This window comes from Ornithinibacillus caprae, assembly GCF_009728145.1.
Classification (GTDB): Bacteria; Bacillota; Bacilli; order Bacillales; family Amphibacillaceae; genus Ornithinibacillus; species Ornithinibacillus caprae.
The window spans coordinates 1-115,343 of sequence record NZ_WOCA01000006.1 but is presented as its reverse complement, the minus strand read 5'-3'; the positions used below and the strand labels follow the sequence as shown (position 1 = coordinate 115,343).

General features: G+C 36.8%; 116 protein-coding genes, 1 pseudogene and 3 riboswitches. Of the genes and pseudogenes, 34 read left to right on the top strand and 83 right to left on the bottom strand.

Annotation, left to right across the window (positions count from 1 at the left end):
• Nucleotides 1-202: 202 nt before the first annotated feature.
• The 4 genes from rlmN to gltB form a co-directional block, all read right to left on the bottom strand.
• Nucleotides 203-1,270, bottom strand: coding sequence for a dual-specificity RNA methyltransferase RlmN (gene rlmN, locus GMD78_RS09710; protein ID WP_155668626.1), 1,068 nt, complete (start codon nt 1,268-1,270; stop codon nt 203-205).
• A 205-nt stretch (nt 1,271-1,475) separates the two neighbouring features.
• On the bottom strand, nt 1,476-2,042 hold the full coding sequence (locus GMD78_RS09705; protein ID WP_155668625.1) for a CBO0543 family protein: 567 nt from the start codon (nt 2,040-2,042) through the stop codon (nt 1,476-1,478).
• 97 nt (nt 2,043-2,139) lie between these two features.
• The gene (locus tag GMD78_RS09700; RefSeq protein ID WP_155668624.1) at nt 2,140-3,627 is read right to left on the bottom strand and encodes a glutamate synthase subunit beta; all 1,488 of its coding nucleotides are present in this window, start codon (nt 3,625-3,627) and stop codon (nt 2,140-2,142) included.
• 39 nt (nt 3,628-3,666) lie between these two features.
• Nucleotides 3,667-8,301 carry a glutamate synthase large subunit gene (gene gltB / locus GMD78_RS09695; RefSeq protein WP_155668623.1) on the bottom strand — a complete coding sequence of 1,545 codons (4,635 nt, stop codon included), beginning with the start codon at nt 8,299-8,301 and terminating at the stop codon, nt 3,667-3,669.
• Between the two features lie 400 nt (nt 8,302-8,701).
• Here gltB and GMD78_RS09690 point away from each other — a divergent pair, with 400 nt between their 5' ends.
• Nucleotides 8,702-9,715, top strand: a complete 1,014-nt coding sequence (locus GMD78_RS09690) for an LLM class flavin-dependent oxidoreductase (protein ID WP_155668622.1) — start codon at nt 8,702-8,704, stop codon at nt 9,713-9,715.
• 50 nt (nt 9,716-9,765) lie between these two features.
• On the opposite strand, the gene GMD78_RS09685 is transcribed toward GMD78_RS09690, so the two are convergent.
• From GMD78_RS09685 to GMD78_RS09665, 5 genes are all read right to left on the bottom strand, one after another.
• On the bottom strand, nt 9,766-10,554 hold the full coding sequence (locus tag GMD78_RS09685) for an ion transporter (protein ID WP_155668621.1): 789 nt from the start codon (nt 10,552-10,554) through the stop codon (nt 9,766-9,768).
• A gap of 167 nt (nt 10,555-10,721) precedes the next feature.
• Complete coding sequence (gene wrbA, locus GMD78_RS09680) at nt 10,722-11,324, bottom strand: NAD(P)H:quinone oxidoreductase (RefSeq protein ID WP_155668620.1); 603 nt, start codon at nt 11,322-11,324, stop codon at nt 10,722-10,724.
• Nucleotides 11,325-11,417: 93 nt separating this feature from the next.
• Nucleotides 11,418-12,338, bottom strand: coding sequence for a pseudouridine-5'-phosphate glycosidase (locus GMD78_RS09675; RefSeq protein ID WP_343042231.1), 921 nt, complete (start codon nt 12,336-12,338; stop codon nt 11,418-11,420).
• Complete coding sequence (locus tag GMD78_RS09670) at nt 12,335-13,453, bottom strand: carbohydrate kinase (protein WP_155668619.1); 1,119 nt, start codon at nt 13,451-13,453, stop codon at nt 12,335-12,337. The genes GMD78_RS09675 and GMD78_RS09670 overlap by 4 nt, the downstream gene beginning before the upstream one ends.
• 287 nt (nt 13,454-13,740) lie before the next feature.
• Nucleotides 13,741-14,253, bottom strand: a complete 513-nt coding sequence (locus GMD78_RS09665) for a DUF3231 family protein (RefSeq protein ID WP_155668618.1) — start codon at nt 14,251-14,253, stop codon at nt 13,741-13,743.
• Nucleotides 14,254-14,417: 164 nt separating this feature from the next.
• Between GMD78_RS09665 and GMD78_RS09660 the strand changes: the two genes are divergently transcribed.
• The gene (locus tag GMD78_RS09660) at nt 14,418-15,044 is read left to right on the top strand and encodes an NUDIX hydrolase (protein ID WP_155668617.1); all 627 of its coding nucleotides are present in this window, start codon (nt 14,418-14,420) and stop codon (nt 15,042-15,044) included.
• Nucleotides 15,045-15,617: 573 nt separating this feature from the next.
• Here GMD78_RS09660 and GMD78_RS09655 read toward each other — a convergent pair.
• From GMD78_RS09655 to GMD78_RS09625, 7 genes are all read right to left on the bottom strand, one after another.
• Complete coding sequence (locus GMD78_RS09655; protein WP_343042230.1) at nt 15,618-16,217, bottom strand: response regulator; 600 nt, start codon at nt 16,215-16,217, stop codon at nt 15,618-15,620.
• Nucleotides 16,214-17,350 carry a sensor histidine kinase gene (locus tag GMD78_RS09650; protein WP_155668616.1) on the bottom strand — a complete coding sequence of 379 codons (1,137 nt, stop codon included), beginning with the start codon at nt 17,348-17,350 and terminating at the stop codon, nt 16,214-16,216. Before GMD78_RS09650 ends, GMD78_RS09655 begins: the two co-directional genes overlap by 4 nt.
• 101 nt (nt 17,351-17,451) lie before the next feature.
• Nucleotides 17,452-18,501 (bottom strand): Delta(5) desaturase DesA, encoded by a 1,050-nt coding sequence (desA, locus tag GMD78_RS09645; RefSeq protein ID WP_155668615.1) that lies wholly within the window; start codon nt 18,499-18,501, stop codon nt 17,452-17,454.
• A 120-nt stretch (nt 18,502-18,621) separates the two neighbouring features.
• Nucleotides 18,622-19,842: an MFS transporter gene (locus tag GMD78_RS09640; protein WP_343042229.1), complete on the bottom strand. Its 1,221-nt coding sequence runs from the start codon at nt 19,840-19,842 to the stop codon at nt 18,622-18,624.
• A gap of 130 nt (nt 19,843-19,972) precedes the next feature.
• Nucleotides 19,973-21,913 (bottom strand): glucose-specific PTS transporter subunit IIBC, encoded by a 1,941-nt coding sequence (gene ptsG / locus GMD78_RS09635; RefSeq protein ID WP_155668614.1) that lies wholly within the window; start codon nt 21,911-21,913, stop codon nt 19,973-19,975.
• A 214-nt stretch (nt 21,914-22,127) separates the two neighbouring features.
• Nucleotides 22,128-22,955: a glucose PTS transporter transcription antiterminator GlcT gene (glcT, locus tag GMD78_RS09630; protein WP_155668613.1), complete on the bottom strand. Its 828-nt coding sequence runs from the start codon at nt 22,953-22,955 to the stop codon at nt 22,128-22,130.
• A gap of 126 nt (nt 22,956-23,081) precedes the next feature.
• Nucleotides 23,082-25,001: an ATP-dependent DNA helicase gene (locus GMD78_RS09625; protein WP_155668612.1), complete on the bottom strand. Its 1,920-nt coding sequence runs from the start codon at nt 24,999-25,001 to the stop codon at nt 23,082-23,084.
• Between the two features lie 192 nt (nt 25,002-25,193).
• On the opposite strand from GMD78_RS09625, the gene GMD78_RS09620 reads away from it, so the two are divergent.
• Nucleotides 25,194-26,633, top strand: coding sequence for a potassium/proton antiporter (locus GMD78_RS09620; RefSeq protein ID WP_155668611.1), 1,440 nt, complete (start codon nt 25,194-25,196; stop codon nt 26,631-26,633).
• A 55-nt stretch (nt 26,634-26,688) separates the two neighbouring features.
• Here GMD78_RS09620 and GMD78_RS09615 read toward each other — a convergent pair whose 3' ends face one another.
• Together GMD78_RS09615 and GMD78_RS09610 are read right to left on the bottom strand one after the other, a co-directional pair.
• Nucleotides 26,689-26,982: a DUF3219 family protein gene (locus GMD78_RS09615; protein WP_155668610.1), complete on the bottom strand. Its 294-nt coding sequence runs from the start codon at nt 26,980-26,982 to the stop codon at nt 26,689-26,691.
• A gap of 16 nt (nt 26,983-26,998) precedes the next feature.
• Nucleotides 26,999-27,487 carry a PaaI family thioesterase gene (locus GMD78_RS09610; protein WP_155668609.1) on the bottom strand — a complete coding sequence of 163 codons (489 nt, stop codon included), beginning with the start codon at nt 27,485-27,487 and terminating at the stop codon, nt 26,999-27,001.
• Nucleotides 27,488-27,633: 146 nt separating this feature from the next.
• On the opposite strand from GMD78_RS09610, the gene htpX reads away from it, so the two are divergent.
• Together htpX and GMD78_RS09600 are read left to right on the top strand one after the other, a co-directional pair.
• Nucleotides 27,634-28,503, top strand: coding sequence for a protease HtpX (gene htpX / locus GMD78_RS09605; RefSeq protein WP_155668608.1), 870 nt, complete (start codon nt 27,634-27,636; stop codon nt 28,501-28,503).
• A 218-nt stretch (nt 28,504-28,721) separates the two neighbouring features.
• Nucleotides 28,722-29,390 (top strand): SIMPL domain-containing protein, encoded by a 669-nt coding sequence (locus tag GMD78_RS09600; protein WP_155668607.1) that lies wholly within the window; start codon nt 28,722-28,724, stop codon nt 29,388-29,390.
• A 101-nt stretch (nt 29,391-29,491) separates the two neighbouring features.
• Here the strand turns inward: GMD78_RS09600 and GMD78_RS09595 are convergent, their stop codons facing one another.
• The gene (locus tag GMD78_RS09595) at nt 29,492-30,292 is read right to left on the bottom strand and encodes a hypothetical protein (RefSeq protein ID WP_155668606.1); all 801 of its coding nucleotides are present in this window, start codon (nt 30,290-30,292) and stop codon (nt 29,492-29,494) included.
• A gap of 206 nt (nt 30,293-30,498) precedes the next feature.
• Between GMD78_RS09595 and GMD78_RS09590 the strand changes: the two genes are divergently transcribed.
• Entirely contained in the window at nt 30,499-31,560 is a 1,062-nt protein-coding gene (locus GMD78_RS09590) for an NAD(P)/FAD-dependent oxidoreductase (RefSeq protein ID WP_155668605.1), read from the top strand.
• 121 nt (nt 31,561-31,681) lie between these two features.
• On the opposite strand, the gene GMD78_RS09585 is transcribed toward GMD78_RS09590, so the two are convergent.
• The 5 genes from GMD78_RS09585 to GMD78_RS09565 form a co-directional block, all read right to left on the bottom strand.
• Nucleotides 31,682-32,767: a glycosyl hydrolase family 8 gene (locus GMD78_RS09585; protein ID WP_196493773.1), complete on the bottom strand. Its 1,086-nt coding sequence runs from the start codon at nt 32,765-32,767 to the stop codon at nt 31,682-31,684.
• Nucleotides 32,768-32,968: 201 nt separating this feature from the next.
• On the bottom strand, nt 32,969-34,246 hold the full coding sequence (locus GMD78_RS09580; RefSeq protein ID WP_246187619.1) for a glycosyltransferase family 2 protein: 1,278 nt from the start codon (nt 34,244-34,246) through the stop codon (nt 32,969-32,971).
• Nucleotides 34,239-35,990 (bottom strand): DUF2334 domain-containing protein, encoded by a 1,752-nt coding sequence (locus GMD78_RS09575; RefSeq protein WP_155668603.1) that lies wholly within the window; start codon nt 35,988-35,990, stop codon nt 34,239-34,241. Before GMD78_RS09575 ends, GMD78_RS09580 begins: the two co-directional genes overlap by 8 nt.
• 81 nt (nt 35,991-36,071) lie before the next feature.
• A complete protein-coding gene (locus GMD78_RS09570) occupies nt 36,072-37,784 on the bottom strand; it encodes a polysaccharide deacetylase family protein (RefSeq protein WP_196493772.1) in 1,713 nt (570 codons plus the stop codon).
• A gap of 150 nt (nt 37,785-37,934) precedes the next feature.
• Complete coding sequence (locus GMD78_RS09565) at nt 37,935-38,693, bottom strand: hypothetical protein (protein ID WP_196493771.1); 759 nt, start codon at nt 38,691-38,693, stop codon at nt 37,935-37,937.
• Nucleotides 38,694-39,094: 401 nt separating this feature from the next.
• Here GMD78_RS09565 and GMD78_RS09560 point away from each other — a divergent pair, with 401 nt between their 5' ends.
• From GMD78_RS09560 to GMD78_RS09550, 3 genes are read left to right on the top strand one after another with little or no spacing between them, the layout of a single operon-like run.
• Complete coding sequence (locus tag GMD78_RS09560) at nt 39,095-39,787, top strand: DUF1538 domain-containing protein (protein ID WP_155668600.1); 693 nt, start codon at nt 39,095-39,097, stop codon at nt 39,785-39,787.
• Complete coding sequence (locus GMD78_RS09555; RefSeq protein WP_155668599.1) at nt 39,784-40,563, top strand: DUF1538 domain-containing protein; 780 nt, start codon at nt 39,784-39,786, stop codon at nt 40,561-40,563. Before GMD78_RS09560 ends, GMD78_RS09555 begins: the two co-directional genes overlap by 4 nt.
• The gene (locus tag GMD78_RS09550) at nt 40,508-41,245 is read left to right on the top strand and encodes a P-II family nitrogen regulator (RefSeq protein WP_155668598.1); all 738 of its coding nucleotides are present in this window, start codon (nt 40,508-40,510) and stop codon (nt 41,243-41,245) included. The genes GMD78_RS09555 and GMD78_RS09550 overlap by 56 nt, the downstream gene beginning before the upstream one ends.
• A 151-nt stretch (nt 41,246-41,396) precedes the next feature.
• Here GMD78_RS09550 and GMD78_RS09545 read toward each other — a convergent pair whose 3' ends face one another.
• The 3 genes from GMD78_RS09545 to GMD78_RS09540 form a co-directional block, all read right to left on the bottom strand.
• Nucleotides 41,397-43,301 (bottom strand): Xaa-Pro dipeptidyl-peptidase, encoded by a 1,905-nt coding sequence (locus GMD78_RS09545; RefSeq protein ID WP_246187618.1) that lies wholly within the window; start codon nt 43,299-43,301, stop codon nt 41,397-41,399.
• Nucleotides 43,302-43,563: 262 nt separating this feature from the next.
• Nucleotides 43,564-43,719: a hypothetical protein gene (locus GMD78_RS21340; RefSeq protein WP_196493770.1), complete on the bottom strand. Its 156-nt coding sequence runs from the start codon at nt 43,717-43,719 to the stop codon at nt 43,564-43,566.
• Between the two features lie 242 nt (nt 43,720-43,961).
• Nucleotides 43,962-44,065, bottom strand: a riboswitch (SAM riboswitch).
• A gap of 348 nt (nt 44,066-44,413) precedes the next feature.
• Nucleotides 44,414-46,111, bottom strand: coding sequence for an FAD-binding dehydrogenase (locus tag GMD78_RS09540; protein WP_155668597.1), 1,698 nt, complete (start codon nt 46,109-46,111; stop codon nt 44,414-44,416).
• 275 nt (nt 46,112-46,386) lie between these two features.
• On the opposite strand from GMD78_RS09540, the gene GMD78_RS09535 reads away from it, so the two are divergent.
• Both GMD78_RS09535 and GMD78_RS09530 read left to right on the top strand, forming a co-directional pair.
• Nucleotides 46,387-46,974: a sigma-70 family RNA polymerase sigma factor gene (locus GMD78_RS09535; RefSeq protein ID WP_343042228.1), complete on the top strand. Its 588-nt coding sequence runs from the start codon at nt 46,387-46,389 to the stop codon at nt 46,972-46,974.
• Entirely contained in the window at nt 46,967-48,142 is a 1,176-nt protein-coding gene (locus GMD78_RS09530; RefSeq protein WP_155668596.1) for a hypothetical protein, read from the top strand. Before GMD78_RS09535 ends, GMD78_RS09530 begins: the two co-directional genes overlap by 8 nt.
• A gap of 23 nt (nt 48,143-48,165) precedes the next feature.
• Here GMD78_RS09530 and GMD78_RS09525 read toward each other — a convergent pair whose 3' ends face one another.
• The 8 genes from GMD78_RS09525 to GMD78_RS09490 form a co-directional block, all read right to left on the bottom strand.
• Complete coding sequence (locus GMD78_RS09525; RefSeq protein WP_155668595.1) at nt 48,166-48,378, bottom strand: CDGSH iron-sulfur domain-containing protein; 213 nt, start codon at nt 48,376-48,378, stop codon at nt 48,166-48,168.
• Between the two features lie 91 nt (nt 48,379-48,469).
• Complete coding sequence (locus GMD78_RS09520) at nt 48,470-49,396, bottom strand: fumarylacetoacetate hydrolase family protein (RefSeq protein ID WP_155668594.1); 927 nt, start codon at nt 49,394-49,396, stop codon at nt 48,470-48,472.
• A gap of 83 nt (nt 49,397-49,479) precedes the next feature.
• On the bottom strand, nt 49,480-50,058 hold the full coding sequence (locus GMD78_RS09515; RefSeq protein WP_155668593.1) for a GNAT family N-acetyltransferase: 579 nt from the start codon (nt 50,056-50,058) through the stop codon (nt 49,480-49,482).
• A 97-nt stretch (nt 50,059-50,155) separates the two neighbouring features.
• On the bottom strand, nt 50,156-50,566 hold the full coding sequence (locus GMD78_RS09510) for a VOC family protein (RefSeq protein ID WP_425495053.1): 411 nt from the start codon (nt 50,564-50,566) through the stop codon (nt 50,156-50,158).
• 27 nt (nt 50,567-50,593) lie between these two features.
• Nucleotides 50,594-51,766 (bottom strand): IS200/IS605 family element RNA-guided endonuclease TnpB, encoded by a 1,173-nt coding sequence (tnpB, locus tag GMD78_RS09505; RefSeq protein WP_155668592.1) that lies wholly within the window; start codon nt 51,764-51,766, stop codon nt 50,594-50,596.
• Nucleotides 51,767-52,075: 309 nt separating this feature from the next.
• Nucleotides 52,076-52,696: a dihydrofolate reductase family protein gene (locus GMD78_RS09500; RefSeq protein WP_155668591.1), complete on the bottom strand. Its 621-nt coding sequence runs from the start codon at nt 52,694-52,696 to the stop codon at nt 52,076-52,078.
• 13 nt (nt 52,697-52,709) lie between these two features.
• The gene (locus tag GMD78_RS09495; RefSeq protein WP_155668590.1) at nt 52,710-53,072 is read right to left on the bottom strand and encodes a nuclear transport factor 2 family protein; all 363 of its coding nucleotides are present in this window, start codon (nt 53,070-53,072) and stop codon (nt 52,710-52,712) included.
• Between the two features lie 72 nt (nt 53,073-53,144).
• Nucleotides 53,145-53,927: a helix-turn-helix domain-containing protein gene (locus GMD78_RS09490; protein ID WP_155668589.1), complete on the bottom strand. Its 783-nt coding sequence runs from the start codon at nt 53,925-53,927 to the stop codon at nt 53,145-53,147.
• A gap of 303 nt (nt 53,928-54,230) precedes the next feature.
• Here GMD78_RS09490 and GMD78_RS09485 point away from each other — a divergent pair, with 303 nt between their 5' ends.
• On the top strand, nt 54,231-55,028 hold the full coding sequence (locus GMD78_RS09485; protein ID WP_155668588.1) for an N-acetylmuramoyl-L-alanine amidase: 798 nt from the start codon (nt 54,231-54,233) through the stop codon (nt 55,026-55,028).
• Between the two features lie 47 nt (nt 55,029-55,075).
• Here the strand turns inward: GMD78_RS09485 and GMD78_RS09480 are convergent, their stop codons facing one another.
• The 6 genes from GMD78_RS09480 to GMD78_RS09455 all read right to left on the bottom strand — a co-directional run bounded on the left by GMD78_RS09480 (nt 55,076) and on the right by GMD78_RS09455 (nt 59,807).
• Nucleotides 55,076-55,501, bottom strand: coding sequence for a pyridoxamine 5'-phosphate oxidase family protein (locus tag GMD78_RS09480; RefSeq protein WP_155668587.1), 426 nt, complete (start codon nt 55,499-55,501; stop codon nt 55,076-55,078).
• A 321-nt stretch (nt 55,502-55,822) separates the two neighbouring features.
• Complete coding sequence (locus GMD78_RS09475; RefSeq protein ID WP_155668586.1) at nt 55,823-56,389, bottom strand: DJ-1/PfpI family protein; 567 nt, start codon at nt 56,387-56,389, stop codon at nt 55,823-55,825.
• A 94-nt stretch (nt 56,390-56,483) separates the two neighbouring features.
• Nucleotides 56,484-58,763 carry an ATP-dependent DNA helicase gene (locus GMD78_RS09470; protein WP_155668585.1) on the bottom strand — a complete coding sequence of 760 codons (2,280 nt, stop codon included), beginning with the start codon at nt 58,761-58,763 and terminating at the stop codon, nt 56,484-56,486.
• Nucleotides 58,764-58,854: 91 nt separating this feature from the next.
• Nucleotides 58,855-59,037, bottom strand: coding sequence for a XapX domain-containing protein (locus tag GMD78_RS09465; protein ID WP_155668584.1), 183 nt, complete (start codon nt 59,035-59,037; stop codon nt 58,855-58,857).
• Between the two features lie 11 nt (nt 59,038-59,048).
• On the bottom strand, nt 59,049-59,204 hold the full coding sequence (locus tag GMD78_RS09460; RefSeq protein ID WP_155668583.1) for a XapX domain-containing protein: 156 nt from the start codon (nt 59,202-59,204) through the stop codon (nt 59,049-59,051).
• Nucleotides 59,205-59,279: 75 nt separating this feature from the next.
• Nucleotides 59,280-59,807 (bottom strand): D-glycero-alpha-D-manno-heptose-1,7-bisphosphate 7-phosphatase, encoded by a 528-nt coding sequence (locus GMD78_RS09455; protein WP_343042227.1) that lies wholly within the window; start codon nt 59,805-59,807, stop codon nt 59,280-59,282.
• Nucleotides 59,808-60,031: 224 nt separating this feature from the next.
• On the opposite strand from GMD78_RS09455, the gene GMD78_RS09450 reads away from it, so the two are divergent.
• Entirely contained in the window at nt 60,032-60,757 is a 726-nt protein-coding gene (locus tag GMD78_RS09450; protein WP_155668735.1) for a DUF2087 domain-containing protein, read from the top strand.
• Nucleotides 60,758-60,837: 80 nt separating this feature from the next.
• On the opposite strand, the pseudogene GMD78_RS09445 reads toward GMD78_RS09450, so the two are convergent.
• Both GMD78_RS09445 and GMD78_RS09440 read right to left on the bottom strand, forming a co-directional pair.
• Nucleotides 60,838-60,984, bottom strand: a pseudogene (locus tag GMD78_RS09445) (zinc ribbon domain-containing protein); the annotation flags it as partial.
• Nucleotides 60,985-61,062: 78 nt separating this feature from the next.
• Entirely contained in the window at nt 61,063-61,791 is a 729-nt protein-coding gene (locus GMD78_RS09440; RefSeq protein WP_246187617.1) for an endonuclease/exonuclease/phosphatase family protein, read from the bottom strand.
• 94 nt (nt 61,792-61,885) lie between these two features.
• On the opposite strand from GMD78_RS09440, the gene GMD78_RS09435 reads away from it, so the two are divergent.
• On the top strand, nt 61,886-63,469 hold the full coding sequence (locus GMD78_RS09435; protein WP_155668580.1) for an alkaline phosphatase family protein: 1,584 nt from the start codon (nt 61,886-61,888) through the stop codon (nt 63,467-63,469).
• A 29-nt stretch (nt 63,470-63,498) separates the two neighbouring features.
• Nucleotides 63,499-64,305 carry a polysaccharide deacetylase family protein gene (locus tag GMD78_RS09430; protein ID WP_246187616.1) on the top strand — a complete coding sequence of 269 codons (807 nt, stop codon included), beginning with the start codon at nt 63,499-63,501 and terminating at the stop codon, nt 64,303-64,305.
• Between the two features lie 407 nt (nt 64,306-64,712).
• Here the strand turns inward: GMD78_RS09430 and GMD78_RS09425 are convergent, their stop codons facing one another.
• The 5 genes from GMD78_RS09425 to GMD78_RS09405 form a co-directional block, all read right to left on the bottom strand.
• On the bottom strand, nt 64,713-65,060 hold the full coding sequence (locus tag GMD78_RS09425) for a helix-turn-helix domain-containing protein (protein ID WP_155668579.1): 348 nt from the start codon (nt 65,058-65,060) through the stop codon (nt 64,713-64,715).
• 183 nt (nt 65,061-65,243) lie between these two features.
• Nucleotides 65,244-66,071, bottom strand: a complete 828-nt coding sequence (locus GMD78_RS09420) for a MetQ/NlpA family ABC transporter substrate-binding protein (protein ID WP_155668578.1) — start codon at nt 66,069-66,071, stop codon at nt 65,244-65,246.
• Between the two features lie 130 nt (nt 66,072-66,201).
• Nucleotides 66,202-66,867 (bottom strand): methionine ABC transporter permease, encoded by a 666-nt coding sequence (locus GMD78_RS09415; RefSeq protein ID WP_343042226.1) that lies wholly within the window; start codon nt 66,865-66,867, stop codon nt 66,202-66,204.
• A complete protein-coding gene (locus GMD78_RS09410) occupies nt 66,857-67,870 on the bottom strand; it encodes a methionine ABC transporter ATP-binding protein (RefSeq protein ID WP_155668577.1) in 1,014 nt (337 codons plus the stop codon). Before GMD78_RS09410 ends, GMD78_RS09415 begins: the two co-directional genes overlap by 11 nt.
• Before the next feature lie 67 nt (nt 67,871-67,937).
• Nucleotides 67,938-68,044: riboswitch (SAM riboswitch) on the bottom strand.
• A gap of 204 nt (nt 68,045-68,248) precedes the next feature.
• Nucleotides 68,249-69,421, bottom strand: coding sequence for a pyridoxal phosphate-dependent aminotransferase (locus tag GMD78_RS09405; protein WP_155668576.1), 1,173 nt, complete (start codon nt 69,419-69,421; stop codon nt 68,249-68,251).
• A 132-nt stretch (nt 69,422-69,553) separates the two neighbouring features.
• Nucleotides 69,554-69,656: riboswitch (SAM riboswitch) on the top strand.
• A gap of 71 nt (nt 69,657-69,727) precedes the next feature.
• Between GMD78_RS09405 and GMD78_RS09400 the strand changes: the two genes are divergently transcribed.
• On the top strand, nt 69,728-70,804 hold the full coding sequence (locus tag GMD78_RS09400) for an iron-containing alcohol dehydrogenase family protein (protein WP_155668575.1): 1,077 nt from the start codon (nt 69,728-69,730) through the stop codon (nt 70,802-70,804).
• A 267-nt stretch (nt 70,805-71,071) separates the two neighbouring features.
• Nucleotides 71,072-71,863, top strand: coding sequence for a carbon-nitrogen family hydrolase (locus GMD78_RS09395; protein ID WP_155668574.1), 792 nt, complete (start codon nt 71,072-71,074; stop codon nt 71,861-71,863).
• 30 nt (nt 71,864-71,893) lie between these two features.
• Here the strand turns inward: GMD78_RS09395 and GMD78_RS09390 are convergent, their stop codons facing one another.
• The 13 genes from GMD78_RS09390 to GMD78_RS09330 form a co-directional block, all read right to left on the bottom strand.
• The gene (locus tag GMD78_RS09390) at nt 71,894-73,306 is read right to left on the bottom strand and encodes a sigma-54 interaction domain-containing protein (RefSeq protein WP_155668573.1); all 1,413 of its coding nucleotides are present in this window, start codon (nt 73,304-73,306) and stop codon (nt 71,894-71,896) included.
• Between the two features lie 146 nt (nt 73,307-73,452).
• On the bottom strand, nt 73,453-74,736 hold the full coding sequence (locus tag GMD78_RS09385; RefSeq protein WP_155668572.1) for a GntP family permease: 1,284 nt from the start codon (nt 74,734-74,736) through the stop codon (nt 73,453-73,455).
• A gap of 55 nt (nt 74,737-74,791) precedes the next feature.
• Nucleotides 74,792-75,568, bottom strand: a complete 777-nt coding sequence (locus tag GMD78_RS09380) for a 3-hydroxybutyrate dehydrogenase (RefSeq protein ID WP_155668571.1) — start codon at nt 75,566-75,568, stop codon at nt 74,792-74,794.
• A 49-nt stretch (nt 75,569-75,617) separates the two neighbouring features.
• Nucleotides 75,618-76,805 carry an acetyl-CoA C-acetyltransferase gene (locus tag GMD78_RS09375; RefSeq protein ID WP_155668570.1) on the bottom strand — a complete coding sequence of 396 codons (1,188 nt, stop codon included), beginning with the start codon at nt 76,803-76,805 and terminating at the stop codon, nt 75,618-75,620.
• Between the two features lie 14 nt (nt 76,806-76,819).
• Nucleotides 76,820-77,488: a 3-oxoacid CoA-transferase subunit B gene (locus GMD78_RS09370; RefSeq protein ID WP_425495051.1), complete on the bottom strand. Its 669-nt coding sequence runs from the start codon at nt 77,486-77,488 to the stop codon at nt 76,820-76,822.
• 8 nt (nt 77,489-77,496) lie between these two features.
• Nucleotides 77,497-78,141 (bottom strand): acetate CoA-transferase subunit alpha, encoded by a 645-nt coding sequence (gene atoD / locus GMD78_RS09365; protein ID WP_155668568.1) that lies wholly within the window; start codon nt 78,139-78,141, stop codon nt 77,497-77,499.
• Nucleotides 78,142-78,496: 355 nt separating this feature from the next.
• On the bottom strand, nt 78,497-80,665 hold the full coding sequence (locus tag GMD78_RS09360; RefSeq protein WP_196493768.1) for a heavy metal translocating P-type ATPase: 2,169 nt from the start codon (nt 80,663-80,665) through the stop codon (nt 78,497-78,499).
• Entirely contained in the window at nt 80,658-81,023 is a 366-nt protein-coding gene (locus GMD78_RS09355; protein WP_155668567.1) for an ArsR/SmtB family transcription factor, read from the bottom strand. The genes GMD78_RS09360 and GMD78_RS09355 overlap by 8 nt, the downstream gene beginning before the upstream one ends.
• Nucleotides 81,024-81,165: 142 nt before the next feature.
• Complete coding sequence (locus GMD78_RS09350; protein ID WP_155668566.1) at nt 81,166-82,125, bottom strand: Gfo/Idh/MocA family protein; 960 nt, start codon at nt 82,123-82,125, stop codon at nt 81,166-81,168.
• A 61-nt stretch (nt 82,126-82,186) separates the two neighbouring features.
• Nucleotides 82,187-82,783, bottom strand: coding sequence for a DUF5044 domain-containing protein (locus GMD78_RS09345; protein ID WP_155668565.1), 597 nt, complete (start codon nt 82,781-82,783; stop codon nt 82,187-82,189).
• On the bottom strand, nt 82,776-83,252 hold the full coding sequence (locus tag GMD78_RS09340) for a DUF5643 domain-containing protein (protein WP_155668564.1): 477 nt from the start codon (nt 83,250-83,252) through the stop codon (nt 82,776-82,778). Before GMD78_RS09340 ends, GMD78_RS09345 begins: the two co-directional genes overlap by 8 nt.
• A 95-nt stretch (nt 83,253-83,347) precedes the next feature.
• Nucleotides 83,348-84,040 carry an SRPBCC domain-containing protein gene (locus GMD78_RS09335; protein ID WP_155668563.1) on the bottom strand — a complete coding sequence of 231 codons (693 nt, stop codon included), beginning with the start codon at nt 84,038-84,040 and terminating at the stop codon, nt 83,348-83,350.
• A complete protein-coding gene (locus GMD78_RS09330; protein ID WP_196493767.1) occupies nt 84,041-84,352 on the bottom strand; it encodes an ArsR/SmtB family transcription factor in 312 nt (103 codons plus the stop codon).
• Nucleotides 84,353-84,492: 140 nt separating this feature from the next.
• Between GMD78_RS09330 and GMD78_RS09325 the strand changes: the two genes are divergently transcribed.
• On the top strand, nt 84,493-84,888 hold the full coding sequence (locus tag GMD78_RS09325) for a YidH family protein (protein WP_343042224.1): 396 nt from the start codon (nt 84,493-84,495) through the stop codon (nt 84,886-84,888).
• Nucleotides 84,889-85,000: 112 nt separating this feature from the next.
• Here the strand turns inward: GMD78_RS09325 and spxA are convergent, their stop codons facing one another.
• Nucleotides 85,001-85,399 (bottom strand): transcriptional regulator SpxA, encoded by a 399-nt coding sequence (gene spxA, locus GMD78_RS09320; RefSeq protein ID WP_155668730.1) that lies wholly within the window; start codon nt 85,397-85,399, stop codon nt 85,001-85,003.
• A gap of 291 nt (nt 85,400-85,690) precedes the next feature.
• Here spxA and GMD78_RS09315 point away from each other — a divergent pair, with 291 nt between their 5' ends.
• Nucleotides 85,691-86,248 (top strand): CDP-alcohol phosphatidyltransferase family protein, encoded by a 558-nt coding sequence (locus GMD78_RS09315; protein WP_343042223.1) that lies wholly within the window; start codon nt 85,691-85,693, stop codon nt 86,246-86,248.
• 35 nt (nt 86,249-86,283) lie between these two features.
• Here the strand turns inward: GMD78_RS09315 and GMD78_RS09310 are convergent, their stop codons facing one another.
• Nucleotides 86,284-86,454 (bottom strand): glycine zipper domain-containing protein, encoded by a 171-nt coding sequence (locus GMD78_RS09310; protein ID WP_155668560.1) that lies wholly within the window; start codon nt 86,452-86,454, stop codon nt 86,284-86,286.
• A gap of 138 nt (nt 86,455-86,592) precedes the next feature.
• Here GMD78_RS09310 and GMD78_RS09305 point away from each other — a divergent pair, with 138 nt between their 5' ends.
• The gene (locus GMD78_RS09305; RefSeq protein WP_155668559.1) at nt 86,593-87,375 is read left to right on the top strand and encodes a metal-dependent hydrolase; all 783 of its coding nucleotides are present in this window, start codon (nt 86,593-86,595) and stop codon (nt 87,373-87,375) included.
• 66 nt (nt 87,376-87,441) lie between these two features.
• Here GMD78_RS09305 and GMD78_RS09300 read toward each other — a convergent pair whose 3' ends face one another.
• From GMD78_RS09300 to GMD78_RS09265, 8 genes are all read right to left on the bottom strand, one after another.
• Entirely contained in the window at nt 87,442-89,133 is a 1,692-nt protein-coding gene (locus GMD78_RS09300; RefSeq protein WP_155668558.1) for a transglutaminase domain-containing protein, read from the bottom strand.
• 365 nt (nt 89,134-89,498) lie between these two features.
• On the bottom strand, nt 89,499-89,975 hold the full coding sequence (locus GMD78_RS09295) for a GyrI-like domain-containing protein (protein ID WP_155668557.1): 477 nt from the start codon (nt 89,973-89,975) through the stop codon (nt 89,499-89,501).
• Between the two features lie 36 nt (nt 89,976-90,011).
• Nucleotides 90,012-90,494, bottom strand: a complete 483-nt coding sequence (locus tag GMD78_RS09290; RefSeq protein ID WP_343042222.1) for a GyrI-like domain-containing protein — start codon at nt 90,492-90,494, stop codon at nt 90,012-90,014.
• Between the two features lie 319 nt (nt 90,495-90,813).
• Nucleotides 90,814-91,293 carry a GyrI-like domain-containing protein gene (locus GMD78_RS09285; protein ID WP_155668556.1) on the bottom strand — a complete coding sequence of 160 codons (480 nt, stop codon included), beginning with the start codon at nt 91,291-91,293 and terminating at the stop codon, nt 90,814-90,816.
• Between the two features lie 5 nt (nt 91,294-91,298).
• Nucleotides 91,299-91,727: a VOC family protein gene (locus GMD78_RS09280; RefSeq protein ID WP_246187615.1), complete on the bottom strand. Its 429-nt coding sequence runs from the start codon at nt 91,725-91,727 to the stop codon at nt 91,299-91,301.
• A gap of 105 nt (nt 91,728-91,832) precedes the next feature.
• Nucleotides 91,833-91,988, bottom strand: a complete 156-nt coding sequence (locus tag GMD78_RS09275; protein ID WP_155668554.1) for a VOC family protein — start codon at nt 91,986-91,988, stop codon at nt 91,833-91,835.
• A gap of 20 nt (nt 91,989-92,008) precedes the next feature.
• Nucleotides 92,009-93,010 (bottom strand): hypothetical protein, encoded by a 1,002-nt coding sequence (locus tag GMD78_RS09270; protein WP_155668553.1) that lies wholly within the window; start codon nt 93,008-93,010, stop codon nt 92,009-92,011.
• Between the two features lie 17 nt (nt 93,011-93,027).
• The gene (locus GMD78_RS09265; RefSeq protein WP_155668552.1) at nt 93,028-93,750 is read right to left on the bottom strand and encodes an RNA polymerase sigma factor; all 723 of its coding nucleotides are present in this window, start codon (nt 93,748-93,750) and stop codon (nt 93,028-93,030) included.
• 323 nt (nt 93,751-94,073) lie between these two features.
• Between GMD78_RS09265 and GMD78_RS09260 the strand changes: the two genes are divergently transcribed.
• Nucleotides 94,074-94,280 (top strand): H-type small acid-soluble spore protein, encoded by a 207-nt coding sequence (locus GMD78_RS09260; RefSeq protein ID WP_246187614.1) that lies wholly within the window; start codon nt 94,074-94,076, stop codon nt 94,278-94,280.
• 55 nt (nt 94,281-94,335) lie between these two features.
• Here GMD78_RS09260 and nagE read toward each other — a convergent pair whose 3' ends face one another.
• The 6 genes from nagE to GMD78_RS09230 all read right to left on the bottom strand — a co-directional run bounded on the left by nagE (nt 94,336) and on the right by GMD78_RS09230 (nt 99,435).
• On the bottom strand, nt 94,336-95,787 hold the full coding sequence (gene nagE, locus GMD78_RS09255; RefSeq protein WP_155668551.1) for an N-acetylglucosamine-specific PTS transporter subunit IIBC: 1,452 nt from the start codon (nt 95,785-95,787) through the stop codon (nt 94,336-94,338).
• Between the two features lie 133 nt (nt 95,788-95,920).
• Nucleotides 95,921-96,739 carry a PRD domain-containing protein gene (locus GMD78_RS09250; RefSeq protein WP_343042221.1) on the bottom strand — a complete coding sequence of 273 codons (819 nt, stop codon included), beginning with the start codon at nt 96,737-96,739 and terminating at the stop codon, nt 95,921-95,923.
• Nucleotides 96,740-96,783: 44 nt separating this feature from the next.
• On the bottom strand, nt 96,784-97,275 hold the full coding sequence (locus GMD78_RS09245; RefSeq protein WP_155668549.1) for a PTS sugar transporter subunit IIA: 492 nt from the start codon (nt 97,273-97,275) through the stop codon (nt 96,784-96,786).
• Between the two features lie 292 nt (nt 97,276-97,567).
• The gene (locus GMD78_RS09240; RefSeq protein WP_155668548.1) at nt 97,568-97,813 is read right to left on the bottom strand and encodes a DUF3949 domain-containing protein; all 246 of its coding nucleotides are present in this window, start codon (nt 97,811-97,813) and stop codon (nt 97,568-97,570) included.
• 170 nt (nt 97,814-97,983) lie between these two features.
• Nucleotides 97,984-98,889, bottom strand: coding sequence for a hydroxymethylglutaryl-CoA lyase (locus GMD78_RS09235; RefSeq protein ID WP_155668547.1), 906 nt, complete (start codon nt 98,887-98,889; stop codon nt 97,984-97,986).
• A gap of 240 nt (nt 98,890-99,129) precedes the next feature.
• On the bottom strand, nt 99,130-99,435 hold the full coding sequence (locus tag GMD78_RS09230) for a hypothetical protein (protein ID WP_155668546.1): 306 nt from the start codon (nt 99,433-99,435) through the stop codon (nt 99,130-99,132).
• Nucleotides 99,436-99,565: 130 nt separating this feature from the next.
• Between GMD78_RS09230 and GMD78_RS09225 the strand changes: the two genes are divergently transcribed.
• The 3 genes from GMD78_RS09225 to GMD78_RS09215 all read left to right on the top strand — a co-directional run bounded on the left by GMD78_RS09225 (nt 99,566) and on the right by GMD78_RS09215 (nt 102,401).
• Nucleotides 99,566-100,063, top strand: coding sequence for an Hsp20/alpha crystallin family protein (locus tag GMD78_RS09225; protein ID WP_155668545.1), 498 nt, complete (start codon nt 99,566-99,568; stop codon nt 100,061-100,063).
• A 101-nt stretch (nt 100,064-100,164) separates the two neighbouring features.
• Nucleotides 100,165-101,319: an agmatinase family protein gene (locus GMD78_RS09220; protein ID WP_155668544.1), complete on the top strand. Its 1,155-nt coding sequence runs from the start codon at nt 100,165-100,167 to the stop codon at nt 101,317-101,319.
• A 245-nt stretch (nt 101,320-101,564) separates the two neighbouring features.
• Complete coding sequence (locus GMD78_RS09215) at nt 101,565-102,401, top strand: ATP-binding cassette domain-containing protein (RefSeq protein WP_155668543.1); 837 nt, start codon at nt 101,565-101,567, stop codon at nt 102,399-102,401.
• A gap of 47 nt (nt 102,402-102,448) precedes the next feature.
• On the opposite strand, the gene gerPC is transcribed toward GMD78_RS09215, so the two are convergent.
• The 4 genes from gerPC to GMD78_RS09195 form a co-directional block, all read right to left on the bottom strand.
• Nucleotides 102,449-102,928 carry a spore germination protein GerPC gene (gene gerPC / locus GMD78_RS09210; protein ID WP_155668542.1) on the bottom strand — a complete coding sequence of 160 codons (480 nt, stop codon included), beginning with the start codon at nt 102,926-102,928 and terminating at the stop codon, nt 102,449-102,451.
• 42 nt (nt 102,929-102,970) lie between these two features.
• Nucleotides 102,971-103,171 (bottom strand): hypothetical protein, encoded by a 201-nt coding sequence (locus GMD78_RS09205; RefSeq protein ID WP_196493766.1) that lies wholly within the window; start codon nt 103,169-103,171, stop codon nt 102,971-102,973.
• A gap of 16 nt (nt 103,172-103,187) precedes the next feature.
• A complete protein-coding gene (locus tag GMD78_RS09200; RefSeq protein WP_155668540.1) occupies nt 103,188-103,412 on the bottom strand; it encodes a spore germination protein in 225 nt (74 codons plus the stop codon).
• 80 nt (nt 103,413-103,492) lie between these two features.
• Nucleotides 103,493-103,720 carry a spore germination protein gene (locus GMD78_RS09195; RefSeq protein WP_155668539.1) on the bottom strand — a complete coding sequence of 76 codons (228 nt, stop codon included), beginning with the start codon at nt 103,718-103,720 and terminating at the stop codon, nt 103,493-103,495.
• 275 nt (nt 103,721-103,995) lie between these two features.
• On the opposite strand from GMD78_RS09195, the gene GMD78_RS09190 reads away from it, so the two are divergent.
• The 6 genes from GMD78_RS09190 (at nt 103,996) to GMD78_RS09165 (ending at nt 107,637) form a co-directional block, all read left to right on the top strand.
• The gene (locus tag GMD78_RS09190) at nt 103,996-104,286 is read left to right on the top strand and encodes a hypothetical protein (protein ID WP_155668538.1); all 291 of its coding nucleotides are present in this window, start codon (nt 103,996-103,998) and stop codon (nt 104,284-104,286) included.
• Nucleotides 104,287-104,448: 162 nt separating this feature from the next.
• On the top strand, nt 104,449-105,078 hold the full coding sequence (locus tag GMD78_RS09185) for a CbiM family transporter (protein ID WP_343042220.1): 630 nt from the start codon (nt 104,449-104,451) through the stop codon (nt 105,076-105,078).
• Complete coding sequence (locus GMD78_RS09180; protein WP_155668536.1) at nt 105,075-105,491, top strand: hypothetical protein; 417 nt, start codon at nt 105,075-105,077, stop codon at nt 105,489-105,491. Before GMD78_RS09185 ends, GMD78_RS09180 begins: the two co-directional genes overlap by 4 nt.
• A gap of 17 nt (nt 105,492-105,508) precedes the next feature.
• Complete coding sequence (locus tag GMD78_RS09175; protein ID WP_155668535.1) at nt 105,509-106,339, top strand: DUF4198 domain-containing protein; 831 nt, start codon at nt 105,509-105,511, stop codon at nt 106,337-106,339.
• A gap of 10 nt (nt 106,340-106,349) precedes the next feature.
• The gene (locus GMD78_RS09170; protein ID WP_155668534.1) at nt 106,350-107,081 is read left to right on the top strand and encodes an energy-coupling factor transporter transmembrane component T family protein; all 732 of its coding nucleotides are present in this window, start codon (nt 106,350-106,352) and stop codon (nt 107,079-107,081) included.
• A gap of 151 nt (nt 107,082-107,232) precedes the next feature.
• On the top strand, nt 107,233-107,637 hold the full coding sequence (locus GMD78_RS09165; RefSeq protein ID WP_155668533.1) for a hypothetical protein: 405 nt from the start codon (nt 107,233-107,235) through the stop codon (nt 107,635-107,637).
• Between the two features lie 43 nt (nt 107,638-107,680).
• Here GMD78_RS09165 and GMD78_RS09160 read toward each other — a convergent pair whose 3' ends face one another.
• Entirely contained in the window at nt 107,681-108,910 is a 1,230-nt protein-coding gene (locus GMD78_RS09160; protein ID WP_343042219.1) for a hemolysin family protein, read from the bottom strand.
• A 201-nt stretch (nt 108,911-109,111) separates the two neighbouring features.
• Here GMD78_RS09160 and GMD78_RS09155 point away from each other — a divergent pair, with 201 nt between their 5' ends.
• The 4 genes from GMD78_RS09155 to GMD78_RS09140 all read left to right on the top strand — a co-directional run bounded on the left by GMD78_RS09155 (nt 109,112) and on the right by GMD78_RS09140 (nt 113,905).
• Complete coding sequence (locus tag GMD78_RS09155) at nt 109,112-113,194, top strand: LysM peptidoglycan-binding domain-containing protein (RefSeq protein WP_196493765.1); 4,083 nt, start codon at nt 109,112-109,114, stop codon at nt 113,192-113,194.
• Between the two features lie 69 nt (nt 113,195-113,263).
• Entirely contained in the window at nt 113,264-113,383 is a 120-nt protein-coding gene (locus GMD78_RS09150) for a DUF4023 family protein (RefSeq protein WP_155668531.1), read from the top strand.
• Nucleotides 113,384-113,519: 136 nt separating this feature from the next.
• Nucleotides 113,520-113,708 (top strand): H-type small acid-soluble spore protein, encoded by a 189-nt coding sequence (locus GMD78_RS09145; protein ID WP_155668530.1) that lies wholly within the window; start codon nt 113,520-113,522, stop codon nt 113,706-113,708.
• A 17-nt stretch (nt 113,709-113,725) separates the two neighbouring features.
• Entirely contained in the window at nt 113,726-113,905 is a 180-nt protein-coding gene (locus tag GMD78_RS09140) for an H-type small acid-soluble spore protein (protein ID WP_155668529.1), read from the top strand.
• 49 nt (nt 113,906-113,954) lie between these two features.
• On the opposite strand, the gene GMD78_RS09135 is transcribed toward GMD78_RS09140, so the two are convergent.
• The gene (locus GMD78_RS09135) at nt 113,955-114,986 is read right to left on the bottom strand and encodes an STAS domain-containing protein (RefSeq protein ID WP_155668528.1); all 1,032 of its coding nucleotides are present in this window, start codon (nt 114,984-114,986) and stop codon (nt 113,955-113,957) included.
• Between the last annotated feature and the right edge of the window lie 357 nt (nt 114,987-115,343).

The window sequence follows — 115,343 nt, the reverse complement described above, 5'->3', positions numbered from 1 at the left end:
CGGATTTTTGAGGAAGGAGTCTTCTCACCCAAGTTCGATAAAAAAATACGCTTAGGAACATTTGATATGAACTGCTCCCAAGCGTTTTTGTTTACTATTTGTACTGTTAATTATAGTGCTAAACATACGGTGTTTTTGCATTCATGTTATTTTAAGTTTTCTCCACAGTATCAGAACCACTTATAAATAGACAGCTTCCCTATTAACCAATATTTTTCTTTTTGATTTGCTTACTTCGTAATTGTCCACATGCAGCATCGATATCTGCACCGTTTTCCCAACGGACTCCGCAGTTTATACCATTTTCTTTTAGAATTTCAAAGAAAGTCTGTATAGATGTTGAATCACTTCGTTGATACTGATTATGCTCTTCAACCGTATTATAAGGAATTAAATTCACATACGATAAATGACGTCTTGATTTGAGAAGCTTCGCAAGTTCATGTGCCTCTTCTTTATGATCATTGACATCCTTAAGCATAATATACTCATAGGTGATACGTCGATTTGTTTTTTCGAGATAATAATCAACTGCTTTCATCAATTTTTCAATTGGAAATGCTTTATTGATTTTCATAATACTCGTACGTAGCTCATTATTTGGAGCATGTAGAGATATAGCAAGATTAACTTGTAAACCGGTATCAGCAAATTCATATATTTTGTGAGCTAAACCACTGGTTGATACAGTAATATGTCTAGCACCGATGTTCAATCCGTGATCTTCATTTACTACTTTGATAAAATCAACCAAATTGGTGAAGTTATCAAACGGTTCACCAATACCCATTACAACAATATGGCTAACCCGCTCTTCTTTACCCTCAGCATCAAGATGCTTCTGAACCATCATGATTTGTTCAACAATTTCACCACTTGATAAGTCTCTAGTCTTCCTTAGTAGACCACTGGCACAGAAAGTACATCCGATGTTACAGCCTACCTGTGTCGTAACACAGACAGACAATCCATAGTTAAAGCGCATCAATACAGTTTCAATCAAGTTTCCATCATCTAATTTGAATAGGAATTTAACCGTACCATCTTTTGACTCTTGTTTAATTTCTTCCTCTAATGTTTCTAAGATAAAGTTGTCTTCCAACAAAGCGATCGTTTCTTTATTCACATTCTTCATATCAGAAAAATGGTTGATACGCTTCTTATAAAGCCAATTCCATACTTGATCAGCACGAAATCTTCTTTGGCCGTGTTCCTCGAGCCAATCTGTTAATTGTTCATATGTTAATCCATAGATGGATGTTTTACTCATTGTATACCCTCGTTTCAAAAAATATACTACCTATCTATACTACCTAAAAATACGCGCGGTAGCAAACTGTTTTTTAGAAAACTTAATATTCCAATGTCTTAATACTGCGCAAAAAATGGATTGTAATTAATTCGCGATTTACTTTTCCTGTTAATAATTGAAATATAATTTACTACTCTCAAAAAAACTCGCCTTTCGACGAGTTTTACTGTTCTTTTTGCTGTAAATGTAAAAACAAGCTTGTAATCCCTTTGGCAACTAAAAAGATCCCATAGTAAATAAGGAAGATATAAAAGTAATTAATTGCATCTACTTTTATAAAAAATTCTAGATTTACCAAAATTGGTTTCATTAAGAATGCAAAAATTGCTGATAATATCCCTGCGTATAGATATATATTTTTGTTATAATTTAATGTCCATTGATAAACAAGCATATAACAAATAGGTATTAACGCAGCATCTAGAACAAAGCTAGGCAAAAAAGGAAGTAGCTGATAGGGATACTCCCATAAGCCGAATCTAATTCCAGTAGCATTTAAATAATGGAACCATACATGATAACTAAGACCAAAAAAGCCGATTAATAATATTTTACGCCTGTCAATTACAACAAACAAAATAATTAATGGGATGATAATTAGCAACACGATTGCCCATAATTGCCAAGTTCCAAAACCAGAATAACTCCACCAATATTCATTTTGTAATCTTGTTAATTCTTCTGTAAGGAATCTAAGTTTTTCAAGCCATTCTTGTTGTTCTTTTTGCATCTATTACTCTCCCAGGCTTCTAAGATTTCTCCTTATTTTAACCTGGTAGCTAATAATCTATTCCCGATTGGAAAGAATTGATTACGTTTATATTCATTTAAGGCAAATCTGTTGCTCCCATTAAATAACGGTCACATTCCCTCGCCACTTCTCTACCTTCGTTAATTGCCCAGACAATTAGACTTTGACCACGACGCATATCTCCTGCTGCAAACACACCATCAACGTTTGTCGTATACGTACCATATTCTGCCTTAACGGTAGTATTTGGATTACGTTCAATATTTAACTGATTGAGTAAATCTTGTTCAGGTCCATGGAAGCCAATAGCAATTAATACTAAATCAGCAGGCCATACCTTTTCCGTACCAGGGATTTCCTCACGTACTTTATTTCCTGCCTCATCATATCGTAGCTTCACATTAACTGTGTGTACTTCTTTAATATGTCCATTTTCATCGCCTACAAATCTTTTCGTCATAACGGCGTAAGCTCTGGGATCATGACCCAATTTTCTTTCAGCTTCTTTATGTCCATATTCTACACGGTGAATAATAGGGTATTGTGGCCACGGATTGCTTTTTTCATCGCGAACTAAACCTTTTTTATCATAGATATCAAATTGGGTTAAGCTCTTACAGTTATGCCTAGTTGCAGTAGCAAGACAATCTGTTCCTGTGTCTCCACCACCAATAACAATCACATTTTTATCAGCAGCTGAAATATAATTTCCATCCTCTAATTCTGAATCTAACAAACTCTTTGTATTTGCATGTAAAAAATCCATCGCAGGGTGAACACCTTTTAAATTGCTTCCCTCAACCTGTATATTACGGTGAACCGTTGCACCTCCACATAGAATGGTTGCATCAAACTCCTCTTCCAATTTGGAGATAGGGTAATCCTGCCCTATTTCTGTGTTGGTAACAAATAATATTCCCTCTTGCTCTAAAATATCTACACGACGTTTAACCACGTCATAAGAAAGCTTCATTTCAGGAATACCATAAGTAAGTAATCCCCCCACACGATCGTTACGTTCAAACACCGTTACCGTATGTCCAGCCTTATTCAATTGCGCAGCTGCAGCTAGGCCAGCAGGACCCGATCCAACAATCGCAACTTTCTTTCCAGTTCTCTTCTTCGGAGGTTGTGGCACAACCCAGCCTTCTTCAAAACCTTTTTCAATAATGGATCTTTCAATGGTTCGAATTGCAACTGGTGGCTCATTTATACCTAGTACACAAGCTCCCTCACATGGTGCAGGACAAGCAATCCCGGTAAATTCAGGGAAGTTATTTTTCTCTTCGGCACGTTCTAGCGCTTCCTTCCATTTTCCCTCATAAACTAATTGATTCCATTCTGGGATCAGGTGATAAACAGGGCAACCTGTAGTTACCCCATCAATTTCCATTCCCGAATGACAAGTAGGCACACCACAACTCATACAGCGAGCACCTTGGATTTGGATCTCCTTTTCTGTCATAGGAGCTGTATAATCATCCCAATCAGCAATTCTTACTGCTGGGTCACGTTCCTTTCTTGCTTGTCGTTCATATTCCATAAATCCAGTTTGTTTTCCCATGAAAAGCCCCCTTCATTGTAAAATGATCTGTCCTTTCTATTAGGACTTTAATTCGAGTTTTTCTTTTTGTTTTATCTGCAGATTGGTTGCATAGCTTTTCAATTCCTTAAATCCGTTCTTGCTTTCTTCAAAAGCATTCATTTCAGCGTCAAATTGGGATAATCCACTTTCTACTAATACTTGAATTCGTTCTTGAATATTAGCGTAAGTTTCTGGAATAACCCGCACAATTTTTGGCACATAAGTTTCCCAATATGTTAGGATGCGTTCAGCATGTGTACTATTTGTATACTCGACATGCTTTTTAATTAGTTCATAAACTTCTTCTATTTCCTTATGGTTTGCCAATGCCTCGACACGTACAAGTTCAGAATTTACTTTGTCACAGAAAGTGTTGTCCTCATCTAATACATAGGCAATACCTCCAGACATTCCTGCGGCGAAGTTTCGACCAGTTGAACCGAGAACCACTACCTTTCCACCTGTCATATATTCACACCCGTGGTCTCCAACACCTTCAACAACGACATTAGCACCACTATTACGTACACAGAACCTCTCTCCTGCAATGCCTCGAATATACGCCTCTCCAGATGTAGCACCATAAAAAGCTACATTTCCTATAATAATATTTTTTTCTGGAGGGAATGTCACGATCGGGTCTGGGTGTACAATGATTTTCCCACCAGATAATCCTTTCCCAACAAAGTCATTCGCATCTCCAATTAATCGCATCGTCATGCCACGGGGAATAAATGCTCCAAAACTTTGGCCAGCTGATCCACTAAAATTTAATTTGATCGTATCTTCAGGAAGTCCTTTTTCTCCGTAATATCTCGTAACCTCACTTCCTAGTAAGGTTCCAGTAGCACGATGGATATTTCTTATAGCTGTCGTAAACTCGACAGTCTCTTTCATTTTAAATGCACGTCTACAATTTGGAATAAGCTCTTGATAATCCAATGTTTTTTCAATCCCATGTTCTTGCTCAATTGTTGCATAACGACCAACATCTTGAGATAACGTTGGTTGATACAGTAATGCTGATAAGTCTATCCCTTTTGCTTTCCAATGATCGATACCATCATTGACCTCTAATACATCCGTACGACCAATCATCTCATTCATGGTCCGGAATCCTAATTCTGCCATAATTTCACGTACTTCTTGTGCTATAAAGTGCATGAAGTTTACAACATGGTCTGGGTCACCTGCGAACTTTTTCCTCAATTCAGGGTTTTGTGTAGCAATACCTACTGGGCATGTATCTAAATGACAAACACGCATCATCACACACCCTAAAACAGCTAGTGGCGCAGTTGAAAAACCATACTCTTCAGCACCTAATAATGTAGCAATGACTACGTCGCGTCCAGTCATCATTTTTCCATCTGTTTCTACTGCAATTCGGTCACGAAGACCATTTAACAGCAATGTTTGATGTGTTTCCGCTAAGCCGATTTCCCATGGTAATCCAGTATGCTTTAAGCTAGTATTCGGTGCAGCACCCGTACCACCATCATAACCACTAATTAAAACATGGTCTGCTCTTCCTTTAGCAACACCTGCAGCAATCGTACCTACACCAACAGCAGCAACTAATTTTACACTGATTCGTGCTTGTGGATTCGTGTTCTTCAAGTTATAAATCAGTTCCGCCAAGTCTTCAATGGAATAAATATCATGATGTGGTGGTGGTGAGATTAATTCTACACCAGTAGTTGAACCACGCACCTCAGCAACCCATGGATACACTTTTTTACCAGGCAAATGTCCACCTTCTCCTGGCTTTGCGCCCTGAGCAACTTTTATTTGTATTTCGTCAGCATTTACTAAGTAATGGCTAGTAACCCCAAAGCGACCAGATGCTACTTGTTTAATAGCACTTCTCCTTAAGTCACCATTTTCATCCGGTGTGAAACGATCCGGTGATTCTCCACCTTCACCAGAGTTACTTTTACCACCAATTCTGTTCATTGCAATAGCTAATGCTTCATGTGCTTCTTTACTTATTGCCCCAAAAGACATAGCACCCGTTTTAAACCGCCTACAAATAGATTCAACAGACTCTACTTCCTCAATTGGTATGGGGGATCGCTTTTTAAACTTGAGAAGTCCCCTTAGTGATTGTAGATTTTGTTTTTCATCGGTTAACATCGTTGAATAAGATTTAAAGAGATCATAATTACCTGAACGACAAGCATGCTGAAGTGTAAAGATAGTACGAGGATTATATTGATGATCCTCTCCATTTTCACGGTACTGATATTCATCCCCAGCATCTAATGTTCGGTTACCTCCACGATTCTCCTTAAAGGCACGTTCATGACGCATAAGTGTCTCTTTTTCAATCATATCTATTCCAATTCCGCCAAGTCTTGATGCTGTTCCAGTGAAATACTTTTCAATAACATCCATTTTAATCCCAATCGCTTCAAAAATTTGAGCTCCACGATAACTTTGAATGGTCGAAATCCCCATCTTAGAAAGTATTTTCACAATCCCGTCTGTAACGGATGAAATATATTGATCTACTGCTTGTTTTGCTGTAATATTTTCTAATTCCTTGTTGTCTACTAATTTATCTATTGTTTCATATGCTAAGTACGGATTAATACCTTCTGCGCCATATCCAATTAATGTCGCAAAGTGATGTACTTCCCTCGGTTCTCCAGATTCTAATAAAATACTAACTTTCGTTCGTACGCCATTTCTAATCAAATGGTGATGTAGTCCCGAAACAGCAAGCAGTGCTGGAATAGCTACATGATTTTTATCGACACCTCGATCAGATAAAACGAAGAAGGTTACTCCCTGTTGGACTGCTTGATTTGCTTGTTCAAATATCTGGTGCAATGCTTCCTCCATAGAACCTTCCTGAGGATCAAACAAGATGGAGAAGGTTCTAAATTTAAATCCAGATATCTCTTCATTACAAAGTTTAGCTAATTGATTATTTGTTAATATTGGAGTATCTAAACGGATATGATTACAGCTCTGCGCTGTCGGATGTACTAAGTTCCCTTCTGGTCCTATCGTAGTACTCGTCATCGTAACCATTTTTTCTCGAATCGCATCTAGTGGTGGATTGGTTACTTGAGCAAATAGTTGTTTGAAGTAGTTATACAATAGTTGTGGTTTTTTTGACAAAACGGCAAGAGGGGAATCATATCCCATAGAACCAATTGGGTCTTTTCCATCTGTTACAAGTGGTTTAATAATTTTTTGAATTTCTTCACGTGTATATCCGAAAGCAAGCTGCTGATCTAAAATCAGTTTGTCAGATTGCGGCTTCTGCTTATCGACCACTTCAGGAAGTTCATCAATATCCTTTAGTTTAGTAAGCCATTCCTTATAAGGCTCTTCAGACGCCACTTCACGTTTTATATCCTCATCCGGAATAATAATACCCTTCTCTAAATCTACTAATAGCATTTTCCCTGGCTGCAGACGATCCTTGTATAAAATGTCATCAGCAAATATATCCAATGCCCCAACTTCGGAACCAAGGACAATCATGCCCTTTTTCGTCACATAATAGCGGGCTGGTCGCAATCCATTTCGATCCAAACAAGCCCCAATTTGTGATCCGTCAGTGAAGACAACGGCACTCGGCCCATCCCATGGCTCCATCAAGGTGCTATGATATTCATAAAAGTCTTTTTTTTCAGCGTCGATAGAAGGATCATTTGCCCATGGTTCTGGTATCATCATCATTGCAGTATGAGCAAGTGATCTCCCGGACAGATGGAGAAATTCAAATGTATTATCGAATATGGAAGAATCACTACCATCTGCGTCCATGACAGGTAAAATTTTCTCTAAATCTTCCTCGTCAAAATATTCAGAGACACATAATTGTTCCCTAGCCCGCATCCAATTCACATTACCGCGTAATGTGTTAAATTCCCCATTATGGATCGTATAACGATTTGGGTGAGCTCTTTTCCAACTTGGAAAAGTATTGGTACTAAAACGAGAGTGAACTAGCGCTAGTGCGGATTTGAAATCGGGATGGTTCAAGTCAATGTAGAAGGAATCTAACTGCTCAGGGATAAGCATTCCTTTGTATACGATAGTACGAGTAGATAAGCTACTAATATAAACATCTTCATAATCTGGATTTTTCGCAACTTCTTTTTCTATACGCTTACGAATAACATATAGTTTTCTTTCAAACGCCATTTGATCAAGGAGGTCTTCCGATTTTCGGATAAACACTTGTCGAATGGTTGGCTTACTTTTTGCTGCCATTTTCCCAATAAACGACTCATTCAATGGCACTGGTCGCCAGCCTAAACATGTTTGCCCTTCCTCCTCAATGATCGATTCAACGATATACTTACATTCCATTCGAGTATCTAGATGATTTGGAAGAAAAAACATTCCAATTCCATATTCACCTTTACGAGGAAGATGGATATTTTCCTTTAAGCATTGTTTTTGGAAAAAACGATTTGGAATTTGCGTTAATATTCCAGCGCCATCACCAGTACTTGTGTCTGCTGATTGCCCTCCCCTATGCTCCATGTTGCAAAGAATATTAATCGCATTTTGAACTATGTTGTGTGTCTTTTTACCATTTATATTTGCAATCATCCCAATTCCACATGCTTCGTGCTCAAAATCCGGATGATATAATCCCTGTTTTTCAGGGTAGCCGTTTCGTGTCATCACAACAACTCCTTCCCACGTTTATAGAAGGTGCATTCATTTTTAGGAGAAAAAAAATGAATACACCTTAATGACTAAAAATTAACAATTTAGATTATTATAGCATAAAGTTTATCTTTACGCAAAATTCAGAAAGTTATTTTTATGCTAAACCCTTTATAATCAATAGGTGAAAACGCTAACATTTATTAGCTTTTTATCTATAATTATTCAAAATTAAGGATGTTTTTGTTGCTTTTTTAAATAATGAACTTTCTGCATCATAACCTTTGTTCACAACTTAAATAAACATTATCTATTAGATTTTGAACACGAGTATTCGAGCGAATAATTGGACTCTGTTACAAATAATATGTATTATTTCTTATCAAAGACATCCGTATAATTAGGAGTGAATGTAATGTCTACGAATTTAAAAAGATTTCAACATATACCGTTATCCGTTTTGGATTTAGCACCTATAAATGAAGGAAGCAATCCTTCTGAGTCCTTCAAAAATAGTGTTGATATTGCTCAACATGTGGAAAATTGGGGATTCAATCGCTATTGGTTAGCGGAGCATCACAATATGCCTGGAATTGCCAGCTCTGCTACCTCCGTGATCATTGGACATATTGCAGAAAAAACGAACCACATTCGGGTTGGTGCTGGAGGAGTCATGCTACCTAATCATGCAACGCTTGTTATTGCAGAACAATTTGGCACCTTAGAATCACTATATCCAGGACGAATTGATCTAGGGTTAGGGCGAGCACCTGGAAGTGACCAAGCAACTGCATTTGCGCTACGCCGTACACTAAACATGAGCGTGGAAGACTTCCCAATGCAGGTGAATGAGCTACAGGATTATTTTTCAGATGAACCCGTTTCAAGAGTCAAAGCTGTACCAGGCCAGGGATTAAATATTCCATTATGGCTACTTGGTTCTAGCGGATTCAGTGCACAACTTGCCGCACAAAAAGGATTACCATTTTCGTTTGCAAGTCACTTTGCTCCAGGTTACCTTCATCAGGCGTTACGTTTATATCGTGATAATTTCCAACCATCGGAACAATTAGCTAAGCCGTATGTGATGTTAGGCATAAATGTTATTGCTGCTGATACTGATGAAGAGGCAAGATACATCGCCACTTCCCAACAGCAACAATTCCTAAGTATTCGTAAAGGAAAACCATCCAAATTACAACCACCAGTTGATAATTTGGAAGAATTGTATTCTCCACTAGAAATAGCAGCATTAAGTGAAACGTTAGACTCACGAACAACTATTGTAGGGGATAAAGATAAAGTAAAACAAGGCCTTGAAAGCTTTATACAAGATACGAAAGCTGATGAATTAATTATAAGTTCACAAATATTCCATCATAAGGATCGATTACGTTCCTATGAAATCGTATCTGAATTGATGAATTAACAAGTAAAAGGAGCCACTCAACATAATATAGTGGCTCCTTTTCATTTATTTTATTGGTTTTCTTTTTTTAGTAATTGCTTAATTTCATGTAATTCCTTTTGCACTTCTTCCAGCTTAATATCTGTTGGTGTTGGGGTCTCTTCTCTATTTGCTTCTTCTACATTACCAACCACTACACCGACAAATAAATTAACAATGACAAAAGATCCCACTAGAATAAAGGATACAAAGAACCACCATGACGATGGATCAGCTGCTAATATCGGACGCATAACACCACTTGCCCACGATTCTAACGTTATTACCTGAAATAACGTTAACAATGAATCATGAAGACTTCCAAAATATTCTGGTGCGATGGAGGAGAACATCATCGTCCCTATTACACCATAAATATAAAAGAATAAACCTAATAAAAGCATGATGGTCCCCATAGAAGGAATGGTTTTTACAAGTGCATTAACCATTTTTCTTAAGGACGGTATGATTGATATCGCACGTAAAACACGGAGAACACGTAGTATACGTAGTACCGTTACATAATGACCGCCGACTAATACGTGACCACTTGCTACAATTACAAAATCAAACAAGCTCCAAGGGTCCTTAAAGAAAGATCCTATAGACTTACTACCTATCATTCTAATTATTATTTCGAATGTGAATACCCAAAGTAATAGTTTATCTATAATGACAAACCAATCATGAAATCTATTAATAAAATATGGGTATGTTTCTAAACCTACTAATATTGCATTTACTATAATTAAACCGATAATCGTATTGGTAAATAGAGGATTCTCGGCGAGTTGGGCAGATTTTCTTCTTACGTTAGTCATACTTTCCCTTCCTCCTTACCAATCTATTTTACTTATTATTTCTTTTTCTGTCATCTTTGTGATTAATATTATTACACTTATGCAGCATAAGAAAGCTTATAATTTTTCTAAAAATAGAAAAAAGCTAACTAGAGATAAATCCAGTTAGCTTCCTTTTTCTATGGATTTTAACCTTTCACACGACTTGCCACATCAACGGTACGTTTAGCCTGATGCTTTACAGCAGCTTCTACATCTTCTACCATTTTACCATCTTGTCCCTGGGTGACACTGGTCCCATACGGGTTTCCTCCCGCTCCGAATAATACTGGATCCGTGTATCCTGGTGGAACAATGATTGCTCCCCAATGCATCATAGAAGTATACAGAGATAGAATAGTTGCTTCTTGTCCCCCATGAGGATTTTGGGCAGATGTCATCGCACTGACAACTTTGTTAACCGTTTTACCTGATGCCCATAGTCCACCCTGTGTATCTAGGAACTGTTTCATTTGCGATGCAACATTCCCGAAACGAGTTGGTGTACTGAAGATGATTGCATCAGCCCATTCAATATCATCCGAAGTTGCTTCTGGCACATCTTTTGTAGCATCATAATGTGCTTTCCATTCTGGATTAGAGGCAATTGCTTCTTCAGGTGCAAGTTCTGGAACCTTAACAACCTTTACTTCAGCCCCTACCTCTTTTGCACCTTCCTCTGCCCATTTCGCTAACTGATAGTTTGTACCTGATGAACTATAATAAATAATCGTCAATTTTACATTTGCCATGATTTTCCATCCCTTCTACTTAATTTCGGAAGTATTTCTAGAAATCCATGGTAAAAGTTTCCCCTGCGACGATAAATTTATTCTCAAACTTTTCTACTGATTGTTTAACAACGTTAAGCCAACAGCAATTTTTGCGCCAATCACTGCGTTATTTTTAACCAATGCTATATTTGCATCCAAGCTTTTTCCATCCGTTAATTCTTTAACTTTCCCCAATAAGAAAGGTGTTGCATCCTTTCCGGAGATCCCCTTTTGTTCTGCTTCTTGTAGTGCAGATTCTATCGCTTTTGAAATAAACTCTTCAGACATGGCATATTCTTCTGGTATAGGATTAGCAATTACTGCGCCACCAGTCATATTTAAGTCCCACTTCGCTTTTAGTGTGGTGGTAATGGTTTCTACCGAATCCGCGCGAAAGTTTACTGGATACTCACTCGTACGCGTGTAGAATGCTGGTAATTTATCGGTTTGATACCCAATAACAGGTACACCTTTTGTTTCTAAGTATTCCATTGTTAAACCAAGATCTAAAATAGATTTAGCACCAGCACAAATAACTGCTACGTTCGTTTTCGCTAATTCCTCTAAGTCAGCAGAAATATCCATGGTTGTTTCAGCACCACGATGAACACCACCAATACCTCCTGTAACAAAAATACTGATATCTGCAAGTTCTGCACAGATCATTGTAGCAGCTACCGTGGTAGCACCTTTTTGCTGAGTCGCTAATAAATATGGAAGGTCGCGTCGTGAGGCTTTGGCAATACCTGTACTATTTCCAAACGATTCTAACTCTTCATCCGACAAACCTATTTTTATTTTTCCATTAATAATTGCAATCGTAGCTGGTACTGCACCATGATCACGGACAATTTGCTCTACTTCACGTGCTGTTTTAACGTTTTGAGGATATGGCATCCCATGAGAAATGATAGTCGATTCTAAGGCAACGATCGGTTTTCCATGTTCTTTTGCCTCTTGCACCTCTTGGGATAATTCAATATAGTTTTTCACGATAATTCCTCCATGTCTTTGTATAATTGTTCTGCATGTAAATCTTGCCTAACAGTATAAGCTGATTGCAGTGTTTTCGCTGCATTAATCACACCCGCTTTAGCAATTTCGGTTAAACTTTTCCCATTAAGCCATGCATGTATAGCAGCAGATGAAAAAGCATCACCTGCACCAGTAACATCTTCAACCTTACTAACTTCTATTGATGGTATATGAAATATGCCTTCATTCTTATTTCCAATACTAACACCATGTTTCCCATTAGTTATTACTACATTTTTGATTCCTTTTTCCAGCCATTTATCCACCGCTTGTTCTAAATCTTTGCTATTTGTAATATTCATCGAGAAATAACTACTAGTCTCATCTCGATTAGTAATCAACCATGTTAAACCAGCGAGATTCTCTGGTAGACGATCCATTTTTGGTGAAGATACAGCCACAAAAATAAGCGGAATTTCTTTACCTCTAGCAAATTCACATAGATACTCAAGTGTATCTTTGGGGCAATTTAAATCTACCATTAAACATTTGGACTGGGATAATAGAGGAATATGTTGTTCAATTAACTCAGGTTTGATTAAGTCATAAATATCCATATCAGCTAAGGCAATAAATAGCTCACCAGAGTTATCTAGTACCGCTGTATATGACCCGGTTGATTCTCCGGTAAAATGCGTAACATATTCTAGGTTCATAAAAGAACTGGAAGCCTTCTCAATTATTGACCATTCAGCATCCATACCACTTGCTGTAAGAAGTATAACTTCCTCTCCAAGTCTTCCTAGATTTTCCCCAATATTGCGCGCTACTCCTCCTGCATTTTGCGAAGAATGGACGGGGTTTGAAGTACCTAACGTGGTTTCCCCATCTATATAAAATTTACGATCAAGATTAGCACCGCCAATACAAACAACTGGTTGTACTTCATTCAAGATATACGCCTTCCCTTTAATATACCCTTTCTTAACTAAACCAGAGATAATATTAGCAATAGACGGTCGAGACAACTCCAACTCACTAGCTAACTGTTGCTGCGAGATAAAAGGGTCCTTTTTGATTAACTTAAGAACGGTCTGTTCCTTCTCGCTCAAGAGACTTATTCTTTTTTTCAATCACAATCACCACCTTAAACTTATGTTTATATTTTAAACTTATGTTTATATTTTAACTCTTAAAGCATTTTTGGTCAATCCTAAATGAAAGTTAAAAAAATTAACATTCGACAAGCCTTTATGGTGAATGCCTTCTTAGTTCCACCTATGCTGGATAGGAAAATTTATGCTTACCTATCTGCAAATTTAAAAACCTTGGTCTTCGCCAAGTTGCGAGATCCAAGGTTTTCATTTAATCGTCAATCAGTGGGAGTCTTATTTCCCGTTATTTGAGATCATAGCTAATATTACTGTTCCGCAGTTTTATTTTGATGAAGCGGCGGAGGAACTAGCCACCCTTTTTCTTTAATCAGACGAAGTACTTTCGATGCGAATGTCGCCTTCTGTGTATGGAACTGACCAAACATAGTTGCTATATCTTCGCGAATACATTGCCCGATTATAGTACTACATGTTATCAACCCCGCAGCAACATCCGCTGATAAAGTAGCCGCTATTTCATTATCCATAGCACGTGCACCAGTTGGAATATCTTCTAAGTCTGCCTTCGGTCGTTCGGGGGGAGTTGGTGGCAGCCCGACACCATTTTCTTTTAGCAGTGTTTCCATCTCTTGCATTTGTAGATTACTTAAATCAATCGCCTCATCAATTAGCTTTACCAAATCCTGATCACCAGCATGGTTTCTTAGAGTCTGATAACCAACAACCATTGCTTTCTTTGCATGTAATGCCGACCATACACCATAAACCTCTCCATAATGCATCGGCTCTTCTGTTGGATTTCCACTTAAAATTCCCATATCTTACCTCCTATTCTGATTCTGCACTTCCACTATTTTCTAAATAACACAATATTAGAATCCCTTGATTCCCCTATTTTATACTTCTTATTTTAAATATTGGTTATTACATCTTCGCGACATGTATAATGTATGAAAGAGTTTGTTTTTCGGAGGTGCTTTTTTTGGATATATCTAAAATTATCAATACACTAAAAGATAGGAAACCATCGATCCTAGGCTATGATGAGCTAAAAAAATCAGCTGTATTACTACCCTTAGTTGAAGTAGAAGGAAAAACACATGTCTTATTTGAAGTGAGGTCAATGAATTTAAGGAGTCAGCCAGGTGATATTTGCTTTCCAGGGGGAAGAATTGACCCAAAAGACTCCACACCTCAGGATTGTGCAATTCGTGAGACTACAGAGGAGCTAGGCATTCCCTATAATGCAGTTAAAGATATTATTCCACTTGATTATATTGTTTCTGACTTTGGAAGAATCATTTATCCTTTTGTAGGAAAAATTACCAATCCAACTATCATAACACCAAATGAATCAGAGGTGGGTGAGGTTTTTACCGTACCGTTATCTTTCTTCCTACAAACACCACCCGAATCGTATAAAGTACATTTTCAAGTAATACCGGAGGAAAACTTTCCTTTTGAATTGATTGTCGGTGGTAAAGATTATAATTGGCAAGTAAGACATATTAATGAGCTATTTTATAAATATGAGGATAAGGTTATTTGGGGATTAACTGCAAAAATATTAACGCATTTTCTTGAGTTAATTAGAAAAGAAATTAAATGAAGGCTCCCAAAATCGGTATAAGATGCGAAGCAAGAAAAAATAGATACCGGAATAAGGATCGAAAAAATCAGTCAAGTTAATCCTCGTTCCGTTAAAAAGGCGAAAAATCCACTTTAGATAGTTCCAATTATTAGAAGAATAAATCCCCTAGAATATATGTTTTGATAACGTTAAATCGGATGTGAAGAATGGGCACTTCATTTATTAGAAGTAGACTGTCCTCCGTTCTAATCACTAAACAAAAAAGTTAAGATTCACTATTAACTGTACAGTATAATACTAGCGGAGAAAATACACGAAGACTCCTGCGGGAGGAAAGGCATCGGTGAGATCCCACAGTGCGACAGCAAGAGGAAGCTCACCAGCCGCCCGCGGCAAAGTAGACACTGTGAAAGCGACTAGAAGGAGCTTGAACAGATGTCGCCCTTGTGCTGGAAGTGAAAGCGTAGTGTATTTCCGGAGCGGGATAAATGCACTAGCTATCATTTCAAGTTACGCGCAGTTTATATATAATCTCCACTAACATGGAGACTTTTTTAATTTTGTACTCCTAAATAGGAGAGCCTTTACTTTTTATTTAAACCAACCTTTTTCTTTAAATTTAGAGATTGCCTCAATTCGATTGCTTACATGTAACTTATCTAGGATCACAGAAACATAATTCCGAACCGTGCCATTTGTTAAAAATAATTGGCTAGCTATTTCTTTTGTGGTTTTCCCTTCAGCTATCAATTTAATAACTTGTTCTTCTCTCTCTGTCAAAGGATTCTCTTCATGAAAAGCTAAATCAACTAATTCCGGAGCATAGATTTTACGACCTTCCATAATAGTACGAATAGAATTAGCTAATTCTTCACTTGGACTATCTTTTAATAGATAACCGCTAACATTAGCTTTTCTAGCACGTTCAAAATACCCCGCTCGAGCAAATGTAGTAAGAATAATAACTTTACAAGGATGATGTTTTAATAATTCTGCAGCTTCTAGCCCGCTTCGAACAGGCATCTCTATATCCATAATACAAATATCTGGTCGATGCTTTTCCACTAAAGTTAAAGCCTCTTCTCCATTCTTTGCTTTTCCAACGACTTCCATATCTTCTTCTAAGTCTAGCAATGAACCTAAGGCCCCCAAAAGCATTCCCTGATCCTCTGCAATCACAATCCTTATCACGATTCTCCCTCCCCTGTCTGTTGAATAACGGTAGGCACCTTAATGGTTAACCTCGTTCCATTTGTTGATGAATCAAATAGTAAGCTACCATTTACAAAGTCCAAACGCTCTTTCATTCCCTCAATCCCATGTCCGTTTAGATCTTCCATATTTTCTAGCAACCCAACTCCATTATCTTCAACAAGAATAACTAATTCACCTGGTTCATTACGTAAAACTACCTGACAAGTGTTAGCATTACTGTGCTTAACTACATTGGTTATAGCTTCCTTTAAACACATGCTCAACACATTCTCTACTAATAAAGGCGTATTAGAAAGGTCTAACTCACCCTTTTGAAGATATTTCATCTGTGCTGCTTCTACAACTTGTTTAATTCGTTCCAACTCATCCTTTAGTTTCGTACCCTTCATGTCCGAGACTAGTTCTCGTACTTCTTTTAAAGCCGTTCGAGCAGTTTGATGGATATCACTAATTTCTTTTTTTGCCTTAGCAGCATCAATTTCCACTAATTTTTTTGCTAGGTCACTCTTTAATCCGATTAGAGAAAGCTTTTGTCCTAAGGTGTCATGTAAATCCCTAGCAATTCGCTGTCTTTCTTCCACTACCCTTAATTGGGATATTCGTTTATTCGCATCCTCTAATTGACCTTCCAATCTCTCTTGTTTATTCCTGCTATATAAGTTAAATGGCAAGAGAATGACTCCGATGATAGTTATAATAATAAAAGGAAGTTGTGTATAGAATGTTTGACTTTGAATAAAAAATCCAAAAGCAATTGCAGTAGTCGTTGTTACCAAATGAACAACATATAGCGTAACAAACCCTATTTTATTTTGGACATTTCCAATATAAAACGCTAAAAAGAGTGCAAAGTATACATAACCAAAATACAAAGTCATACCAACGTTTATTACAATCTCAATTCCAATCGACACATAAACTGTCCATCCTCTCTTTATAAAAGAAAGACGGTATACAGCAAAAAATAATATAATCATGATAATTCCAATAAAAATTTCGACTGTGTCGGATGATCGAATAATAAAATAGAAAGGGAGTAAGCAAAAAATAATCCAAGCATATAAGCTGAGTCCCGTGTTTTTCGGAAAAATATGATACCAATTCCTCATTTATCTTACCCCCATTCCATTTTTTCTCATATCCTTTATATTAGTATAACAAAAAGCAGAACAAACCCTTCAATTAATTGAAGGGTTTAATTTCTTACCTATTACTTTCCTTGAGCTGGGTGGTTTGTCTTTATTTGTACGTTAGGTTTCGTACGATGCAAAAGCTCTTTTACTTCTTTAAAACTAATAAATGTTTTATTTTCTTCATCATATAAGCGAAAACGAATAGATTTCAAGCTTGATATTAAAGTGATTGTTGTTGCTTTTTGTAAAGGCGGTGTTGATTCATGAGCTTTTTCCAAATGATAATTTGGTACTCTTGGACTTAAGTGATGTACATGGTGGTAACCAATACTACCAGTAATCCATTCCAATACTTTGGGAAGCTTATAATACGAGCTACCATCTACGGCTGCTTTTACATAGTCCCACTCTTCCTCGTTTTCAAAGTAGGAATCTTCAAATTGATGCTGTACATAGAACAACCAAATACCTAAAAATCCTGCCACAAAAAGAATTGGTGCTTGTACTAGTACGAAGGCTTGCCACCCGATAACCCAAATTAACAGCGCATAGATTAAAACGATGGATACATTAATTAGGTACGTATTCAAACGTTCCTTCTTTTTAGCACCCTTTCTGTTAAATCGGTTAGATAGAAGAAATAAATGAAGTGGACCTAAACCAAACATAACTAACGGATTTCTGTAAAGACGATAACCTAATCTTTTCCAAAAGGAGGCTTCCACGTACTCGTCAACTGTCATTACCCATACGTCACCTGTCCCACGTTTATCCAAATTTCCACTTGTAGCATGGTGAATAGCGTGATCTCGTTTCCATTTTTCGAATGGAAAGTGCGTGATAATTCCTGTAACCGTTCCTAGAATTCGATTTGCTTTCTTATTTTTGAAGAAAGACATATGTGTACAGTCATGAAAGATGATAAAAATCCGAACAACAAAACCTGCAGCTATAACCGAAATAGCCAAAGAAAGCCATATGGAGACTGAAATACTTTGATATGCTAGAAACCAAAGAAGAAAGAAAGGTGGAATTGTATTTATTAATTGAAATACACTTGCCTTTGTATCCGACTTCTCAAATGGTGATACACTTTTTCTTAATTGTGCTGTTTTCTTTCTACTCATAATGTCCTCCTAATATAAAGATCCTAATTTAATATCTCTATAATAGAGGATTATTTTTCATGATTTAAGTCACATTCGTCAGGAAATGGACATGACAAATGTCATGTATTATTTTTACAATTAAGAAGCAGCAGATTCACTCTTTTCTACTGTATCATCCAAAAATGTAAAGTATGGTAGTAATAAGCCAGCTATTGATACAGTACAAATAACACTTCCTATCAGAATATATAGCGGTCGTACTCCCCATAATTCACTTAATACTCCTCCTACTAAAACACCTAGAGGCATCATCCCACGAACAATTAGTAGGCGAACGGAAAAAACTTTACCCATTAAGTGATTGGGAACTGTCTGCTGACAAAGGGTTGTATTATGTACATTGAAGAATGCCATAACAATTCCAGCTATTGTTTCTGTGATTAACGCAAATATGATGGAGTGGGTAACACCTAAATTTATATAGGTAAGCCCTCCAATAATTAAGGCTCCCAACATTAATACCCTTCTACTAGAAAACGATATTTTTCCAACTAGAACCGTACCTATGACATAGCCAAGAGGAAAGCCAGCCATAAAGTAACCGTACATGGCATAGTTTTCACCTAACTCTTCCGTTATGTAAGGTAAATTGATCACCATTGTAACACCGACACCAAATTGAACAAAAGCAAGAAATATCCCTAGCCATACAATTGTACGCTGCTTGAAAAAGTAACGCATTCCCTCCGTAAATTGCTCTACCCATTTTTTTCGAATATTTAGTTGAACTCTATTTTCTTTAATAAATAACAAAAGAGCCCCGCTTGTTAACAGAAGAAAGCAAACGAGAATTAGCGTTACATGAATACCTATGTACTCAATAACTACTCCTGCGGTTATAGGTGCCATAAATGTCATTAAACGGACTGTTCCATCAACATAGGCATTTGCTTGCATTAACTGTTTTTGCGTAACAATGGTAGGTAAAATGGCTTGATTAGCAGGTACATACAGTGGTGTTATCAATCCAATAACAAGTTGTACAGCATAAATATGCCAAGATACTAGTCCACCACTTACATATGCAATTAATGGAATGAGAAAGATAAATCCCCTGCTCCATAGCGCAATGATCATCACCCATTTCCTACTCCATTTATCGATATAGGGCCCAATAACTAACTGAAGTACGAGAGATGGTATAAAATATAATAACCACATACTACCTAAAGCCAGTTTTGAACCGGTTAATTCATAAATCAATAGGGAATTACAAAAGGTTCCAAAAGCTCCTCCTAATTCAGAGGTAGCATTTCCAATCCAAATAAAGGTAAATGATTTGTTCTTAAATACACTCACTTTTTACACCAGTTTCTTTTAGACTCTGGGTAAATCTATGTTGTAGATTCATTATAACTTAAAATTTTTGAATTAAAAGAAAAAATCCAACATCCCTTAGCTGAGAATGTTGGATTTTCCTGATTAAAAGTTAATTCTTAACGATTGATACGATATTTTGTTCGTTTTGTGTAATTTCTCCTTCTTTAAGAAGTTTAACCGCTTCCCCTTCTTGAAGGTTTGTAAATACTATTGGTGTAATAATGGAAGGTACATTTTCCTTAATAAAGTCTAAGTCAACCTTCATTAGTTTTTGTCCTGCCTTAATTTCATCGCCTTCTTGGACAAAAGATTCAAAGCCTTCACCCTTTAGTTTCACTGTATCAATACCAAAGTGAATTAAGATCTCACGGCCAGAATCAGACTGAATACCAAGTGCATGTTTCGTAGGGAATACGTTGATTACTTTTCCATCTACTGGAGATACGATCGTGTCATCCATTGGTTCAATGGCAAAGCCATCCCCCATCATTTTTCCAGAGAATACTTGGTCAGGTACTTCTGTAATTGGAAGAAGCTTACCCTTGATTGGGCTAACTAGATTGAATTCTGCATTTTCATCTACTGTTACGTCTTCTTGTTTTGGTTGTTCTTTAGATGCTCTTGGTGTTTTACCACTGATAATATCTTGAATCTGTCCTTTTATAGAGTCAGATTGCGGTCCGAAAATTGCTTGAATGTTATTACCTACTTCCATTACTCCAGAAGCTCCGAGTTTTTTCAAGCGATTTTTATCTACATTGTTTTTATCATTAACAGACACTCGTAAACGAGTAATACATGCATCCAAGTGAGTAATATTTTCTTTTCCACCAAGACTTTCTAATACTTCATAAGGAAGATCTCCAGCTTCTTGACCTTCACCAAGTTCAAAATCCTCATCATCTTCACGCCCCGGTGTTTTTAAGTTGAATTTGCGAATTGCAAAACGGAATCCGAAGTAGTAAAGGAATGCGAACCCAATACCAACTGGAATAACTAACCATGCATTTGTAGATAATCCCCAATACAATACATAGTCAATAAATCCACCTGAGAAAGTGAACCCTGCTTTAACGTTTAGTAGGTCCATAATTACAAATGAGAAACCTGCAAAAACAGCATGAATCACAAATAATACAGGTGCAACAAATAAGAATGCGAATTCAATCGGTTCTGTAATACCAGTTAAAAAAGATGTTAATGCCGCAGACGCCATGATCCCAGCAATTTTTTTCTTATTTTCTGGTTTTGCTTCATGATAAATCGCTAGTGCTGCTGCCGGTAATCCAAATAACATGAATGGGAATAAACCAGCCATAAATGTTCCTGCTTCTGGATCTCCAGCGAAGTATCGAGTCATATCTCCTCGTACAACATTTCCCGCGTCATTCACAAACGTTCCGAATTCATACCAGAACGGTTGATAGAAAATATGGTGTAATCCAAACGGAATTAAGATACGCTGTCCAAAACCAAAGATAAAAGCAGCGATGGTTGAGCCTGTTTCAGTTGCTAGTACAGAGAACCAATCAATAACATTTTGAATTGGTGGCCATACGAAAAAGAATAAGATTCCAAGTAATACAGCAGTTGCAGCTGTAATAATAGGAACAAAGCGTTTACCAGCAAAAAATCCTAAGAACTGCGGTAACTGTATATTATAAAACCGTTTATATAATATAGATGCCACAATACCCATTATGATACCGCCAAATACACCCATTTGCAGGGTTGTAATTCCTAGCATCTCTATAGTTTCTACACCTCTGGCCTCAGCCATGATTCCGAGTGTGACATTCATAACTAGTAATCCAATAACAGCAGCCAAACCAGCCACTCCATCACCATCAGAAAGGCCAATCGCAACACCAATGGCAAATAATAAAGGTAAATTATCAAAAACAATTCCACCAGCTTGCGCCATAATAGGAATATCTAGTACATTTTCATGCCCAATTCCAAGCAACAAACCAGCTGCTGGTAAAACGGACACTGGAAGCATTAATGCTTTACCAACCCGTTGTAGTAAGCCAAAAGCTTTTTTAAACATGATGTTTTCCTCCTATAAAAATTAAAATGTATTGTTAAGGTTAAGCTTCCCAAAAAACCAGTAAACTAATTTCCTAAAAACCAAAAAAGGCATGAGTAAAAAAGACTCCGCCTCAAAACAAGGATAGACTGATCCCGTTATTGAAACGTAAATCTTCTTCACTCATGCCTGAATTTAATCAGTTACACGTAAAGAAAAATGTATGATTCGATTATTAATCCATTAACCGCTGTAAATGAATCGTTAAATAAACGACTTCTGATTCATCTACTGGTTTTTGTAAGGTTTTCTGCATGACCTTAACGATTTTCCAAGCAAGATTATAGCATAAAGGATATTCCTTTTTCAATACATTTGCTAAAATTTCTTGGTCCTTCGTGTAATTCCCACTGTTCACTCGTTCAATAGCATGTCGTATATGCTGAACTAAACGATAATAGTTAATACTATCACGTTCTAATTGAATCTCAAGGCCATCCTCGATCATCTTCACTAAATGAAAAACTAATTTAGAGTACTGATTAATTTCACTAAGATTTCTATCGGTAACTGAGCTGTGAATATGTAAGGCGATCAGTCCAGTTTCCCCTTCTGGAAGATTAACCCCACTATATTCTTCAATCATATTAACAATATCCCTAGCAACCATATATTCTCGGTGATACAGCGCTTCCGTTTCTACTAAAAAAGGATTTTTAATGAAGATGCCTTCCCTCGCCCGTTTAATGGCAAAAGCAATGTGATCTGTTAGCCCTATGTGTATATGCTCATTAACGATCTTACCCATTTCTTGTTGAATATGACTAAGAACATCATGCATAAAAACGATAAAATCTTCATCTAAATGCGGAAGTAACTGTTTATATTTATCTTGTTCCTTCTCATCCTCTAAACGAAATACTTTTTCAGCTGTATCGGGATTAATCATTTGACCTGCTTTTTTGTTAAAACCAATACCTTTTCCGATCAAAATTACTTCTTTTTGAGAGGGATCTATTGTGATAACGACATTGTTATTTAGAACCTTTTTTACTTCCATCATTATCTCCCTTTCTAATGGCTACCTATCAGTATAGCAACTATTAAAAGGAATGTCGAAATCTTAGAAAACGAAGGTTTTTGCCATAATTGTTGGTCAAAAACCTTCGTTCCATTCCTTCATCCCTCATCAAGTGATTGCAACAGGTAAAACTGCTGTTACCTTATTAATATATCTGTCTCTCTCTTCCTCCGTCATATACATGTGAATCAAACCATGATCTTCATGTGTACGAATTAAGCGGCCTACCCCTTGTCTTAACCGTAGTAACATATATGGAATGTCTACCTGTTCATCAGGGTTTTCCGTATGTTTACGCTTTGCCTGGAAAACAGGATCTTTAGGTGGAAACGGGAGCGAGGAAATAATGACTTGTGTCAGCGCCTCGCCTGGAACATCTAATCCTTCCCATAAATGATAAGCACATAAAACAGCTGTTTCATCTACCTGGAATTTTTTCACCATTTCACTTATTTCTCGATCACCCTCAAATAACAATTCAAATGCCCATGCTTGATTCTTTGACCATTCCTTAAACTGGCTCATTTCATTTGCAGAGTTAAATAGCACTAGTGACTTCCCGTTATTTTCAATTAATTGCTTCCCAATAGACTCCCATTTATTAGCAGAATCGAAATGTCCAAAAATCTTCGTATTTTCCTTATAATTAAATGGAGAAGAAACGGTAAAGGAATCATATTTCTCAATTCCTAAACTGGAAGCTATATAAGAAAAGTCACCGTTTTGAGATAATGTTGCTGATGAAAAAACAAATGGTATATCATTTGAAAACACTTCTTTTTTCAACACATCTTCTACTAGTCTTGGCATCATAACAAGGGAGGTTGTTGTTTCATTTTCTTCTAACCAGAAAATTCCTTCATTGCTTTTACGGAATATGGATAAACCATGAAAAAAGAATTCTAAGTATTCTTCAATGATTTTAATGTGATAGTCATCCATAGTAAACATCTCCGAATCAAATACAAGTTGATCCAGCAACTGCTCTACTTTGTGATATAATCTTTCAACAAATTCTAGTATTTCTTCAGACTGGACAACTTCTTTTCGATTGGACCCTTCTACATCAGATGAAGCATTAATTAGTAGCTCAAACCATTTATCATGTAATACTAGAATATCTTCTATAAGTAGCAAAGATTCTTCTCTAACATCTTGACCCATATAGCCAGTAAGTACTTTTTCTAATGTTTCCGAATTAAACCGATATGTCAGTCCTTTTTGTGCAGCAAATTCTAATAAATGACCTTCATCAAAAACAACTGTACTCGCCTCAGGCAGCAATGGTATTTGCCCTTCCCGTTTCCTGGAATCCTTCGTCCAAACATGCTCCATATAAAAATCATGTGAGCAAATAATAAGGTCAGTTGCATGTCTGTAATAGTCACGATTTAATGTTTGACCACTTCGATGACGCCATTCACAAGTGGAACACTGCTGTAATGGGTCCCAAGCAATCTTCTCCCATGTTTTATCGGAAACCCAAGGATATTCTTTTCGATCTCCGTACCGTTCAAATGATTTTCTTGATGTACCTTGGTCAAAAACAAAGTCTGGAATCTGATCATGAACACGTATAATATCCTCATTTTCTGTTTGATCGATGAGTGCGTCTAATTTCCGGGCACAAACATAATTTTCTCGTGCTTTTGCTAATCGTACATCTACGCTTAGTCCTAACGCTTTTTCAAGTTTTTCAATATCGCCATCTTTTTTCACAAGCTGTTCAATGAGTGTTTCATCAGCACATGAAATAATCGCCGGGCGCCCTTTGTACCGAGCGTAGCAAATTGCATAGAGTAAATAAACAAATGTTTTCCCTGTTCCTACTCCTGCTTCAGCAAAGATTGTCCGTTTATTTTTAAAGGCTTGCTCTAGTTGAAACGCCATATAAATTTGTTCATCTCGTAATTCGTACCCTTTTTCCGGCAAAATATCATAAAATACATCACCGACATAATCACCTAGTCGATCAAAGAAATTTTCCGTTTTGGATACAGTAAATGGTAGTGCGTTGGTTTTCCTCATATAAAACTCCTTCTCAAATCTAACATTTAGCCATGCCATTATACTTAATTGTAACTCACCTGTCATTTATTTAAACCATCTGACTATTATAGTTATATCAAAGTTGCATTCATCATCATTTATTTTTTTGAAAATTAAAGTTAAAATATAGGTAATAATGCATTTTTATGCTCTTTAGAGAGGTTGTTCTATTTGGCTATACCAATTGGATCATTGCTGTTTTTATTTGCAATTATGTTGTTAACTGGTGTGTTAGCAACGAAATTTTCGACTCGCCTTGGTCTTCCTGCACTTGTATTGTTCCTTCTAGGAGGCATGCTACTAAATAGATACTTTTACTTTGATAATGTTGAACTAACACAGCTCATTGGGATCATGGCCTTGATCATTATCTTATTTGATGGAGGTACACAAACCAAATGGGACCATATCCGACCAGTTATCGGTGCTGCAAGTGTGTTAGCAACGGTTGGGGTGTTATTAACTAGTACATTGACCGGGTTAGCTGCCGTGTACATATTCGACTTTAGTCTATTAGAGGGAATGCTCTTTGGAGCTATTGTTGGTTCAACGGATGCAGCTGCTGTGTTCTCCGTATTAGGAAGTAAAAATTTTAATAAACGTTTAACAGCTACATTGGAAGCAGAATCAGGATCTAATGATCCGATGGCAGTTTTCTTAACGGTTGCACTAATCGAATTGATTCAAATCCCTGATAGTTCGATCTGGGTTGCAGTTGGAAGCTTTTTTGTTCAAATGGGGCTGGGCCTAGCATTTGGACTGCTTCTCGGTAAGTTTACCGTAACTGTCATTAATCATATCAAATTAGATACGTCTGGTCTATATCCTGTTCTAGCAATGGGGGCTGCTGTATTCACTTATGCCTTTACGGATACTCTTGGCGGTAGTGGGTTACTTGCTGTATATGTAATGGCGGTATTTGTAGGAAATAGTGATTTAACCTATCGATTTACTATTATTCGTTTCAATGAAGGTTTTGCATGGATGATGCAAATTGTCATGTTTACTTTACTAGGGTTTTTGGTTTTCCCAAATGAGTTAGTAGATGTGATATGGCAAGGAATTTTGTTGGCAATTATTTTAATGTTTATTGCTAGGCCAGTTGCAATTTTTATCAGCATGCTGTTTATGAAATATAACAATAAAGAGAGATTATTCATTTCTTGGGCTGGGTTAAAGGGTGCAGTACCAATCGTATTAGCAACCTATCCGGTATTAGCAGGAGTGGAAAACAGCGACTTAATTTTTAATGCTGTATTTTTCGTTGTATTATTTTCGGCATTGGTTCAAGGAAGTACGTTATCTTGGCTCGCAACGAAGCTTGGACTTACCATTAATGAAGAAGATGCAGCGACTCCTAGCTTAGAATTAATTCACTTGGGGACAACTGAATCGGAAATCATGAGACTAACCTTAACGAAGAAAAACGCTGCCGTTGGTGTTCCGCTTTCAGATCTAGAGTTACCTGAACACACATTGATTATTGGTATTACCCGTAGGAAAAAGCTATTAACCCCTACCGGAAACTCCATTATCAAACACGGAGACACCGTATTCGTCCTAAGCGACAAGGAACATCGGGAAGAAGCAAAAAAAGTATTATTAGGATAGATCATTTGTCGGTGCCTGTCACTTGTCGAAATTCGACAAGTGACAGGCACCGACTCTATGATTTTTCTATGAGTTCTAGTTGAAATTTCCCTTGAGCGTTTTCTTCATATAAGTTTGTTAAAGAGGTGGAATAGTTGTTTATTGTTGCTGAAAACTGCAGATTTTTATTTGGTACGCTAACAAGAAAATCATTTTTATAAAGTAATGTTGTTACATCATGGTAATCTTCATGAGTGACGATAAACTCAAAAGTGATTTTATGTAACGTTTTACCATTCTTGATAGCAGTACTTTCCACAAAATTCTCTGCTTGTATCCCAAAACCATTGATTAGAACCATTTCTTTCATTTCAAGTCACCTCTACCTATGAATCATTTTTCATAAACGTTTTCGGCATAATAGCTGCTATTACCTCACCTTTTGCGCAGCATACATCCCCAGCAAAAACCTCTGTATGAACCTTCCACTTCTTCGGATGAATTTCTTCCACCGTTCCAACTGCTTTTAATGGCACACCTTGTGGAGTAGGTTTTAAAAAATCTACATGTAAGGAAGCAGTAACAAATCGTGGAGGTTCCACCCCATCACCTGGTTCATGACCATTCTTTCTGTATAATGCTAATGCCGCAGAACCCGTTCCATGACAATCCACTAACGATCCAATTAGGCCACCATAAACAAACCCAGGTATTGCGGTATGTTCAGGTCTTGGTGTGTAGACCGTTATTGTCTTATTTCCCTCCCATCCCGTACGGAGCTTTAGACCTTCTTCGTTTAACCTTCCACAACCGTAGCACCATGAATAGTCATCTGAATAATCATCCTGTATGGCATGTACTAACTTCTCACTCATCCTACTTGCCACCTCTTTTTTATTTTTAGTATACCATGTTATAACACACCGTCACTAAACATGACACATATAAAGGAACCTTGTATAATATTCCTAAGTGAGCGATACCACTTAAAATATAATAAATTCTAATAAAGGGTGACATAATGGGGAAGCGCATTTTTTATTTTCTACTAACTAATATTCTAGTATTACTTACCATTAGTATTATATTTTCTATCTTCAATGTTAGTTATATCGAAGGTGGCACGATTCAGTTTGGATCATTACTAGTTTTTAGTGCAATAATTGGTTTTACAGGTTCATTTATTTCACTAGCAATGTCTCGCTGGATGGCAAAACGAATGGCTGGTGTTAAGGTCATTGATCCAAATGGGCCAATGTCTTCATATGAAAGAGAAGTCGTTGAAAAGGTTCATCGTCTTTCCAGAGCAGCTGGCTTAATGCATATGCCTGAGGTTGGAATCTATCATTCTCCTGAAGTGAATGCATTTGCAACTGGTCCATCCAAAAAACGTTCGTTAGTCGCCGTCTCTAGTGGTCTATTAGAAGAAATGGATGATGATGCAGTTGAAGGTGTTATTGCACATGAGGTTGCCCATGTTGCCAATGGTGATATGGTTACGATGACTCTATTACAAGGTGTTGTAAATACATTCGTTGTATTTTTAGCTCGTATTGCTGCTTTTGCTGTATCACGATTTGTAAGAGAGGATTTAGCACCGATTGTTCATTTTATCGCGATTTTAATATTCCAAATCGCTTTCTCTATTTTAGGAAGCATTGTTGTAAATGCCTACTCTAGACATCGCGAATTCCACGCAGACAGAGGTGGAGCAGACTTAGCTGGAAGAGATAAAATGAAACATGCACTAGTTAGTTTGAAAGCATATACCAATCGCATCCGTGGAGATGAGCAAACTGCAATCTCTACGTTGAAAATTAGTGGTAAAGGGAAATCAATGCTATTCTCTACACATCCAGACTTAGATGAACGCATCAAACGTTTAGCTTAACTATTAGAAAATGACACTACCAAAGGAAGCTTCTCATTAGAGAGCTTCCTTTTTTGGATGATAGGAAAGTGTAAACTTTCCTATTCTACACAAGTGCAACTAAGGTATTCACCATAAAGGCTTGGTGAATGGCACGTTTTCAGATGTAATTAAGCATGTATTCACCTCATTCAGAATAGAGTAGAAGTAAAAGCATTAGTAAGGAAGAGGTGAGCGACATGTATTATTCATATCCCTACATAAGATCTAATTCAGATCCACGGCAAAATGATCGTAAATTATTAGTAACCGGAGAAGGCACGGTTTCTGTTGAACCGGATCGAGCTGTGGTCATCTTAGGTGTTGTAACAGAAGACTCAAACCTTCAAAAAGCACAGCAGGAAAATGCTGAATATACAGACAATGTTATCAATGCTTTACTGCAAGAAAATATCCCTCGAAACAATATACGGACACAAGATTATCGAATTGACATGAATTATGATTATAAGGAAGGCGTTCAAATATTTAGAGGATATCGCGTGACAAATTTACTACGGGTTATCATTGAAGCAATTGATAAAGTCGGACTTATTGTTGATATTGCGGTTGATCATGGAGCAAATGTGGTTCGCAACATTGAATTAACGATCGCTAACCAGGATCGATATTATGAGGAGGCGCTTAAACGAGCAGTTGAAAACGCTCAAGTAAAGGCAAGCATTATTGCACAGGAGTTAGGAGTTAGTATTAGTTCTGTCCCATATTCACTAAAAGAAATATCCAGACGCGAAGATACCGTACCCCGTCCAGTCGTATTAGGAGTATCAACCGAGAGTCCTACTACCCCCATAGAACCTGGTAGATTAGAAGTTAATGCAAAAGTAGAAGCAGAATTTCAATATTGAACTTTGACCTTTCACTAAGTAATAGAAATGAATTTCTTTTACAATGTATAATACGCTCGGTTACATTCCGAGCGTATTATATGTACCACTAGACTATGGCTTTAGTCATCTTGATGATGCCCCCAAAAATAGTCCATTTTATTATCTTCAAAAGGGAATATTTTTAATTCCTTCGCTTGATCCGCATGTTCTGTAAAAATTTCGTCCAATAATTCATTTGCACTTTTATCTTTTGTATCAATACCTAGCTGTGTAGCTGAATTATAAATTTTAGCTTCATGAATTTCCTGAACAATTTCATGTGTTTCTTTTCCTTCTGTTTCTACACCATGAACTTTTGCTTCCTGATCCAATTGTGCTCGCATGACAGCTTCTCTTAATTCATCCAGATCTTTCCCTTCGGATTCAACACCTAATTCGTCTGCTTTTTGTTTTAATTTTGCATCATAAACCTCTTTGGCAAGCTCTTTTGGATCCTTACCTTCCGTCTCTATACCAAGTTCCTCGGCTTTTTCCTTTACTTTAGCATGGTAAACTTCTTTTCCAAGTTCCTTTAAATCTTTACCTTCTGTTTCAATCCCGTACTCTTCTGCTACCTTATTTAATTTCGCTTCTTTTACTTCTTTAGCTAACGTTTTTAGGTCTTTTCCTTCTGTTTCAATGCCTAGCTCTTCCGCCTGCATTTTTATCCAGCCTTCATGCTTTTTAAGACCACCTTTTTTCTCACTACCTTCATCATGATGCTCCCCTTTTTTATCCTCTTCATCATCTTCTTTATCCTTTTTAAAGAAGTCAAAAAAGCCTACTTCGTCATCTTCCGTTTCAGCTAAAACAGTCGTTCCCTGCCATGCTAAACCAACCGCTAACACAATAGTTAACAATGCAATGAAATGTTTGTTCACTTTAGTCATCCTCCTGTTGTAAGATATGGTATTTTTTTCATTTGGTAGTATTTCCAACATGTGAAAATAAATGAATAAAAATTATAATCTTAATCTAGTCTTCCTAGTGTTTCTTTGGTAATCTGTAATAAGGGGCAGTTAGTAAGCGTTTTCGATTGAATACCCGGTTACTAGCATATTTCTCAACAGGGATGGGGGTAATAGAAATGAGAAACATTGTCATATTAGGCGGCGGATACGGTGGATTAAAGGTAGCTACAGGATTATTAAATCAACAATTACCAGATGACGTGGAAATCACACTTGTTGATCGAAATCCATACCATTCATTAAAAACTGAATTTTATGCGATCACAGCAGGAACTGTTGCTGAAAAAGAAGTTCGCATGGATTTCCCTACTGATGATCGAGTCAATTACGTATTTGGTGAAGTGAAAGAAATTAAAATTGAATCAAATGAGATTATTTTCCATAATTCTAGCCAAGTAGTTTCCTTTGATTATTTGGTTATTGCGCTCGGATGTGAAGATAATTATCACGGTATTGAAGGCGCGAAGGATTATACGGAAAGTGTCCAAACAATAGCTAACGCACGTAAAGCTGGAGTTTCTGTGGGAAATCTAAAAGCATATGGAAAAGTGACTGTTGTTGGAGCTGGATTGAGTGGGATTGAGGTGGCTTCGGAAATCCGTGAAAGTAGATCTGATTTAAATATTCGGTTACTTGATCGTGGGGAATCCGTGTTAAAAGCATTTGACCGAAGAATTCAAGCCCATGTCGAAGATTGGTTTAATAAAAATGATGTAGAAGTCCTGCATCACGCAAACGTTGAGTATGTGGAGAAGGATGGCGTTTGTAATAATGGGGTTTGTTATGTGAATGACGTAACGATTTGGACAGCTGGAGTCCAACCCAATCATATCGTTCGGGCACTACCTTTTGAAAAAGATAAACAGGAGAAAGTAATTTTAAATGACTTTTACCAAGTACCATCACAGGAAAATATTTATGTTGTAGGTGACTGTGCCGCATCAGAATACTCACCTAGTGCACAATTAGCTGGAGCTCAAGGAGAGCAGATTGCTTCTATACTAGGGTCTGTGCTACATGGAAATGAGCCTAAGGAGCCTAAACCGATTAAATTAAAAGGTACTCTTGGTTCTTTAGGGAAAAATGATGGTTTCGGTAATATGATGAAGCAGCCTTTCACTGGACTATTACCGCGACTAGCCAAATCCGGTGTGTTATGGATGCATAAACGACATTAAAAGCTTGTTGACCTTTGTCACAAGCTTTTTTTTGGCTGCTTTTCCGTACGATGATATTAATTCGTAATTGATGTAACATACGTAGTAGCTTAAGGTATGAATAAACCGTTCTGACCCATTATTAATTATTCCAAGAGTTCATCAACTTTTTTTCAGCAAATAACGGGACTAGGTTATCAAAAATATGTGTATCACCTGTTAAACTCACGGAGTACCCTCCATAATAGTTATGTTTCTTATTATCATTTCGAAATACCTTCATTCGCTCATATAATTTCTCTGCTAATGAATAATTATTGGATTCGATAGAAAACAATATTAAGATTCCATAGACTGCTGGGGATTCATAAGTTACAACAGGCTTCTTGGTGCTTTTTTCATATTTCCCGTTAACCACACCCCTATGTGCGATTTCTTCCTCAACAAATCTAACAAAATCATTGGACACAATATTTAACTTGGCAAGATGGTAAGCAACTAAAGCTTGATCCACCATATTGATCTCACCTTCAAATAGATAGGTTTGTTTAGTCTCGTGGTAAGATTTAGGATAAAATCCATGTTCTAATGGTGCACTTACTAGAACATCCATCGTATTTCGATATGTTTCTTTGTCCAAATATTCTCGTTGAAACATTTGCTCCAATGGTTCTGGATCTATATAGGACAGTGTAATAACATCACTACTGTACTGATGCTTTCGGTCATAGAAATCCGTTAAAATATTGTTCGTCACATTAAATCTACTAATATAGTTGCTGATTATTCTTGCTACTTCCATGTATTGTTCGTTTTCCCATTTCCGATAAGCGCTAAGTAACCCACTAATAATTCTTAGGTCGTCGACTAGAGCATTTGTATCTACTTCACTAACTCCTGATTGATTCAACTTCCAATGAATAAAGCCGTCTTTTTCTAGAAAGTAAGTCGTTAATATTTCAAATGCATCTTGAAAAAGTTGCTCATTTTCCTCTTCTAATGCGTATTGCATCCAAAGCCCTAACGTTTCTGACAATGCCTCTCTTCCTTGAACCAAATCCTCATCCAATTGATTACTTTCTTTTATATATGTAGCTAATGTACCATTTTCATTCATAAGCCATCTTTTAATGAATTTTTCCGTAGCAAAGGAGTGATGAACTTCCTGTTTTTGAATAAGAAAGATGCCGATCAAAATAGATGTACAAACAATAATAATGATTGCCAAGAACTTCCTCACCCCTCGCCACATCCTATAAACACATTTTTATATAGTTAATCTTTAATCAGTGGGGTTTTTCTTTATCCCTACTGGTTGTTAGCACCAAAGGATAACACCTATGACTCTGTACGAAACTGATACATATGGACTACCCGCCATCTGTATCCCCCCACAGGTTTGATATGATGGTCTTTTTTCCCGTTAAAATTAAGCTGTTTTGTCTTTAGGAATAGCTGTCTGTTCAAAACGTTTGGTCTTATACCACTTTACCTCTTGTCTAAATAGTACCCGTTTTATTTCTAAAAATGATGCATATATAACTAAAAATAACCACATTTGTGAATAGCTAAAGTACATAAAAATAATCGCTAAAAAATTCTTTTTCGTTAATTGGCCTTTTTCCATACTTATGGAAAGAATCCCCTCCGTTACAAACAACAAAAATCCGATAATCAATAAAAGATAAGATACCAATCCAATAGATAGATTCAAGTCGATAAATAGATTGATAATAAATATTGCGTGGGAAATTAATACGCCGCCAAAAAATAGTAAGTACGTAAATAGAAAATAAAGCAAATCAATACCAATTCTTCTACTCTTTAATTTATGGAATCCTAATATAAATTTCACAATGACATATATATTCCCTCGAGCCCACCTTGTTCGTTGTCTCCACCAAACCTTAATGGACTCTGGTTCCTGCTCCCACGTTACGGCGGATGGAAAAAATCGAATATAATAGCCTAAATTGTATACACGAAAGCTCAGTTCCGTATCCTCAGAAAGTGCTTTTTCATCCCACCCTCCTAATTCTTCCAAAATAGAACGGCGGATAGCAAAATTGGTTCCAGGGATGGTAGCCATTTTAAACCAAAACCACCTTCCCGCTTGTGCCAACCATTGAAATGTTAATGTTTCCACATTTATTAGCCTAGTCAATAGATTCTTATTAGCGTTAACTACACGAAATTTACCTACGATTGCCCCTGCTTTTCTATCATTAACCAATGCTAAAGCAAGCCAATAGATAGCATCAGGTTCTGGGCAATTATCAGCATCATATACACAAATAATATCCCCTGTTGACATTCGCAGCCCATTATTTAACGCTCCGGATTTTCCTTTGCCTCCATTAGGAGGTTTCGTGTGAATCACCTTTATAAATGTATATTTTTGAGCGTATTTTTCAGCAATTTCACCAGTTAGATCATTGGAGTTATCATTAATTACGATAACTTCTAAACGTTCACTAGGATAATTAAGATTACTCATTGCCTCCAACGTGTCCCCTATAACCACTTCTTCATTATGGGCAGGGATAAGAATACTTACTCGAGGCATGGGGGTTTTTAACCTCTCTAACTCTCTTTCTTTTTTTCGATAGTGCATCGAGTACCAATATCCTCCCTGCATAAGGAACATATGATAAAAAAGCATCGTCCATATTAAAAACAAAGAGATATAAACGAAAAAATCAGCCAATTATTCCCCTCCTCTTATAATATATCGATTTCCGAGATCTTTTTCTCGTTATGACTATATAAGAAATGAATAAAGTTACAGCTACAGTCCCAGCACCTACCATGAGCCATGTTGCATTGACCGCAACTTTTTTAATGTGATATAAAAGAAAATCTATTGATGTAAAGAATAATTTTAACCGGTCTATATCTACGATTACCTCTCCGTTTTCAGATTTGATGTGTACATGTTCTACTTGAACATTATTATTCATCTGCTTTAAGTCAATCCACTGTAACCCTTCTATCTGTTCTAGTTCATCCAATACTTTGGTGAATTTTTCAAAATGATCTTCATCAAGAAAGGGATGGTAAAAGCCTGCTATTATTCCGTCCCTTACGATTGAATAATCATGTATGTTTTGAATCATTTTTTCAACTGCTTTAGGATCAACTTTGTCTATAAATCCAATTGTCTCAGGAAGTAACAGCATCCCCTCTAGGAATGTAGGTGTTGTAATATACGGAGATGTATTCATTATTTCCCAGTTATCATCACTTAATTGGATTTGCCCTACATAGGTAGAAAAGTACTGGGAGGTTTGTGCGTATCCGTTTTGGGACATGGTGTAATGTGGTGCTTCAAATGCTAATGGATATATCCCGTAATTTGCTAGTTCCTGAACTCCCCTTGTTAGCTTACTTTCAATATACTCATTCTCAAAAGCCAATAATTCCTCAAGATAATTTTCATATTCTAAAGGCGTATCAAATTCATTTTCTGTCTTTATTAGTACCTCATCATCTGGACCATGGTATATCGGCATATTATGATCTACATCCCAAAACTCAAAACCCTCTCCAGTCTCATCATCTCGAAATTGATGTGTGTAACCATGTAGGACAATACTTCCCCCATTATCCTGGATATACTTTAATGCTTTTAATAACTGGGGAGAATCTTTAAAATAATGTCTTTCCTTTGTATCAGGATTAGTATAGACAGGTATTACGGCAACCATATATGGAATGTCACGCCTTTTAAGTTCTTTTGCTACTTTCATAACTTTCTCTGGTTCCACTAATGGATGGATATCTTCTAAGCGAATATAGGCTGGATGCTCATGTGAATGATCCATCGCAAATACTTCATGTAACACTTCCCCTAGAAAAATAGAAAATGGAGGTTCAAGCTTAGAAGTTCCATAATAATGCGTATTTCCGTTAGTAATAAATAACGGGTATTCTACACCCTTTCCGTAACTTCCCTTTACTAAAACATCAGAACCAGTAGTAACATTTACGTTTAATATAGTATCTGGCATGATGCTAACCGACTTCTCTTCATCACTACGAAGTGAAATTTTCGTAACTAATTCCTCTGATACTAACTCAATAAACGAAAACCGTTCTTGGAGTTGATCTGCATTAAACCCTATAGCCGTCACAGTTCCGTTAAATTGCTCTATCATCTGTTTAATTTCTGTTGATAAATGTTCTTTCGATTGCCCATAGTAAAATACATGGGTAACATGTTCAAAATCTGCTTCACGTACCTCTGAAGTATGTTTAAATGTTATAGATGAAGTGAAATGACCGATGAGCATATCAAGTAACCGCTGATGTTCATCTACTGTTCCACTTTTTGAACTATAAACAACCAAAACCACTGGCTCATCTTTACTTTCAGCATTAAGTTGCTGAGGAGTTATTGAAATATACAAGCTAAAGAGAATTATTGGTAGAATACTTAACATATATCGCATTACGATCACCCCCTTTAGTTTCTTTGAAAAGAATCATTTGTTCCCAATAAAGAACGATGCAAGTAAAAAAATAAACCTCACTTATAGACTTCTTTCTACTCTTCCTAGTAATAGATAGGTTATCAGTACCATCGTTATTGTGATCCCACCACCTATAGAGATCCACAACACACTTTCACTTGATACCTGACTTAAGAAATACTGAAGCCATTTGCTTTCTTCCTCTTTATCCTCTTGTTTTAAATGTTTAGGAGTTGCCTTTCCATTTTCCATCGTAATTATTACTCGATCTGTTTCTACCCTATGATCCATCTCATTTACATTAATCCACTCAAGATCTGGAATTCTCTCCATCTCATGCACCAAATCTTTTAATCCATCTGACCCTAAAAACGGATGATAGAAACCACCGATTATTCCATCACGAACCATCGTAAATTCATCAATTCTCTCTTTCATCTCTTGTATCGAAGTTGGGTCTTCATAGCGTATATACCGGATAGTTTCAGGAATTAGTTTCATTCCATTTAAAAAGCTTGGAGTAGTAATATTCGGAGCCTCAGTCATTATCCTCCAATCTTCATCTGTTAATTGCACTTGGCCAACATACGTAGAAAAGTAGTTTGAAATAACCTCATAACCATTTTGGCTCATGGCATAATGTGGTGCTTCAAATGCAATTGGGTAGATACCATAATCGACCAATTCATGTATTCCTCTGGTAATGCGGTTTTCAATATAGAAAGATTCCAATTTGTTTCGATCAATCATGTCACCGGTTCCTGATATAGTGTAAAAATTTGTTTCTATATTTGTTCCCAGTTCTTCCATCATTGGTGAATTTTTATCAACGTCCCAAAACTCAAATCCATCTCCAGTTTTCCCCTCACCATACTGATCTGTATAACCATGTAACACGATACTAGCTCCATTTCTCTGCATGAATTCCAATACTTTCAGCAGCTTAGGTGTTTCTGATAAATGATATTCCTCCTCTGTTAGTGGATTCACGTATACTGGAGTAACAGATACCATATATGGAATATTTTTTTTATGTAAAAACATAGCAATCTCCTCTAATACTTCTGCATCTGTTCTTGGGTGGATATCCTCTAATCGTAGGAGTGCGTAGGTTGACGAGGATTCATGTGACATATCAAAAAAGGTATGAAGCTCGTCTGCTAAAATGGTTGCTACCGGTCCGAATAAGTTAGGGGTAGCATAATAATAGATATCATTCTGCTTCATAAATAAGGGGTAATTATTCTCTTTTTGATTCATTTCGACTAAGACATCCAAATCTTGATCAATTGTCATAGTTACAATTGGATGTGCATTCACCTTAATAAATTCCTGTTCACCTCGTTTTATGGTTACATCATTTACTATTTTCATCTCCATTGAGTCAACATATGAAAAATGACTCGTAATTTGTTCAACATTATAACCAATCCCAAGTACCGGACCATGATAGGAATCTAATAAACGGACCAATGAGGAAGGTAATTCTTCAGGTACCTGACCATAATAAATGAGATGGGTTACTTCAGATACATCCTTTGCTTTCACCTCTGCACTAGAAACAAAGGTGATCGATGATGTAAAATGCCCAATGAGAAGATCCAATAATCGTTGATGTTCATCAACTTCCCCGTTTTCCGAAGAGTAAATCACGAGTACTTTTACTTGATCTGCAGCTGAACTTTGAGCATATAGAAGGTTTGAGAACAAAATCAATATGATGGTAAGGAAAATGACTTTTCTACTAAACTTAACCATTAATTGCCTCATCATATTATTCTCTCCCATCCAAAATCGTTTGTTATAAAGAACATATATTATATGTATAAAGAACGCAAGTGTTTTATTAATATTTATTGATAAATCTTTATAAAATTTAAAAATTAAAATGCGACACTCAAATTTGAGTATCGCATTTTAATGTTACTCATCATTTTTTTGCTTACCTTCCCTACTTTTCCCTCTCATCATAAGTGTTAGTGGCTTTTCTGAGCCAGAAATAAACTTATATATCAAGGACGAGGTTAGATTGTAGCTATTTTCTATTTGCTCTACAATATGACTTGTGCGCTCAAATAAAATCGCACGAATATGATCTACTTGCCTAATCGTTTTTTCCATCAATGCTTCTTGGTTTTCAAAGCTATTTAGTACTTGATCTTGCTTCTCTTCTTGTTTAGTTATTTGTTCTGCCATTTGTTGGTGTAATTTATATAATTCATCCATCTGAGAAGTGAGTTGCTCTGAGAATGACTCGTGCTGCGTAAGTTGATTAACAATTTCATGATTAGACTGACTGACATTCTTAATTTGATCCATGATCTCCTGCTTTACATTTACTTCATTCGCCATTAATTGCTGAAGCTCTTTATTATTTCTTTCTAACATTTGCAACCACTCCCGTGCATCATGTTCAAATTTCTCGTGTTGTAACGTCCTTTTCTTTAGCTCTTCTAATTGCTTACCCATCTCATTCCATTTTTTGGCTTCTGTGAATTCATACTGCTGGTGCCTTATTTTTATTTCTCTTATCCCTTTGGTCAAGGATTCATTTAACTTCTTCTGTTCTTGAATTAACTCCGCAAAATGATCCGATTTAAAATAACTTTGATTTTGTCCTTCTATGTCACCTTTATGTTGAAACACACCTGGATGATCGGATTTGTTAATAAACAGTCCCATTTCTGACATCACCTTTAATACTTTTTTATTATCATATGCCACTTACTTTGGTATGGGACAATTGACCAGGCTTTGAAATCCACTAGATTAACTTAGTAGGCCATCGGAGTAGAAGAATTTGCAATAGAGGGGATGGGAACACGGTAGTTTTATAGTTTAATACCGAAGATACTGCCTGATGAAAGCCTAGTCTAAACTTTGATTTTAAAACCATTTTTTATTAATAAAGAAATACTAACCACACTATAATTCCGAAAATTTAAAAATAATGATATAATTGCTGTATGGATTTTTAATTTCCCCCTTATCTATCTCCAAGATGTTTTTTTTAACATACCCACCTTTAACGTTTGAAACATCATATATTTCTTCTTATCACATCTCAAGAAAGGTGGTCGTACATGGATAGTATTAAAGAAACAATATTAGAGGTAGTCTATTCTGTTCTACCATTAACTATTGTAATTACCGTATTGCAATTCACATTGATTTGGCTTCCAATGGAAGTTTTTATCCAATTCCTTATTGGAGTAATCTTCGTTGGCGTTGGACTGATCCTCTTCTTATTAGGGGTTAATATTGGCCTACAGCCTGTTGGAGAGCTGATTGGCTCTGCTTTATCAAAAACGAAAAAAATATGGCTAATTGTACTTTTTGGGGTCATTGTTGGTGTAGTTGTAACCATTGCCGAACCAGACGTAAGAGTGCTATCCTCTCAGGTTGACCAAGTATCAGGAGGGGATATTCCGAAATCTATTTTAATTTTGGCTGTCGCTTTAGGTGTTGGAATCTTCGTTGGACTTGCCATGCTCCGCATTATATATAATTTTAGCATTGTCTATATTCTTACTATAGGTTATGGGTTAATTTTCTTATTAGCGGCGTTTACTCCAGCAGCGTATGTTCCAATTTCTTTCGATTCAGGTGGCGTAACGACGGGCCCGTTAACCGTTCCGTTTATTCTCGCTCTGGGTGTAGGTGTGGCTACGGTTCTACGTGGGAAAACAGCCTCTAGTGACGGATTTGGTTTGATCGCACTAGCCTCTATCGGACCTGTTTTGTCGGTACTTATTTTAGGGGTGATTTACGGATGAACATACATATTTTTGAAGGATTCTCAGATGTATTATTAGAAGTGCTAGTCGCATTAACACCCCTTCTTATCCTTTTTATTATCTTTCAATTCTTCTTCTTACGACTGCAGCTTCGAAGATTAATCGACATCGGAATTGGATTTCTTTTTACGTTTTTTGGACTTTCTTTCTTTTTACAAGGTGTCCATGTTGGGTTTATGCCTATTGGCGAATTAATGGGTGAAAAACTTGGAAGTATAAGTTTCACCTGGATTTTAATCCCGATCGGATTTGTACTCGGATTTGTAGCTATCTATGCTGAACCAGCTGTGAGTGTACTTGTACGACAAGTTGAAAAAGTTTCTGGTGGATACATTCCACAAAAAGTTTTATTGTATACATTATCAATAGGAGTAGGACTATCCATTGCGCTTTCTATGGTTCGAATAATTTTTGGCTTTTCCCTATGGTATTTTATTGTACCAGGCTATATAATGGCACTAGTTATGGTGAAGTATTCAAGTAAAACCTTTACATCCATTGCCTTTGATTCAGGCGGAGTTGCAACTGGGCCAATGACAGCTACATTTATTCTAGCCATGTTTGTGGGAATTGCTTCTGTAACAGAAGGACGTGATCCATTACTCGATGGATTCGGAATGGTGGCACTGGTAGCATTAGCTCCAATATTATCTGTGCTGACGCTCGGAATTTTGTTCAGTAGAAAGGAGAAGGCCCATAATGACAGAAAAAATACGGGGACAGAAATTAATCGTCACAATCGTGAAAAAGGATAAAGCAAAAAAAGTGGTCCAGGCTACCAGAAACGCAGGTGCTCGTGGTGGTACAACACTATTGGGCAAAGGTGTACGCTTGAATGAAAAATTACGCGTTTTTGGCATACCTGTTGAGCGGGAACGAGCAATTATTCTGACCTTAGTTTCAAATGATATATTTTTAGATGTTATGCTTGCGATTACAAATATTGCAAAATTAGACCAACCAAGACAGGGAATTGGTTTTGTTATAGATACGAAAAAGGTAACAGGTATATGTAATATGTTAGGGTTAGAAGCGGAAAATGATTCGGATACCGATAAGGAGGTACCAACTGTGGTGGAACAAAAAGTCCTGTACGATTTAATTATTACGATAGTAAATAGAGGAGACTCTGAGCAAGTTGTTGAGGCCTCTAAAAACGCCGGGGCTGAAGGTGGAACCATCATGAATGGCCGTGGTACGGGAATTCACGAAAAGGCGAAACTATTCAACATCCTAATTGAACCCGAAAAAGAAGTGGTATTAACCCTTATCAATCGAAATAAAACTCAAGATGTATTGAATGCTATTGAAGAAGATGCTGAACTAAAAAAACCCGGAAAAGGAATTGCCTTCGTTTTACAAGTAGAACAAACTATTGGCATTAATCATATTTTAAATCATATGGTTAATGAAAAATGGGAAGAAAGAAGCGAATAAGGAGAGGATGATCCCCTCTCCTTTTGTTGTGTTTAATCCTCCCTGGTATCACCTTGTAGTGTTAAAGCGGAAGTCATATTTGCCTTTCATTATAAGCTAGATTAAAAGTGCCACCAAATCTATCATTTGATGACACTTTTTTACCTGCTTTCTATTTTCCTAGTGCATTTTCAAATGCTTTCTTTCCTCCAACTATTGGAAGCGATACATTGCTTTGTCCTAATGACACATCAAAAGTAGCCCTATTTTGATCTGGTATATATAGATTATTATAGTTACTTCCTGCTATTACGATACCAATACGATGTCCTGCTTTAAATACATAATCTTCTGGAAGTGTATCCCACTGAAAACGGTAGCTTTTCCCTGGATTTAATAGATCCGTAAAATCTAGTGATTTCCAATTGGATGCATCTAACCAACCATGTGTCACAATTTCGTATGGTGCCTCATGGGTTGTCTTTTCCGTTTCTTTGTAACATGCATCATCTGCCTCTGTACTATGTCCCCAACACGTTTCTTCTGAGAGGGTACGGATTCCTTCTCCTCTGTCAGTATGATTGATTCTTACATCTGTTCCGTAGTCTACAATTAAGGCAGTTAAATGTGTGTTTTCTTTATCAACCGTTGCTCTAATATCAATCTCAGGAACACCACTTAGTCGAATATCTTCATCTAATTCAGAAGTTAAAAACATTAATCGATGATCTTTTGCAGACTGTTCGTCTTCTACCATTTCACTTTCTCGTTGATAAGGATCATCCGTAAAACTTTGTACGAAATTTCCCGTAACTGGGCCAGTCGTTAATGTCCCTGGTGAATTTTCATTTGCAGGTGCTAGTCTTACCTTGACAGATTTAGCATCCTTATCTGGCCATGAATCGTAGGTTTCCCATTCATCAGCCCCACGTTCAATGTCAACCATAGGTTCATCCATGATGCCATTGTCGATATCCAATAACCAATGGTCAAACCAGCGGTGAAGCGTATCAACCCATTCTGCTCTTCGGAAATCAAATGGATCTACATGTCCCGTTTGTGTTAACCAAAGCTTTCTAGGGACATTATTATCTGCTAAAGCTTCCCACCAATTTGAAAAATGGTTTGCTTTTACATTGTAATCATTTAGACCATGAATAACAAAAACACTTGCCTTTATATTGTCTGCATCTTTTACATAATTTCGTTCGTCCCAGAATGAATTATAATCACCAGTTTCATCATCTGCTTCAATTCTTATATTTTCATGAATAGGAGCACAATCTTCAACTCTATCGCTTGTTGTCACCCTACTTGCTAAACCTCCAGGTCCGTTATTATAAAATGCGGTTCCTCCATAGCGATAATAGTCATACCAACTACTAATAGCACCAATAGGTACAATTGTTTCTAAACCATCTACACCCGTAGCAGCTACACCATTTGCGAGTGTTCCATCATATGATTTCCCTATCATTCCTACTTTTCCTGTAGACCAATCTGCATGGATCTCATTACCATCTACATCCCATGCTCGACCTTCTCCATTCAACCATTCAATGACAACTTTAATACTTTCAATTTCTTCATAACCACCAGTAGTTGGGCATCCATCAGAATTGTTTGTTCCTACCATGTCAACTTGAACAACAGCATACCCTTTTGGAACGAAGTAGTTATCGTAGAATAATGGGAACATATCATTAACTCCATCACCATCTGTATCTTTGATTTCCCCTTCATTACCGCGTCCCAGGGATTCATAATAGGGACTAGCATCCATAATTACGGGAACGTTTAAATCTCCCTCGGATTCTTGTGGACGAATAATATCAGCAGCAATCCGATCAGGATTACCATCTTCATCACTGTCTAATGTTGATTCCACATAAATGGTTTCCATTATGGCATCCTCATAAGAGTATTGATCTGTTGTTACACCATTTTCTAGTTCAAAGCTATTTCCGTCAGCGTTTGTTTCAGCTTCACTAGCATGCGTTATCACGGGTGTTATACACGTAAATACCATCACTAAAGACAACGACAATCGAAACATTTTGTTTCTTGTATTATTCAAGACTATCCCTCCTATTAAATCTATTAATAATCATATTAATCGTTATAATAGAATAATAGAAGAGATATTTATACTAATTTTTAGAAAAATTATAATTGTTATACATATAAAGTATTAGGAAAATAGTTAGAATCGAAGCAGATCTGAATAGGAGGGAAAATAGGGAAAATTGATTCGCTGGTATTATAGAATAGCCTCACCCATAATTCACGGTGTAATAATTAAGGAGAGGTTACATAACACCTCTCCTTTTGTATTTCCTTTATAAATCTTTACGACTTACATATTCATTCGGCTCATCGCCACCATGAATCGCATTATTTTTGTACTGGCTCTTACGCCCATTACGATGCTCGCCATGGTTTTTATTTTCTTTAAACATATTATTTTTCTCTTGTTCCTTATTATTATTTACCATTTTCCTGCCCCCTTCCTAACTCACATGATATGTTAGTTTTTGTGTCTAAGAGCAAACTTATACATGTAGCTACGAACGTTTTTTATTCCTCAAGATTATGCCAATGATTTTTTCATACTGCTCCTTTTTAAAGCGTTTACGTTATCGTCTTTTAACCCAAAATAGTCTATTATGTATTCCACCTTTATAATGTAAAAAACTCCTTTTCGCATGTAATGGAAACAAAAAGGAGTTTTCTCACCGCTTTATCATCCAAAGCAAATATGCCTTGCTGGTTTTAGCACCTTACATTTGTAGGTTGCTGTGATTTCCTTGAGCCAGATCTCTCCACCACTCGTAATAATTATTTAATAATGCCTTTTTATAGCACAGTTTATTTTATTGCAAAAAAATCAAATTGGTGACTATTTCTTACCATCTTGTTTCGACTACTGATAAGTAAAATTATTATTGAAGAGAATTAGAAATATGGGGAGTGGGTTCCACATCTACAGTAGGGTAAGCTTAACTTTTGGAGAGTATTGCTCAACTTCTATGTGGTGTCGCTCAACTTTTATGTGGTGTTGGTCAACTTTCGAAGATTGTTGCTCAACAATATCCAACCACAATAGTGCCCCAACTAAGCTGAGCGCTAACTTTATAATACGGTTTCAAATAATATAGAAGACGCGCTTAGTTTAGCGCGTCTTTTCTACTAATCTAAGCTAGCTATTATTGATTGATTAACATTATTGCCTTTCCCCAACTCTTCCACAACACTTCTCCCAGCAACTCTCCCACTAAACAAACATCCACCTAAGAACGTACCCTCTAACGCACGGTAACCATGTACACCACCACCGCCAAATCCTGCAACCTCTCCTGCTGCATATAGTCCAGGAACTGGATCTCCATTTTCACCTAGTACTCTTGCAGATAGATCAGTCTGCAGGCCACCTAATGTTTTCCGGCTTAATATATTTAACCGTACAGCAATTAATGGTCCGTTCTTTGAATCTAATATTTTATGTGGAGAAGCAACGCGAATTAGTTTATCTCCTCGATAATTACGAGCACCACGGAGCGCAGTTACTTGTAAGTCTTTTGTAAATGTATTATCCATTTCTCGGTCTCGCGCTTCTATTTGTCGCTTTATTTTATCGAATTCCAATAAATTATCTCCTGTTAACTTATTCATCCCATCCACCAATTCCTCTAAATGATCAGCAACAATAAAATCCTCTCCATGATCCATAAATGCCTTTACAGGTGCAGGTGGTCCTAGTAATACTCTAGATAGTAATTTCTTAATGCTCTTCCCTGTTAAATCAGGGTTTTGTTCCGATCCAGATAATGCAAATTCCTTCTCGATAATTTTTTCCGTCAAAATAAACCACGAATAATCATATCCAGTTTTCATAATTGCTTCTAATGTCCCCAATGTATCAAAGCCTGGGAAATTCGGTGTAGGAAATCTGTTTCCCTCTGCATCTAACCAAATGGAGGATGGACCAGGTAGAATTCGAATGCCGTGCTTATTCCATATTGGATTCCAATTTTTTATCCCTTCCGTGTAATGCCACATGCGATCTCGGTTTACAATCCGCCCACCAACATCCTCCGTTATCTGTAGCATCCGTCCATCAACATGTGCAGGAACACCCGATATCATCTGATTTGGGGGTTCTCCTAATCGAGCTGGCCAGTTCTTTCGAATTAACTCAAAATTAGCTCCGATCCCTCCACTAGATACTACAACCGCTTCTGCTCGATATTCAAAATCCCACACAACTTGCCGTGAACTTTCTTTTCCACGTTCCACATCATCTGGCTTAAGAACGGAACCACCTGCCCCTTTTATAATTCCGCTTTCATTTATTAAAAAATCAACTTGGTGACGAGGACGATAATCAACTAATCCGGTCTTCATGTGTTTTCGAACACGCAGTTCAAATGGTTCGACAATCCCAGGTCCTGTCCCCCACACGATATGAAATCTAGGTACCGAGTTTCCATGTCCTTCAGCCAGATAGCCACCACGCTCAGCCCATCCGACTACTGGAAAGAATTTAACCCCCATACTACGTAACCAAGAACGTTTTTCACCAGCTGCAAAATCTACATAAGCCTCTGCCCATTTTCGTCCCCAATAATCTTCATCCTTTAAACGATCAAATCCAGCAGTCCCTAGCCAATCCTGCCAAGCTAATTCTTTAGAATCCTTAATACCCATTCGACGTTGTTCAGGAGAGTCTACTAAAAACAGGCCTCCAAATGACCACCAGGCTTGTCCCCCCAGTGAAGTTTCTGGTTCCTGATCCAATAACAAGACCTTTTTCCCTGCATCAGCAATTTCCGCAGTAGCCACTAAACCAGCTAACCCAGCTCCAACCACAATGACATCAAAGTCCATGGAAACACTCCTCATTGGTTATATTTATTTTAATTTTCTGAAATTATTATTAAATCTAGTATATAATTCGATTTGGTGTTAGTCAATGAGGTCTACATCTACATAGTTTGTTTGGCCATTTGCCCACCTAGCAATCCTCACCACATCCTTTTTGAAAATAAGCATCTTTTTCACCTAAATCATGCTAAAATGAAAAAAACACAGTCACCAGGATTGAAACATCTTTTCAAAACACTACGTCTTATAAATGAGCTTTTACGTTAGGAGGAAAAAGAGTGGGCCACTCGAAAGCTTTCCATCCAACATACGATGAAGATGAAATACTACAACAGGATAACACAAGAGCAATTGAGATGATCATGGACACGTATGGTGATGAAATCAAACGATTAGTATACACTTACATGAAAAATACAGCAGATACAGATGACGTAACACAGGAAGTCTTTGTTACGATTTATCAAAAATTAAATATGTTTCAAGGGAAATCTTCACTTAAAAGCTGGATATATTCCATCGCAATCAATAAATGTAAGGATTATCTACGGAGCTGGCATGCACGTAATAAGCGCCTGAAAGAAAAACTAACACACGCCGCTCATTCCTCGGAGAACACTAATGAGACTCCAGAAGAATATTACATGAATCAAACGGAGTCGAATCAACTATTGAATCAAGTAATGGATTTACCAATCAAATACAGGGAAGTTATTACCTTGTTTTATTTTAAAGAATTATCAACGAAGGAAATCGGTCAAGTTTTAGGTATGAAGGAAGCTACCGTCAGAACCCGACTTGCTCGTGGACGTGATAAATTGAAGGAATGCTTATCGCAGGAAAGAGGTGGTGCAAGCCATGGATAAGCAGTTAAAAGACCTGAAGACTAATTATGAAGATAATATCCCAACGTCTTTTACCGACCATGATAAACAGGCAGTTTTAGAAAAAATCAAACGAACGGAACATAAACAGCCAGCTAAAGTATTTCCCTTTTATCCGAAAATGTTAACTGGAGTCGTTTTAGCAGCCTTGATCTTAATTATTGTTATATCCGTTAACAATCAACCTAATATGTTTATCGGCTCTAGTGACGAATCTGCTGAACAGCATGATATGGCCGGTGTAGATGAGAGTCAATCCGAGCAAGAAGCAGAGATTTCCATGGAAGATTCTACTAGCGATTCCGATATGGAGATAAGGGGATCTGTAAATGCGCGATTTGTTCCAGAATCAGTAAGAGTCGGGGACTACTATGGGACAATGGAAGTAGTGGATGTTAATCGCCAAGGTGAGAAAACTACTGTTAAGTTTAACGGAAATATGGAGCTATTTGGCGACTTTGCGTTCGAAGGAGACCAACTGAGGTTTTCCCCTCACGAAAACACCATCCCAAACATTCCATTAGCTTCAGAAGACGTTGTGGACGATATATTGTTTTATCTAAAAAACGAAGAATTTATTCGGTCGGAATATAGTATTAGTGACCAACAATCACTAGAAAACTCTAATCAAGAATATTTACTTGATGTAGTAGGCATGGAATATACCTATTCTCCAAATGGTTCAACAGTGTATCTTGAGGTGTTTGAAAGAGTATCAAACACCTATGAAACAACTATTGAGCTTTCAAAGGAATTACTAGCTGTATATGAACAGTATAAAAGCTCACTTGATGACAGAGAGCTACGTAATTTAAATCCAATTGATTTATTTAAGATGCATTACTATGCACAAAATCAGGATGATGAAGAAGTATTGTATTCCTTATATATTCAAGGTGATATGTATGGTACACCTAATTCGGATAAATATTTCAATGATCCATTTTTTGAAAGAGATGATACAGTGAAAGAAAATGAGAAAATGCTGTATCAAAAGCTTTTAGAGGTAGATGTCTTTGAGGAGGTATATGTATCTCAGGATGAGGCAATCATTCAGTTCGATTTAGATACTCCTGATAAAAAAGCTTTTAGGTTAATCAAAGATCACAAACTGGATGTTTGGAAAGTCGCATGGTTACCAATGCAATAATATCCGTAGCCCTACATTATGGGCTACGGTTTTTTTACTGCTCTTGGTGCACTCTCAAAACCAATCTTTCTATGCGTACCATCACAAAACGGTTTGTTTGATGATTGCCCACAACGGCATAGCGAAAAGCTCTTTTTCGTCTCAAACACATTGCCTTCTTTATCTACAAGCTCCACATCGCCTGTTACACGTAATGAACCATTATCATTTACTTTAATCTGCGCCTTTTCACTCATAATAAGAATCTCCCCTTTGTTTCACCCAATCAGAGTATAGATTTAGAAAAATGAATCAATTCTTCATTTATTCATTATATGCATATATAACCTAATAATGAAATTCTCCTTCTATGACTTCATTCTCCATACGGCCAATTTTTTCAATCTCTAGTTGTACTTTATCCCCACCCTTTAAAAACTGAGGAGGATTCAATGCAAATCCAACACCATCTGGAGTCCCAGTTAATATCATATCTCCTGGTTTTAATGTCATCAAACTAGAAATAAATGAAATCAAATATGGGATATCGAAAATAAGCTTACTTGTGTTGGAGGATTGACGTAACTCCCCATTTACACGAGAATGAATATCTAAATTACTTGGATCACCAACCTCATCTGCCGTTACGATCCAAGGACCAACTGGGGTACTATTATCCAGGGATTTCCCCTGTAACCATTGTGGAGTACGTTTTTGTAAATCCCGAGCTGATCCATCATTGCCAATTGTATAGCCAGCAACATAATTCAAAGCATCTTCTTGAGTAACATTAGACGCTTCTTTTCCGATGATCACCGTAAGCTCCACTTCGTAATCGAGCTTATTTGTTTTAGAATTTTTCACAATCTGATCCTCAGGTCCTACTAAAGCATTAGCAAACTTAGCAAATAGTACTGGATAGTCTGGCACCTCACTTTTCATTTCAGCTGCATGCTCAGCATAGTTTTTCCCTACACAAATAATTTTCGATGGTTCTGGAATAGGTGTAGCTACATACACTTCATCCCGATGAAATGAAATCTCTTCTACTTGATTTTCCATGACATATGTATAAGCTTTTTTTGCTTTTTCAATTGCAGGTATCCCTATTTTATAAAACGCATTCGGCTCAGAAGGTAGCATATATTCCATTTCAGTTGAATGCCCTGGTAACTGCAGAAATGCTTCTTGGACATCAATAATTTTATCATCCATGACAAACCCAACTCGTAATGTACTCGGCTTTTGTTTCAATTTATAGCTAACTAGTTTCATATATACACCTCTATTATTTTCAGAATTATATATTCATTTTACCATAATTAATTTGCTATAAAAAAAGCTAACTCCTAAAAGAATTAGCCTCTAATGTTTTTTCTTAAATTATCGTATTCTGTTCTTAGCATGGAATAAACAACCGTGTCATGAAATACTTCTCCATCAAAGTCTGTCTGCCTTAATACTCCTTCTTTTATAAACCCAAACCTTTCTAAAAGTTTTCTTGAACCGATATTATCAGCAAAAATATCTCCCACAATTCGGTTTAATCCTAATGACCCAAATCCAAATTCAAGTACCTTTTCTAGGATCTCTGTCATAACACCTTTGTTCTGGTAATCGCTACGAATCACCACACCCATTTCGGCCTTTTTATGCCACATATGTAGCTTATGTAGTCGGAATTGACCAATCAATTCTCCATTTTCCTTGTTAAGGATTACCCAAGGAATTTCTTTTTGCTCATTAAATTTTTCCAGGTATGATTGGATATTTCGTTGCAAGTCATTCTCGGTTTGAACAGGATTTGGTGTGATATACTTCATTGTCTCTTTATCTCTCATAAAAATGAACATACCTTCTGCATCCTCAATAGTCATACCTCGTAATGTGTAATTTTGTGTATGTAGTGTTGGAATAGAACTAAATTTATACTCCATCGTTTATTATGTACCCCCATAGCGGTGATAAAGGAGCTCTGAATATTGAATAGATATCCAAAGCTCCTTTTAATTTATTTTATTAATATCCAGTAGTTTACTGTACGGTTGAAACCTGCCATTCGATACCAAATTTATCTGTTACCTGACCATATGACGGGCTCCAAAAAGTTTCTTGTAATGGCATTTGTACCTTGCCTGATTCTGCTAACTTGTTAAACACTTCTTTAGTTTTCTCTATGTTATCAATCATGATTGCTATCGTGGTTTGAGATCCTAGTTGATACGGTTGACCCGGGAGTGTATCTGAGATCATTAAGTTTGTATTTCCAACTTTTAAATGCGCATTTAATACCCGTTCCTTCGCCTCGTCAGGAAGTGGCATTTCGGGGTTTTCTGGCATATCAGCAAATGTCTGAACACTTAATACTTTTGCATCTATTGCATTCTCTTGAACTACCCACCACTTATCGACCTTACGGTTCGATTGAAGTGGGGGATTCCTAATAACACTAACCTATAGGTCAGATATGGATTAGGCTATCCCCGCAGTCCCTGCGGTTAATCGTAATGCTTCATTACGAAGATTGATACTTGCGTTAATATCTCTTTGGTGATAACTGTTGCACGCTGGACAAGTCCATTCACGCAAAGCAAGATTTTTAACGTCTTTGTGCTTATGTCCACAATTGGAACATATCTGACTTGAAGCAAAGTTTTTGGCTACGGTAACGACTTGTTTTCCGTACCATCTTGCTTTATATTCTAGCATCGTTCTGAATTGTGACCAGGATACCTCACTAATTTCTTTTGCAAGATTATGGTTTTTTAACATGTTTTTTACTGACAAATCTTCTATTCCGATGACGTCGTGGTTTTTGACAATCTCGGTAGAGATTTTGTCCAACATATCTTTTCTAGAATTGGCGATTTTCTCATGGATACGAGCGACTTTTATTTTTTGTTTATGCCAATTAGAAGAACAAATTTTTCTCCTTGATAGTACGCGTTGAGCTTTTGCTAATTTTTTTTCTAGTGTTCGAAAAAATTTAGGGTTTGAATAGACTGTTCCATCTGAAAGAGTAGCAAAGTCTTTTAACCCTACATCGATCCCCACAGATGAATCTGTCTTCCTAAGTGGTTCAACTTCGGTTTCAGCCAAAATTGAAATGTGATATTTACCCGAAGGGGTACGTCTAATGGTTGCATTCATGATCCGACCTTCTACTTCACGACTTTTAGCAAAACGTACAAGACCTAGCTTTGGTAGTTTAATATGGTTATCCAAAACAGAGATATTCCCATTTACATATTTGGTTGTGTACGATTGAATAGGGTTCTTCTTGGATTTAAAACGCGGTTTACGATTCTGCTTCTTGTAGTATCGTGTATAGGAATCATTCGCCATTTCAACTGATTTCTGTAGAGCAATGCTATCTACTTCTTTCAAGAATGGGTAGTGTTCCTTTAACTCACGAACAGCTTTAATGGATTGGTTTTTATTGAAAAATTCACCTATCCAATTGTTCTGAGGTAATTGACCGTTTTGTACCATTTCGTTCACGATATCCCAATAGGCATCTTTGACTTTTTGCTTACCTACGAAATAGTTGTAGACAAAACGAGAACATCCAATTGTTTTATTGATTAAGACAGTTTGTTTTTGGTTTGGATAGATTCGAAATTTGTACGCATGTTTCACTTTCATTGATTTTCACCCCCTCTATCCAATTGTACCAAAAAGGATCAGAAGATGCGAACGTTTGTTTTGTTATTTGGATGTCGGACTGTGAGATGGAAACACCCATTCCTTGTCCGAAGGCGATTCATCCCCACTTACTCATTTGGGCTAACGCCCTTCTCATTCCTTGAAGATGAGGGGTTTTCTCACCTGTTTCAGATAAAAATTTATTGCTTCCTGACCATTACCATTTAAAACTAAATAAGGATAGATCTCTACAATCATGTTATACACCGCCTTATTCTATTATTTACTTATAGCACATTAACTCTAAAATTATTTCTTTATAATCCGATACTTTAGATGTGTCACGGAAGGGGAGTCAATTACTCTAGTTTTTTCCAATTCAATCTGTTTTGACCCTATAAAATCAAACAAACGAATACCATCCCCTAACAGGACAGGTACGATATGGACCTGAAATTCATCAATTAATCCTGCTTTTATATACTGTTGAATAACATTCGCTCCACCAGCAATGGAAACATCCTTAGATCCAGCATCTCTTTTTGCTTGATTTAGAGCGCTTTCAATTCCTTCGCTACTAAAGTAAAAGGTAGTTCCACCTTCTTTAACAATCTTTTCTTTTGGTTCATGCGTTAGAACATATACAGGCTTATAAAAAGGCGGGTTATCTCCCCAGTACCTTTCCCCATTATTATACATTCTTCTCCCCATCACAATGGCACCAACATTCTCTGAAGATTCTCCAATAACATCTGAATCACTATTTGCTTTTCCACCTGCAAGGCCATGTTGTTCCCGCCAGCTTGCTAATTCATATATCCATTGGTGAATTCTTTCTCCATTTTCACCAAGTGGAACCTTTGGCCCATCATTTGGTCCTGCAACATATCCATCCAATGATATCGATATATCAAATGTAACAACTCCCATTATAAACCTCCGCTTACCTATTATCTTCTATGACAAAAGCAGTCATTTCCTTGATTTTACCGCCTTTAAACTTATCTAACTTATAAATATCACAAAAAGCATATGATTTTATTTCTCCATTTTCATCAGGCATTTTCATGGTTCCTTCTATTGCTGCTGTATCACCATGGGTAATAATTTTTTTCGTTTCATATCCTTCTGCTACTACCCCTCTCATTGGTTCTAACATTTCCCTCACGTTTTCTTTGCCCACGATCGTTTGCTCACCTACCATATACCATTCAATATTCGGAGCAATATTTTCAATGAGAAAATCAACATCTCCTTTCATAAATGATTCATTAACCTTTTGGAAAAATTCCAGATTTTTTGACATAGTACTATTCCTCCTTAAAACTGAATGGTTTCATTCTAGCATGCAGAAAGCTGCTAAATTTCTTATGGATTGCTATGTTTTAGTTCTGTTTAGGAAATTCCTCATAAGTAATGGTAATGAAATTAATATTGGTGGATCATCTAGTCGAGGCTCTCGGAGTTTAATTTTTTGATGAGGAATGTCTTCGTACGGTGCGACTGTTATTGGTGTATTCGATTTGGCTCGTAAAGTTCTATGAGGAAGAAGAATGTCTGTTGCATGCATTTCAAAAGATACTGCAGTAGCCAATAAATAATATGTTCCTGGTCTAACGTCCGAAAAATAAAAATCTCCTGCAGAAGAAAGTAAGGTTCCATATAATGGTAGCCCCTCTGGAATCGGCTTTTCAAACAGACCAATTAAAATGATACCTTTAAAAACTCTTGGTGTTTCAATAGTTCCTGTCACCATGCTAGGAAACTGCTTAGATAGATTCATCCCCTCCCAATCATTCAGTTTTTTTAAGGAACTCAGGTGATTAGGTACTTGCAGTAAAGAGTTTCTAAAAGCAGATGGTGTAACACCTACCCGCTCCGTAAATCTAGTTGTGAATGTTCCCAGGCTTTGTTGCCCAATCTCCAACCCAATGTCTCTTATACTTAAATCGGTTTTTAATAATAGATCCTTTGCCCTCTGTAAACGAAGAGAAGATATATAATAATGTGGTGTAAGACCAATTCTTTCTTTAAAAATTCTTGTGAAGTGAAAAGGACTGTATGATACATGCTTTGCCAACCTTGTAAGAGAAAGAGATTCATCGAGATTTCGGTGTATAAATGCAATTACCTCATCAATTTCGGTGTAGTTGCTATTCATAAAAGTCCACCTCAAACCTAGTATATCTTATTATTAACTAAGTCTACCATATTTCACCAGTTTCTTTTTGACTATTTTCATATAAATTTGCCACCTTCCAAATCTTTTTTTCGATATTACATATGAAGACTTAGCATTGTTGAAAGGAGAAATCCGTCCTTTAGTAACCGACAGGATGAAACTCGTGGGTGGTGATTTTGTGGAAATATGAAAGAAAACAGACGATTGTCCAATTAATTTTTAAATCTATATCATATGTTAATAATGAATTACTATTTCCAATCAGAAATGGAGGAAAAGTCTATGAAGCTTTATTTAGATCCTGGCCATGGAGGATCAGATCCAGGTGCCAGTGGAAATGGACTACAAGAAAAAAATATTGTACTAGATATTGCCCTTAAGATTCGTGACCTTCTAGTAAATGACTATGAAGATGTTGAGGTCCGCATGAGCCGTACAGGTGATAGCACAAAAAGCCTCCAACAACGTACTAATGAAGCCAATTCATGGGGCGCAGATTACTATGTATCGATTCATTGTAATGCATTTAACGGTTCTGCCGATGGATATGAAGATTATATTTACAGCGGATTAGCAGATTCTTCGCAAACTGCGAGATATCGAGATATTTTACACGAGGAAATTACGAGGGTTAATCAATTACGGAATCGAGGTAAGAAAAAAGCAAATTTTCACGTACTACGAGAAACCAATATGGCTGCTTTCCTTTCAGAGAATGGGTTTATTGACAATAGCAATGACGCCTCAAAAATGCGTGACTCTTCATGGAGACAGCAAGTCGCACAAGGTCATGTGAACGGAATAGCACGTGCCTTTAATCTAACACCTAAACAAGATGATGATGATTCAGGTACCTTTTACCGTGTTATTGCCGGTTCATTTAAATCCAGAACTAATGCTGAAGAGCGAGCACAGTTTTTAATAGATAGGGGAATTGATTCCACTTTAGTTGCAGTCACTATCTCTGGTGAAACATGGTATCGTGTTCAAGCAGGAGCTTTCTCAAAGCGTGAAAATGCAGAAAGACGTTTGCGAGAAGTTAAAAATGCTGGTATTGAAGATGCTTATATTTCTAGCTAATAGACAAAGTAACCGCTAACCTAAAATAGCGGTTACTTTATGTCTACTTATATTTCCACTTCTTTCGGTTGATCACCAATTTGATTGGTCATCAATCTTATTGTTACTGGTTCTATCTCTAGAATAATATAATTCGGATCGTCTGGTCCTTCAAACCATTGTTCCATTTTCTCATTCCATAATTTCTTTTTTAATTCATTGGAGTTGTTAATCGATACTTTACCCTGATAGTCTACAAACTCATCGCCATACCCTTCTCCACCATAACCAATTAAAATATGCGTATACGGATTTTCTTCAATCTCTTCGGTCTTATCCGTATCCTTGCTTGTAGCTGTATATAGTTTTAGATTATCATGAAAAAACGTCATAAACCGAGTATGTGGTTTATTATTTTTCACCGTAGCCATTGTTCCAACTGAATGATTCTCTAACAGCTTTTCAACTTTTGCTCGTATTTCATGTTGACTCAATTAAATCATTCCTTTTTCTATAATTTGCCTTTAGTATTTCTAGATTAAATTAATTTAAACAGTCTATTGAGTGAGCAACATTAATTTTCCTTTATTAGAAAATTCGTAGCGGGGTCTTCGGACAACTGCTGTTCCCGCAGGAGTCAACTGCCCTCCACTCCAATCACTAGACTTAAAAGGAGCATCCTATGTTATTAAAAAACTAAGATGCAAAATGAATGTAGAGCCCAATAACAGCGGAGAAATACACGGAGACTCTTTGAAAAAGTTTGTCTCATCATCTAATTCAAAGAACCGCCCAATATCGGGGCGGTTCTTCATCTATGCTTCTACTCCAACACCATTAACCTGCTTTACAAATTCCTTCATCAACCCTGGCAAATCTGGCCATGCATGACCTGAAATAAGGTTTCCATCGGTATAATTCGATTCACTTCTATACGTAGCACCTACCGCTTCTACTTCTGGTTTACAAGCAATATATGCCGTTAACTCCCTACCTTTCATATACTCACCAACAGTTGTTAGTACTTGACTTGCATGACAGACAGCTGCAATCGGTTTATTTGCTTCAAAAAAGTGACCTACAATTGCAGGTACATGCTCATTTAAACGCATATGCTCTGGTGCACGTCCCCCAGGGATAATTAATCCGTCATACTCCTCTGGGTCAATATCTTCAAATTTTGCCGTCGCTTCGATGAGGTAGCCTTCTTTTTCTGTATACGTTTCCCAACCTACAAAATCATGCACTACTGTGTGTAGCTTTTTAGCAGATGATGCTGCAATCGTCGTTTGATATCCTTCCTCTAAGCAACGGAAATATGGATAGTAAATTTCCAATGCTTCTACCGCATCACCAGCTAATATGAGAACCTTTTTACTCATGAAAACTCCTCCTAAAATAGAATTATTTTACATATAATCTATATTCATATTTAAGACATAAGAAGTCCTCTTCTTTCATAAAATATTTACAAAACTATTGCTTGCCGGTTGTATAATGCTGCCACTCATAGGGTAACAGTGCTTGATATTTTCGCTGTAAAAAACGCTCATCTACTAAGGCAATGACTCCTTTATCGTTCTCAGAACGAATCAATCTTCCCCCAGCTTGTAACACTTTATTCATTCCTGGATATACATAGGCATAATCAAATCCATTCCGACCAATTGACTGGAAGTATTCCTTAATAATATCCCGTTCCAATCCTATTTGCGGAAGACCAACTCCAACAATTATAACTCCTTGCAGACGATCTCCTACTAAATCCACACCCTCAGAAAAAATCCCGCCTAATACTGCAAATCCTACCAATCTGTCATCTCGCTCTGAGTGAAAAGCTTGAAGAAACTCCTCCCTTTCTATTTCTGACATCCCTACTTCTTGTATAATCGTATTAATATGAGGGAACTCTTCCATAAACAACTCATAAACCGCCTGCATATAGCTATATGACGGAAAAAACACTAAAAAATTTCCTGGTCTTTTTTCAATGATCTCGATAAAAAACTGTACCATAGCCCCCATCGTCCGCTCACGATCATGATATTTGGTTGACAATGGTTGTATAATTACCTCCGCATTCTCCCGCATAAAAGGTGAGGGAATAGAGATTACATAATCTTCCGGACTACCACCTAACAAATTTTTATAATAATCTGCTGGTGTTAACGTCGCTGAAAAGAATACCTTTGAACGATAACCCTTCCCCATTTTTTGAATGAGTAAAGAAGGGTCTAAGCAAAACAACTTTACCTTCACTTCACTTTTATGTACCTCTACATACGTAACGAACCGCTCATCATATAGACTAGATATCTTTACAAATGCTTGGGCAGCAAAATAGGTATCCAGCAATAAGTCGTTGTCATCCCCATTCTGCACTAACTCTACTTCCACTTCTAGCACGAACATTTCCAAAAGCTGAATTAATTCTTCATCCAGTTCTTTCTGTATTAATTGTTCCTGTTTCTTAACAATTAGTAAATGGTCATTTACTGCTTTTGCAGACTTGGCTATCGCTTGATTTTTTGAACTATATTCTCGTTTTATTTGAAGAAAATTAGATTTGTATAATTCTGCTGAATACATTTCCCTAGCTCGTTCAACTAAATTATGAGCCTCATCAATTAGTAACACCGTCTGTTTTTTCTGTTCCTCGAAAAGCCTTTTTAACGAAACTCTAGGATCAAAAATATAGTTATAGTCACATATTACAGCATCAGCAGCATAAGCAAGATCCAGAGAGAATTCAAATGGACAAACTCTATGTTTGGTCGCATACGCTTCAATAACTGCTCGACTCATAAGCTTTTCATTTTCTAAAATATCTAGTACCGCTGTATTAATTCTGTCATAATATCCTTCTGCAAACGGACAATGCTCCTTCGAACAATTCATTTCCTCCTGAAAGCAGACCTTTTCCTTTGCCGTTATGGTCACTACATTCATATCCAAACCATTGTTAATTAACAAACGAAAGGCATCTTCTGCTGCAGTTCTAGTTATTGTTTTTGCTGTCAAATAGAAGACGCGCTCCACATGACCCTCACCTACCGCCTTTATGGTCGGAAAAATTGTTGAAATTGTCTTCCCTATCCCGGTAGAAGCTTTCGCAAATAAGTCCTTTTTATCTAGAATCGTTTTATAGACAGCGCCGGCTAGTTTACGTTGGCCACTTCGATATTCATCAAATGGAAATGATAACTCTCGACTAGTTCGATCTCTTCGTTCTTGATGTTTAATCCTTGTTTTTGCATAATCACCATATTGTTTAATAACATCCAAGACATATGCTTCCATTTCCTCATAGGTCATGTCACGCTGAAACTTTTTTTGTTCTTCTGTTTTTACTTGTACATAGGTTAATTGAATCGTAACTTCATTTAAGTCATGATCCCCTGCATAAATATATCCATAGAAAATAGCCTGTGCCCAGTGTACAGGGTGAGAATCCGCCATTATCTCCTCCAATGAATGGGAGGTAGATTTAATTTCATCAATTATGATGGTGCCATCTTCACGAGTCAGCAGACCGTCACAACGCCCATCAACCCGAATCACAATATCCTCAAAGGGAATTTCTGCCTGGACATATACTTCCTTATGATCACCTTCATGATATGTTTTTTGGATTTTTTGATGGATCCTTGTTCCTTCAGTCATGGAAGTCGCCGTACGAAACCCACTCTCAATACTTCCGCTTCGAAATACATATTCGACTAAATTTCTAACAGATATCTTTACTACATTCATCATCAGCTCACCTATCATTCATCATTACAATAAGTTTAGCAGTTTATGATACGTTAGGGAAAAGAAAAAATCCTAACCAATTATTAGGTTAGGATTAATCTTCTTTTACTTTACCCCTCGCTTGATTAAAGCGATTGATGATTAAAAAACCAACAAAGATTCCAACAATCCCCGTAATCCCCGCAAGATTCGGAGGGGCCGGAATTGGCAAGTTTAGTAGTGAAAAAATAGCTCCTAAAACAATTCCTGCTAGAAATGATTGAATAGTAAGTTTCAACGTGATCCCTCCTAAAATAAATTATTCACTAGCACAAATCCAGTAAAGACACCAACAATCCCCATAACACCAGCAAAATTAGGTGGAGCTGGGATTGGTAGTTCTAGTAAGGAAAAAACAATCCCTAATACAATACCTGTTAGAAAAGAGATGAATACGACAGCCAATAATATTCCTCCTAGTCTAAGAAACGGTTCCTAATTATGATACTTAATCTCTCTTAATTATTATAAAATATACTGTTATTTCAATAGCCATTCCGTAAATGAAAGTAAATCAGAAAAATAGAAGTCTGCGTCTGCTTCCGTATCTTCTCGATTCCCTACCAATACCGTCTTTGTACCTGCTTTTTTTCCTGCTTCTATATCAGGTTCTCGGTCACCAACCATATAACTTTTCGCTAAGTCAATATCATGCTTCTTAGCAAGTTCTAAAATCATTTGTGGCTCAGGCTTACGACAAGCACATCCTGAGTGCGGTTTATGTGGACAATAGGCAATATCATCAACGGTTGCATCATATTCAGCTAAATCGGCTTTCATTTTATCATGCACGTCATGGAGTGCTGTTTCCTTCATATATCCAAGTCCAATACCCCCCTGGTTGGTAACAACAAACACTTTATACCCAGCATCATTCAACCGTTTAATCGCTTCACCTACACCATCTAATAAGTAGAAATCCTTTGGCTTATTCACAAACTTCACTCTCTTGCTTAACACTTCATTAATGACACCGTCTCGGTCAAGAAAAATCCCAATATTACGCACAACTACCATCCTTTATACATTTATCTAATTATTAGTATTCCACACCAGACTCTTTTCATGATTGAATTTGTCTATCTACAATTAAAACGCTCCTAGATAACAAATTAATACAAACAATATCTTAAAACGTTTGTAATTTATAAAACGATATTTTATAATGTTTTATAAATTATGGTGAGGAGGATGTATATTTGTCGAAAGAAGATTTGTTTTGGAACGCAACAATGGAAGAATTAAAAACGGGTTTTACCTACGACCCTAGTTTAGAAGTTTACCAATGCATTATCTGTGAAAAGACGTATCAGCAAGGGATTATTTACCCTATCGACGGAACCCTGTATGAAGCTAAATTAGCGATGAGACATCACATTCAAAATAGTCACCAATCCATGTTCCATTACTTAGTTGGAATGGATAAAAAATATACAGGTCTATCTGATCTCCAAAAGGAAATTATTTCGTACTTTAAAGAAGGATTGACAGATAAAGAGATAGCTAAGAAATTAGATGCTGGCAGTACATCAACCATTCGAACACACCGTTTTAAACTCAAGGAGAAGGAAAAGCAAGCACGTGTATTTCTAGCTATCATGGATTTGCTAAAACAAGAAGATCATCTAGAACAAGACCTGATTACTATTCACAAGGGGGCCACGATGGTGGATGAACGCTATGCGATTACTAACGCTGAAAAAGAAAAAGTCTTATCCACATATTTTAAACAAGGGCTGGATGGACCGTTACATTCCTTTCCTAGTAAGGAAAAACGAAAAATTATTATTTTACAGCATCTCGTTACAAAATTTAGTTCTAATAGAAAGTACACTGAAAAAGAGGTAAACGAAATATTAAAAACCATTCACAGTGATTTTGTAACGATTAGAAGATACTTAATTGAATATGGATTTATGGATCGTAGTAAGGATGGAAGTGAATATTGGATCATTTGAACTACCCACCACTTATCGACCTTACGATTCGATTGAAGTGGGCGATTCCTAAGAACACTAACCTATAGGTCAGATATGGATTAGGCTATCCCCGCAGTCCCTGCGGTTAATCGTAATGCTTCATTACGAAGATTGATACTTGCGTTAATATCTCTTTGGTGATGACTGTTGCACGTTGGACAAGTCCATTCACGCAAAGCAAGATTTTTAACGTCTTTGTGCTTATGAAGGCGATTCATCTCCCACTTACTCGTTTGGGCTAACGCCCTTCTCATTCCTTGAAGATGGGGGTTTTCTCGCCTGTTTTAGATAAATACTGTTACCTTTAATGGTAAGTGATCAGATGCCTTTGGTTTGGTGGTTACAACTTCCACGTTTCGGATATGAAACGTAGTATTCATGAATATATAATCTAGCCTTCTTTTCGGCTGAGTGGATGGGTAGGTATACCCTGCCCCTTCTTCTCCACCAGTCTCCCAAGCATCTACCAGGATATCTGTCATTTTCTCCCATGTTCTTGAACCTGGCTTCATGTTCCAGTCACCCATTATAATCTTCGGATGTGAGCATTCAGACAAACAATTGGTGATATAGTTAGTCTGTTTATTTTGTAGAAAAGGAATCAAGCTTAAGTGTGTCACATATACTTGTATCATTTTCTCATCTAGTTGTACGGTTGCTTCTAGCAAAGAACGTCCCTCTACCAATCCTTTCACAAAGTTAAAATGATGATCTTTTTTCTTCACAATAGGATACTTTGACAATAACCCGTTCCCATACTGCCTTGCAGTATCCTTTTCCTTCGATTTTAAAGAAATAGAATGTGTAAAAGCTTGTTCCATATTTAATTCTTTAGCTAACCAATTTATTTGATCCTCAAATTCACTTCTTTTATGAAAGTTTTTATCTACTTCATTTAAACCAATGATATCTGCATTACTTTCTTTAATAACGTGAGCAATTTGGTCTAGATTAAGCTCCTTTTCAACACTTTTACCATGATGAATATTGTAAGTCATTACGGTTAGTTCCAATGTTTTCCCTTCTTTCCCTATCTTTAAAACTATTGGCATAGAATATTTGTTAAAAATCATACTAAGTTGTATACATTCATAAAGGAAGGATCGAATGAAAAAAGTGATTTATATAATTCTTATCGTCGTCCTAGTTATTGCACTTTCCTTATTTTTAATTGGTCGGAATAAAGCTAACCAATCGTTAGAAAGTGAGCATATAGATCCGACTAATAAACCCGTTATTTTATTAATTGTTGATTCATTAATGGATAATTCATTACAGCAAGCTATTCAAGAAGGACGGGCACCAGCATTAAAATTTTTAATGGAGAATGGTCATTATTATCCCGATTTTGTTAGTAGTTATCCAACCATGTCCGTTTCTATTGATAGTACCCTGTTAACTGGAAAATATCCGGATGAACATCGAATACCTGGTTTAGTTTGGTACAATAAAGCCGAAACAAGACTAATCAATTACGGAACAGCCAAGGAAGAGATATTTAAGCTAGGTATTAAACAAGTAATTGAAGACCAATTATTCCATTTAAACCATAAGCATTTAAGCAAACAAACGAAAACAATTCATGAAGAACTAGCTAATAGCGGCTTACAAACTGGATCTATTAATGCGTTAGTGTATCGTGGTAACGAACCGAAAACGATCAATTTATCAGAGACACTGGCTAACGTTGATTTAATGCCTAAAAGTGTTGACATCATGACACCAACTATTTTCTCATATGGTGCCTTTGCACAATATAGTCCTGAAAATAAGAAAAATACCCAACTCTGGGAGCGTTACGGTTTTAATGATCCATTTGTAACAGAAGAGTTAAAGTCTATTATTAAAAACGACAAACTCCCAGCATTAACGCTTGCTTACTATGCGGATTTAGATCAAGCGGTTCATAAAGATGGACCACAAAACCATATGGAAGCAATAGAGAAAGTGGATCAATATTTACAAGAAGTATTGGATAGCTATAGATCATGGGAGGAAGCATTAAAAAATAATGTTTGGATGGTCATGGGTGACAGTGGTCAAGCTCCTGTTAAAGGAGATAAAGGAGAATCGTTAATTAGTTTGCATTCGTTATTAGATGCTTATAACATCCATAAAACTTCTGAACCAATGAAAGATGATGATCAAATAGTTTTAGCCCTAAACGAGCGAATGGTATACATCTATAGTGTAGATAAATCCGTTAAACTACATGATATCGCCACTACATTACAAGAAGATGATCGGATTAACTTTATCGCATGGAAATCAAATGAAGGTGTACAAGTAGTTAATAGTGATAAAGAAGGAAATTTATTATTCCGCCCTAATGGACCTCTTACCGATCCATATGGTCAATCCTGGACAGTAGAAGGAGAGCTATCCATTCTTGATCTAAAACAGAACAATAACCAATTGGAATATGGGATATACCCAGATGCCTTAGCAAGACTTCATAGTGCCCTACATTCCCACAAAGGTACTTTTCTTATTGCGGATGCAAAGCCAGGATATGAATTTATTGGTGAAGGAACACCAACTCACCCAGGCGGCGGTTCACATGGCTCTTTACACGAAGACGATTCATTAGTTCCTTTAATAGTAACAGGAACAGATACAAAGCCTAATAACTTCCGTCTAAAAGATATGAAACCTTGGATCGAGCAATTAATTCTTGGAAATAACCAGTAATTATAGATTAGAATTAGGAGGTGATATTATTGAAGAAATACATGGTGAAGCTGATTACTTGTCTGTTGGGTGTGGTTAGTTTCCTGTTATTAGGAAACCTGACAACTTCTGCTCAACAAGAGGAGCTTCCTGAACCTGAAGGGGGGCCCGAAATGACGGAACGTGTTCGTTACCCAGTATCAAACATCATTTTACAACAAAGATATCCAGAAACAATCGTATTAAGCGGCGATCAAACTGATAATAAAATTGCTCTTACTTTTGATGATGGACCAGATCCCCGTTTTACTCCACTAATATTGGATGTATTAAGAGAATATGATGTTCAAGCAACATTCTTTCTTATGGGAGCTCGAGCTGAGGCATATCCTGAACTAGTAGAGCGAATCATCAATGAGGGACATATTATTGGAAACCATACATATTGGCATCCAAATCTAGTCGAACAAGCAGATATTGCAACACTAGAGCGAGAAGTGACAAATACTGAAAATCTGTTGTTAGAACTAATCGGATATCGAACAAAGCTATTTCGAGCACCATATGGTTTCTTATATAACGAACTCGTAGAGAAGTTAGCGGAACTAGACTACACAGTTGTAGGCTGGACTGTTGATTCCTTAGACTGGCAGGAGGAACCACCAGTAGTAATTGCTAATCAAGTTATTAATAATATTCATCCTGGTGCCATCATTCTCATGCATGATGGTGCAGAATGGGAAGGTGACAGAACCAATACCATTGAATCCCTTCATCAAATTATTCCCGAATTAATCGGACAAGGATATGAGTTTGAAACTGTTCCTGATTTACTTAATATTCCTTATCAAAAATAAAGTGAAACTTCATTCAGTGGGGGTTTCCTTCATCCCCCACTGAATGTTAGTTGAACCACTCGGACATTTACGGGCAGTTGATCCCCCACTTATCCTTCTTCACTTCAAAGTCTTGAAGTGGGGTCTTACTGCCCGTTACATGCGGGATAAAAGAAAGGCTGGAGCATAATAAAACCCTCCATTCTAAAGATCAATTATTCAGGATAATGAAGGATAGGATGTTACTTGAAGAAGCGGAAAAATGTAAACCCATGTGAAAATAACTACCCATTTTTTTATGTATAATTAGTAACACGTTTTTTCGAAAAAGCCCCATAGAGAAATCCGAACTAATACAAATTTGAATAGAAGAATTTGAATCATAGTTCGGATATCAATTGGACTATACATTTTTGTCAAACTACTCTTTAAAACTCCGCCTCTTTTAATAATCGTTTCGCTTTAATAAAGGCTACTGCATCCGCTATTTCCTCATTGCTAAGTACAATGTTATCGACTATTAACGTATGGTTCTTCATATCATTTTTATGCTGAAGATTAATTGTTCGTTTCAATTTAGTACCTTTAAGTAGATAATCAATTGATACATCAAAAAATTCAGCTATTCTCATAATATGCCTTACACTCGGCTCTTTTTTCTCCATCTCATAACTCCAAATAACACTTTTCGTAAAACCAATTTGTTCTGCCATTTGATCCGTGGTCAGAGAGCCTTGTTCACGCAACACCTTTAACCGTTTCCCAAATCCATTCATTTATGCTCACTCCACAATAATCTCGTGATTATTCCAAATATTCTATAATAATATTATCATATGTTAAAATTATGTCTATGTTAATGGTTTTTTTGATTTATTTATTTTTTCTGTGAGGATAGGAAGGATTATACTTTCATAACTGCAAAAAAAGAACGCCCGTATTTTTAGGCGTTCTATCAATTATTTATTTAACATCCATTGTGGCTTACCAAAACCTTGGAATTCTTCATCAATTATTTGTTCAAATTCATCAGATTCAATCACTTCTTTAATATCCTTTACCCATTGCTCATCTAAATCTTTAGTATTTACTACTACACGGTTACGATAGTCATCTGGCATATCTTCAAGTGCTAAAGCATCTAATAAATTCATATCTGCAGCAAGGGCAAAGTTTCCTGGAACGGCAGAAGCATCCTCTGATTCCACTAACCGTGGCAATTGCCCTGCTTCTACTTCTTCAAACTGAATATTTTTAGGATTTTCTACAATATCCTTAACAGAAGCTTTTAATGGATCTACTTCTTCGCTTATCTTAATTAATCCCTCATCCTGTAACATAATTAACGTCCTTGCAAGATTTGTTGGATCATTAGCAATTGTGATCTTGCTTCCATCCTCGATAGCATCTACACTATCAAATTTATTAGAATAAAGACCCATTGGAGCTGTTGGGACAATGATTACCTCTGATAGTTCCATCCCATGTTCTTTTGCAAATGCTTCATAGTAAATTTTATGCTGGAAAAGGTTAGCATCTAAGTCGCCATTATCTAATGCATTATTAGGTTGAATATAATCCGTAAACTCTGTATTTTTTACTTCATATCCTTTCTCTTCTAGTAAAGGAGCAATAGCTTTATTTACCATATCACTATACGGTCCAACGGTAGCACCGAATTCAATTTCTGTTTTCTCTCCATCACCAGAAGCCTCACTATCTGAACCACAAGCTGCTAATAAAGAAATAAGTAATACTGAAAATAATACCAATAAAGATTTTTTCATTTTTATTCCCTCCAATTGTAATTTTTATCGTACTTGGGCGACAAGACCCCTTCCTCAAAACAAGAAAACGTTTAGGTGAGGGAGGATGTCAAAGACTGTTTTCTCTATAAATTGACCTAAACTGCACTCCCTAGCGTTTGTTCACCGCCTTCGCTATAAAATCGCCAAGATATTGAATAAGCTGTACTAATACAATAAGAACAATAACGGTAGTAAACATAACAGTGTCATCGTAGCGATAATAACCATAGCGAATAGCTAAGTCACCGATACCTCCTCCACCAACAGTACCTGCCATAGCAGAATAACCAATTAAACTTATTGCCGTAATCGTTAACCCACTAATAAGTCCCGGCTTTGCTTCTGGAAATATAATGTCTTTTATAATGAGCCAGGGTGAAGCACCAGCCGCTACGGCTGCTTCAATAACTCCTTTATCAATCTCCCGTGCAGACGATTCCACAATTCTAGCGTAGAATGGAATCGCTGCTACCGAAAGCGATACGGATGCCGCCAGTGGTCCAGTTGTAGTATCCACTAACCACTTCGTGAATGGTAATAAAAAAACAAGCAAGATAATAAACGGGATAGAACGAATTAAATTTACGATCATACCTACAACGCTTTTCACGAGGCGGTTTTCCAAAAATAACCCGCGATCTGTCACATAGAGCAAGATTCCCATTGGCAGGCCAAGAATTAAAGCAACTAATAACCCAATACCTACCATCAGCATAGTTTCTAGAAAAGCTTGATTTAGTTCAGGTAACAAATCTACAATACTATCAAGAAACACCTTGAATCACCTCCACTTGCTGGACTCTATTCTCAAGGTAATTAATTGCTTTGTTTACTTCCGGTTGTTCTCCAATAATCTCCATGATAAAAATCCCCAAGGGTTTTTCTCGTATGTACTCTACTTTTCCATGTAGAATATTCCCTTTCACTGAATGCTGTTGGAGCATATCCGAAACGACTGCTTCTTCTGCAAGATTTCCGCGAAACTGTAATTTCACCAGGGTTCCAGTACAGTTTTGCACTAATTTAGCTGGTAACTGAAAATCTAGTACTGTTTTTATAAATTCTTTCGTTAATGACTCCATCGGATTAGCAAAAATTTCATAGGATGCACCTTGCTCAACAATTTTCCCATCCTGCATTACTGCACATCGATCACAAATTTCTTTCACAACTTCCATCTCATGGGTAATAATAACAATCGTGATCCCCAGCTCTTCATTAATCTTTTTTAATAACGATAAAATCGATTTGGTCGTACTTGGATCTAAGGCAGAGGTTGCTTCATCACAAAGGAGTACCTTCGGGTTATTCGCTAATGCTCTAGCAATACTTACTCGTTGCTTCTGTCCACCACTTAATTGGGCTGGATATTGATTCGCCTTATCGGCTAAACCTACTAGCGATAGTAATTCTAGTACTCTATCTTTCCTCTCTGCACGATCTACTCCTGCAGCCTTTAAAGCAAAAGCCACATTATCAAATACCGTTTTGGAGGAAACTAAGTAAAACCCTTGGAAAATCATACCGATCGATTGTCTAGCTTCTCTTAGCTTTTTTCCTGATAGCTGTAATAGGTCAACTCCATCAACAATAACCTTTCCAGAAGTAGGGCGCTCGAGTATATTTATACATCTCAGTAAGGTGCTTTTACCTGCCCCACTATAGCCAACGATGCCATAAATTTCTCCTTTTTGAATCGTTAAGGAAACCTTATCTACTCCTATTACTCTCTGAGACTTCGTTTCATAGACCTTTTCAATATTTTCTAAGGTGATCATCTTTATCACACTCCATAAAAAAAACCTCTTTCCATTCCGAAAGAGGGCACCAAAATTTATTGTTTAAGCCTTATCTTTCAGAATGTAATCATTCTGCAGGAGGTAGCACCACTCCATAAAGGAAGGTTGCTGTGACGTCGCTGGGCCTGTTCCCTCAGTCACTCTTGATAAGTTATTAACTTGTGAAATTAACGTTAGAAACAATCATAATCCTGAAAATCAGATTTGTCAATGCATTTTTTTACTAAAAACAAATATTTATATGGCATTATTTTTTAACTTATATTTTAGCGATGTTTAGAAAAACTTGGTATTCACCATGCCTTTGTGGTGAATGCCATAGTTGCACTTATGCAGGATAAGAAAGTTTCCTATTTGCTAAAATATGTTTAATTTCTCAATCCGATCGACTGCTTCAGCTAACCGTTCTTCACTTTCAAGAAGGCCAACTCGTAAATACCCTTCTCCATGTGGTCCAAATCCATTTCCTGGAGCTGTTACAACATGTGCCTTTTCTAGTAAAACATCAGCAAATTCTTGCGAAGTATATCGCTTTGGAACAGGAAGCCATGCGAAAAAGGTGCCTTTTGGAGCATCTACCTCCCAGCCTATTTCATTCAACCTTCCGATAAAGCGATCACGTCTAGCCTGATAGGTTTGTACCAGCTCATCAACAGCTGTTTGATCACCTAAAAGTGCTTCCGCTGCAGCCTTTTGAATCCCACCAAACAAACTGACATACAGATGATCTTGAATCAAATTAATACTTTCAATCACTGAAGGATTTCCTACTGCAAATGCTACTCTCCAGCCTGCCATATTATACGTTTTCGATAACGTATAAAATTCTACCCCAATATCCTTAGCACCTGCTGCTTGCAAGAAGCTTCGTGGCTTCTCCCCATCAAATCCAATTGCGCCATATGCAAGATCATGTGCGACACAAATATTGTAACGCTTTGCTAGCTTTACCGTTTCATCAAAAAATTCCTTGGTAGCTGTAGCTGATGTCGGGTTATTCGGGTAGTTCAAAAACATTAATTTAGCACGTTTCAATGTTTGATCATCAAGCATGGAATAATCCGGTAAAAAATCATTCTCTTTCAAGAGTGGCATCAAAGAAGTTGAAGCATCTGCTAATGCAATGCCTGACATATAATCCGGGTAGCCTGGATCAGGTAAAAGCGCTAAATCACCTGGATTAAGTAAACACTGGCTTAATTCTACCAACCCTGTTTTAGCACCAAACAAAACCGCTACTTCTGTTTGTGGATCTAGCTCAACTCCATATTCTCGATTATAAAACGTAGCTATAGCCTGTTTTAAAAACATATGCCCCTGAAACGGAGAATATTTATGAAAATTTGGGTTTTCAGCAGCCAGTTTTAATTCCTCTACAATATGAGATGGGGTTGGCAAATCTGGATTTCCCTGACCTAGATTAATCACATCATGTCCCTCTTTAGCCAACGATTGTGCTTTTAAAACAAGCTTAGCGAAAAACTGCTCTGGTAGTCTTTTCAACATTTCCGATTGCTCAAAACTTTGCATGGGTTTCACCCTCCTAGAATAAACGATTTCAAATTCTAGTTACCTATCATAGCCATATGTTTGTAATTTGTAAAGATTAAAACATCTTGACAGAAAATTCATCGAGTGTCATAATTGTCAGCAATATAATAACTCTTATCAAGAGAAGGCGGAGGGAATGGCCCTATGAAGCCCGGCAACCGATAATATTTTTATTACACGGTGCTAAATCCTGCGAATCATTGCGAGATAAGAGGAAGCGGAGCGTAAAAACCTCTTCCTTTTTTAGGAAGAGGTTTTTTTAATCTAGAGGAGTGGAGTGAGAATATGCAAACATTAGAAGTTAGGGGGGCGCCTAATCATTATGTATGTGATCGAGGAGTACTTGAAAGTTTGCCTGGTAGGTTAAGAGAAAACAAGCTAACGAAAGGAATCGTTCTTCGAGGAAATAAATCATGGCAAGCCGCTGAAGATTACTTTTCAGGCTTGGAGTTGCCTTTAACTGATGTCATATATAATGGTGAATGTACATATGAAGAAGTAAATAGAGTTAGTGATCTTGCTTCTAAAAATGAAGCTGACTTTGTTTTAGCCGTTGGTGGGGGAAAAATTCTAGATATCGCAAAAGCAGTAGGTGACTCGATTAACTTACCAGTAATTCTGGTACCAACATTAGCGTCGAATTGTGCCGCATGGACTCCACTTAGTGTATTCTATGATGATCAGGGGAACTTTTTAACCTACAAAATCTTCACGAAAAATACGTTTATGGTGCTAGTTGAACCAGAAATTATTATTAATTCCCCTGTAGAATATTTGAAAGCTGGTATTGGTGATACCATAGCTAAATGGTACGAAGCAGATGTCCTAACACGACCAATTGATCCAAAACCTATTGCTGTAGAGGTAGCTCTGCACGCAGCTAAACAATGTCGTAATGTTTTATTAGAAGAAGGAACTAATGCAATATCAGCGCTACATTCGAAACAGGTTAATTCTTCCTTTATCCGCGTTATTGAAACAATTATTATGGCTGGTGGTATGGTTGGTAGCTTTGGCGATCAATACGGTAGAATATCTGGAGCTCACTCCATTCATAATGGATTAACTACCGTTCCAGAAACACATCAATACTTGCATGGAGATAAGGTAGCATATGGGGTATTGGTGCAATTATCCTTAGAAAAAAGATTTGATGAAATTGATTATCTGTTATCCTATTATCAAGAACTAGAATTACCTGTTTCATTAATTGAACTTGGGATTAGAGAAAATGTAGAAGAGTCGATTCAGCGGATTGCGGAGGCAGCAACAAAAGATGGAGAATCGATCCATCTGATGAACATTTCTAATGCAAATGAAGTTGCGGAAGGCATTCGTTTATTAGAATCACATCTCTGTTAGACAACTTGACATTCACCAAGCTTTTATAGTGAATGAATTAGTTGCACTTATGCAGACCTGCGCTTACTCGTCATTCTCTAGATTCAGTATGACCTTTAATAATTCAGCATTTTGGAGAATAATTCAGTATTTCAAGTGGTTAATTCAGCATTTCCGAGATTTATTCAGCATATCGATCAGGAACTGGCGCTAAAACTGGACGCGGTTGTTCCTGTAAAGGAATCAAACGTCACCTAGTAAAAAAAGCCGTTAGATAAGGAGGCAGTTATGGGTTTAAGAATAGCTTTATTACAAATGGATATTGTTTTTGGTAATCCTTCAGAGAATTATAAGAACGTGGAGAACCATTTTGAAACACTTCCAACAAACGAAATAGATATAGTCGTCCTTCCAGAGTTATGGACAACGGGCTATGATTTAACTAGATTAGATGAGATCGCAGATAAAGACGGAACTGAATCGGTAGAATTTATCAGTAGTCTTGCTAAAAAGTACCATGTAAGTATTGTAGCAGGTTCTATTGCAAAGAAGCATTCAGATGCAACCGTTACGAATACTTTATTGATTGTAAATCGTCAAGGTGAATTAATAAAAGAATATAGTAAAGCACACCTCTTTCGACTGATGGATGAAGAAAAGCACTTAATCGAAGGGAATAGTAATGGGATCTTTGAACTTGAAGAACATAGAAGCGCTGGTGTCATTTGTTATGATATACGTTTTCCAGAATGGATTCGTACCCATATGTTAGATGATACGAAAATTCTATATGTTGTCGCCGAATGGCCAAAGCCAAGGATTGATCATTGGCGGGCCCTTCTTGTCAGTCGAGCAATAGAAAATCAATGCTTTGTTGTTGCTTGTAACAGGGTTGGCTCCGATCCAAACAACCAATTTGGTGGCCACTCTATTATTATTGGACCATGGGGAGAGGTAATTGCAGAAGCTGATGAAGTAGAAACGGTTCTTTTTGGTGAGATTGATGTAGATCAAGTTGATAAAGTAAGAAGTACCATACCAATTTTCAGCGACCGGCGTCCAGAAATTTATAAGTTGTAATGAAAAAGAGGACCAGCTTGGTCCTCTTTTTCATTTGATACCATAAGCTTTACACTTATCATAAAAGCTTGTTTTTCCAATACCTAGTAATTGTGCCGCTTTTAGTTTGCTACCCCGAGTAAATTCTAACGTATTTATAATAGTTTGCTTTTCAACCATTGCAACTGTATCTTTTAAAGGTTGAATCGGCAATAACGAGAGATTTATTTCATCCCTTTTCACATGGGTCTCTTGCTGGTGTACATTTTCTTCCTCTTTCTTTAACTCCCTTAAATATAAGGGTAAATCGTTCCATTTGATAATATGATCATCTAACACATTAATAGCACGTTCAAGAACATTTTCAAGCTCCCTTACATTTCCTGGCCATGAGTGTTGTTTGAATCTCTCGAGCACTTCCGGGGATAACATAACACCCTTTCGGTAAAATTTCTTTTCTAGTTTTTTCAGCAACATTTCAGACAGTATTTTTATATCTTCTTTTCTATTTCGAAGAGAGGGAATCTCTAATTGTATGACATTTAATCGATAGTATAAATCTTTACGAAATGTCCCTTCTTCCACCATCTTTTGAATATCCTGATGTGTCGCTGCGATAATCCGCACATCGATAGGTACTGTTTTTTGTCCTCCTACTGGTTGAATTTCCCTTTCCTGTAGGGCTCGTAATAATTTACTTTGCATGGAAAGAGGCATATCCCCAATCTCATCTAAAAAAACGGTACCATTTTTAGCAACTTCAAATAAGCCTTTTTTACCACCCTTTTTCGCACCTGTAAAAGCCCCATCTTCATACCCAAACAACTCTGATTCTAATAATTCTTCGGGAATAGATGCACAATTAATCGGTACAAAAGGATGGTGACCTCGTAAACTACTATTATGAATCGCATTCGCAAAAAGCTCTTTTCCAGTTCCAGATTCACCAGTAATCAAAACAGATGAGTCACTCCCGGAAATCACCTTTGCAAATTCCTTTATTTTCTTAAAAGAGGGACTATCGCCAACTAAATCATCAAAAGTATACTTGCTTTTCAGTTCCTTCTCTACTTCTGATCTATAATAGCTTAAGTCATTAACTAGTTGTTGAATATTATTTTTAAAGCCTCTCAAATCTTCGGGATCTGGAAAGTTTACGGTTCCAACTGCCCCAACTATCTCACCATCTATTACAATAGGAAACCTACTTGCCACCATAACACTACCATTAATCGGTTGGAAGTCTTGAATTTCTTCTTTCCCCGTTTTGGCGACAATATGCATTCTTGTATTTTCAATCACATCCTGAACAGGTTTTCCTATTACCTCTTCCATTGTTGTATTAATAAAGTCACAATAAGCTTTATCCATATACATGACAATGCCTTCTTGGTTAACAACTACAATGCGTTCGTTTAATAGACTAATTATTTCTTCTAACCACTCTCTTGAAAGCATTTTCATATATTTCCACCCCTTTTTAAGGCTAATTATTTTCTATCTCTTTATTGTAACAGAATATAATAAGCCGATTAATAGAAATATTTTGTAATTTTAACTGGAGTCAATCTCCAAGAGAGTATAGGTTAGAAAAGGTATTTGAATATCTTTTAATAGATTCCCATTGCCGCCATAACAATAGCAACAGCTGTAGCAACAATCGGAATAACAATTCCAACAACGGCAATATCTTTATAACTATCTTTATGTGTCATACCTGTAATCGTAAGAACCGTTAATACGGCACCATTATGCGGTAGTACGTCTAACCCCCCTGATGCTAAAGAAGCAATACGGTGAAAAGCCTCTGGAGCAATTCCTGAAGTTTGGGCAAGCTCATAGTATTTATCACCAAGTGCTTCTAGTGCGATCCCCATACCTCCTGAAGCAGAACCAGTTGCACCAGCTAAAAGGTTAACAGCAACAGCTTCTGAGACTAGTGGATTACCTGGAATACCCATTAATAATTCTGTAATTTTTTTAAATCCTGGAACATTTTGTACCACTGTTCCAAATCCAACTGCAGCACTTGTATTAATAATCGCTGTAACAGAACTAACTGCACCTTCGTTAATCGACTTAACAAAACCTTTGATTTTCGACAGGTTAAGAACAAGTATTAAAAGATTACCGACAATAAGAGCAACAACAATGTCCCATTTCAATAAATTTAATGTGAGAATAACTGTTACTAATGGTAACAATGATACCCAAACATTTGGGTCTTTTCCTTCCACATCAAGAATATTTTTATCTTTTGGTTCCTCAAATACTTCCCCTTTTTCTGTTAATTGCTTTTGCCTCCAGATTAAGTAAAAGTACCCTCCAACACTCATAATAATGGCTGCTACAATTCCCATAAATGGTGCTGCCATCGGATCTGTTTGAAAGTATGGCATTGGAATCAGATTTTGAATTTGTGGTGTCCCTGGTAGTGCTGTCATCGTAAACGTGAATGCACCTAATGCAACGGTAGCAGGCAATAGTTTTCTACTAATATTCGCTTCACGGAATAAGGATAATGCAAGTGGATAAATAGCAAACACGACAACAAATAAGCTAATACCACCATATGTTAATACAGCTGCTGCTAATAATACACCTAATATAGCACGCTTTTTGCCCATTAATTTAGCTAAGGATATAGCAATGGATCTCGCCATAGCTGTATCAGCCATTAACTTACCAAAAACCGCACTAAGCATAAATACTGGAAACCATTGCTTTGCAAATCCTACAAACCCACTCATATAGGTATCTGTATACGCTTCAAGTAAATCTAGTCCTCCTGTTAACGCAACAACTCCAGCTGCAATTGGAGCTACCCAGATAATAGACCAACCTCTAAAGGCAAGCACCATTAATACGATAAGACCTAAAATTATACCAAACATAAAAACGCTCCTTATTATTTATTCGTTTTTTTAACTCGGTTGAAGTTATCAGCCATTATTGAGCTGTATAACCTCCATCAAGTACAACAGCTTGACCGGTTATACCTTTTGCCTTGTCACTGGATAGGAATAAAGCATAATCAGCAATTTCTTTTACATCTAGCAAACGTTTCTGCGGTACTAGTGGATATAATACTTCTTCTTTTACTTTTTCCACAGGGACATTTCTCGTTTTTGCTAAGTCTTCAAATTGTCCACGTACAAGTGGTGTATCCACATAACCAGGACAAATGGCATTGACCGTAATGTCATATTCAGCTGTTTCTAATGCTGCCACCTTTGTTAAACCAATAACCCCATGTTTTGCACTATTATAGGCAGCTTTACCCGCAAATCCAATTAAACCATTAATGGATGCCATGTTTAGAACACGGCCACTTCCTTGTTTTTTCATGATTGGCAAGGCATATTTCATTGCAATAAATGGCGCTATTTGCATCACTTTCACCATAAACTCAAACTTATCTGTTGGAAAATCCTCAATTGGTGAAACATGCTGTAGACCTGCATTGTTGAAAAGCACATCTAATCTACCATATGTTTCTACTGTTGCTTCAATTGCATTTTTAATATCCTCTTCTTTGGTTACATCAACTTTAATCCCTAAACAGTCATACCCTTTATTTTTTAGCTCATCAGCTACTTCTTTTAGTTTAGGCTCATTGACATCTGTAAAAACAACCTTTGCACCATTTTTAAGGAATTCAACGCCAATTTGATACCCAATTCCACTTGCTGCACCGGTAATAAAAACCACTTTATTTTCAACCATTTTTACAAACCTCCAATAATGTATATATATTTAATAATTTTTAACTAAACTATTTTTCTAATTCTACTATGCTAGAAACTCCCATACCGCCACCAACACATAGGGTAGCCAATCCAATCTGAGAATCTTGTTTTATCATTTCATAAAGTAATGTTACTAATATCCTCGCACCGCTTGCACCAATGGGATGCCCTAATGCAATAGCACCACCATTTACATTCAATTTATTATTCGGTATATTAAGTTCTTTACCAACAGCCAATGATTGTGCTGCAAATGCTTCATTTGCTTCTACTAAGTTGATTCTTTCCATGGAAAGACCCGCTTTTTCTAATGCTTTCTCTGTTGCAGGAACAGGTCCAATACCCATGATTTTTGGATCTACACCCGCTGAACCATTCCCACGTAGGATAGCCATCGGTTTCATTCCTAATTCTTTTGCTTTATCTCTACTCATTAATACAAGAGCACAAGCTCCATCATTTATTCCAGAAGCATTCCCTGCAGTAACCGTACCATCTTTTTTAAATGCTGGTTTTAGTTTACTTAGCTTCTCTGCAGCCACACCTGAGCGTGGAAATTCATCCGTATCAAAAACAATTGGGTCACCCTTGCGTTGTGGAATAACAACTGGAACAATTTCCTCTTTAAATTTGCCGTCATTTATTGCTACCTCTGCTTTTTGTTGACTCCAAGCAGCAAACTCATCCTGTTCTTCACGTGTTAAACCATATTTTTCTGCAATATTCTCAGCTGTTACCCCCATATGGTAGTCATTAATCGCACATTGCAACCCGTCTGCTATCATACTGTCAGCGATTTTCCCATCCCCCATTCGGTAACCAGTTCTTCCTTTGGGTAATAGATAAGGTGCTAGACTCATATTTTCCATTCCACCAGCTACTATAATATCTGCATCACCTAGCTGTATTGCTTGGGATGCAAGGTGAACAGCTTTCAGCCCAGAACCACATAATTTATTAATGGTTGTTGCAGGAACAGCTTCTGGCAACCCTGCTTCTAGTGCAGCCTGACGAGCCGGCCCCTGGCCTAATCCAGCCTGAAGCACATTACCCATAATAACCTCATCAACTTGATTTCCTTCTACTCCAGCACGTTTTAGTGCCTCCTTAATTACGGTTGCACCTAATTCCGTAGCTGGGGTATTACTTAATGTTCCCATAAAATTTCCTATCGCCGTTCGGACAGCGCTTACAATTACAACCTCTCGCATCATCACACCCTCCTTTATTAACTAAACTGTTTTATTTTTAAATTGGAGCTTATGGTAAAGGTTGCTTCTGTTTTCTCTTTTACCATTTCTATATTGGCTCCATCTTGTAGCTCCTCTAATACAAAACCATCATCTGTAACACGAAAGACTGCTAACTCTGTTACGATTAAATCAACAACTCCTTTACCAGTTAACGGGAGATTGCATTCATTTAAAATTTTTGCGGCACCCTTTTTAGAGCAATGCTCCATCGCAACAATAACCTTTTTAGCCCCTGTAACTAAATCCATTGCACCACCCATTCCCGGTACCATTTTTCCAGGTATAATCCAATTAGCAAGGTTACCATGTCGGTCAACTTCGAGTCCACCTAAAACCGTCACATCCACATGCCCTCCGCGAATTAGGGCAAAGGATAGAAGACTATCAAAGAACGCACCACTATGATTAATTCCTGTGGGTTGTCCTCCTGCATTAACTAGGTCTTTACTAACTTCACTTTTTACTGGACCAAGTCCAACGAATCCATTTTCAGATTGAAGAATTACATCTATACCTTCTGGCAAGTAATTGGGTACCATGGTCGGTAACCCTATTCCTAAATTGACTAAATCACCATTACTCATTTCTTTTGCTACACGTTCTGCAATAACTTCCTTGGCAGTCTTTAATGTCGTCATTGTCATTACCTCCTTTATGCTAAAACCTTATCTACTAGAACACCAGGGGTTACTACTGTATCTGGGTCAAGATCGCCAATCTCTACAAGCTCTTCCACTTCCACTATGACTAGATCTGCTGCTAACGCCATAACAGGATTAAAGTTTCTTGCAGATTGGTGAAATACTAGATTCCCTGCTTTATCAGCTTTATATGCTTTAAGAATTGCTATATCGGCTCGGAGTGGTTTTTCAATTAGATACTTCGCACCATCAATTTCCAACGTTTCTTTGCCTTCCTCAACAACTGTTCCAACACCGGTTGGAGTTAGTACACCACCCAGACCTGCTCCACCTGCATGGACTCGTTCGGCTAACGTACCTTGAGGAACAAGTTCCACATCCAGTTCACCAGCTATCATCTTTTTGCCGGTCATTGGGTTTGTACCAATATGTGAAGCAATCACTTTTTTTACACGATTATTCGCAATTAATGGCCCAACACCCGTATCCTCTAGTGCCGTATCACTAGATATTAATGTAATATCCTGCACATTTGAATCTAATATAGCAGTTACGAGTTTTTCAGGTGCGCCGACTCCCATAAATCCACCGGACATGACTGTCATGTTATCCTTGAAAAGCTCTGCTGCTTCTTTCATTGTAATTAACTTACTCATTATAAAAGCACCTCCTGATGTTGTATTAATAAAAAAGATGTTCATCCACTTTTATATATGCAAAAATCATGCCAACAGCTGGTATGTTTCATTTAACTATTTACTGTCACGTAACAAATACGTTTTATCTCACTCGAAATCGAAAAGGTTTACCATGAATTCAATTTTAATAAAGGGAAAAATTTTAACCATAAGAGGATTCGCGTTCAATGAAAGCGTTTCCTAAAAAGCGGAAAATTCCGTTATCGCGGAACTGATCACTAGTTTTCTTCCGAATTTTCGGAATCTAAGTGGAATGGTTATGAAAGCATCAAACCCACAGAAAAAGAAAAGCCTTCCAAATAGCGGAAGACTTTTAACGATCTTTTACTCTTAACAATCTTAAACCATTTGCTGTTACCAACAATGTTGCACCCATGTCTGCAATAATCGCAATCCAAAGTGTTAACCAACCGGGGATAACCAATAATAGGGCAAATAATTTTATTGCTATGGAAAATGTAATATTCTGCTTGATTATATTTAAAGCTTTCCGACTAAGTCTAACCGCGAATGGTAATTTTCCTAAATCATCGCCCATTAAAGCTATATCTGCCGTTTCCAAAGCTGTATCTGTACCCGCTCCCCCCATTGCGACACCAACAGTAGAAGCTGCTAGTGCAGGTGCGTCATTAACTCCATCACCAATCATGGAAACATTACCGAATGTTGATCTAATTTCTTTAACAAAATTTAGTTTATCCTCCGGCATTAGCTCTGATTGGATATCTGTTACACCTATTTCGCGACCAATTGCTTGAGCTGTTGCTTGATTATCTCCTGTTAACATAATTGTCTTTTGTATTCCTAATTGGTGGAGCTTTTGTATGACATGCTTGCTAATTTCCCGAACCTCATCAGCAACAGCAATTACTGCCAAAATTGCTTGATTCGTTCCAATAATCATAGTTGTTTTTCCTTGGTTCTGTAGAGACTCTACTTTTTCTTCTGTTTCTTTATCAAAATTAGGGACATCCATCTCGTGGAATAAGTTTGGACTTCCTACATAATACGTTGTGCCATTAATAGTCCCTTTAATTCCCTTACCAGTAAGGGAAGAAAAATCTTCCACAGCAAGATCAGCATAGGTAATCTGATCTTGTTCTGCTTTTTTCATGATAGCTGAAGCAAGTGGATGCTGGGAACGGTACTCCAATGCCGTGATAATCGCAAACAATTCTTTTCCATCGACGTGTTGATTAATAGTCTGAAAATCTGTCACAACAGGAATACCTTTAGTTAATGTTCCAGTTTTATCAAAGGCTATTGCTTTAATTGCACCTAATTGCTCTAAATAAACGCCACCTTTTACGAGAATTCCGTTTTTCGCAGCATTACCAATCGCTGTTACGATCGATACTGGTGTAGAAATTACGAGTGCACATGGACATCCAACTACTAGAACAGCTAATCCTTGATAAATCCAAGTTCCCCATTCCCCATGAAAAAGGAGCGGTGGAATAATAGCGACTAGCCCAGCAATAACCATAATTGCCGGAGTATAGTATTTCGCAAATTTATCAACAAAAGCCTGTGATGGAGCTTTTTCCGCTTGAGCCTCTTCTACAAGATAAATAATTTTTGAAATCGTTGTGTCTTCTACTAATTTTGTTACTTTTACTTCCAACAAGCCTTCTTCATTAAGCGTACCGGCAAATACTTCATCATGAACTAGTTTTTCAACAGGAACCGATTCACCTGTAATTGCTGCCTGATTCACTGCAGAATATCCATTTACTACAATTCCATCCATAGCAATTTTTTGACCTGGTTTAACAACCATAATATCTCCAACCACTATATCATCGACATGTACCATAGTTTCTTGGCCATTCCGTTTAACAAGCGCTTCTTTTGGTGCAATATCCATCAATGAACGAATCGATTGTCTTGCCTTATCCATGGAGAAGCGCTCCAATGCTTCACTAATAGCAAAAAGAATAACAACAATTGCTCCTTCTGCCCACTCGCCAATGAGAGCAGCACCAATAATGGCCACCGTCATTAATGTTTTCATATCAAAATCAAGTCTAGTAAGGTTTAGTAATCCCACTTTAAAAAGGGGAAAACCGCCGATTACAATAGCCGTAGCAAACAAAAGACTTGTAATTATATTTTCCTCACCATTTACAACAAGAGATAAATAACCGAGCATAATAAACAATGCCGAAGTTAATAATGTATGGTGCTTTTGAATAAAAGCTCCAATATCCAACTTCTTATTGGATTGGGAATCCTCTGCTTTTTCTCTCGTTTGGTTCTCTGGTATTACTTTTAAGTTTTCAAAAGCTCCAGCCTTTTCTAATTCCTCAACAGAAGGATCTCCATAGACAGAGATTTTGGATGCACCAAAGTTTACTTTAGCATCTTGCACGCTAGTTATTTGCTTTACATTTTTTTCAAACTTCGCTGCACAATTGGCACAAGAAAATCCTTCAATTCGATAAATATTCTTTTGTTCTACTCTTTTCTCTGCCTCATCCAATTTCAGCAACCTCCTGTTGATGTTCGAATGCTAATTTAACTAATTGTTTTACATGTTCATCATCTAAGGAGTAGTATACGATTTTCCCTTCTTTACGGTAATTGGCTAAGCCGATATTTTTAAGTAAACGCAAATGATGGGATGCTGTTGCGGTTGTAGCTCCAACAACATTAGCTATATCACATACACATAATTCATCCTCTACGGAAAGAGCATATGCTATCTTTATCCTTGTGTTATCTGAAAGCGCCTTAAATATTTTTGCTACCTCAAGCGGATTCTGTTCTGAAAGTTTGCTTTGAACCCGTTTCACTTTTACTTCATCTATACAAGTTACTTCACAAGTTTCTTTACTCATAACGATTCACTTCCTTCATTCAAATATTCATTTGATTATAAACAGTATATGGTCTAAAGTTATTTTTTGTCAATCAAACACTCTTATGAATGTTTGAATAAAAAAACGATACCAAAATAGTTCTGATATCGTTGTAATAATCTTATTCTCCTGTATTTTCTAATAGGTCCTCGAGTACTTGTTGGACAGCAAATCCATCTTCGAATGTAACTAACTTAGCTGATTTACCAGATATAGCTTTCACAAGCTCATCTATTAACCCAGGATGTTTAGCATCTCTTTCGGATATCCTAATATCATCTTCCTGCATTGTAGAGTATGTAAGTTGCCCCCAATTCAATAATGATAATACACCCTGATCCCCATACAATCGATAAGCAAGTTCCTCTTTTTTACCAATTCCACTTATTCCGTTAATTACGATCGGTGTACCATCCTGTAATTCCATCCGAGCAATAACTCCTGTTTCACACGCCTCTGTATTTTCAGGATAATCAACATAGGATTGAATGTTTCTCACTTTGCCAAACAATTGATGTGTTAATTGGATAAAATGCGGAGTGATTTCTCGAATAAAACCACCTTGTTCTCGGCCAGCAATCCATTCATTTTGTTGCCAGCTTCTTGGCCATTCTGGAAATTGCATCGTAAGTTCAATTCGCTTTAATGTTCCAATCTTACCATTATCAATGTGCTCAACTAACGATTCTACCGTGTTACTATATGGCAGCGGGAAGTTTATCGCATTGACAACTCCAGCAGACTTTGCTTTATCACGCATCTCTTTTGCTTCTTGATATGAATTAGCAAGTGGTTTTTCACATAATACATGCTTGCCTGCATATAAAGCCTCAAGTGAAATTTGATGATGAAACTTAGGTGGTACCGCAACATAAACTAAATCTACTGAATCATCTGCAATAAGGTTATGATAATCTTGATAGCTAGCAACGTCTGTTAACAGTTCCTCCATTTCTTCCATCCGCTTCACATTCACATCACTAATCGCAGTAATTGTTGTTGATGGATGTGTATCAAATTGCTTTAGTAATCTTTCACCTATAGCACCTAATCCAATAATACCTACATTTACTTGCTTCATTATTACTTCATTCCTTTCTTTTGCTTAGGAACTGACTCCTTTTAGCTAGTTTGCAAATTTTTTACCTTAAATTTTCTTCGTAAATAATGTTTCCTTTTTCATCTAACCCTCTTAGAGCTAATGCTAAATAGTTATCTTCATTTTCGTTCCAGTGAAATAAGAACATACGGTGATCATCTAACGACTCGGATAAGGTTTCAATATCATCCTCTGGCACTTCCTCGTCCCAGACATATCCTACCGTAACATCTAGTTCTACTTTATCTATCTTTGGGTTCGTCACAATTCCATAATACTTCATAAGCATCAGTTCTTCATTAATTTTAGAACTAGACCATGTATAAGAAATATCCTCTTCTTCTTCGATTTTAAATCCATTAACATGACTACCTGGTTGCCAAAATACTCCCGCATATTTTGTTACGGTATTTGCGGAGAACCAATCCTTATATTTCGCTAAATATATACGTATATCGCCGAAGTCAAATTCCTCTATAATTTCAGAAGGGCCATAATAAAAGGTTCTTTCGGATTGTTCATGAGCCTTAATTGGTGATAAATGATAATAATTTAGGTACGATGAATCTTTTACCACGAAAAAAATCAATACAAGTGCTAATGCCCATTCAAGTACTGCCTGAATCTTTTTGCTACCCATGTGAATTCCCCTCTCCAATTAACGAAACTTCCAATTGGAAAGAACGGTCATACCAATTAAAATCTAAAATGATAGATTCTACATTTTCTGGAAGTGGTTCGTAACCCATAGTTATGATGGATCCCCATGGTTTACCGGCAGAACCACCACCTTGAATGGAATAGTCATTCCCATCTTCGTCTTTAAGCTCCAACGCTCCAGTTGGAAAAGACCAGCCAGGTTCATGTTTATGCACTTCATAGATTACCATTGTTTCATCTTCTGTACGTACTACATGTTTAAAATTAATTGTGTCCTGGTCTACGATAACTTCCTCGTTCACATCATAGACAATCGCATTACCTGACTCGACCTCATCCCTTATATGTTTTGGAATATCACTTCCTAGTTCCGAAAAAAATGAAAATATATTTGGAATTAACATAATTAGGGATGCAAGAATTATAATACGTCGAATCCATTTCCCCATACTTACACCAGCCTCTTTTTTTATCAATTATACCTATTGTAACAAATTAAAAAAGCAGCATTGAACAAAATGTATCAACACTACTTTTCACAGAATTAATAGGGAACTGGATAACTTGTAATCTTGCAATCTTTCTTTAATAATTCTTCATCACGTTTAACAATCAACTGTACTTCTGTATTCACTTCTTTTGAATGGATAATGTTCTCTAAAGAATCATATCCATTCACAGGTTCTCCGTCTACGGCAACAATAACATCTCCAGCAAGGATACCTGCTTCCCTAGCAGCAGATGTCTTACCAACTTTTAAAACTTTACTACCTGAAGCATGTGTCCTATGCATGATTCCAATAGATGTCCTCCACATTTTCGAACGGTTATCCCTATTAGACTCATAAACACTTTTTAAGTTCTTTAAAAATTGATACGTTCCATAGAGCATATTTTCTTTTGCTGATTCCCCTTCTTCACCGTGGAAGGCTGTTTGATACTCTATTGTTACACATACCCCATCATCTACTTCTTCCAATGTTGTGATGGTTTTAAAATCGCCATTTTTACCTTCTAAGACAAAGCGATGCAATTCTTCAATTTCAGTGTAAATACCTGATGATGTAACTCCCCATCCATGTTGCATTTCACCATACCCGCCAACACGAAAATCAATGTTTGCTTCTTTTGTGTACCAACGATTTAAATGCTCTGGTTTAGTCAGTGCATCCCAAACCTTTTTTAACGGTGCATGAACTACAATATCACGCTTTACTGAACTCTCTACCTTGCTCATTTAATCTTCTCCCTTTTCCATATAATCTTTTAAGCTATGAAGCTTGTGATCAAGTAGGTCTCCGATGTCATGAAGCATTTCTTGGTATGCAGTTTGTAACATATGAAGATCCAGATGGTATATACGATATTTACCATGAATCTGTTCTTTGATGATTTGTTCGTCAAGAAGCACTTTAAGGTGTTTTTTTACTGCAGGCTGCGAAATATTAAAAGCTGCAACAATTTCCTTTTGCGTTTTATCACCACTTTTAAGCATAAGTAAAATTTTTCGTCTTGTTGGGTCTCCTAAAGCACGATAAATATCAGGCATATACATTCCTCGCTCCCATGTATAACCTTTTGGTTATGTAAAGTATAATTCTAATTATTGAGAATGTCAACATAACAAATAATTATTTATGGATAAAAATAGGGAGGAGATTAAAAAATATATAAGGATCCTGCATTGAAGTGAGTGATAAAATGAACAACAGCGATGAAAAGAAGAAATTAACTCAGAAGTTAGAGTCAAAATACATTCAACAACATCTTGCCAATGAACGAACATTTTTAGCATGGATTCGAACAGCTATTGCCATTATGGGGGTAGGATTTCTCGTAACTAATTTACATTTCACTTCTGAAAACACAACGATATCTAATGGCAATTCCTTAGTCATTCTCATTGGATACTCATCCGTTGTTCTAGGAGTAATGACCATTATTTTAGCAGTTATTGGTTATATCAAAAAGCTCCACTCCATTAATAACCAAACTTTCCGTACCGCAAAAGTATCTCTCCTATTAATTGGGATTTTTATGATAATTGTAGCTATTATGTTTGGTGTATATATTGCCCTTTTATAGTGATTAGTTCATCAAGTCATATTCTTGTTTGAATACTATGAAAGTTATACATAATTGTGGACAAGTTGTGGATAAAAAAATCCTATGAAGTTTGTTACTTCATAGGATTTGCTTAGAAATTAACTATTTTTTGAGCTTCCTGTAATTGCAGTGTACGCACAGATCTTGGCAAGAAACTGCGAATTTCATCTTCGTTATAACCTATTTGTAGACGTTTATCATCCAGTATAATTGGTCTTTTAATGATAGTTGGATTTTCTTGAATTAGCTTATATAAATCAGTGATAGAAAGCTGTTCAATATCCACATTCATTTCTTGAAACACTTTAGAACGTGTTGAAATTATTTCATCTGTTCCATCTTCTGTAAGACGTAATATTTCCTTAATTTCATCTACTGTTAGTGGCTCGGAGGTGATATTTCGTTCTGTATACGGTATATTATGCTCTTGCAACCAAGATTTAGCTTTTCTGCAAGATGTACAGCTCGGTGTGACAAATAACTTTATCATTCCCATGCTCTAAGGCCTCCTATTCTTACTAAATATATAAATACTCTATAAATACTCCTTAACAAGAAGTGTAATTACTATTAATTTATTTATCTTTAATTAAGTATAATTTTAGTACAGTGATTAGTTTTAGTCAACTTTTAAATAACGGTGCCTGTCACTCCTCGGTTTTTGTCTAATTTTGTCGAATTGATAATCTTTGTTATTTGTAAATTTTTGCAGAAGGGATACAATATATTTATTGAAACTTTATATAATGGATTACGTATTTGTTGTAGGGGGGAAATTATTGTGAAAGTAACATGGAAAGAGATATTTACCATTCCTAATATATTATCGTACATACGACTTATCCTGATCCCAATTTTCGTCTTCTATTATATAATAGCTTCAGAGCCGAAAGACTATTATATAGCTGCAATTATTATTTTACTTTCTGGACTCACGGATATGTTTGATGGGTTAATTGCACGGAAATTCAATCAAATAACAGAGCTTGGAAAAGTAGTTGATCCGATTGCAGATAAACTAACACAGATGGCAATTATTGTATGTCTCTTACTTCGATATGATTATATTTGGATTCTCATTGTATTATTTGTAGTAAAAGAACTATTTATGGGAGTTAATGGCCTTGTCCTTTTGAGTAAAGGAAAGAAACTGGATGGAGCAATGTGGTTTGGTAAAGTTTCTACTGCGGTTTTCTATGGGGCAACGTTTATGTTAATAGCCTTCCCAGAAATAAATACCGATATGGCAACCATGCTAATGATTATTACAGGTATTTTTCTAACATTATCCTTTGTATTATATATACCAGAATTTTTAAAGTTATACCGTCATGCTTAGGATGTGATAACCAGGCTACCTCTCAAGGAACCTGGTTATTTCTTTTTACGCAAATTATATCCTTCTAGCCCGGCACCTATTGCAACTCCAATACCTATTCCGATAGCTAAATTATTCAATAGAAATCCAAAAACCACTCCAAATACGATCCCGTAAGCCATCCCAAATCCATGACTTTTATTTTTATTTTTTTGATTTTTTTCCATTACCTCACTCCTTTTTATATTTATAGTAACGTATACGTTCTATATTTAGTTTCATTCCACACAAGTTAAAAATAATTCGTTCTTAATAAAGCTCTCCTTAATACACTTATACTAGAATAAATTTTTAGGGGGAATTTGATGAAGATATTACGGCTTGGTCACGCAATGTATGCATTAAAAAGTAACGAAGGAAAGACATACTTAATTGATCCTTTTATTGATATGAATCCTGGCTTTCCACAAGAACTAGATGACGCAAGCTTTTATCAATCTATTGATGGCATCTTTTTAACTCATGGTCATTTTGATCATACAAGTGGACTGACGAAAATATTAGAGCATAACCCCGAAGTAATGGTTATTGCTCAATATGAATTGGCATTAATTTTACTACAACAAGGAACTAAAAATGTAATCCCGATTAATTTAGGAGGATCTGTCTCTTTCGATGATATGAAAGCAACGATGGTACCAGCAAGACACACTTCTTCCTACGGAGAAACAGAAAGCTCACCTACTTACGCTGGAGAAGCAGCAGGATATGTTTTTGATTTTACAGAAGACTGTACCCTTTATCATTCTGGGGATACCACACTAACCTATGATATGAAATTGATCCAAGACGTCTATCAGCCAGATGTAGCAATCCTTTCATCCTCAGGACACTTTACAATGGGTCCCAAAGAGGCAGCCTATGCTGTGAAGCATTTACTAGATGTTAAATATGTAATTCCTAGTCACACCTTCCCATCTAAGGAATCAGCAACTTCAACAGAAAAGCTAGAAAATTTACTTCAAGCATTCCCTGTTGTTGAAATGATGATTGATCGAGATAAAGAATTAAGTATCTATCTAGAAGGCTATTATGATACCAAGGTTGTTACCCTTGAATACGGAGAAGAAAAAACATTTGAAAAATAATTATTAGCACATCGACATAAAACGACAAAAAACGAGGAGTGCCTGTCACTCCTCGTTTTTTTCCCATCAGTACATAATGCCGTCTCGGGTGTGGGTTTCTGCTAGAAATGCTGGGTCTGGGTCAAAGTAGTCTTCGTTGTAATTAAAGTGGAATTGTCCATCTTGGACGTAGCCAGCTCCCCATGTTGGATCCATTTCAATCCAATCCCTATCGACTTTCACCTCTACCCAAGCATGACGCTCACCGGCATATCCTTCCACATAATGTGCTTCCATACCGGTAGCACGTAGTAATGCTGTCGCAAGGAAGGCATAGTCCTGACAAATTCCAATACCAGATTCTAATACAGTTAACGCACTATCACCGATATTAAAAATATCATTTTCGGCTTTTTCCACATCATAAGCTACATGCTTCGCTACAAACTCAAATATTGCTTTCGCTTTATCTCGTTCGTTATTAATCCCAGAAGTAATAGACTCGGCCTGTTGAATAATTGTAGGATGATTCGATTCAATGCCCCTAGAAGGAAGCAAATCACGTTGATCCGAAACATTACTTACATGATGTACAACTTTAGCTATCGCCTGGAAATAAAACATCGATTGATCATGCTGCTCCATGCTAGGTATATTGACCATCACTTCATATTGTCCAGGCCCAAATCGAAAATAAGCATTTCCTTCAAATTTATAGTTCTCTACTGGTATTAGATAACCAGATTCCAAATTTTCGTCTTTATAGTTCATTGTAACAATAACATGTGAAATCTTATCGGCTCCTGGAAGCGTTGGATCAATCTCCCCTGCAATTGGATACTCAACCTGATTCCATTCCGATTCTGCTTTCCAGGTAGGTTCATAGAGAGTAATGCCGTGTTCTGTGTATGTCTTGTAGGTTTCCATCTCCGCAAATGCGGTTGCAGTTTGATTGTCAGCATAAAAGGTTGCGGAATCATAGTATAACTCATCTTCCCCGTTAAATAATTGTATACGTATATAATGAACCCCTTCTCCAAAGTATAAAGGCACATCACCTGAAAACGTATGATTTTTTACTGGAAGAATTACTTGTTTGCTTTCGTTCTCCTTCTCCACTTGAAAGAGAACCATATCCCCTAAATAACCATCAGGAACCGTTCCTTCCACATTAACACTACCCGACGCATCCTGTAATCCAAGCAACGGGTTACTTAGCTCTATTTTATTTTCTACTCCGTATTGTGTGATTTCTACTTCTCTTTGTATAGTAGGATCCTCATTTATTACCACGAAATTTGTTGCCTCGTAAAAGTTACCTTCTTCCTCCGATTTATTACTTGGAACTCGAACACTTACTTCGTATTCCCCCTCACCATGATGCATGACAAGTTCTTTAGAAAATTTACCTTCATTTATAGGAATATAATAGTTAAAATCATCCTGTACAAGTTCGTCTACTTGATGGTTAGGTGTAATTACAATCCAAATTAGATCTCCAGTCAGTTCGGGTGATTTTTCTATTTCCCCCTGAATATCAACGGTAGTTTGGGCATTCAATTCACTTTTGGTAGGAGTAATAAGCGAAAATCCAATCTCCTCCGCATACGAACTAAGTTGAATCTCTGATTCATCCTCTTCAACCTCTACTGATACTTCCATATCTTTTTCCTCCGTATCATTATCTGATGATGAATCCAAGTCCGTATTGTTTTTACATCCAATCAAGATAACAGCAATTATGATAAAAACTATCCTTACCTTGTGCATTCGTATCATCCAATCCCTCCTCTATACACACAATTAGTTATTAATAGAATACTATATTTTTAGTTATCGTACATACAAGGTATTGGTTAACTTGAAAAAATTAAAATTGTGATACACTAAATAACAAAAAAGGAATGTTTCCATCAAATAAAATTTGATGGCTCACCTATTTCCTAGAATCAACCTTTGTCCGAGGTTTTGCTCACTGTATAAACAGATATCCTTGTAAAAAAACTTATTGCCGAGGAAATGAGATTAAAAAACACTTAGAATTTTTCAAGCTCTATAGAAAAACCTGTAGGATATGAAAGCTCACTCAATAATAAAAGACTGCACTGGTTTAATAGCCAATGCAGTCTTTTGTTTTGAAATTGTTACATTTTCACCGGATCGCATAACAACACATCAACCTGCTGTGGATTTTCCCAATTACTATATATCTCCATCGACCACTGATTGGGTTGCCTTTTGTACCCATTTTTCGAACTCCATTGGTGAATAAAATCATACGTGGGAAATATTTCTGATGCTGATCCAATATGCTGATAAACGGTGTACATTTGTTCAGGAACAATTAATGTGGTCATATCCATAGGCACATCTGCAAAGCTTGACACCTCAAATCCCACCCAATACCCATCTTCCTCTTGTGTAGCATTTACTTTAAATACACCAATTTGTTTTACCGGTTGAACGAGGTGCTTAAACTCATGTAGCCTATTTGTTATTAATTTAACAGCTTCTGGAATCTTTTCGGCATATTGATCATCAGCACATTGAATTCGTACTCCTACTATTTTTATCTCTTTCAGCGTTTTTGTATATATTTCTGGTACTGTTTTGTTGGACATTTTGTTTATCTCCTCTATTATTTCGGTAACGGTAAATCATTTGTTTATCGCAATAAACAAATCAATTTCATTATCCATTTCTTCTGGATTATATCGCTCATCCCATAATTCAAAGTCATAACCTATTGGCATGCAGCGATGATCAGTCATCCATTTACCGTATAAATAATCATATGTTTTATACAGTTCCGACTCTGGTCCTTGGTGTGTGGTTGTTACGTAGGTGCCTTCAGGAACAGTATAAAATATAGCGCCCTCAGGTACTTCTCCTAGCTCAGATACCTCATACCCAATTATTTGGGTAAATTTATCTTCATACGGATTAAAATACTCCCTCATTGGATAAACCTGAATGAGATATACATGCTCCCCTTTTTTATTAGGGATTTTGTGGGCATTTTCCCGTAAACTTATTAAGGCTTTCTCGCCTATGTTCTGCTCTTCAATTTCTTTTAAATTCACTAAAAAATGATACCCAATTACATGGAAGGATGGCTTTCTAACTACCTTTGGCTCCACTCATATCACTCCTATGATAGTATGAAAATAATACCGAATTACACATTCTAATCATCATTTGGTATTCCAAAATAACACCATTTACATGGAGAGTTCATTTTTTGTATAAGAATAGGTTTCACTTCTGATAAATACCCCCCATAGCAAAAGGTTCGTTTGACGAACATGTATATGCTGTAGAATAGATTTCTATGTGCATTTTCAGATCACTATTTTGTAAGCTTTTATTTTGATGAGTAGAGTTTACCTGTAGGTTTCTTTCTCCTTTGAAGGCACAGGTTAAATCTAGAAAAGGAAAACAGTTCATCTTACCTAGAAGCTATTTATACTCTGCTAAACTATTTCCTTCTTTTTTATAAGGCATGTATACCTCTAAGTCTTCTACAGAATTTGCATTAGGATAATACAATTCAACTAAGAAGTCTTCCGTAAATGACTTGCCATTTTCAATCATCCAATTGTCTAATGCTGTATAAAATTCTCCCATTTTAGAGACATCGAATGGATGCCTTAAAAAGACATAATCGCCCTCCATCGAAATATTTTCCATATCATCAGGAAGATTTTGAACAGGCTCATCGACCAAAGCGCCAATATAAAAGAATCCAACCTCATGGTCCTGTGATTTCATTGGTTCATAAACAATTGCTCTTGTGAATTCAGATTCACCCTTAAATGCTTGATACCTCTCTTTAAAGCTAGCATTTGCTTTAGGAATAAGGCTAGGATATTCTTTAAAACGCCCCGTAAATTTAATACCAACTACTTGAAAGTTTTTGTATGCTGTCGAGATTTTCATTTTATTTATACTACCCCATCTTTACGTGTTGAGTCCTGCCAAACGTGAAATTTGTTGCCATTGATATCTTTAAACGTAAACTTTAAGCCACATGATCCATCATCCAATATTGGCTCTATTTCTACACCGCTTTCTTCCAATGTTTGATGAATTAATTGGATATCATCTACTTCAAAGGTGAGAGAAAACATCTCATAATTCTCTCCTTGCCACTGAGCTGTGTAAAAATTTGAAGTGACATTATCTTTTGCCTCTAATAAAAATATCCATTGTCCTTCTGCTAATACCATGATAGAACCATCTTCTTTAAGTCGCTTTAAGCCTAAAACCTTTTCATACCATTCTGCTGACTCCTGTAAATTTTTCACAGGTAAATAACTGCAATGAATCTTTTTTAATAATGGTGTCCTTGTTAAAGGTTGAACCTTTCCCATCATTAGCCCTCCTCTTATAATTAAGATTTAATGATCGTCCACGATGACCATCAGGATCCGACACTTGAAAACGATCGCCACACTTATGCGGAATTACATCACCTATTACATCTCATTTGCCCATTCATTACCTCTTTCCATATCTCGCAATACTTGGCAACCAAAATTTTTCACATACCAATCTTTCGATACCGTAACATTTGTGACTGGTAGATTGATACAAGCAATGCCAGTTACGCTTACTTTATTGGCTTGAGTCATGTTAATCTCCTCTTTCAAAATCAATAAATCCATTTTTCCGAATGATATGCTTTCATAAAATGGAGCAATCTTTCTAAAAGCTTCACTCCTTGTTCTTCTGCTTCCTGAGCACGTCTTAAAAGACGAATGGCCTGATCAGCTATTCCTGAATCTTGTGCGTTTCCACCCTGAGGAAATGGAAATAATGTCCGCATTTCTACTAGTGATTTAGCTACTTCCGCATAATGATTAGCTGCTTCGCCAGCTAATTCTCGTACACTACGTTCCACCACATTCTCCCCATCCCACTTTAGGGTTAATTCCTGCAAAAATTTAGTAGCGAATTCGCGAGCATCTGATACAACTGCAACATTAAACGCATTTCCCGTAGGATCGGCTTTTCGCTTTTCCATAACATGGATCCATGCATCATAGCCAGATAGACCAATCTTATATTTATCTTTAAAAATATGCTTCCATTCATTACCACGAGTATGATCAACAATCATATCTAACGCCATACGTAGTTTTTCATATTTGGAATGTGGTAATTTTTCACTAATGGTTGTCGCAAACAATACACCTTTTACGTCAGCAAATTTCTCATAGGAAACGACACCCTCTTGCGAACTATCTTTTGCGTAAAATTCCTGTTTTTCATCGTCATACCCGTAAATTAAACCAAATTCTGGGATAAACAGATCAAAACAAATTGCAGGAAAGCCACGATCAACAGAATCCTGGATAAGTGCTATTGTCTTTGCCAATCTTTCAGGTAACACTGGAGTTTCTGAATCAGCCAGACAGCTAATATAACCTAGATTACATAAATTTCTACGTAAAATATATCCACCTGGAAAAGATGTTGGTCCCGCAACATTCACTTCAATTGGGTCAATATTTATTCGAAAAGCATGACCAGTAAGCCCCATAACATCAATTAGAGATAATTCGTTATCTTCGTGATAACTTATGGCACCATGTATAGCTCCAGCAGCTGATGTCCACGTAGTTGACCAATCTTTTTCTTTAGCTTTTACCATTTAGTATTCTCCTTCAATTACAATTTTGGAGGGGTTTTAAGAATCTTGCGTTTAGGCAGTCCCTGTTCAGAACGACTACGGACATAATCACGGATGGATACCCGAATGCGTTCTTTCTGAACCTTTGCTCTAGATCGTGAAAGTGTATTATATACATTGGATTTGTTCATTCCAAATAATGCCGCAATTTCAGAAGGAGGTATTTCACCAAAAAAATGCGCCTCAAATATAGCTCGCTCCCTCTTACTCAAGCAATGCAATAGGGAGTGAATACCTTGTAACACCTCTAGCCTCATCACATGTGCACTCGGATCACTGTGCTCCGACTTTTCTTTTGCTGAATATGATAGAAAAAATAAAATCCGGTCAACGTTTCCCCAGTCCATTTGGAATTCTTGACCCTGATCAAATTGATGGTCTAAAGCAAAGCCGCAAATTGGCATTTCTTTTCCATATTGCCCGCCTCTACGTAGCTTCATATATGCTTGGTTTCGTACAATTTGACGTAACCATGGGATAAATTTATTCGTATCCATTAATGTACCAAGTTTCAGAAAAGCACGGATCAAAGCATCTTGCACTATATCCTCCGCCAAGAATGAGTCTTTTGTAATGGAGTTCGCCCATCCAAGCGCCTTAGCACGATGCATTCTTACTAAATCACTAAATGCTTCTTGGTCACCGCCTCTTGCCCGCTCCACTAATTCTTCATTCTCTCTTTTTTGTTCAGTCATATGCATTTAACCAATACCTCCCTCCCCCTCCTTAAACTATAGATGCCATAACTTTCTAAAACCTATCATTAAATTAAGAAATTATTTTTATCTTTTGTATAACTTCAACCGATTATTTTTTCAATATTCATTCTACCATAATTTTTATGATTGATTTTAAAATTTTCAAACACTTATAAAGGAGCGTCCCTATTTTCGACATTATTCGACAAAAAACTACAAGTGACAGGCACTAGGTATATTTTGGTATTTATTGGGGATGCTAATTTAAAATTTTCCAGGGTGTTTGGTGTCCTTGGGAAGGGCTTATTTTAGAAGGGGGGTTATTCATGGATCCTTTGAATAAACAGATGGCTATACGTATCGCTCAATCGACGGAGTTGATACCAGTCATTTATAACGGAAAGCCTGTATACATTCAGGAAATTGATGAGTTGCAAGAAAAAGCACGTGTCTTTCCACTTGATAATTTACACAGCCAATTTGATGTAGAAATTACGAGTTTAGTTAACGCAGGAACAAAACAGCATATATAACCAAAATAAAGCGAACAGCATTTATGACGCTGTTCGCTTTATCTTATGTTAAGTCTTACTTATTTCTAATTTTAGCTACTTCATCTGCCACGAATTGTACGTTAGTTCCAACTACAACTTGGATATTATGCTTATCGATAACGTTAATTCCAGGTACACCTGTAGCTTTAATCTTATCTTGATCTACCTTATCCATATCCTTTACTTCTAGACGTAGGCGAGTAACACAGTTATCTACCGATGTTACGTTTTCGTCTCCACCTAAACCTTCGTAAATTTGTTCTGCCATCGTAGCAAATTTTGCTTTTCGGTCTTCCGGAGTATCACCTGTTGTCTCTTCTACTACATCTTCATCTTCACGACCTGGTGTTTTTAAATTGAATTTCACAATTAAGAAACGGAATAAGAAGTAGTAAATAACCGCAAATGCTAAACCTTGTACAAGCAACATCCATGGCTGATTCGCTAGTGGTAGTCTTGAGCTTAAGAAAAAGTCTACAAATCCTGCGCTAAAGCCAAATCCTGCTGTCCATTGGAATGTTGCTGCAATGAATAAAGAAATACCTGTTAAAGCAGCATGTACCACATAAAGTGCTGGAGCTAAGAACATGAATGAGAATTCAAGTGGTTCCGTTACTCCAGTAAAGAATGCTGCAAATGACGCTGCAAGTAAAAGAGATGCAGCTTGTTTTTTACGCTTTGTTTTTGCTGTATGATACATTGCAAGTGCTGCCGCCGGAAGACCAAACATCATAATTGGGAAGAATCCAGCTTGATACATTCCAGTCACACCTTTTTCACCTTCACCTGACCAGAAGTTACCGATATCATTAATACCTGCAACATCAAACCAGAATACAGAGTTCAAGGCATGGTGTAATCCAGTCGGGATTAGTAAACGGTTAAAGAAACCATATAACCCGGCACCAGCTGCTCCAAGTGTACTAATTCCTTCAGCAAATGAAACTAAACCACTATATACAAACGGCCATACAAAGTATAGAATTGCTGAAGCAACTAGCATCGAAACTGCTGTCATAATAGGAACAAGTCGTTTTCCACTAAAGAAAGCTAGAGCATCAGGTAGTTGTACATTACTGAAGCGGTTAAACATATTTGCAGCAACAATACCTGATAAAATACCAATAAATGCATTACCAATATTGCCGAATGCTGCGTTTACACTTTCTGCCTCAACACCTTGGAACATTGCAACAGAATCCGTTGATAACACTGTGGTTACAACTAGGAAACCTACTAAACCACTTAGCGCTGCAGATCCATCTCTTTCTTTAGCCATTCCTAGCGCTACACCGACAGCAAATAGAATTGGTATATTATCAATAATGGATTTCCCTGCTGTTATAAGGAAAGCCGCAATTATATTTCCTTCTCCCCAGCCATTAGGATCAATCCAGTATCCAATACCCATTAAAATCGCAGCTGCAGGTAATACTGCAACCGGAAGCATTAATGAGCGACCTAGACGTTGTAAATACTTCATCATTATAAATTCCTCCTATCAAAATTTTTATTAGAAATAGCAACTTGAATGTCATAGTTTTACACAATCACTACTCTTTACTCATTTCGTTCCTGTTCGATTTTGCTACCAATATAAAATCAAAAATTGCACTACCTCAATATTTCCTTAATCTTTCAATGTGAAGTGTAATATAGCCAAGTTCTTCTTCTGGTAAATCAATACCATGTAATGAAGACAGCTCTTTTCTTACTTCCATTGCACAGCGATACGAAAGCTCAAACTTATGCTTAATCATGTTTAACATTTCTTCATCCATCGTGTGCGCCTCATAATGATGCGCTCGAGTTAACGCAAAACGAAGATGCGTAATTAAACGTTCATAAGACAAGTCCTCTTCATTTATAGAGATCTTTAAGTAGTCTTGTATTGTGTCCACCATGTCTCTCAAAATTGCCGTTTGCCTTACTGTCTCGTGCAAATCACCTCCTTGAATTTTCATTGTATGAATATGAAGTGCTATAAAGGCAGCTTCATCAACAGGCATCTCAATCCCCAGCTTCTCGTTAATATGCCGTATTGCCCAAAGACCAATTTCAAATTCTTTCTTATATAAAATTTTAATTTCCTGCAAGAGTTTATTCTTTAAATGAATACCTTGACTTTCTCTTTCAATCGCAAACGAAAGATGATCTGTTAACGCGAGTGAAATATGATCATTTAATTTCGTATGTAACTGTTGTTCTGCATAAGAAATGATTTCTTCGGAAAGAATGAAATGGTCTTCAGGTATTCGTAGTAATAGCTGTTGTAGCTTTTCGTTTTCCTTTAGGACAAATAATTTCTCAATTTTGTCTGGATTTACAATGTCGTTTTTTCGTTTGTTATAAGCTACCCCAGCACCTATAGCTATTTTTTCCTGTTCATCATCAAATATGATAACAGCGTTATTATTTAATATTTTTTTGATCCTCACCCGAAACCACACATCCTTATAGAAACCATATTCCAAGAAGCTTATTATTCGTAAGTCATCAATATGGTTTCGCCAGCTTTACTATCCTTCTGATCGGTAACTGTATACTCCTTATCGCTGTTATTACTATTTGTAATAACTATAGGAGTTATAATATCTTTGGCATTCTCTTTTACATACTCTAAGTTAACCGTCAACATAGGTTGTCCAACAGAAACTTGATCACCCGTATTAACATCCACAGTAAATCCTTCTCCATTTAATGAAACGGTTTCTAGACCGACATGGATTAAAATTTCTGTACCATCCTCCGCTCGTATACCAATAGCATGTTTAGTTGGAGCCACTTGTACAACCTCGCCATCTACTGGAGCAACTATTTTTCCACTAGTCGGTTTAATCGCTACCCCGTCCCCCATCATTTTCTGACTAAATACGGGATCTGGAACCTCTTCCAGTGCAACGATTTCACCATCAATTGGTGCAATTATCGAATTAGATGTTGATTTAGATTTCTTAAATAAACCTTTAAACATATGACAATCTCCTTTCCTGTTCATTACTGTTATTTCTAGTATGTAAAAAAAGGGCGGAATTATTATTTTACTAACCTTTGAATTATTTACCCACCAAAAGTACTAAAACAGCAATATAACTATACCAAAAAAAGGCATGGGGGCACATAAAGAGGGTCTGAAACGTCTCCTTAAAAGTACCACCATGCCTGATCGTGTCAGTAACATGTGATCGATAATTAATTTGTATAATGATCGTACCATTTTCCTATTTAAAAATCAACACATTTTGTGTAAACGCTTCCTAGTAATTCTACCACTCACCATGGCGAACCCTATAGATCAACATCGCAACTAGTGTCGCAGGAAGATTAAAGAGATTACCTTGTAAATTATATTGTAGCTGTTGTTGCTCAAAGCTCACATCTTCATTGTGATCATTATGACGTTTACCTGATTCTCGTAACTCTTTCTTTGTCGCTACTAAATTATGATATTGAAGTGGGACTAATATGATTAAATAAATAATGAAAATGGAAAGGATAATAAATTTAGCCATTCTACATTCTCCTTTAAACTTGAGTATAATAGTTCATACGAATCGTCTAAAGAAAAAGATTCATAACGATTAAAAGCCATCCACTTTACGTATTTTTGGATGACTTTTTTAACTGCTTTCTTATACTGTGTATTATTGGCAGTAAAACCCACACTGATTGAAGAATTATTTTATTGTTGAGCCGCAGCATACGCAAGTGACTTACTAGGAAGAGACTTTCCCAATTTATTCTGGATAAAAAATGCAGCTTCTTGTACTTTCTTTTCATCAATTCCGGTTTCAATTCCCATCCCATGTAATAAATAAAGAATATCATTTGTTGCTACATTTCCTGCAGCTCCAGGTGCGTATGGACAACCACCTAACCCTCCGATCGAACTATCAAAACGAGTAATACCATATTCCATAGAAGATAATATATTAGCGATTGCCATTCCTCTTGTATCATGGAAATGCATAATTATCTTTTCTTTTGGATACCTACGTAGTACAGCTTCCAGTAACGCTTCTACTTGTGATGGAACTGCTGTGCCAATTGTATCGCCAAGTGATAAATCATCCACCCCAAACTCCATTAATTGGTCGCAAACACGAATAACTTCTTCTGGACTAATTTTCCCCTCATATGGACAATCAAAAACGGTAGAAACATATCCTGTTACATGTTTACCCGCTTTTTTTGCTTCTCCAATCACTTCTTCCAAAACGGGATACGTGTTGTCTATAGATTTATTAATATTTTTCAGATTATGTGTCTCACTAGCTGACATAAATACAGATGCTCCATCAATTCCTGCTCCAAGTGCTAATTCTAGTCCCTTCCTATTTGGGACAAGTGCAGAATAGCGAACCTTTGGGTTTCTTTTAATTCTTCTCCCAACCTCATGTGCATCAGATAACTGAGGAACCCACTTTGGATGAACAAATGATGAAAACTCAATTTCCTTCACACCAGATTCAGATAGCATGTTAATCCAAGCAACCTTATCTGCAGTTGACACACGATTTTTTTCATTTTGCAACCCATCTCTAGGTCCGACTTCCTTAATCTGTACAACCTCTGGCCAACGTTTCATTTCCACCCCTCCATTTCATTTCACTAAATGAATGCGCTTTCATAACCTGATAATTCCATCTTCCCTATATCCTATTCCAGCTATACAAAATCGGTTTTTCATCATAGATCTAATTCATATATATTCAATTAAGTTTCGTTTCATTCAACTTTGTTGAATACAATATATAATAAATATTCACACAATGTCAACTGGTATTGTGTGAATATTACTGTTTCATTCCAATTTACTAAAAAGGTATCACGTAGTATCTTCACGTAAGGCTTCATAGTATTGATCCTGAGTTGGTACTATGTGGTTTTGTATACACTTCTCAATTAAATTTCTCAGTCGAAGATTCTGCTGAAACATTTGCTCATTAACTTCCTGTAAATAATTTATTTTTTCATTACCTGCAAACCCTTGATTGGTAGTTAAGGACTCTAACGTCTTTTTAATGGAAAGATCTAGTTCTACCTTTAATTCTTTTAGCTCTGCTTGAAAAGTTGCATTATTTTTCTCCATTTCCCTTACTCGCTTTTCCAACTGGACAACCTTATCATCCACAAGAACACCTCCTACCTTTCCTCTATATCCTATGGGATTCATGATCTTGTTATAACTCATATACATACATGCACCTTTTTAGTACCTCTATACTAAACTATCTATAACTGGGCAGAAGGGAGTGGTATCTTTGAATAAATATTGGCCAAAGAAGTGGAACGAGAAACTACCAAACTTCCTTGGCGAAGATTTCTTTTCAAGCTTTGATTTTCTAGAAAACAATGAAGAAGGATCAGAAGTCAATAATAATAATAATAATAATAATAATCAGTCCAATTCAGTCAATACCTCTAGTATGAAGGTTGACATGTGTGAACTGGAAAATGAACTTTTGCTTATATTTAGAGCACCAGGATTAATGCTTGAAGATGTTGAAATTGATGTATATGACAAAACCCTGGAGATCTCCGGGTATATACAGATTAATCATAAAGGATTTCGCCCCATTCAATCAGAGCTCTATCAAGGTCCAGTTATTCGGAAGGTAAAATTGCCATACCCTTGTCGTCATGACAAAATCAGTGCTTCTTACCAGTACGGATATCTCTACGTTCATTTACATCGATTAATCCGTACGAAGGAAACATTGAAAAAGCTTGAGATCCAGGATCTTGAGGAAAGTGATTAAAGAATATCGAGATATTTTTGCATGAAATAAGCTTCATGCTGAATATACTTAATCGATACGAAAGATATAACAAAAAGGTCTAGGCAACAGGAGGTGTTTATTTGGGTTTTTTTGATAATCATGGATTAAGCTTTAGGCAAAAAAAAGCCTTAGAAAGTGAACGGACGACCGATCTTTTAGGAATTGAAAAGGCACAAGAAGAAGCTAAAATTCCAGAGGTTGAAGGAGAAAAGGAAATTGAGCGATCCCTTCGCTATGGATTAGAAGCAGCTCCATCTATTGGTGATCGAACTATTTCAACTTTCACACGTGAACCACGACCTGCATTCGCTGGTATCCCCACTTTTTTACGTTCTCCATTTTTAGAAGACGTCCGACGTGTTGGTGAGTATGATGTAGCTTTTATTGGTGTGCCGTTCGATATTGGTACAACATATCGCGCAGGGGCAAGATTCGGCCCAGAAGCCATTCGTAGAATTTCCAAATTGTATACATCATACAGTTACGAATATCAAGTGGATTTAAAAGAGTCATTAAAGATGTGTGATGTCGGTGATGTATTTACCATTGCCAATATTGAAAAAAGCTTTGACCAAATTTATAAAGCAGTATCTCATGTTTTCGCACAAGGAACACTCCCAGTAATGCTTGGTGGAGACCATGCTATTGGTTATCCATGTTTACGTGCAATTGCTGATAATGTAGATGGAAAAGTCGGGATCATTCATATGGATCGTCATCTTGATCTACAAGAAAAAGATATGGATGAACGAATGCACACTACACCATGGTTCCATGCCACTAATATTCCAAATGCCCCACCTGAAAATCTTGTTCAAGTTGGAATAGGCGGATGGCAAGTTCCACGTGAAGCAGTTAAAAATGTTCGCAAGTTTAATACCACGGTCATCACAATGGGAGATATAGAAAAACATGGTATCGATCGAATAGCGGATATTGCATTGGAAAAAGCTTGGAAGGGGGCTAAAGCTGTCTATCTAAGTGTCGATATCGATTCATTTGATAGCGGTTTTGTACCTGGTACCGGATGGCCAGAGCCAGGTGGATTCCTACCTAGAGAAGGAATTCAATTTGTAAGTCGAGTAGCAAGTGAAGGAATCTGTGGAATGGAATTAGTGGAAGTATCTCCACCATATGATGTTAGTGATCAAACTGCACTACTAGGAACAAGAGTAATTTCTGATGTTCTTGCAGCTATGGTAAAAGCGGGAAAACTAGGTAAAAAGTTCACATAAAAATGATGGAGTCCCAACTTCGATGGGACTCCATGTCATTGTTAATTACTTTTTCAAACTGCTTGTTGCTTTTTCTAGTATTCATAATTGATGTAGAATGCGCAGTAATAACAACGTGATTTCCGCTACGGGCAGTTGCTTTCCGCAGCGATATAAATACACCAACTATCGTTTCATGTTACTGTGCATTTTACATTAGTAACGACATGATCCACTATAAACAGGTTAGACAGGGGGAAAGCTTAATGAATGCAATTGAAATGAATAAGGTAACTTTTCGTTATGATAATGGTATAGAAGCGCTAAAAGATATAACGTTAACAATACCCATTGGAGTTAAAGTAGCGCTGCTTGGACCAAATGGCGCCGGAAAGTCGACCCTCTTACATCACCTAAACGGATTAAAAGTACCAAACGAAGGAACCATTTCTATTTTAGGAAATATGGTAACGAAAAAAAATGCACATTTTATTAGAGAGCAGGTTGGATTGGTTTTCCAAGATCCAGATGACCAGGTATTTTCCGGTACCGTTTGGGATGACGTCGCTTTTGGACCACGTAATTTACATATGTCAGAGGAAGATATTAATGAAATGTGTACAGTCGCATTAGGCAATGTAGGAATGCTAGAATACAAGGACAGAGCACCTTATCATTTAAGTTATGGACAAAAAAAACGAGTTGCCATTGCAGGAATTCTTGCAATGCGTCCAGATATAGTTATTTTAGATGAGCCAATGGCATTCTTGGATCCAGCTGGTCAAGATGAGATTGCTGGCTTGTTGCAAGGACTGCATTATATGGGGAAAACCATATTATTATCCACACATGATGTGAATTTTGCTGCCTCTTGGGCTGATATGGTTGTCCTACTCAAGGATGGAAAAATATTAGCCGTAGGGGATAATCAATTGCTAGCGGATGAAAAATATATTCGCGAAGCAAACCTTCACTTACCTATTATTGCTAGAACGTTTAAAATGGTTCCAGAGTTTTCATCTAATAAACTTCCAATAAATGAGCAAGAAGCTTTTCGATTACTTTTTAAGCAACTCAATGAAAAAGATAAGTATGAATATTAGCAACCAACTTTCGTAGCGATACCTTATATAAAGCTACGAAAGTTGATTTATCCATTTTCTCCATTTTGTTCATTTTGCATTTGTTGGTTCTCCATATTGTTTTGCATCTCATCGGTATTTAGATCGTTAAACATCACAGGACCATTCTCAGCCAGCAACTCCTGTAATTCCTCCGCATCACTCCATGAGGTTAGCCCAACTAGCAATGCCCCAGATAAATCTTCCACATGTAAGTCTTGAATTTTATAATTTACATTTTCAACTTTAATCGCTTTTTTATTTTCTAGCTCTTCTTTAATCTGCTTATTTTCCTCTTCCAGTTGATTCAGTTTGTTATAAATTTTTTCCAAATGCTCAACGATGTTATACGGCTGTTGCACTTCTTCAGCTTTCTGCTTTGGTTCATTATTTTGTTCCTGTTTTTGTATATTAGGCATTAAAAAGTAAGGGCTTTGAAAATACGTTCCTTGAAAGGGGAATGGATGATATCGATATTGTGGATAATAATGCGGTTGATTCTTACTCATTCACTTACACTCCTAACTAAAAAAATACTATCCTAATACCTATTAATCCTTATTGGGGAGGGGAAAGTCTGGAACAAGCGGTTTTATTTCTTCTTCTTCCATTTCTTGATCCTCAAAATGCGATTTAGGAAGTTGGATTTTGCTAGACTGATTTTTAGCAAATAATACTTTTCCTACATTTAATGATCCTAATGTACTTATGGTATTTACTCTTATACCTCTAATATTTATTTGCATATTCATATCACATCAGCCTTTCTTATAACTGCTTCTGCACTTGATCATTTATATCGGAATCATTAGCATAATTCACATTATTAAATTGCAATGGACTATTGTTTGCATCTCCACTATGCCAATATCCTACATTAACTTTCAAATTGGCTTGATGTCCCGTATGCCATGTATTACCAAAATTCACGGAACCATTACTAACAACATTATTAATGCGGATTCCAAAAATATTATTCGTATGACTACTCATACCTAGCCTCCTTATATCTATGGACGACTATATTTAATTAATTAAAGGGGGATTTCCCCCCCCATTAATACTATATTATATTAGACCTGTGCCTGTGCTTGATCCGTAACATCTGGATCATTAGATATATTGGAGTTATTAAACTGTAATGGACTAAAATTAGCATCTCCAGGCTGCCAATACCCCGTATTCTGCTTCATATTTGCTTGATGCCCTTTATGTGCGGCATTTCCATAGTTTATGGAAGAATTACTAGTAGCAGAATTAATTCTTATTGCGAATATATTATTAATGTGTGTAGGAACCATAAGCACCACCTTGCTTTGCTGTAATACATTATTCTATTCATGACTCAAATAAACTGTGAAGGCATTGTACATAACATAAATTTATTCCGCAAGTTACTGGCTGCCCGATTCGTTCAGAGGCCTCTAGGTCATACCTTTGCGATACTAACAATCAGTGGGGATGAAGGGAAACCCCACTGATTAAAGATTCACTTTATTATTTTAGACAAACCCTATGAATAGCATTAGAGCCTATCCGTGAATACATATATACAGAATAACAAGGAGGGATAAGATTGACTTACTATTACCAACCAGGAGTTCCTATGTATTACGGAAATCAAGGCATTCCCTACACAAATGTTCCATATCAAGGATGGTCTCAATTTCCACAGCAACAGAAAGTTAAAGGTGGCAACAAAAACAAAGGCAATGTATGTGCATATGCACCAGACCAACCAGTAACCTATAATAAATTAAACATTTTACATTGGCCGTCAGACGATTACAAAAAGCCCCATCCAAAAGGCTTTTCGCATACGTTGCATACACAACAAACGCTAGGGCAATATGTTCCACATCGTTAAATCGAAAGTACTCGTACACCACCTATAAAATGCTTCACAGGTGGTGTACGTATACTATCACATAAACACTCAACGAGCATTATTTACACACCCCACTCATATTCATGTAAAAAACATAATATATTTAGTTGTATTGATCTTTAAATGTGAGGAGGGATGCTTTTGCATGTAACGGATGGTGTATTAAATATTTCGATTGCAGCAACTACTACGATAGCGGCTGTTGGTGTACTCACTTATTCCCTTAAAGGAATAAAAGAAGAGGAAATCCCTAAAATCAGCTTACTATCTGGTGCATTTTTTGTTGCATCCTTAATCAATATTCCAATTGGTCCTACCTCTATCCACCCCTTATTAGGTGGATTTCTCGGATTAATTCTCGGCCGACGAGCTCCTTTAGCTGTATTCGTAGGTTTAATACTCCAAGCCCTATTATTTCAACATGGAGGAATCAGTACATTTGGTGCTAATTTTCTGCTAATGTCATTACCAGCCCTTTTGGTCCATTCGTTCTTTACATATGTAAAGAAAATACCAATCTTTTGGAAAGGTTTTATTGGAGGATTCATTGCCATCTGTATTGGAGTTTTATTATTAATTACACTCCTTTTATTATCCAATGAACGTTACGGGAATGGAGCTTTCTCTGTTATTCAAATTGTTTTAATGGCTTATTTCCCCCTAGCATTGCTTGAAGGCGTATTAACCGGATTTGCTGTTAAGCATCTTTATGCAATGAGACCTAGTTTATTTAAACATACCTCCATGGAAACAGGAGGTTCAAAAACATGAACAAATCATATAGTTCCATATTAATACTGCTATTCTCCGTAGTTGTATACCTAATTACAACCCCACAAACAATATTTGCCCATAAAATGATAATCGATCATGCAGAAGATGGTCTTATATTTGTACACTATGACAATGGATCACCTGCAAAGATGGCTGAAGTTACTTTGTATGATAAAAACGGGAATGCTCTCATAGAGAAAAAACAAGTAGATGAAAATGGCTACCTAGAGTATGATAAGCAATTACAAGTACATAGAATGATAGCGGATGATGGGTTAGGACACCGTGCTGCCTCGTTACGTAATGAAGCCCAGGAGGAAACGATCCCTAAGTTGATTAAGGTATTACTTGGATTATCTATTTTGAGCTTTATAGCTTCTATATTCTATTTCCGTACCAAAAGAAAATAAGTGTTAAGAGGTGTAACATGAGAAAATCTTTTGTTATTTTTTTGATCGTGGTATGCTCCCTATTTATATACTTACCACAAGTATCTGCGCACGAATTGTTTATTCAAGTTGATGAGTTTGAAGATAGTGGAGAGTTGAGAGTCGACATCTTATGGGGACATATTAGAGACTATGTTAGTGAATCAAGCCCTACCGACTATCAACTATTTGTACGTTATCCAGACGGAGCGGTAGAACAATTGAACCTAGAAGAAGCAGGTGTTTATTCTAGAGCTTATGTCCCAATTAAAAAAGAGGGTACGTACACATTTTGGGCTCTTCGGGAAAAGAGTACATATACCCCTGAGGATGAAGATGTTACACAATTAAGTAATCATATGGCAAAAATTGTACATCATGTCGGAAACGAAAATACGAACACCGAAGAGGCAGTTAATATGGAATTTGAGATTGTTCCAAGCACCGATATATCTGATTTTTCAACTGGTTCCTTCTCTGGAAATATTTTGTTAGATAACTCTGCTGTTAGTGAGGCTACAGTTATCGCATATGGACCCAAACATGAGATTTTAGAGACTACAACGGATGAAAAAGGTAGCTTTCAGTTTGAGTTGGAGTCAGAAGGTAAATGGCTCATTAGAGCAAATCTAATCGAGGAAGAATCTGGTTCAATAAACGGTGAGGATTATGATGTGATAAGCAATACATCTACATTTTTACTTGATACATCTAGTGACGAAAATGAACAACCCCAAACAAGTAATTGGTCCCTTGTAGCTATGCTTGTGATAGGCCTATTAATTGGTTCTGCTATAACCTTAGTTTTTCTAAGAAAGAAATTGAATTAAGGTGGTTACCATGGAAAATGCATCCAAAGAAGGAAGGTTTTCCGCAATTCCAAATGGGGCTACTTCTTGGGAGGCTAGATCTAAACTTATTGCAGCTATTTGCTATATATTTGGGGTCATCAGTCTAGAAACTCCTTCTATGTTATTACTTACTTATATTCTAGTAGTTATATTTTTTCTATTTATAAGAATATCATTTTCACTGTTACTAAAACGATATTTAATCATAACACCTTTTCTGTTACTTATGACCGTCCCCCTGTTATGGCAATACAGCACAGACCATGCACTATTTGCCCTTGCTATTATCATAAAAGCTTTCACTTCAATGACGGTAATTACAATTGTACTAGAAACCCAATCACTAGATGACTTAATGAATAGTTTAGTTGGATTAAAAATGCCCCCGGTTTTAGTCACCATCTTAATTTTATCGTATCGATACGTATTTTTATTTTTGGATGATATTGACAAGATGCTTACCGCTGCAAAATCGCGTTTTTTTTCAGGAGGTTTACGGATTGCTAGTTTAAAAATATATGGTCATTTGATTGCGTCACTCCTTACAAAAGCAATTCAACGTTCTGATAAAATGTATGAAGCTATGGCCTCACGAGGCTTCACAGGGAAATTAACCTTTCAGAATGTGCAAAAGATCGGTCATCTAGATCTTATTAAGACTTCCTGTACGATTATATTAATTCTATGTTTCATCGTTGTAGAAAAAAGCATACTTAACTAAGAGATTTTTTCTTAATAGATTATTTATCTATTTTATCCCGTATATAACAGGCGTAAGCCCCCCCACGGATTGAAGATTCACTTTACGAGTCATGAAAGAACCCCCTCCTTCATACATATAAATCAACTAGATTAGAATGGAGGTTCCAAATATGGAGGAGGCTTTAACCATCACCGAAGAAGATATAAAAAGATACTATGAGCTGAACAAACAAAAGAAAGATATTGAGCAGGAAATGAATTATTTGAAGAAAAAGTTTCATGAACTCTTGGATGACTCATTTGGCAAGGAGAGTAAAGGAGAAATACAGCGAGGGAACTATAAACTACAAAGGCAAATTCGTTCTTCCGTCCGTTACGATGATGATCACACCATTGAAAAATTGGAAGAGTTAAATTTGAACGATTTCATTGTCGAAGTAAGACGCCCAGATACAGAAAAGCTTGAATCAGCAATTAAGCTAGGATTAGTAGAAGAAAAGGATTTTACAGATTGTAAGAAATCCAAGATCACACAAACTATTGTCGTAAAAGAGACCTTTTCAAAGAGTAGTTAAGAATACTCCGCAAACATAAATGGAAGGGGGATAAAATCCCCCCTTACTTTAGATCCTTAACGATGCGAACTCGCTTGATTGTCCTACCTTCCACACCTAAAATCGAAAATATCAAACCATCTCGTTCGAGAACCTCGCCTTCTTCAGGAAAATAATTAAATTCTTTTAATAAGTATGCCGCCAAAACATCCTCTTCTTCCGGTATATCAGTATGAAGCAGTGAATTTAAACGATGTAATGTGATTTTTCCGTTACATATTATTTCCGTTTCAGTTAACTTTTCAATTAAAGATTCTCCTGCAAGATCTGTCTCGTCTTCAATCTCTAGTCCAATCATCGCTTCAATAATATCTTCCTGTGTTAAAATCCCTTCTGTTCCTCCATATTCATCCAAAACAATTGCCATATGCTTCTTTTCCTGCATCATTTTACGAAAAACTAGCTCAATGGAATGAAATTCGTATACAATTAATGGGTTCTTGTCAATAAAATGTTCAAGGGATTTATTCGGTTCTGTAGACCATATAATAAGAAATTTAGAATGAAAAACTCCAACGATACTATCTAAGTCATCCTCATAAACAGGATATCTTGTAAATGGATGACGAATGACTATATCTCGTACTTCCTCGTATGTTGCTTGCAGTGGAAGTGCGATAACATCTACTCGTGGTGTTTTTAACGCATCATTTACATTTAAATTATAAAAATCGAGAACCCCTTTAATACGATGAGACTCTTCCTCTTTAAAAGTTCCCTCTGTTCCTGCAATGTCTACCATGGCACGTAGTTCTTCCTTGGAGATGGTATTATTCTCTTCTTCTCCTCTCGATAATAACCGAACGATTAGTCCTGTCATACCATTTAACAAAATCGTAAGTGGTTTAAAAAGGAAAATCAAAAAACGAATAACCGGATAGATCAAATAAGCAATTCGATCAGGAAATGCTGCTGCAATCGATTTGGGAATTACCTCAGCGAAAATTATAATAACAATGGTTAACAGGGCTGATGCGACAGCTACATTTACTCCATAATCAATGGCCACCATTGTTACAAGAGTAGGTAATAATATATTAGCAATATTATTACCAATCAAAATCGTGGTAATAAACTCATCTGGTCTTGAAACAATAGTTAATAATTTTTCTGATTTTGTATCATTATTATTTGCCCTTGTTTGTAATCTCATTTTATTTGTAGCGGTTAACGCAGTTTCACTACCAGAAAAGAAAAGAGATACGAATAATAAAATGATAATAGCAATAATCACACGAAGAAGCTCCTTCCTTAGAATGGAAACTTATTACTTGGTTATTTTCCCCGCTAATTTTGTTCCTATGTTAACAAGTATGCAAAGTTAATTATAAAAACATGCAAACACTTTTGTGGCATTTCCTAACAGAATCTTTGAATGACCAAAATACATTCAGAGATACTAATGTATAATCGATTTTTAAAGGGAGTGATCCGCGTGACAGCTATTGAACGTTACGAGCTTAGGAAAGTAGATGATGGATACACATTAGTAGTCTATTTAGATCCAGGCTTATCGGAATTTTCGGATGAACTAGGCCGAATATCTAATGATCGTGAAGTGTACAGCAAGCAATTTTTAAGGTTTGCGAAGGAGAAATTTCCAAACGTTAAAATAAAATATGTGAAGATTATGGTAGGGACTTTACTAGTCTCTTCTCTTTTTCTAGGAGATGATACAACTGCTTCCGCCCAAGCTACTTCCACTATCGAGCAACCTCTTGCAGTATATACCGTAAAGAGTGGTGACAGCTTATCTGTTATAGCAAGAGATCATCATGTAACCGTAGATGCCATTAAGGAAGTCAATCAGTTGTCTTCAGACCGAATATTTGTAGGTCAAGAGTTAAAATTACCTTATGTGACGTATACCGTTGTGTCTGGTGATAATTTATTCCGCATAGCCAAAAGCCACACAACTACGGTCGATGCAATTAAATCATTTAATAACTTAAAAACAGATACTGTTTTTGTTGGACAACAGTTACGCATTCCTGTTACAACAACACAAGCAGCGGAGGAAAATACTGTAACAGAAACTCCTGAACCAGATATAGATGAACCTATACAACCACCACAGCAGGTTGAAGAGATTACCGCTACTTATACCGTGCAGGCTGGGGATACGTTATATAGTATTGCGAGAAAATTTGATACAACCGTCGACACCATTAAATCGCTTAACAAGCTTACATCAAACACCATATCTATTGGACAACATTTAATTGTTTCACAACAGAAAACAATTACCGAACCGGATCCTGTAGAAGAAACTTCTTCTCCTGAAGAAGAGACTACGATGACGTATACCGTTGTAGCAGGAGATTCACTTTCAGTTATTGCTAAACGATTTAATACGACTGTTGGTGAAATCCAGAGCATAAATAACCTAACTTCTGATCGAATTTTTGTTGGCCAACAGCTACAAATTCCAAAGCAGACTACGGAAAGCGAACCAGAAACGATGATTCCTATCGCTCCGATCCTACCTTCACTCGAGGCAGTTCATGGAGCTAACCAAGCATCCTATCCTATTGTTGGAAGTGCAGAACCCAATATGGATATCGTTATTTCCGTTTATGATAAGTCTAACAAAGAGGTTAAGGAAAGAATTCGTAGTGATGATTCTGGAAACTTTACTGCCACCATGGATCTGTCGTCACTATCTGACGGAAGCTTATCCGTTATCACACATGCAGTAAATCAACATGGTCAAACAAGTGATAAACATGAAACATCTCTTCTAAAAGAAACGGCAATAGAAATACCTGAATTGGAAGCAAATGAAATAATAAATCAAGAAACCTCCGATTCATTTTCCATTACTGGAACCGGCAAGCCTAATGCAACCGTATTCATTACCGCTATAGATGAAACAGGAACAGAAAAAACAGTTGAAACGAATGTTGGTGAAAATGGAGTTTTCTCATTAACTATGAATGTAAATGAGTTGTCCGACGGTACACTAACTATTCGAGCCTCACAAAGAGATACCTATGGGAACATTAGTCAATATTTTATTCGTTATGTAGAAAAGGACACCCTAGCACCTGATGCTCCAAGTATCGAAAGTGAAGCATATATTAATAACCAAAACCAAGAAGCCTATTTAATCACTGGCAATGCCGAGAGCAATACCGATATCCATGCAATTATTCGGAACGAAGAAAATAAACGTGTTGAAATTACAGGTAAGACAGATGAAAATGGACACTATTCCATCCCCGTAAATGTATCCGACTTTCAGGATGGGGAATTACATGTTGAAGTTCAGTCAATAGACCTTGTAGGAAATAGTAGTAGTAATGCACATTCAACCATTATCAAAAATACCGATACGCCTGAATTATCTATTAGTGAATTACCAATTATCTTCAGTGAAAATGGAGAAAGCTACACGATTGATGGGGTTGTTGATGACTATTCCACTATTGAAATCACCTTAACAGATGGAGTTACTACGCTTAGGGGAACAACAACATCGGATGATCGAGGAAACTTTCGGTTACCTATGGATATCAGATCCTTAGAAGATGGCAATATTACCATTATTGTTCAAGCAACGAATACATTCGGAAATAAAAGTGAAAAGCAATCCCATGTTGTAATGAAAGACACCGTCGCTCCTCAAGAAGCAACCATCGATATGCCTAATTTTGTAAATAATACGAATCAACACGACTTCCTCATCCAAGGAGAAACGGCTGAAGATGCAGTAACCGTGTTTCTAAGAGTTACTGATGGTGAAACAAGTGTTACTAGTGAGGCAATAGCAACAGATAGAATTTTTCAAGTTGGTTTAGATTTAAGCAATTTAAACGATGGACTACTTACCATGGAAATTACTCAAGTTGACCGTGCAGGTAACACCAGTTCAACAAAAACCATTTTATTGGAAAAGGATATTGAAATTAATACTCCAACTGTTTTGCGTAGTGGTTATGCAATTGCAGGTGATTCGGTTGTATTTAATATGGTTGGCAGCGCAGAACCAACCTCTCAATTAACGGTGGAAATCGCCGATATGGATGGAAATACCGTTAGAACTGTCTCACACGTAGTAAATGAAAAAGGAATTTTTAATCTGGATATTTCAATGGAAGGACTAGATCTTAATAGCACGTATTACTTTTATGTAAGTCAATCTGATCAGGTTGGAAATATTAGTGAAGTGATTACCCCTAATGCATTATTTTACACCGTTCAAGCTGGTGATACTTTATCGGCAATTGCTAAAAGATACAATACAACGATTGATGCGATTCGTGCTATTAATAATCTTTCTGGAGATATAATCTATGTTAATCAGCAAATTCGCCTTCCTGTAACAGCTAGCACAACCCTAAGTCTTGGCTACATGTATTTTGGAGATATCAAAAACTATACGAACAACGTATTGGCTACAGAACGATCCTTTAACACGGTCTCACCTAGCTATTTTGACATTAATAAAGATGGCACCTTAAAATTAACCTATCAAGTTGACCGCACATTTATTGAAAACATGCATAAACAAGGCATTCGTGTTGTACCATTTTTAAGTAATCATTGGGACCGTGAAGTCGGAAGAGCGATGCTAAACAATCGTGAAGTTGCTGCCAGGCAAATTGCGGATGCTATTATGAGATATAACTTAGATGGAGTAAATGTTGATATTGAAAATATCACCCATGAAGATCGCGAAAAATTTACAGACTTCATTCGTATGCTACGCGAATTATTACCTGCTTCTAAGGAAGTTTCGGTAGCCGTTGCAGCAAATCCTAACGGTTGGAATATTGGCTGGCATGGAGCCTATGACTATAACGCGTTAGCTAAACACGCAGATTATTTAATGATGATGACATATGACGAAAGTTATCCTGGATCAGAACCGGGATCCGTTGCAAGTATTGGTTGGGTAGAAAGGTCGATTCAATACGCAATTGGACAAGGTGTACCAAAACATAAAATTGTTTTTGGCTTAGCTCAATATGGTCGCTACTGGAAAGAGGGTGACGCTGTAGGGGGACAAGGAATATCGAATTTTCAAGTTCGCGAAATGCTTGAAAAATTTGAGCATACGGTAACTTTCGATGAAACCTCTCAAAGTGCAAAGGCAGTAGTTACGATAAAAGAAGATGATCCCAAGATGTACATGATGGGAAGCGCACTAACTCCGGGTACGTATACGGTATGGTTTGAAAATGAGCAATCCTATCAATCCAAAATTGCTCTCGTCGAAAAATACGGAATAAAAGGGGTTGGGCATTGGAGTATCGGACAAGAGGATCGCTCTATATGGAGTTCTTATCCAACATGGTTCTCTACAAAAGACTCTACAACAGAGGTTTCAACAGATGATCCTATAGCCGAAGCCGAACCATCACTAGAAGAAGCAACCTACACTGTTAAATCTGGTGATAGTCTTTGGCGAATAGCTGTTCATAACAACATTACCGTCGATCAGCTCAAAGAGGCAAATAGATTAACAACGGATACCATTTTTGTTGGACAAGTATTAAAAATCCCATCTACTTAAAAATGTATGTTTCGCCTCCTAAAAGGAAACAGTATAGCTAAAGACTTTATACACAGGAGGAGAAATCTCATGGAAGATACTACTCAATTTGTAGAAAAGTTTAATGAACGTAAAAGAAAAGATGAACAAAATCGAAGAAGACAAGCAAATGGAAATAAAGCAAAACGATTACCAAATAAGCGTCATTAACATGGAGAGCCATGATTTGATTCATGGCTTTTATTCTTACTTAAACCCTTGGTTTATTAACCATAATTTCCCCTGGATAGGAACGTCTTACACGTGCAAAATTATAAATAAGACGTTGTTAAAAGGAGAGGAAAAAATGGATAAACAGCGTGCACAAGAAATAATCAATTCTCCGACTATGATCAATGTCTCTTATCATGGAATTCCAGTTTATTTACAAGAAGTACCATTGAATGGTGGGAAAGCAAGAGTATTTCCACTTGACGAATTGCATAATGAACAAGAAGTGGATCTTAATGGATTATTTGAAGAAGGACCCTACTAAATTTTGGAGGGATAACAATGCAAAAGCTTCGTGCGGAAGAGATTGCACAATCTCCAGATATGAAAAATGTAATTTATAACGGTAAACCAGTTTATATACAACACGTGAATAACAATAACGAAACTGCAAGGGTATTTCTTTTAGATAATCCCGAACAAGAATTTGATGCGCAGTTGTCTAGACTATTTGAAAAGTAATAAAACCTCCCATAGCGGAGGTTTTATTTTCTATAAATGCTTAGTACTTTTAATTGGTTTTAATTATACTTCTTCCCATCTGCCCAAGGGCATAGTGGATACCATGCTGCAATGAATGAAAGCAATCAAAGTCGGATAAATTAACCCCAAGTTGCACCATAACTCTACTTAATTTAGGGGAAATACCTACAAGAATGGTCTTTATTCCAAGTAACGAAATCGATGAACCTAATCGCTCAATCAAACTAACCGTATGATTATTTATGTTTTCGTCTAATCCGGTTAAATCAAGGAGTAAATAATCCGCTTTATATGGTGGCAAATTATTCAATGTTTTTTCAAGAAGCTCTTCTGAACGCTTCTCTTCATATTTACCAAGTAATGGAATGACAACGATACCTTCTAATACTGGAATAATAGGTGAAGAAAGTTTAGTTATCAGAGCCTCTAATTCTCTCGTCTTATCCTCAACTAGAGCTTCTAATTTCATAATTTCATCTAATTCTTTTTCTCTAGCTAAGCGATGAATATTGTCTGTTACAGTTATATCTGAAGGCTCATAATGAACTACAGTAGAATTATAACCTTCAATCTGGTAATGTTCTACATCATACCAAATATTTGTTTCGAATAAGGCTGTAAAAATACCCGCGAAATGAGCTGGTATTAAAATTCCACTTCGTTCTCCTCCTTTTTCACTATAGATTTTATGCTCCCAGCTATCCTTTAGATGTACAGTTACCTTTTTTTCCTGCATGTCTAAATAATGTATATTAAACTTGCCCCATCCTGCAGCAGCATATGTATTCGTGACTAATTCCGCTGCTTCAGTAACGGTTACTTCTTTCATTTTTTGAAAATATTCTCCGACTACAAACCCTTGTCTAAATCCCGTTGTCTCCAAAACCAAATTTGAAGCATCTTCACCAGAAATCTCTTCTATTGTATCAATTAAGGTCCCCATTGCACTTTCAATCCAGAAAAGCACTGCATCATCGTTTTCGAATTGAAGACGTCCTTTATCTAAATTCCAATGAAAATCAAGTTCTCCAATCGAAAATTGTGATTGTTTATTGCTCATGCTACAACACCTCTCTATTACAAAAAGTTCTGCCTATTTTATCTTAATTATTCCAAAATTATAGTTAAATTGCACGGATATTGATGTTTAAAAGGTGCTGTTTATTAAAAAGCCAAAATCCAGCATGAAAAAAGAAAACAATCGCATATACATACTCAATTGTCAGGCTGTCGAAAAACCCTCGACAGCCTGTTTTTTATTTAGAATACTTTAACAATTCACCGCGTTAATTTGTTATAATATAAGTAACAATATAAGGCGGTGGTAACTGTGTTTCATACTAGAAATAATACTCAAAATGAAGTGGAATTTGTAAGTATAGAAGACTTAGTACCCCAAGATCATTTACTTCGTAAG

Bases quoted from the DNA above. Each gene is read 5' to 3' on its own strand.
- GMD78_RS09665 (WP_155668618.1), bottom strand. From the start codon at position 14,253: ATGGGAATTTTAAGTGGAAATCCAACAGAAGAGCCGATGCATTATGGA.
- GMD78_RS09140 (WP_155668529.1), top strand. From the start codon at position 113,726: ATGCAAAAGCTTCGTGCGGAAGAGATTGCACAATCTCCAGATATGAAA.
- GMD78_RS09395 (WP_155668574.1), top strand. From the start codon at position 71,072: ATGGGTTTAAGAATAGCTTTATTACAAATGGATATTGTTTTTGGTAAT.
- glcT (WP_155668613.1), bottom strand. From the start codon at position 22,955: ATGATGGAAGTAAAAAAGGTTCTAAATAACAATGTCGTTATCACAATA.
- GMD78_RS09180 (WP_155668536.1), top strand. From the start codon at position 105,075: ATGAACAAATCATATAGTTCCATATTAATACTGCTATTCTCCGTAGTT.
- wrbA (WP_155668620.1), bottom strand. From the start codon at position 11,324: ATGGCAAATGTAAAATTGACGATTATTTATTATAGTTCATCAGGTACA.
- GMD78_RS09245 (WP_155668549.1), bottom strand. From the start codon at position 97,275: ATGTTTAAAGGTTTATTTAAGAAATCTAAATCAACATCTAATTCGATA.
- GMD78_RS09270 (WP_155668553.1), bottom strand. From the start codon at position 93,010: ATGGTAAAAGCTAAAGAAAAAGATTGGTCAACTACGTGGACATCAGCT.
- GMD78_RS09330 (WP_196493767.1), bottom strand. From the start codon at position 84,352: ATGCCTGATATTTATCGTGCTTTAGGAGACCCAACAAGACGAAAAATT.
- GMD78_RS09260 (WP_246187614.1), top strand. From the start codon at position 94,074: ATGGATCCTTTGAATAAACAGATGGCTATACGTATCGCTCAATCGACG.
- GMD78_RS09355 (WP_155668567.1), bottom strand. From the start codon at position 81,023: ATGAGTAAAGAAACTTGTGAAGTAACTTGTATAGATGAAGTAAAAGTG.
- GMD78_RS09400 (WP_155668575.1), top strand. From the start codon at position 69,728: ATGCAAACATTAGAAGTTAGGGGGGCGCCTAATCATTATGTATGTGAT.
- GMD78_RS09650 (WP_155668616.1), bottom strand. From the start codon at position 17,350: ATGAGGAATTGGTATCATATTTTTCCGAAAAACACGGGACTCAGCTTA.
- GMD78_RS09490 (WP_155668589.1), bottom strand. From the start codon at position 53,927: ATGAATAGCAACTACACCGAAATTGATGAGGTAATTGCATTTATACAC.
- GMD78_RS09550 (WP_155668598.1), top strand. From the start codon at position 40,508: ATGACAGAAAAAATACGGGGACAGAAATTAATCGTCACAATCGTGAAA.
- GMD78_RS09450 (WP_155668735.1), top strand. From the start codon at position 60,032: ATGGAAGAATTAAAAACGGGTTTTACCTACGACCCTAGTTTAGAAGTT.
- ptsG (WP_155668614.1), bottom strand. From the start codon at position 21,913: ATGTTTAAAAAAGCTTTTGGCTTACTACAACGGGTTGGTAAAGCATTA.
- gerPC (WP_155668542.1), bottom strand. From the start codon at position 102,928: ATGAGTAAGAATCAACCGCATTATTATCCACAATATCGATATCATCCA.
- GMD78_RS09240 (WP_155668548.1), bottom strand. From the start codon at position 97,813: ATGGCTAAATTTATTATCCTTTCCATTTTCATTATTTATTTAATCATA.
- GMD78_RS09175 (WP_155668535.1), top strand. From the start codon at position 105,509: ATGAGAAAATCTTTTGTTATTTTTTTGATCGTGGTATGCTCCCTATTT.
- GMD78_RS09435 (WP_155668580.1), top strand. From the start codon at position 61,886: ATGAAAAAAGTGATTTATATAATTCTTATCGTCGTCCTAGTTATTGCA.
- GMD78_RS09350 (WP_155668566.1), bottom strand. From the start codon at position 82,125: ATGAAGCAAGTAAATGTAGGTATTATTGGATTAGGTGCTATAGGTGAA.
- GMD78_RS09170 (WP_155668534.1), top strand. From the start codon at position 106,350: ATGGAAAATGCATCCAAAGAAGGAAGGTTTTCCGCAATTCCAAATGGG.
- GMD78_RS09305 (WP_155668559.1), top strand. From the start codon at position 86,593: ATGAAGATATTACGGCTTGGTCACGCAATGTATGCATTAAAAAGTAAC.
- GMD78_RS09265 (WP_155668552.1), bottom strand. From the start codon at position 93,750: ATGCATATGACTGAACAAAAAAGAGAGAATGAAGAATTAGTGGAGCGG.
- GMD78_RS09555 (WP_155668599.1), top strand. From the start codon at position 39,784: ATGAACATACATATTTTTGAAGGATTCTCAGATGTATTATTAGAAGTG.
- GMD78_RS09335 (WP_155668563.1), bottom strand. From the start codon at position 84,040: ATGAGCAAGGTAGAGAGTTCAGTAAAGCGTGATATTGTAGTTCATGCA.
- GMD78_RS09165 (WP_155668533.1), top strand. From the start codon at position 107,233: ATGGAGGAGGCTTTAACCATCACCGAAGAAGATATAAAAAGATACTAT.
- GMD78_RS09150 (WP_155668531.1), top strand. From the start codon at position 113,264: ATGGAAGATACTACTCAATTTGTAGAAAAGTTTAATGAACGTAAAAGA.
- GMD78_RS09390 (WP_155668573.1), bottom strand. From the start codon at position 73,306: ATGAAAATGCTTTCAAGAGAGTGGTTAGAAGAAATAATTAGTCTATTA.
- rlmN (WP_155668626.1), bottom strand. From the start codon at position 1,270: ATGAGTAAAACATCCATCTATGGATTAACATATGAACAATTAACAGAT.
- GMD78_RS09515 (WP_155668593.1), bottom strand. From the start codon at position 50,058: ATGGAGTATAAATTTAGTTCTATTCCAACACTACATACACAAAATTAC.
- GMD78_RS09570 (WP_196493772.1), bottom strand. From the start codon at position 37,784: ATGATGAGGCAATTAATGGTTAAGTTTAGTAGAAAAGTCATTTTCCTT.
- GMD78_RS09690 (WP_155668622.1), top strand. From the start codon at position 8,702: ATGTCTACGAATTTAAAAAGATTTCAACATATACCGTTATCCGTTTTG.
- GMD78_RS09685 (WP_155668621.1), bottom strand. From the start codon at position 10,554: ATGACTAACGTAAGAAGAAAATCTGCCCAACTCGCCGAGAATCCTCTA.
- GMD78_RS09475 (WP_155668586.1), bottom strand. From the start codon at position 56,389: ATGAGTAAAAAGGTTCTCATATTAGCTGGTGATGCGGTAGAAGCATTG.
- GMD78_RS09425 (WP_155668579.1), bottom strand. From the start codon at position 65,060: ATGAATGGATTTGGGAAACGGTTAAAGGTGTTGCGTGAACAAGGCTCT.
- GMD78_RS09705 (WP_155668625.1), bottom strand. From the start codon at position 2,042: ATGCAAAAAGAACAACAAGAATGGCTTGAAAAACTTAGATTCCTTACA.
- GMD78_RS09500 (WP_155668591.1), bottom strand. From the start codon at position 52,696: ATGGGAGTTGTTACATTTGATATATCGATATCATTGGATGGATATGTT.
- GMD78_RS09495 (WP_155668590.1), bottom strand. From the start codon at position 53,072: ATGTCAAAAAATCTGGAATTTTTCCAAAAGGTTAATGAATCATTTATG.
- GMD78_RS09380 (WP_155668571.1), bottom strand. From the start codon at position 75,568: ATGGTTGAAAATAAAGTGGTTTTTATTACCGGTGCAGCAAGTGGAATT.
- GMD78_RS09625 (WP_155668612.1), bottom strand. From the start codon at position 25,001: ATGAGGAAAACCAACGCACTACCATTTACTGTATCCAAAACGGAAAAT.
- GMD78_RS09195 (WP_155668539.1), bottom strand. From the start codon at position 103,720: ATGGTTCCTACACACATTAATAATATATTCGCAATAAGAATTAATTCT.
- GMD78_RS09540 (WP_155668597.1), bottom strand. From the start codon at position 46,111: ATGGACTTTGATGTCATTGTGGTTGGAGCTGGGTTAGCTGGTTTAGTG.
- GMD78_RS09285 (WP_155668556.1), bottom strand. From the start codon at position 91,293: ATGAAAATCTCGACAGCATACAAAAACTTTCAAGTAGTTGGTATTAAA.
- GMD78_RS09145 (WP_155668530.1), top strand. From the start codon at position 113,520: ATGGATAAACAGCGTGCACAAGAAATAATCAATTCTCCGACTATGATC.
- nagE (WP_155668551.1), bottom strand. From the start codon at position 95,787: ATGATGAAGTATTTACAACGTCTAGGTCGCTCATTAATGCTTCCGGTT.
- GMD78_RS09205 (WP_196493766.1), bottom strand. From the start codon at position 103,171: ATGAATATGCAAATAAATATTAGAGGTATAAGAGTAAATACCATAAGT.
- GMD78_RS09610 (WP_155668609.1), bottom strand. From the start codon at position 27,487: ATGAGTGAGAAGTTAGTACATGCCATACAGGATGATTATTCAGATGAC.
- GMD78_RS09575 (WP_155668603.1), bottom strand. From the start codon at position 35,990: ATGCGATATATGTTAAGTATTCTACCAATAATTCTCTTTAGCTTGTAT.
- GMD78_RS09420 (WP_155668578.1), bottom strand. From the start codon at position 66,071: ATGAAAAAATCTTTATTGGTATTATTTTCAGTATTACTTATTTCTTTA.
- GMD78_RS09375 (WP_155668570.1), bottom strand. From the start codon at position 76,805: ATGATGCGAGAGGTTGTAATTGTAAGCGCTGTCCGAACGGCGATAGGA.
- tnpB (WP_155668592.1), bottom strand. From the start codon at position 51,766: ATGAAAGTGAAACATGCGTACAAATTTCGAATCTATCCAAACCAAAAA.
- GMD78_RS09310 (WP_155668560.1), bottom strand. From the start codon at position 86,454: ATGGAAAAAAATCAAAAAAATAAAAATAAAAGTCATGGATTTGGGATG.
- GMD78_RS09135 (WP_155668528.1), bottom strand. From the start codon at position 114,986: ATGAGCAATAAACAATCACAATTTTCGATTGGAGAACTTGATTTTCAT.
- GMD78_RS09275 (WP_155668554.1), bottom strand. From the start codon at position 91,988: ATGACTCAAGCCAATAAAGTAAGCGTAACTGGCATTGCTTGTATCAAT.
- GMD78_RS09340 (WP_155668564.1), bottom strand. From the start codon at position 83,252: ATGGGGAAATGGATTCGACGTATTATAATTCTTGCATCCCTAATTATG.
- GMD78_RS09525 (WP_155668595.1), bottom strand. From the start codon at position 48,378: ATGAGTGAAAAGGCGCAGATTAAAGTAAATGATAATGGTTCATTACGT.
- GMD78_RS09410 (WP_155668577.1), bottom strand. From the start codon at position 67,870: ATGATCACCTTAGAAAATATTGAAAAGGTCTATGAAACGAAGTCTCAG.
- GMD78_RS09470 (WP_155668585.1), bottom strand. From the start codon at position 58,763: ATGATGAATGTAGTAAAGATATCTGTTAGAAATTTAGTCGAATATGTA.
- GMD78_RS09370 (WP_425495051.1), bottom strand. From the start codon at position 77,488: ATGACAATGACGACATTAAAGACTGCCAAGGAAGTTATTGCAGAACGT.
- GMD78_RS09600 (WP_155668607.1), top strand. From the start codon at position 28,722: ATGTATTATTCATATCCCTACATAAGATCTAATTCAGATCCACGGCAA.
- GMD78_RS09590 (WP_155668605.1), top strand. From the start codon at position 30,499: ATGAGAAACATTGTCATATTAGGCGGCGGATACGGTGGATTAAAGGTA.
- GMD78_RS09300 (WP_155668558.1), bottom strand. From the start codon at position 89,133: ATGATACGAATGCACAAGGTAAGGATAGTTTTTATCATAATTGCTGTT.
- GMD78_RS09200 (WP_155668540.1), bottom strand. From the start codon at position 103,412: ATGAGTAGTCATACGAATAATATTTTTGGAATCCGCATTAATAATGTT.
- GMD78_RS09565 (WP_196493771.1), bottom strand. From the start codon at position 38,693: ATGGGACTGTTTATTAACAAATCCGATCATCCAGGTGTGTTTCAACAT.
- desA (WP_155668615.1), bottom strand. From the start codon at position 18,501: ATGAGTAGAAAGAAAACAGCACAATTAAGAAAAAGTGTATCACCATTT.
- htpX (WP_155668608.1), top strand. From the start codon at position 27,634: ATGGGGAAGCGCATTTTTTATTTTCTACTAACTAATATTCTAGTATTA.
- spxA (WP_155668730.1), bottom strand. From the start codon at position 85,399: ATGATAAAGTTATTTGTCACACCGAGCTGTACATCTTGCAGAAAAGCT.
- GMD78_RS09385 (WP_155668572.1), bottom strand. From the start codon at position 74,736: ATGTTTGGTATAATTTTAGGTCTTATCGTATTAATGGTGCTTGCCTTT.
- GMD78_RS21340 (WP_196493770.1), bottom strand. From the start codon at position 43,719: ATGGTAAATAATAATAAGGAACAAGAGAAAAATAATATGTTTAAAGAA.
- GMD78_RS09520 (WP_155668594.1), bottom strand. From the start codon at position 49,396: ATGAAACTAGTTAGCTATAAATTGAAACAAAAGCCGAGTACATTACGA.
- GMD78_RS09345 (WP_155668565.1), bottom strand. From the start codon at position 82,783: ATGGGTAGCAAAAAGATTCAGGCAGTACTTGAATGGGCATTAGCACTT.
- GMD78_RS09530 (WP_155668596.1), top strand. From the start codon at position 46,967: ATGGATAAGCAGTTAAAAGACCTGAAGACTAATTATGAAGATAATATC.
- GMD78_RS09485 (WP_155668588.1), top strand. From the start codon at position 54,231: ATGAAGCTTTATTTAGATCCTGGCCATGGAGGATCAGATCCAGGTGCC.
- GMD78_RS09700 (WP_155668624.1), bottom strand. From the start codon at position 3,627: ATGGGAAAACAAACTGGATTTATGGAATATGAACGACAAGCAAGAAAG.
- atoD (WP_155668568.1), bottom strand. From the start codon at position 78,141: ATGAGTAAGTTAATTACAATGAAAGAAGCAGCAGAGCTTTTCAAGGAT.
- gltB (WP_155668623.1), bottom strand. From the start codon at position 8,301: ATGACACGAAACGGCTACCCTGAAAAACAGGGATTATATCATCCGGAT.
- GMD78_RS09295 (WP_155668557.1), bottom strand. From the start codon at position 89,975: ATGTCCAACAAAACAGTACCAGAAATATATACAAAAACGCTGAAAGAG.
- GMD78_RS09235 (WP_155668547.1), bottom strand. From the start codon at position 98,889: ATGAAACGTTGGCCAGAGGTTGTACAGATTAAGGAAGTCGGACCTAGA.
- GMD78_RS09405 (WP_155668576.1), bottom strand. From the start codon at position 69,421: ATGCAAAGTTTTGAGCAATCGGAAATGTTGAAAAGACTACCAGAGCAG.
- GMD78_RS09215 (WP_155668543.1), top strand. From the start codon at position 101,565: ATGAATGCAATTGAAATGAATAAGGTAACTTTTCGTTATGATAATGGT.
- GMD78_RS09615 (WP_155668610.1), bottom strand. From the start codon at position 26,982: ATGAAAGAAATGGTTCTAATCAATGGTTTTGGGATACAAGCAGAGAAT.
- GMD78_RS09560 (WP_155668600.1), top strand. From the start codon at position 39,095: ATGGATAGTATTAAAGAAACAATATTAGAGGTAGTCTATTCTGTTCTA.
- GMD78_RS09280 (WP_246187615.1), bottom strand. From the start codon at position 91,727: ATGGGAAAGGTTCAACCTTTAACAAGGACACCATTATTAAAAAAGATT.